Origin of the sequence: Parasphingopyxis sp., assembly GCF_028279465.1 — a bacterium.
Lineage (GTDB): Bacteria > Pseudomonadota > Alphaproteobacteria > Sphingomonadales > Sphingomonadaceae > Parasphingopyxis.
Genome location: NZ_JANQNS010000015.1, coordinates 1 through 112,661 on the forward strand (window position 1 = coordinate 1; position 112,661 = coordinate 112,661).

Consider the following 112,661-nt stretch of genomic DNA (forward strand, 5'->3'; position numbering starts at 1 on the left):
TCGCGGCACCGGCCCGCTCCCCCTCCCGACCTCCCAATAAGTGTACCCTGTGGGAGGTCGGGAGGGGGAGCGGCCCGGTGCCGCGCCTGAGGCGAAAGCCGAAGGTCTGACAAACAAACTCGCTTATCCAGCGCCCTCAGCATCCAGCGCATAGCCCGCCGAGCGCACGGTGCGGATGATATCGGTCTTGCCGCCCTTGTTCAGCGCTTTGCGGAGGCGCCGGATATGCACATCGACGGTGCGCGGCTCGATATCGCTGTCATGGCCCCAGACGGAATCGAGCAGGCGCTCGCGGCTGAACACGCGGCCCGGATGTTCGAGGAAATGTTTGAGCAGACGGAATTCGGTGGGGCCGAGCGGAATGACTTCGCCGTCGCGGCGCACCTTGTAGCTCACCGTGTCCATCGCGATGTCGCCATGGAGCAGCGGCTCGCCGGCGAGCGCCGGGCGCACGCGGCGCAGCACCGCCCCGACCCGGGCGACGAGTTCGCGCGGGCTGAACGGTTTGGTGACATAATCGTCAGCGCCGGTTTCAAGGCCGCGGACCCGGTCTTCCTCCTCGCCGCGCGCGGTGAGCATGATGATCGGGACGTTGGCGGTGTCAGGCATGCGGCGCAGGCGGCGGCAGACTTCAATGCCGGAAAGCCCCTCGATCATCCAGTCGAGCAGCACAAGATCGGGCGGATTTTCGCGTGCGAGCAGCAGCGCTTCTTCGCCATCCACCGTGTGCTTCACATTGAATTCCTCGCGCTCGAAATGCCAGATCAGCAATTCGGTCAGCGCCATATCGTCTTCAACCAGCAGGAGTTTTGCCTTGCTCATTCTTCCAGTTCCTCGATATCGGCCATATGGGTTTCGCCGGCCGTGCGGTCCTCCAGATACTCCCCCGTCGCCGCGAAATAGACCATCTCCGCGATATTCGTCGCATGATCGCCGACCCGTTCGAGATTTTTCGCGATGAACAGCAAATGGGTCGATTGGGTGATGTTGTGCGAATTCTCCATCATATAGGTGAGGAGCGCGCGGAATAGGCTGTCGTAGAAGTCGTCGACCGCTGAATCCCGCTCGATCACCATTCGGGCCATTTCGGCATCGCGCGCGGCGAAGGCGTCGAGCACGTTATGCACCATTTCCTGCACGATCTGCGCCATGGCGGGGAGGATGCTGAGTGGCTCGATATCGACGCGGTGATCGAAGATCGGCACGCGCTTCGCGATATTCTTGGCATAATCGCCGATCCGTTCGAGCACGGTCGCGATTTTGATTGCCGCCACTGCCTCGCGCAGATCGTCGGCGAGCGGCGCGCGCAGCGCGATCAGGCGGACGGCGAGCCGTTCGACCTCGGCTTCCAGTTCGTCGATCCGGACATCTTCGTCGAGAATGCGGTTGGCGGTTTCCAGATCGTGCCGCGTCAGCGCATGGATCGCATCGCCGATCGCCGTTTCGGCAAGGCCGCCCATCTCGGAAACAAGCGCCCGCAGTTCGCCGATATCGTCGTCGAACGCCTTGACCGTATGTTCGCTGCTCCTGGGCATTATGGCCTATCCGTTTAGCCGTAGCGGCCGGTGATATAATCCTTCGTCCGCTCCTGATGCGGGTTGGTGAACAGTTCCGACGTTTCGCCATATTCGACGAGATTGCCGAGATGGAAAAAGGCGGTGCGCTGCGACACGCGCGCCGCCTGTTGCATGTTGTGCGTGACGATCACGATCGCATATTTGCCGCGCAGTTCGTGGATCAGCTCCTCGATCTTGGCGGTCGCGATCGGGTCCAGCGCCGAGCAGGGTTCGTCCATCAGGATCACTTCGGGATCGACGGCGATGGCGCGCGCGATGCACAGTCTTTGCTGCTGCCCGCCGGACAGTGCCGTGCCGCTATCGTCGAGCCGGTCCTTTACCTCCTCGAACAGGCCGGCGCGGATCAGCGATTTCTCGACGATCTGATCGAGCTCGGACTTGGAACCGGCAAGGCCATGGATCCGCGGCCCATAGGCGACATTTTCGTAGATCGACTTGGGAAAGGGATTGGGTTTCTGGAACACCATCCCGACCCGCGCGCGCAGCTGCACCACATCCATATCCGGATCGTAGATATCTTCGCCGTCGAGCTCGATCTGCCCGCTCGTCCGGGCGATCGGGATCGTATCGTTCATGCGGTTCAGCGTGCGCAGAAAGGTCGATTTGCCGCAGCCGGAAGGGCCGATAAAGGCCGTGACATTGTCCATGCCGATATCGATCGAAACATCGTCGATGGCCTGTTTGTCGCCATAATAGACGTCGACGTTGCGCGCCGTCATTTTGAGCGAAGCCGGATCGACGAGCGGTTCGTCGGTGGCGGGTTTCGCCTCGGGTGCGGCCTGAGTGTCCGTTGCATCGTTCATGATATCACCAGCGTTGTTCATATTTGTTGCGCAGCCAAATCGCGAGTCCGTTCATCACGAGCAGGAATACGAGCAGTACGATAATCGCCGCCGAAGTCTTCTCGACAAAGCCCGGGTTGAGTTCGTCCGACCAGAGGAAAATCTGCACGGGAAGCACGGTTGCCGGATCGGTCAGCCCGTCGGGCGGCGACGGAACGAAAGCGCGCATGCCGATCAGCAGCAGCGGCGCGGTCTCGCCGAGCGCGCGGCTCATGCCGATAATCGTGCCCGTCAGGATGCCGGGCAGCGAGAGTGGCAGTACGTGATGGGTCAGCACCTGCACCGGCGAGGCGCCGACGCCGAGCGCGGCGTCGCGGATCGACGGCGGCACCGATTTGATCGCATTCCTGCCCGCGATCACGATCACCGGCATCGTCATCAGCGCGAGCGTCAGGCCGCCGACGATCGCAGCCGATCGGGGCAGATGGAATGTGTTGAGGAATATCGCGAGCCCGAGCAGGCCGAAGATGATGGAGGGTACGGCCGCGAGATTGTTAATCGAGACCTCGATAATGTCGGTCCAGCGGTTCTGCGGCGCATATTCCTCCAGATAGACGGCGGCGAGCACGCCGATCGGGAAGGCGAGGGCGAGCGTCACAAGCATGGTGAACAAGGATCCCTTGAGCGCCCCCCAGATGCCGGCCAGCGTCGGATCGCTCGAATCTCCCATGGTCAGGAAAGTCCAGCTCAGCGCGCTGCGCACCTGCCCGGCCTCTTCGAGCGCCTGATAACGCTCCATCATGGCGAGGCGTTCCTCGCTCTGATTCTCACCCGCATCACCGCGCGCCGCGAAATCGATCTCGGTCGATGCCGGCATCCAGATCACTTCGCTGCGGTTCAGCAATGTCGGGTCGTCGGATACGGCGTTGCGCAGCTGGACCCAGGCACCATTGGAGAACAGCGCCTGGCCGTCATCGCCATAGGCGGCGACCATCGATTCCTGGGCAAGGCCCTGGAAATCGGCCAGAGCCAACAATTGCTCGCGATCGTTGCCGTCAAGCTGCTCGGGTTCGATAACGATGTTGGAGGCCGCGAAATCGACCGGCAGCGCGATCTGCACCTGGGTGAAACCGCGCGCGCCGCTGGAGACCATGGTGAAGAGCAAAAAGGCCAGGAAACCGGCGGACAAGAAAACCGCTGCCAGACCGTAAAAGCGGAAGCGCTTTTCGGCGCGATAGCGCGCCCTGATGCGCCGCTGCATGGCGTCGGTTTTCCAGTCGGTCGGCTGACGACCATCGGTGGAGGCGGTTGTAGCGTTCATCTATTCATAAGCCTCGCGGAACCGTTTGACGACGCCGAGCGCGATGATGTTGAGCAAGAGCGTCACAATAAACAGCACGAGCCCGAGCGCGAAGGCGGCCAGCGTCTTGGAACTGTCGAATTCCTGGTCGCCGGTCAGCAGCTGGACGATCTGCACCGTCACCGTCGTCACGCTCTCGAACGGGTTGGCGGTCAGGTTGGCGGCAAGGCCCGCGGCCATCACCACGATCATCGTTTCGCCGATCGCGCGGCTGACGGCGAGCAGCACGCCACCGACAATGCCCGGTAGGGCAGCAGGAATCAGCACCTTTTTGATGGTTTCCGAATTGGTCGCGCCCATCGCCAGGCTGCCGTCGCGCATCGCGCTGGGCACCGCGGCGAGCGAATCATCGGCCATCGAAGAGACGAAGGGGATAATCATCACGCCCATCACAACACCGGCGGCCATCGCGGATTCGGATGAGGCGCTGCTGACTCCGAGCACATTAACCGCGAAATCGCGGACGGCGGGCGCCACCGTCAGCGCCGCGAAATAGCCGTAAACCACGGTCGGCACACCGGCGAGAATTTCGAGCACCGGCTTCATGACCGAGCGCACGCGCGCCGGGGCATATTGGGTGAGATAGACGGCGCTCATCAGGCCGAGCGGGATCGCGACGATCATCGCGATAATCGCGCCGATCAATATCGTGCCCCAGAAGAGGGGGATCGCACCGAAGGAACCCGGATCGTCGCTGAACGTCGTCGAGGTTGGGCTCCATTGCGTCCCGAAGATGAACTCGATCGGCGATATGCGGTCGAAGAAGCGGATCGTTTCGAACAGGAGCGAGGCGACGATGCCGACGGTCGTCAGAATGGCGATCAGCGAGGCGATGAGCAGCACCCACATCACCACCCGCTCGACCCGGTTGCGGGCGCGAAAATCGGGGCGGACACGTAGAAAGGCGAAAGCGCCGCAGGCAAAGGCGAGCAGCAGCGTCGCGATTGTGCCGATGATGCCGTAAAATCCCGACGCCTGTTGATAGGCGGGCACCAGCTCCTCGGCTTCCGGGTTGAACGCGGCGCCCAGCGATCCGTCGGCCAGTGCGCGCGCCTCGCCGAGAATGGCAGCCCGTTCGATCTCCGAATCTGGCAGAACCTGCGCCGCCGGATCGGCAAGCACAGACTGTTCGATAAGGCCGGGGCTGAAGATCGCCCAGATGGCGAGGAAGATCAGCGCCGGCAGACCGAGCCACAGCGCTACATACCAGCCATGATAGCTGGGCAGCGAATGGGCGCGAAAGCCGTCCGTCGGCCGCAGCTGCGCCGCGCGCATCCGCGCGGTGAACCAGCCGATGGCGGTGAGGCCGATAACGAGTGCAAACAGGAAGAAAAGGGACAAGGTTGCGGGCTTCTTCTTTCAAGCGTGTTGCGAAGGGCTTTACGGTAGCGTGCTGGCAAAATCCATCGGTGCTAGTCGGCGCTCTCGCTCGCTGCGGACACCAGGCCGGCAAGGGTCTGCCGGGCCGTCTCGGTTGCCGCTTCGGCCATCGGGATGAGGCCGATTTCCGCAAGATAGCCATCGCCGCCGATCGCCGAGGCATATTCGTTCAGGAACGCCTCAAGCCCCGGCACATTGCCGAGATGCGCGCGCTTCACGTACAGATAGAGCGGCCGCGCGGCGATATAATCGCCGGACTCGATCGTCGCCATCGTCGCTTCGACACCGTTGATCGGTACATTGGCGACCGTATCCGCATTTTGCTGGATATAGTTGAAGCCGACGACCGCGATCGCGCCCGGATTGACGACGACCATCTGGGTCATCCGTTCATCGTCTTCGCCCGATTCCTGAAAGATATTACCGCCGCGGATTTCGTGGCAATAACGATCGTGCCGGTCGGGATCGCTCTGCTCCATCTCGACCATCTCCGGATTGGAATGACAGCCGACTTCAAGCACGAGATTTTCGAACGAGTCGCGCGTGCCGCTCGTTTCGGGCGGGCCGTAGACGAGAATCGGCTGCTGGGGCAGCGACGGATCGACATCGCTCCAATACTGCGCCTCGTTGATATCGCCATAGGGCTGGGCGGCCAGCGCTTCGTAGAGCTGCTGCGCCGTGATATCGGTGACTTCGCCATTCGGGCTGCGCGCCAGAGTCACGCCGTCGATGCCGATCTGGATCTCGACGATATCGGTTACGCCATTGGCTTCGCACTGGCTGCGCTCGGCGTCGGTCATCGCGCGCGAGGCGTCCACGATGTCCGGCGTGTCGCCGCCTATGCCTTCGCAGAAACGCTGGATGCCCGCCGCCGTGCCGATCGATTCGACCATGGGCTCGGCCGCATCCGGATTGCCTTCCACGAAGCGCGCCTTGACCGCTTCGGTAAAGGGAAACACGGTCGACGATCCGACGATCAGAATATTGTCCCGGTTGAATTCGCTCGCTCCGCCACAGGAAGAGAGCAAAGCCGCAGAGGCGAAAAGGGCCAGAAACCTGCCTGTCATGTGATACCCCATGATTAGTGCGAATCAGATCGCTTCGGAGATTCGCGTCGCGCTTTCTCCGGGGGATTGTGTGACGAACTCATTACGTGCCGATGACATAGTGAGGGGTTTTTTCGGCAAATCGACGCTGACTTTCGTCCCTTTGCCCAGCTCGCTTTCGATGTTGAGCCGGCCGCGATGGCGTTCGACGATATGTTTGACGATGGCGAGGCCGAGGCCCGTGCCGCCGAGCGAGCGGCTGCGGCCCGGATCGACGCGGTAGAAGCGCTCGGTGAGACGCGGCAGGTGTTCGGGTGCAATGCCTTCACCGCGATCCTCGACGGACAGGCGCATCATATCGTCCGAGATCGGCACATAACGGACGATGATCGGCGACTCGCGGTCACCATATTTGAGCGCATTGCCGACGAGATTGCTGACCAGCTGGGTGATCTGTACGCGGTCGCCGGCGATGGTGACGGGCTCTTTCGCGGCGCGAATGTCGATCCGGTCTTGCTCGACGCCCTGATCGGCGCAGATGGCAAGACAGGCTTCGGTGATCAGCGGCCCCAGCTCGATCTCATCGGCCGGCGCCCGGTATTTTTCCGCTTCGATCCGCGACAGCGACATCAGATCGCCGATCAACCGCTGCATCCGGCTCGCTTCGCCGTGCATGATCTTGAGGAAGCGGTTGCGGGTCTTTTTCTCCTTGGCCGCGCCATCCTGCAGCGTTTCGATATAGCCAAGCAGCGAGGCGAGTGGCGTGCGCAGCTCGTGGCTCGCATTGGCGACGAAATCGGCGCGCATCTTTTCCGCCGCATGGGCGCTGCTGCGGTCGGCGAGCCGGACGAAGCGGGCATTGCCCTTGAGCTCGTGAATGATCAGCTCCCAGGGCCGTTCGCGTTCGCCGATACCGACAAGCTCCATCGCGACCCGGGATTCGCTGGCACCCGCTTCGCCGGTCAACCGGTCGGCGGCGGCGGGGTGGCGGATCGCAAGCCGGACGTCCTCGCCCACGATATGCGTGCCGAGCAGCGCCTGGGCAGCGGGATTTGCCCGTTCGACGCGCCGGCCCACGATCAGCAGGTTCGGATCGTCGATCGCGTTCATCAGCTGTTCGAGCGTGGGCAGATGCGCTTCGTCGAGCGGGCGCTCGACCGGTTCCGGCTCTGGCTCTTCCGGCGCTTCGACTTCGGGCGATACTGCAAAGGTCAGCGCGATTCCGCCGAGCAGCCCGCCCAAGGCGGCCAGAATCGCCGGGATCGGCGGCGCGCCCAGGCTATAGGCGACAAAACCGAGCCCAAAAGTGGTTAATAGCGCGACAATGGCGCGGAGAGGGGTTATCTGACCCATTGAACATGTAATACAGTTGTTATGTTACACTCGCCAGTACGGGATCGAATTGGCCGGTGATGTGGTAAATCCGGGAAGGACGGCATGAGCGAGAAGCGCGAAGACGATACGCCCGAAGCCGAAGGTCTGGCAAAGCCCGGCCGTCGTCAGGTGCTGGCGCTCGGCGCTGCCGCCGCGTCCACCGTCGTGACCGTGCGTCCCGCTCTGGCGCAGGCGCAGGTATCGATTATGGCCTGCGAAATCCCTATCCCCGATCCAGCCCGCATGGGCAACTATATCGCCGCCGACGGGTCGGTCGTGCCGCCGGGCACGCCGGGCGCGTTCCCGCCGCCGGGCCGCAATCTGATCGGCGAGGAAGTCCGCGACGCCGTATTGGGCGGCGGAACGATCCCCGGCTATGGCTATGAGCAGAGCCAGGCCTATACAAACTATATCCGCCGCCTGCAGTCCGGCATGAGCGGCTTTACCTGCTACGCATCGATCCAGATGTCGCGGAGCTGACGCTCCACCGGAAACCGTCATGAGCGACGCAATATTCCGCGCCGATCCGCCCGAGGCCCGGCGCATGGTTATGCTCGATGGCGTTGCGCTGATTTTTCACCGGCCCTCGGGCCTCACCCATATCGTCGCACCGCCGGCGCCGCAGATATTGGAAGCGCTGGGCGAGGGGGATGCGAGTCCCGATACGCTGCTCGAGCGGCTCCAGCGCGACTATGATTTCGGCGCGGCTGACGATCTGGCGGCGGCGCTTGATGCGCGGCTGGCAGAGTTGGAAACCGCCGGACTGGTGTGGCGACCATGAGGCACGAATTTCGCGTGCAAGTGGGTCCCGCCGCCTTCCGGATCGGATCGGACTGGCGCCAGCCGCTCGATCAGATGGCGGCACTCTACAACGGCTATCCGACGCCAGAGATCCCGGACTTCACCGTCCGCCTGTTTGCCCGGCGTTTCTGGCGTCGGTTCCTGCGCCCTTCGGTGATGATCGGTGGCGACTATATGCTGCCCGATGCCGCGCCGCTCTCGCTGGCGCATGGCATGCTCGGCGCGGAGATGGGCATGAACCTGCAGATGGCGCTGGGCCAGCGCCGCTATCTGCTGCTCCACGCCTCGGCCGTCGAGCGCGACGGCAAGGCGCTGCTAATGACCGGCGAATCCGGTGCGGGGAAATCGACATTGTCGGCCCTGCTCGGCGAGCGCGGCTGGCGCTTTATGGGGGACGAGTTCGCGCTGGTCGATCTGGAGAACGGCGCGATCCACCCCTTTCCTCGTCTCGTGAGTCTCAAGAATGAAGCGATCAGCCTGTTCGAAGACAGTGTGGACGCCAGCCGCCTCGGGCCGCTGATGCGCGATACGCCGAAGGGCGATATCCGCCATTTGCGCCCGCCCGACGATGCGGTGGAGAAGATGCACGAGCCCGCGCACCCGGCGCTGTTGTTGTTCCCGCGTTTCGGCCATGCGCCCGATATTCGCGAGATCGGCCAGGCCGAAGTGTTCGTCCGCCTGACCCAGGCATCGACCAACTATGTGATGCTGGGCGAAGTGGGCTTCGATACGCTGTCACGTTTGGTGACCACCATACCGAGCCGGGCCGTCGACTATCCGGATACCGAAAGCGCTGTCGACAGCGTCGAACGGCTCTGGGCGGAGCTGGCGGCATGAGCGACGCTCGGCCTCTCGTCCGCGCGCTTACCGACCCGGCGTCGACCGGCGACCTCGATCCCGCCGGCTGGACCGCCCTGATCGCCATGGCGCGGGCTGAGCAATTGATGGGCACGCTCGCGCATCGGCTCGATGGCCTTGACGTGCCGGACGCCGTCGCCCGCATCTGCGCCGATGCGCGGCTGTCGATCGATCATGGGCGGCGCCAGGCCTTGTGGGAAGCGGAGATGGCGCGCCGTGTCCTCGCGCCGCTCGGCGAGCCAGTCGTGTTGCTCAAGGGCACGGCTTATGTCGCGGCCGGTCTGTCAGCCGGTGTCGGCCGCTCGATCGGCGATCTCGATATTCTCGTCCGCCGTGAAGCGCTGGACGCGGTCGAGCGCGCGCTGATCGCGCAAGGCGGCTGGGAGTGGGTGAAAGAAGACGAGTATGACGACGCCTATTATCGCGATCATATGCACGAGCTACCGCCGCTGATTCACAAGGATCGCGATCGGATGATCGACGTGCATCACACGGTGCTCCCGTTGACCGCGAAGCCGATGCCCGACGCGGCTGCGATGATCGAAGAGAGCGAGGCGCTTGATGACGGACTGCGCATTCTCTCGCCGCCCGATATGATTTGCCACGCCGCCGCACATCTCTTTGCCGATGGCGATCTGGCGGGCGGTTTGCGTAACCTCTGGGACATCGATCGACTGCTCCGCGATTTCGATGAGCGGGACGGGTTTTGGGCGGCGCTTGGCGAAAGGGCGGACCGGCATCAGCTGGCCAAACCGGTTGCTTGCGCCCTGCGCCTCGCCGAAACCCTCTACGAGACACCTGTCGATGGCGACGTCGCAGGCAAGTCGCGTGCCGGGGATGCACTCTATGTCCGCCGCTTGCTGGCGCGCGATGATTGGGGCGGCGAGACGCGCAAGGGCCTCCGCCTGGCCTTCTACATCCGCTCCCACTGGCTCCGCATGCCGCCGCTTATGCTCGCCCGGCACCTCTGGACAAAATGGCGAGGCAAAGCACATCATGACAGCTAGCTGTTGTCCAAGGAGAGCGCAGTATGTTGATAGTTTCGTGTCGAAATCTTGTAATCTTCATGCTCGCTCTATCGGTATCGGCGTGCTCTTCTGCTGATCCAAACTCTGACGAATCGTCGCCAGAAAGCGCAATATCTGAACAAGATACAGCGGATTTTCCTACTATCGATGTAGATCCTGACGCGGCTGACGTGACGCTGTCACGAACGGCCGTTTCTAAGTTTCACACCGATTATAATAATCGTGATTTCGCAGCAATCAGCCAGGGCACTGATGCCTACAGCGATACGTCGCGGTCTAATCGCGCCCCGAATCCTATGTATTCATTGTTGAGAGAACATTTTGGGGAGATGTACGAAACACGGGAGGTGGGCTGGACACGATCTGAAAACTCGAGCCGACATCTGATGACCTTTAGGCAAGAAACTACATTTGAGAACGGTCAGGCGTTTGAAACATTCTTTTTTCTGATACGTGACGAGGAACCAAAACTCGCGATGTATTCTATTAGATCGGGTGAGGTAGAGTTATCCTTCAACTAGTACTGGGAAACGTTCTCCTTTACCGCTCTCAACGGACCGATTTGATGAGCCATTCTCGAACACATTGCTCTGCTATGGAAATGGCAAGCATTTGCTGGCAGACCGCCCGGCGCGATGACTGACGCCGCAGATATTTCGCCGCCCGGCCCCTTCGCTGCCGTCATTCTGGCTGCGGGCAAGGGCACGCGCATGAAATCGGCACGTCACAAGGTGATGCATCCGATCGCTGGCAAGCCGATGCTCGGCCACCTCATGGATGAACTGGCGACACTCGAACCGGCAAAAACAGTCGTCGTGCTGGGTGCCGGGCGCGAGGAGGTCGAGCCGTTCGTCGAAGCGCGCGGCGCGGTAGTCGCGGTGCAGCAGGAACAGCTCGGCACGGGCCATGCCGTACTCCAGGCACGCGAGGCGCTGGCCGGGTTCGACGGGATGGTGCTGGCTTGCTTCGGAGACGTACCGATGGTGCGCGCGCGGACGGTCGCGCTGATGCTGCACCGGCTGCAGGCAGATGAACCAGCCTGTGTGGTGCTCGGCTTCCGGCCGGACGATCCGGCGGCTTATGGCCGGATTATCGCGGACGCATCGGGCCGCATTGAGAAGATGGTCGAATATAAGGATGCAAACGATGAAGAGCGCGCCGTAAACCTGTGCAATTCCGGCCTTATCGCGGCGAAGGCGGAGGATATGTTCGCGCTGCTCGATCGCGTCGGAAACGACAATGCGCAGGGCGAATATTATCTGCCGGACATGGTGATGGTCGCGCAGGCGGACGGGCGGCATAGCGCTGTTATCGAGGCCGAAGACTGGGAGGTTGCCGGGATCAACAGCCGTGCGGAACTCGCCGCCGTCGAACGCGCATGGCAGGATCGCAAGCGCGCCGAGGTTATGGCGGATGGCGCTAGCTTGGTCGATCCGGCCACCGTCTGGTTCAGCCACGACACCGAGATCGGGCGTGACGTGACGATCGAACCGCAGGCCCGCTTCGGCCCAGGCGCGCGCATTGCCGATGGCGCGACGATCCACGCCTTCAGCCATATCGAGGGAGCCAGCGTCGGGCCGGGCTGTTCGGTCGGTCCCTATGCGCGGCTGCGCCCCGGCGCGGTGATGGAAAAGGGCGCCAAGGTCGGCAATTTCGTCGAGATGAAAAAGGCCGTGCTCGGCGAGGGCGCGAAAGCCAGCCATCTCACCTATCTGGGCGATGCGACGGTCGGCGCGCGGGCGAATATCGGTGCTGGCACGATCACCTGCAACTATGACGGATTTTTCAAATATCAAACCGAGATCGGGGCGGGGGCCTTTATCGGTTCCAACAGTGCGCTCGTTGCCCCGGTGAAGATCGGCGATGGCGCGATTGTCGGCGCGGGTTCGGTGGTGACGAAAGATGTCGCGGCTGACGCGCTCGCCCTAGCGCGCGGTGAACAGAGCGCCAAGCCCGGCTGGGCGCAGAAATTCCGCGATGTGATGCGGAAGAAGAAAGCCAAAAAATAGAGTCGATATGCCGAAGAAGATATTTGTCTGGTCGGCCCATCCGCGCGCAGAATCGCTGAGCGATGCGCTCGCGGATGCTTATGCGGCTGGCGCAGAACAGGGCGGGGCGGAGCTGCGCGTTCAAAAACTCAGCGCGATGGAATTCGACAGCAATTTCGCCGGCTATACCGGCGAGCGCGTGCCGCTGGAGCCCGATTTGCAGGCCTGGCAAGACAATGTCGGCTGGGCCGAGCATCTGTTCTTCGTCCATCCCTATTGGTGGGGCGCGATGCCCGGCCGGGCCAAGGCGGTGCTCGATCGCGCCCTCGTCCCCGGTTTCGCCTTCAAATATCACGATAAAGGACTGGGCTGGGACAAGCTGCTCACCGGCCGCACCGCCGATGCGATGATCACCTCCGATACCCCGCCTTGGTACGATACGCTGAAAAACCGGAAACCGGGGCGGCGTGTTCTGAAGAATCAGGTCCTTGGTTTTTGCGGGATCAAGGTTCGCAACATCATCCAGATCGGCCCGGTCAAGACCGCGAAACCCGAGACGATCGAAGGCTGGATCGCGCGTGCGGAGCGGATGGGCGCGGAGGCAGCGAGGGGCTAAGCGGCAGCGGAACGACGATTGTCTGATGGACAATCGGATCGCGAAAGATACCGCCCCAGCTCCCCAAAAATCTCCCGCTCAGTTTTGCGCTGGAAAGCCGGCGGTTTGTCATTCAGCCGTCGATCAGATGTCGCGGTCCCGGTCCTTTGAGCCCCGCCCGGTCTTCCGGGTTATAGAGCTGGCATTTTTTGAGGCTCAGGCAGCCGCAGCCGATACACCCGTCGAGCCGGTCGCGCGTGCGTTCGAGCTCGGCAATGCGTGCATCGATGGTGCTGCGGATCGCTTTGCTGATCCGGGTCCAGTCCCGCTGCGTCGGATTGCGGCCTTGGGGCAGGCGGTCGAGCTGTTCGGCGATTTCGCGGATCGAGAGGCCCAGCTGCTGCGCGATCAGGATGAAGGACAGGCGGCGGATGTCGGATCGCAGGAAACGCCGCTGGCCGCCCGCACTGCGCAGCGGATGGACCAGGCCCTTCTCCTCGTAAAAACGGATCGCCGAAACCGCGAGGCCGGTGCGCGCGGCCAAATCGCCGATCGAGAGGAGAGCGGTTTTCGCCATAACAGTGATCGTATCTTCCGTTGAAAATAATGCTTGAGCTCAACTTAGCTTGAGGTTGTAGCAATCGCAAATCGGAAGCGCAGGAGACTGGGTCAAGGCAGCGAGATGCGGTGGCCCCGGGCTCCGAAGACAGGAGAAATGCGATGACGAATGCGCGTATCGAACATGTGAATATTACCGTGACCGACCCCCAGCGCTCGGCCGATCTGATGCACGATCTGTTTGGCTGGGAAGTCCGCTGGCAGGGGGCTTCGCAGCTCGGCGGCGAGACGATCCATGTCGGCAATGAGACCGACTATCTGGCGCTCTACACCAATGAGGCGACGCAGGCCGTCGATCCGCGCTTTTCGAAAGGCAAGCCGCTCAATCACGTCGGCGTGGTCGTCGATGATCTTGATGCGGTCGAGCGCAAGGTGGTCGCGGCGGGGTTAGAGCCGTTCAGCCATGCGGACTATGAGCCCGGGCGGCGCTTCTACTTTTTCGACTGGAACGGCATCGAGTTCGAAGTGGTGAGCTATGCCTGAGCGCCGGCTTACGCGGATCGAAAAGCTGCTGGCGCTCATGGCGCCGCATATGGCTACGCGCGGGTGCGATATTGATGCCGCTCGTGTTGCAGCGACCGACAAGGTCGAGAAGTGCGAGGGCCGGCCGGAGGCGGAAGAATCGTCGTCCGTCAGGCCGCGCCGGAGATCGCCGCCAGCGCGGCGGCGAACCGGTCCATATCGGCAGGCGTATTGAACACATTGGGAGATACATAGACGCCGTCATTTGGACCTGGGAAATTACCCCATGTATAGATGCCGAAATCCTCGCGAAGCGTCCGCGTGAGATTGCGCCCGGTCGTGCCCGAAACGGCGATCCGGGCGAGCCCGGCGCGCCGGGCGGGATCGCGCTCGGTAACCACGCGGACATTGCCGTTCGGCGCGAGCGCGTCGGTCAGATAGGCGAGGAGGTAGCGGACGCGGGCCGCCTTCCGCTCCGGCCCGATCTGTTCGTAAAAGTCTATCGCCTGTCCGATCGCGGCATAGGTTGGCCCGGGCACCGTGCCCACATATTCGAACTTGCCGATATCGGTCCTGTCGGGCGGGACGCCATAGAGCGGCCAGAGATCGGCGATCCGATCCTGCCGGACAAACAGCGCGCCCGTCCCGAGCGGCGCGTTCAGCCATTTGTGCAGCGAGGTCGCAAAATAATCGCAGTCCAGTGCGCGCATATCGACCGGGATCTGACTGAAACTGAGCGCGCCATCGACCAGGACTTGCGCCTCATGCTCATGCGCGAGCGCCGCGAGTTCGCGGATCGGCAGGTTATAGCCCCAGCCATCGACGAGATGGCTCGCAACGATCAGCTTGGTGCGCGGCGTTATCTGCGCGCGGAAGGCCGACACGACGTCGTCGACCGAGGGCGATAGCGGCAGCGAAACGGTCCGCGCGACGACGCCGTGCCGGGCCGCGCGCTGATTGACGATATAGGCCGCATATCGCTCTTCGAACTCGCTCATCAGGATTTCGTCGCCCGGTTCCATTGACAGGCCCCAGATGACGATATTGAGCCCCTCGGTCGTGTTGCGGGTGATCGCAACCTCTTCGGGTTGAGCGCCCATCAGGCGGGCCAGCCGTCGGCGATGATCGTGGCGATGCGCGTAGAGCGTGTAATTGTGCGGGCGGGGCTGCGCACCGGCCATGCGGTTGTACCGGTCGAGCGCATCGATCACCGAACCGGGCTGCGGATTATTACCCCCGCCATTGAGCACAACATAGCGGCCGTCGAGCCGATAGGCGCTGGCGATGGCCCGCCAATAGGCTTCGTCCCGCGCGACATCGTCCGGCGACCGGCCAGTCACGGCTTGCGCAGCGCTGGCCGCGATCGCGAGCGCATTCGAGGTAAGCCCGATCGCCACGCCCGCCCCGATCACGGTTCGCCGGTTGGTATGGATCGTCATTTTTGGTGCCCCTTATTTGCAAACGATACGACTCGGTACCGTACCAACTACGTAACGATATACCATAATATTTGTCGTGATATCGGGCATGTTTGTCGAAATGCTCAGTGTTCGCGAGTGCCGTCAGAGGTACCCGGCAGCACATGCGGAACGCGGAGCAAACGCCCTGTTTACTTGATGCTATCCGTTTTCCGGCTAAACAGCTGCCAGTTGCGAGGCTTTTGGACGCGGGGAAGACGGCGCCTATGTGCGGCATCATCGGAATATTGGGAACGGCGCCGGTTACGGACCGGCTGATCGACGGTCTGCGCCGGCTCGAATATCGGGGCTATGATAGCGCCGGGGTCGCGACGCTGAGCGATGGCGCAATCGAACGCCGCCGGGCCGAGGGCAAGCTCGATAATCTGGTCAAGGTGCTGGCCGATAGCCCTGTCGATGGGGCGGTCGGCATCGCGCATACGCGCTGGGCGACCCATGGCGCGCCGACCACGGACAATGCCCATCCGCATGCGACCGAGGAAGTCGCGCTCGTCCACAATGGCATCATCGAAAATTTCAAGGAATTGCGCGAAGAACTGCTCGCGCGTGGGCGGACGTTCGAGAGCGAGACGGATACCGAAGTCGTCGCGCATCTGATCACCGAATTTCTCGAGGCGGGCGAGGTACCGCGCGATGCGGTGCGCAAGACGCTGGACCGGCTGCATGGGGCCTTTGCGCTCGCCATCATGTTCAAGAGCCATCCCGACATGCTGATCGGCGCCCGGCTCGGTTCGCCGCTCGTCGTCGGCCATGGGGACGGGGAGAGCTTTTTCGGGTCGGATGCGCTGGCGCTCGCGCCGTACACGCAGCGGATCAGCTATCTCGAAGAAGGCGATATGGTTGTCATCACGCGCGATGCGACGATGATCTACGATGCGAACGACGAGCTCACTGCGCGCCCGGTCAGCGAGAGCGGCGCCTCGGCGACGATGATGGAAAAAGGCAATCATCGCCACTTCATGCAGAAGGAGATTTTCGAGCAGCCGATCGTCGTCGCGCAGACGCTGCAAAGCTATCTCCGCCCGCTGGAGGAACAGGTCGCATTGCCCGACATGCAGTTCGATCTGGCCGGGTTCGACCGGATTTCGATCGTTGCGTGCGGCACCAGCTATTATGTCGCGATGATCGGCAAATATTGGATCGAGCAGTTCGCCCGGGTGCCGGTCGAAGTCGATGTGGCGTCCGAGTTCCGCTATCGCGAACCGGTGCTGACCGACGATCAGCTCGCGCTGTTCATCTCGCAATCGGGCGAAACGGCGGACACGTTGGCCGCGCTCAAACACTGCCAGAAAGCTGGCGTGAAGACGGCCGGGATCATCAACGTGCCGACCAGTTCGATGGCGCGCGAAGTGGATCTGCTGCTGCCGACCAATGCGGGACCCGAGATCGGCGTCGCCTCGACCAAGGCGTTCACCTGCCAGCTTGCCGTGATGGCGGCCTTCGCGACCAATCTCGCCCGCGCCAAGGGCAAGCTCGATGCGGATGCCGAACGCGATATCGTGCGCCACCTGTCCGAAGCGCCCGAGGCGATGAACGCCGCGCTCGGCCATGACGAAGATATCGCCGCGATGGCGGGCAGCATCGCCGAGGCGCGTGACGTGCTCTATCTGGGTCGCGGACCCGATTATCCGATGGCGCTCGAAGGTGCTCTGAAACTCAAGGAAATCAGCTATATACATGCCGAAGGTTACGCGTCCGGCGAGATGAAGCATGGGCCGATTGCGCTGATCGACGACGCTGTCCCGCTGGTCGTCATCGCGCCGTCCGGGCCGCTGTTCGAAAAGACGGTGTCCAACATGCAGGAAGCCCAGGCGCGCGGCGCGAAGGTCGTGCTGATTTCCGACGGCGAGGGAATCGCCAAAGCCGGCGAGGGCACGATCGCGACGATCGAAATGCCCAAAGTCCACCCGCTCATCGCGCCGCTCGTCTATGCGATCCCCGTGCAACTGCTCGCCTATCATGTCGCCGTTGCGAAGGGCACCGATGTCGATCAGCCGCGCAACTTGGCGAAGAGCGTGACGGTCGAGTGAGTTTGCTGATCGTGCTTGCCGCGCTGTCCGGTGCGATGGCCGTCGGTGCCGGGGCGTTCGGCGCGCATGGGGCGCAGGGCGATGCGGCGGAGTGGCTGAAGACGGGCGCGCAATATCAGCTCGCCCATGCGCTGGCGGCTTTGCTCGCGGTGCAGTTCGATGCGCGCGGCCCTGCGTGGCTGTTCGTGGCCGGCGGCCTGATCTTTGCCGGGACGCTCTATCTGATGGCGCTTGGCCTCCCGCGCTGGCTCGGCGCGATTACGCCGATTGGCGGCACTTTACTAATCGGCGGCTGGCTCTGGCTCGCCTGGGTTGCGCTACGCGGATAGCGGCGTCCGGCGAATGGACTCACAGCCGAAGATCATCATCCTCAACGGCGTCAGCAGTGTCGGCAAATCCACATTGGCCCGAGCCGTGCAAAACGCATCGCGCCTGCCGTTCCTGCATGTCTCGCTCGACGCCTTTCTCGCGATGATCCCGGCGCGCCTGTTCGATCATCCGGACGGCATCGCGTTCCGCACATTGGAGGCCGACGGTCCGCCCGTCACCGAAGTGACAACCGGCCCCATCGTCGATCGCATGTTGCGGGGGATACCGTCGGCGGTCGCCGCACTGGCCGCAGCGGGCAACAATATCATCGTCGACGAAGTCTTCTTTCGCGGCGGGGAGCGGCAAGGCTATGCGGACGCGTTTGCGGATTTCGACGTTGTCTTTGTCGGGCTGTTCGCGCCGCTTGATGTAGTCGAAGCGCGCGAGCGTGCGCGCGGCGATCGCGATATCGGGCTGGCGCGTTGGCAATATGATCGCGTGCATGCCGGTCAGACATACGATCTGGAAATCGATACCGGCGAGGCGAGCGCGGCAGAGGCAGCCCGGACACTCTGCGAATGTTTGAATATCACCTGAAATCGGAAAGGGGTGGTTCTAGCGTGTAACGCTTGAGCGCTGCCCATCGAACAGATTGGCACAAGATGAGGACCGGTCACCATGCCCAGCACAACCGAGAAATTCCAATTCACAGGCCGGGACGGTCAGACGCTGGACGGGCGGCTCGAGCTGCCGCGCGGTGGCGCCCCGACCGCGATCGCGCTGTTCGCGCATTGCTTTACCTGCACCAAGCAGAGCCGCGCGGCGACACAGGTTTCAGCGGCGCTGGCCGAACGCGGCATCGCCGGGTTGCGCTTCGATTTCACTGGGTTGGGCGGCAGCGAGGGCGAGTTTGCCAATAGCGGTTTCGCCTCCAACGTCGCCGATCTGGTCGCCGCGGCCGATGCGCTGCGCACGCATATGGCTGCGCCGTCCCTGCTCATCGGTCACAGCCTGGGCGGTGCAGCGGTCCTCGCAGCGGCAGACCATGTCGCCGAGGTTAAAGCGGTTGCGACGATCGGTGCGCCCTTCGATGTCGAACATGTATTGGGACAACTCGGCGAGGATTTGGCGAAAGTGGAAGCCGAAGGCGAAGCGGACGTCCATATTGCGGGCCGCGCCTTCCGTGTCGGTCGCGACTTCGTCGAAGAGACGCGCAATCAGCCGCAGGAAGCGCGGATCGCCGCGCTCAGCAGGGCGCTGCTCGTCTTGCATGCGCCGGACGACGATATTGTCGGGATAGAGAATGCGAGCCTGATCTTTCAGGCGGCCAGGCATCCGAAAAGCTTCGTGTCTCTGGACGGCTACGATCATCTGCTGACCGAACGGCACGCCGGCACCTATGTCGCCGGGCTGATCGCTGCCTGGGCCGCGCGCTATGTCGGAGAGCCGGAGGACAGTAGTGCCGCGGTTCCGCGCGGCATCGTCACCGTCGAAAGCGCGGGCGGCAAATATACCCAGCGCGTGCAGGCCGGGCCGCACAGCTATCTGGTCGATGAACCGCCCGAGCTGGGTGGCGACGATCTGGGGGCTACGCCGTACGACCAGCTGCTCGCCGCGCTCGGCACCTGCACGGCGATTACGATGCAGATGTATGCGCGGCGCAAGAAGATTCCGCTCCAGGGCGTGAAAATCGAACTCGAGCATAGCCGCGAACATGTCAATGATTGCGCGACCTGCAATAATGACGAGAACCGGATCGACGTGATCGACCGGGCGATCGAACTGATCGGCGATCTGACCGAGGAGCAGCATGCGCGACTGATCGAAATCGCCGACAAATGCCCGGTCCATCGCACGCTGGAAAACCGCATCGACGTGCACACGACGGTGATCGGCTGACCGCTTTGCGGCGAAAGCTGGCCTTTGGAATAATCAACCAATCCACTCTCGCCAAAGCCCGGCGAAGCGCCTAAAGGCGCGGGCATGACCGACATGCGAACGAAAGCCGACCCCGGCCTGACGCCGGAACGGCTGACCCATCTCCAGCGCCTCGAGGCCGAGGCCATTCATATCATGCGCGAAGTCGTGGCCGAGACCGAAAAGCCGGTGATGCTCTACAGCGTCGGCAAAGACAGCTCGGTCATGCTGCATATCGCACTCAAGGCCTTTTATCCGGGCCGTCCGCCATTCCCGTTCCTGCACATCGCATCGGGCTGGGACTTCCAGGCGCTGATCGAGCATCGCGACCGCACGGCAGGGGAACATGGTCTCGAGCTGATTGTCCACCATAATGACGAGGGCGAAGCGGCCGGTATCAACCCATTCGACACCGGATCGGCGACCTATTCGCAGACCATGCTGACCGATCCGCTCAAACAGGCGCTGACAGACCATGGTTTCGATGCCGCGTTTGGCGGCGGGCGGCGCGACGAGGAAAAGGCGCGCGCCAAGGAGCGGGTATTCAGCTTTCGCAATGCGAGTCACGGCTGGGACCCGAAGAACCAGCGCCCGGAGCTCTGGTCGCTCTACAATGCGCGCAAGAATAAGGGCGAAAGCATCCGCGTCTTCCCACTCTCCAATTGGACCGAGCTCGATATCTGGCAATATATCCATCTGGAAAATATTGACATCGTACCGCTCTATTATTCGGCGAAACGCCCGACTGTGGAGCGCGACGGGCTGATACTGATGACCGACGACGACCGTTTCCGTTTCGAGGAAGGCGAACAGCCGGTCGAAAAGTCGATCCGTTTTCGGACGCTCGGCTGCTATCCGCTGACCGGCGCCGTCGAGAGCGAGGCCGCCGATTTGCCGTCGATCATTCAGGAAATGCTGCTCGCGACCGGATCGGAACGGCAGGGGCGGTCCATCGACAAGGGGCAGGGTGCTTCGATGGAGCAGAAGAAGCGGGAGGGCTATTTCTGATGGCCGATGTGGAAATCTCCTATCGCCCCGACGCGCTCGCCGCGGAGGATATCGACGCCTATCTCGACCAGCATCAGCATAAATCGCTGCTGCGGTTCATCACATGCGGGTCGGTCGATGATGGCAAATCGACGCTGATCGGGCGGCTGCTCTACGATTCCAAGATGATCTTCGAGGATCAACTCGCCGCGCTCGAAGCGGACAGCAAGCAGGTTGGGACACAAGGCCAGGATATCGATTTCGCATTGCTCGTCGACGGCCTCGCGGCCGAGCGCGAGCAGGGCATTACGATCGACGTCGCCTATCGTTTTTTTGCGACCGACAAGCGCAAGTTCATCGTCGCCGATACGCCGGGCCATGAGCAATATACGCGCAACATGGTCACGGGCGCCTCGACCGCCGATCTTGCTGTCATCCTGATCGATGCGCGCAAGGGCGTGCTGACCCAGACCCGCCGGCACAGCTATCTCTGCCACCTGCTCGGCATCCGCAATATCGTGCTCGCCGTGAACAAGATGGACCTGGTCGATTACGAACAGGGTGTGTTCGACGATATCGTGTCCGACTATCGCGATTTCGCGACCGAGATCGGGATAGAGGATTTCGTCGCGATTCCGGTGTCGGGCTTGAAAGGCGACAATATCATCGCCGCGAGCGAGGCGACGGCATGGTATGATGGCCCCGCGCTGCTCGATCATCTCGAGACGGTCGGGCTCGACTATGACCGGCGCCGCAAACAGCCCTTCCGCATGGCCGTACAATGGGTGAACCGGCCCAATCTCGATTTCCGCGGCTTTTCCGGCATGGTCGCCAGCGGCCGTATCGCGCCCGGCGATCCGGTGCGCGTGCTGCCGTCCGGCAAGACGTCGACCGTCCAGCGGATCGTATCGCTAGACGGCGATCTCGATCATGCGATTGCCGGCCAGTCGGTAACGATCACGCTTGCCGACGAAATCGATTGTTCGCGCGGCGATGTCATTTCGGCCGCGGACGCACCACCCGAAGTTGCTGACCAGTTCGAGGCGACGATCGTCTGGATGGCGGACGAGCCGATGCTGCCCGGCCGGCCCTATGTCATGAAGATGGCGACGAACACGATGCGCGCGACGATCACCGACGAGAAATATCAGGTGAACGTCAACACGATGGAAAGATCGCCGGGCAAGCAGTTGAGTTTGAACGGGATTGCCGTCTGCAATATCTCGACCGACAAGGCCGTCCCCTTCACCCCTTATGACGACAATCCGGACCTGGGCGGTTTCATACTGATCGACCGGCTGACCAATGCGACGGTCGGCGCGGGCATGATCCATTTCGCGCTTAGGCGCTCGCACAACATCCATTGGCAGGCCGTCGATATCACGCGCGACGCCCATGCGGAGCAGAAGGGGCAGAGGCCGAAATTGCTCTGGTTCACTGGCCTGTCGGGCTCGGGCAAGTCGACCATCGCCAATTTCGTCGAGAAGAAGCTGCACGCCATGGGGCGGCATAGCTTCCTGCTCGATGGCGACAATGTGCGCCACGGCCTCAATCGCGATCTCGGCTTTACAGCGGCCGATCGCGTGGAGAATATCCGGCGCGTGGGCGAGGTCGCCAAACTGATGACCGATGCCGGGCTGATCGTGCTGACGGCCTTTATCTCGCCCTTCCGCGCGGAACGACAGATGGTCCGCCGGATGATACCCGAAGGCGAGTTTGTCGAAGTGTTCGTCGATACGCCGCTCGAGGTCGCCGAGCAGCGCGATATCAAGGGACTCTACAAAAAGGCGCGTGCCGGGGAGCTGAAGAATTTCACCGGCATCGACAGTCCCTATGAAGAACCCGAAAATGCCGAGATCCGCGTCAACACGGTCGAGATGACGGCCGAAGAGGCGGCCGAATATATCGTCGAGCAACTGTTCACGGGAGATTGAGGCCGATGGAAGAGGGCATGATCGTTCGCGGCGGTTGCCATTGCGGCGCCGTCCGGTTCGAGGCACTGATCCGCGAGCCCCGTCCCGAACTGCTCGACTGCAACTGTTCGATGTGCAGCAAGACGGGATTCCTCCACCTGATCGTCCCGCATGACGATTTCACCCTGGTCTCGGGCGAAGAGGCGCTGACCTCCTATCGCTTCGGCACGGGCGCGGCGAACCATCTCTTTTGCAAGCATTGCGGCATCAAGAGCTTCTACCAGCCCCGCAGCCATCCTAAAGCGTGGAGCGTCAACTATCGCGCGCTCGACGATGGGCATGGATTGGACGTCACGGTGCGGACCTTTGACGGGCGGAATTGGGAAGAGGCGCGGGCGGAGCTGGGCTGACGGTCCGCGCTTCGGCCAAGCCGGAGTTGCTCGTCTTGCCGGTGTCCGCATCGCTTTCCGGCGCCCAGCCCGGCGGCCCGAACAAATGCATCCAGAATTCGCGCGGCGATCGGGCGTTCTTCAGATCGCGGAAGAATTGCGGCAGTTCGGAAATCCAGACGATCAGCGGATTTACGGCCTCGAAATCGCGCTTCAGTCCGTAGCGCGGTGTTTCCTCTTCCCGCTGGTAGGTCCCGAACAGCCTGTCCCAGACGATCAGGATGCCGCCATAATTCTTGTCGATATATTTGTCGTCGCAGCCATGATGGACCCTGTGGTTGGACGGCGTGTTCAGGATCGCGTCCAGAAAGCCGAGCCGGCCGATCAGCTCGGTATGGATCCATGTCTGATAGGCCAGCACGAAGAATATGCCGAACAGGACAACCGATGGCGGAAAACCCAGAAAGATCAGCGGCAGATGGGCAAGGGCCGAGAGGACACCTTCGAGCGGGCCGAAACGGATCGCAACGCTCGTATTCATATAGCGCGAGGAATGATGGACCGCATGTTGCGTCCAGAAGAGCCGGACCCGATGGGCGATCCGATGCTCCCAATAATAGAAGAAGTCGCAGGCGATGACGCCAAGCAAGATGGTCCAGACCGTGATCGGGAATGTCCAACCGACAAGGCTATCGGCGATCAGGACATAGCCGAGATAGGCCAGTGACAGCAGAAATATCTCGGCGAGCAGCGATGGAATTTGGGTCGAGATGCTGGCGATCATGTCGAGAAAGCCGCGCCACCGGAACGATGGCGAGAACAGGCCCTTCACGATCTCGATCGCAAGGATCGCAGCGCCGATCAGGAAGAAAACGTCATCGAAATCGGTAGCGAGTTGTTCGACAAATTGGGGTGTCATTGGCTGCCAGTCCCCAGCCCGCTTTCGAGCGTGCGCCAGGCAAGGTCGGCGGCCTGCTGGTGGGTGATCTCACCAGCTTTGACGCTTTCCCACGCCGCATAGAGCAGATGGTCAAAAGCCTGAACGATCCAGTCCGTTGGAACAGCCGGGTCGAACAGGCCGTCCTGCTTCGCCGCGTCGATCATCTCCCGCGTTTCGTTTGTCTGCCGCTCGAACTCCGCCGCGATTGCCGGGTCGCTCTCGACCGGTTCGGTGGCGAGGAAGCCATGACGATCGCCGAGCGGGATCAGGGCGGCCAGCATGTTTCGGAACGCTTCGGCATAGGAGGGGGCATCAGCACAGGCCGCCTCCGCAGCGGCGTCCATTTCTTCGATTGCGATCAGCGCCAGCGCATGGATCAGCGCTTCGCGGCTCGCAAAATAGCGGTGCAATGTCGCGCGGCCGACTCCGGCCCGATCGGCGACGGCGGATAGAGGAGCGCTGGGGTCTTGGCGCAATACGTCGAAGGCGGCCTCGACAATAGCGTCCTTGGTGTTGGGGCGAATCGAATCTGTCATGAGACAAATATGTCTCATTTGAGACGAAAGTCAACACCCAGCTCAGCCCGAAATCGAACCGCCCGGTTTTGAAGCGGTTATCGTCCTTTCCGCGGCTGCAATACGTTGCCTGAGTTCACCAGTTTTCCTTGTAGGGCCGTAAATCCATCTCGTGGGTCCAAGCGGACCGGGGCTGGGTGTGAACGTGCCAATAATTTTGCGCAATGGCATCGGGGGCGAGGGCGCCATCGTCGCCCAGAGCATCGAGATAGTCGCCAAACCGGCTGCGGACCATCTCGCCGTCAATCGCGCCATCGATAATGAAATGGGCGATGTGCACGCCTTGCGGGCCATATTCGCGGGCAAGCGATTGGGCGAGCATCCGCAATCCCGCCTTCATCGATGCGAAATGCGCGAAATTCGGATTGCCACGGCGCGAGGCCGATGCGCCGGTAAAGAACAGGCTGCCCTGTCCCTGTTCCCTGAGCAGCGGGATAGCGCGCTTGGCGGTCAGAAAACCGCCTAGACAGCCGACTTTCCAGAAGCGCTCCATCGTCTCCGCATCGAGCTGCTCAAACGGGATCGGAGCGTTATTGCCGGCATTGTAGATTACGGCTGCGATCGTGCCGCGCTCTTCGGCCAGCGCAAAGAGCGCATCCTGATCGGCTTCGGACGTGACATCGACCCGCACGGCTTCGGCCGATCCGCCCGCTGCGCCAATCTCTTCGGCGAGCGCTTGCACTTTTTCTTCTGTGCGCCCCGCGATGATCGCGTGGAGGCCGTTTCCGGCGAAACAGCGCGCGAGCGCGCCGCCGACGCCGCGCGATGCGCCGGCCCCGACAATGATCGCTGACTCAGGCATGTTCGGCCGGCTTTTGGGCTTCATGCGCGGCAAGCCATTCAGCCTCTTCGCCGGGTTCGGGCATGATGTCTCCACCCTCCATGACCCAGCTTGCCGGCGTGTCGCGGATCATCACGACGATATCGTCCGGCGGAATGGCGGCATGGTCATGGATGGATTGGCGAATCTCGGTGACGATCCGGCTTTTCTGCTCGTCATTCCGGCCGGCGCGGATGCTGCCCATCAAGAAGACTGTCTTTCCGTTCAGCGGCATTTCCGCGGCATCCTCCCGGAAAAACGCATGGACGAATATTGGCGGAGCGTCGGTTACCGCGCAGTGGATGCGGGTGATGTCCGCCGCGATCTTCTCCTTGGCGTCGTCGCTGATCGCGCCGGCGGTAGCATTGCACAGATAGAGGGGCATGATCTTCTCCTTGATTTACGCAGGATCGTTGATGACGCCGACCACTTCGTCGAGCGAACAGCCGGTTTCCTCGGTCCACAGAGCACAGAGTTCCTTGAGCAAAGGCACACGGGCGGACTGCTCGACCGGAGCGTGCGCGGCGAGCGACACGATCGACGAGGTCGAAGGCTTGGCGGCGGTGAAGCCGCTGCCTTTGTCGATTTCGATCCAGTTGATGGCAGCCGGCGCGTTGAAATTTCGCGTCGTGAAATCGTCGAGGCCGGCGCGCAACGCCGCCTCCGTGTCAGCCGGGATTTGACCTTCCTGTACGAGGCAGGTGCATTGGATCATCGTTTCTGCTCCTTTGGATTGTGATCGGGATCTTGGTTCAGCGGGCGCAGGCCGAGCTCGTCCAGCTTGACCTTCTCGCCATCGTCACGCCGGGGCCAGACCTGGGAAAGCTCTTCGCCAGTCAATTCGTCGACAAAGGCAAAGGGCGGACCGCCCGGATGCGCGACCCATTTGTCGCCCCATTGGGACAGGGCGATCATGACCGGGGCCAGCTCCCGGCCTTTTTCGGTCAGGCTATATTCTTCATATCTCGAACCGTCTGAGGACGGGACGCGCGTCAATATCCCGCCGTCCACCAGCTGGTTCAGCCGGCTGGCGAGGGTGTTTTTGGCGATTCCGAGCGATGCCTCGATCTGTTTGAAACGCCGCCTACCCATCATCACGTCGCGGATGATCAGCAACGACCACCAGGAGCCGACATGCTCCAGAGTCCGGGCGATCGAGCATTCCATATCTGCAAAGGACTTCGTTTTCATTCCATCACCATGGTTGCAATATGAAACCACATACGATAGCTGGTCTAATAATGCAACCAGATAGATGATTCGATATCATATGTGGAGGAGAGACGATGAAGGCGACCATTCACGGAACAATCATGTCGCCATGGGTGCGGCGCTTACTGGCCTTTTGCGAAGAAAAGGGTGTCGACTATGAAATCATCAACGTCGTGCCGTTGGGTGAGCCGGATCCTGAGTTTCTGAAGATCAGCCCGCTCGGGAAAGTTCCGGTGCTTGAAGTCGGCGGCCGATTCCTGCCTGATTCGCTGGCGGCCTGCAGCTATATCGAGAGTGCAATCGCCGAACCGCCTCTGTTCCCGGCCGATGGCTGGGATCGCGGGTGGATGTTTTGGCTCTGCGACTATCTGGGCACAGGCCTGTTTTCCAAGGTCGAGGCACCGCTATTCATCCAGCGCTTCGTCAATCCCATGTTGCTGAAAACGCCGACCGATGCGGCTGTCGTCGCGCAGGCGCTCGAACTGATGCCCGCCCATTTCGATTATCTCGAGAGCCAGCTCGATGGCGGCAAGGAGTTTCTGGTGGGTGATGCAATCAGCCTCGCCGACCTGACTGCCGGCAGTATCTTCGTCAATTTCCGGCATGCCGGGGAAACGGTTGATGCGGCGCGCTGGCCCTCGCTATCTGCCTATGTCGAGCGTATCCACGCGCGACCATCCTTTGCCCGCATCATCGAAAGGGAAAAGGAAGCCGTAGGCGAAGTTTCGCCCATGTTTGCCTGAGCCGGATTTTCGACGGTTCTCGCCGTCACACCGAAGCTTGGAGCGTCAGCTATCGGGCGCTCGACGAAGTGTATGTGTTGAACGCGAAGGTACGGAAGTTCGACGGGCGGAATTGGGAAGAGGCGAGGGCGAAACCATGAGGTCCATTGCTTATCTTCTTTGGTAGAAGTCCCTCTCCTCTATGCTAAGATCAAGCGCATGTACGAAGATCAGGATCCAAGGAGGGGCTGGAGGAAACAGTGGCTAAGCTGTATCCAAGAATTTGCGGATGAGGACACCCAACGCCGTATGTGGCTCGATCCAACGAACAACAATCCGCATTTCTCTTTCGTTGAGTATTATTGTAGTTACTACGACGATCTGAATTTGTCAGATCAGGGCTACGATCGGGCTCTGAACGAAAGATTGATCAGCGCGGCGGAATTTGCAGCAATAGCCGACTTCCACAGAATGGCAGATACCTACGAGAGTCCGACTCACGATTATGACCACGAGGCCATTCTCTCTGATCCGAAGTGGGCCGAGGTCGTGACCGCAGCACAACAGGCACAGGCGGCGCTTCTACGTTTGATCGATGATCCGACTGAGCGACGCTGTTTGGTTGGGCCTTAGACCTGTCTACCAATCGTGCCGGTGGCCGAAGGCTGCTATTCCTGTGCACCATCCCGGAATAGCTCCCGCAAAAACACCGTTTCCACGGCATGCCGCAAATCATTGTTCGGCTTCTTGCGGAAGCCATGGCCCTCGTCGGAGAACACGACATACCAAGTCGGCACGCCATTCTCGCGCAAGCCCTCGACGACCTGGTCACTCTCGGATAGCGGCACGCGCGGGTCGTTGGCGCCGGCCATCACCAGCATCGGCCGGCTGATCCGGTGGAGATTGTTCATCGGCGCGATCCGTTCGAACACGGCCGCCATTTCGGGATCGCGTTCGTCGCCATATTCGCCGCGGCGCATGTCCCGCCGGTAATCCTGGGTGTTCTGCAGGAAAGTTCGGAAATCGCTGATCCCGTAGCGCTCGATGCCGCCGACGAGGCGGTCGGAATAGAACATCATCGAGGCGAGAACCATGTAACCGCCATAGGATTGGCCATAGACGGCGACGCGGTCTGAATCGAGATCGGCCTGTTCGCCGATCCAGTCGAGCAGCGCGCCGATATCGCGCACCGAATCCTCCCGCAGCGGCCCATTGTCGAGATCGCGATAGCGTGTGCCATAGCCGTCCGAGCCGCGGACATTGGGCAGGATGACGGTCGCACCGAGCGTGTCGGCGAAATATTGCGCGCGCGCGTTCCAGCCGGGGCGCGATTGGCTCTCCGGCCCGCCATGGATATCGACGATCACCGGAGTCGGCCCCGTCGCGCCGGTCGGGCGATAGACGAAGGCGGAGACTTCCAGGCCGTCGAACGAATTGAAACGGATCAGTTCCGGCTCCGCCAGCGTTTCGGGATCAAGCGGGCCGAGTTCGGATTGGGTCCAGCGCGTCAATCGGCCCGAGGTGACGCCCCAGACCCAGACATCACCAGCCGACCGCGCCGATGACAGGCTGACCGCCAGCTGCCGGTCGTCTGCCGAGAAGCCCATGCCGGTGACGACTCCTTGCGGCAGCTCGGGTTGCGGTAGAAGTCCGCGCCGGCCAGCAATGTCGAGAATGGTGATCTGCGAATATCCACCCGCATTCACAGCATAGGCAATTGTGTACCCGTCGCCGGATTGCTCGAACATCTCCACATCCCATTCGAGATCCTGCGTAAGCGGCGTCATCGCGCCGGTCTCGCGGTCGAACTCGACGAGACGGCGGTAATCGCTGTCGCGGTTGGAGATCGCGATAACGCTGGTATCGCCCCGCGCAAATTGGGGCGATTCATCGACCGTGCCGACGCTCGGTGCAAATTCGGTCGCTTCGCCGGTCGCCATATCGAGCAGATAGATGCTGGCGTCCCGATTGGAGCGATAATTTTGCAGCAGCACCATGCTGCCATCGGACGAGATATCGCTCGGGAACATCGGCGTATCGAAGGTCGCGATCGCGCGCCGGCTGGCGGGATCGGCCGGGTTGGCCGCGTGGATCGTATATTGGGTGGAGCGCCCGGCGCTGACCCAGACCATCAGCGATCCGTCGGAGGAGAAGGTCATGGCCTGGTTGCGTGTGCCCGGCTCGGTCAGCCGGACCGGCTCGCCGGTGAGGCCCATCGCGTAAAACTGAAACCATTCATCGCCGCCCGTATCGCGGACGAGGACGAAGCGATTCTGGCCGGGAATACCGCTTGCGGATTGGACAGGTTCGGCGAAGAAGCTGAGCTGGCTGCGCGTGCCCATCGGCTCTGTGATGCGATGGACCTGATCGGTACTGCCGAACCGCGTCGTAACAAGGATCGATCCGTCATCGAGCCAGCTTTCGAACTCCGCGCTGCGATAATTCTGGAAGCGCTGAACGGCTGCATCGACGTCTGCCGGTATCTCGGGAACATTTTGCAGCGTGGCCGTGCCGATCGTGCGCTCGGCGACCTCTTGCGCGGCCAGCGGCGTAGCGGCGAAGGCGAGTGCGGCGAGGGCGGTAACGAAATGGCGCATGAAGGACTCTCCGGCAATGAAGCGTGCAAGCGCTATCTATGCCGCGTCTTCGCGATCCTGAACAGCCCGCTTGCCGTGGCCCCCGCTTTCTCCCAATAAGACCCGCAACGATAAGGAGGGGAGGGCCTATGGCCAGCGTAGCAGCGGATGCGGCGGCGCATGAACCATCGAAGAAAGAGGTCCGCCTCGTCATCGCCGCATCGTCGGCGGGGACGGTGTTCGAATGGTATGATTTCTTCATCTACGGCACGCTCGCGGCGCTGATCGGCGCGGCTTTCTTCCCGGCCGGTAACGAGACGTTGCAGCTCCTGCTCGTCTGGGCGGGTTTCGCCGTCGGCTTCGGGTTTCGGCCATTGGGCGCAATTCTGTTCGGCTTTCTCGGCGACCGGCTGGGGCGCAAATATACCTTTATCGCCACCGTGACGCTGATGGGCGTTGCGACGGCCGGGGTCGGCTTCATCCCGACCGCGGAAACGATTGGTATCGCCGCGCCGATCATCGTTATCGTTCTGCGTATCCTGCAGGGGCTGGCGCTGGGTGGCGAATATGGTGGGGCCGCTATCTATGTCGCCGAACATGCGCCGCCGGAAAAGCGCGGCTTCTATACGAGCTTCATTCAGGCGAGCGTCGTTGGCGGCTTCGTGCTCAGCATCGCCGTGGTGCTTATTTGCCGCTTCATCATTCCGGCGGACGATTTCGCGGCCTGGGGCTGGCGCGTGCCGTTCCTGCTGTCGATCATCCTGCTGCTGATCTCGCTCTGGATGCGGTTCAAGCTTTCGGAGAGCCCGGTGTTCAAGGCGATGAAGGAAGCGGGCGAGACATCGGCCAATCCGTTCACCGAAAGCTTCCGGTATCCGGGCAACAAGAAACGCATATTCGTCGCGCTGTTCGGCGTCACGGGCGTGTTGACGACGATCTGGTACACGGCCTTTTTCTCCGGCCTCTCCTTCCTGCGCGGCCCGATGCGCGTGGACGAGCTGACGGTCGAACTGATCCTGTTCACGGCCGGCTTTGTGTCGATGATCTTCTACATAATGGTCGGCAAATGGTCGGACCGGGTCGGGCGCAAAAAACCGATCATGATCGGGGCGCTGCTCGCGCTCGCGCTGCTGTTTCCGATCTTCTGGGGCATGGGCAGCCTCGCCAATCCGGGGCTCGCGCGCGCGGCGGCCGATAATCCCGTGGTCGTCAGCGGGCCCGAATGCACGACGGACCCCTTCGCCGAACTGTTCGGCAGCGAACAAACCGAATGCGGCCGGATACTCGAAACGCTGACATCGAGCGGGGTGCGCTACACGCTGGAGCCCGGCGGCGCTCTCGCATTGACCGTCGGCGGAGAGGCGATCGAGATAACGGATGAGTGGCTGGCCGATGGCATGGCGCGGCGCGATGGGATACAGGCGGCGCTTGGCGATTACGGCTTTGATTTTGCGCGCCAGACCCCACCCTTTATCAACATTCTCGGTATCTTCGCGCTGTTGCTTGTTTCGGCTGCCCTGTCTGCTTTGACCTACGGTTCGGTCGCCGCGCTGCTCTCCGAGATGTTCCCGGCGAAGATCCGCTACAGCTCCATGTCGATCCCGTACCACATAGGCGCGGGCTATCTCGGCGGCTTCCTGCCGCTGATCGCGGGCATCATCGTGGCGCGGACCGGCGATATCTATTCAGGCCTCTGGTACACATGGGCGATCGTAGCCTTTGGGGTGCTCGTCGCTTGGTGGGGGCTGCCATCGGGTCCGCCGCGCGATTTTCAAGATGACGGCTGACGCGCCGCTGAGACTGCGGCTCGACGGCAAGGCGCTCGCGCAAAACTGGCGGGCGCTTGATCGGTTGAGTGGTACGGCGATGTGCGGCGCGGCCGTCAAAGCCGATGGCTATGGGCTCGGCGCAAGACCGGTGACCGAGCGGCTGATCGCCGCCGGGTGCCGCGATTTCTATGTCGCAACTTGGGCAGAGGCGGCGGAGATCGCCGATCTATGTGCGAATATGTCGCTGACCGTGTTTCATGGCGTGCGGGCCGAAGATATGGCCGCGGCGTTGGATAGCCCGGCGCGGCCCTGCCTCAGTTCCGCCGAGCAGGTTGCGCGCTGGCGCTCGGCGGCCGGTGGGCCCTGCGACGTGATGGTCGATACGGGCATGAACCGGCTCGGCGTGTCGGTCGAAGAGGTCAGGAACGGCCTGCTCGACGGCCTCAGGATCGACACGCTCATGAGCCATCTCGCCTGCGCCGATGAGCCGGACAATGTGATGAACGAACAGCAGCGGACGGCATTGGCGGCGCTATCGGACGCGACCGATGCCGCCCGGATCAGCCTCGCCAACTCGGCGGGTATCGCCTTGGGCAAAGCCTATCATCTCGATCTGACGCGCCCGGGTCTTTCGCTCTACGGCGGCATTCAGGTCGAAGGGTTAGCGTCCGATATCCGCCAGGTCGCTTTCCCCGAGGCGCAAGTCATTCAGCGCCGCCATATCGGCCGGGGCGACAGCGTCGGTTACAATGCGACCTTCACCGCCGACAGCGATATGGAGCTGGCGATCCTCAATCTCGGCTATGCCGATGGCTATCTGCGCGGCTTTTCCGGAACCGGCATGGCGCGCTTCGGCGATGTTAAGTGCCCGGTGATCGGCCGGACATCGATGGACCTGATCGCGGTCTCCGTCGATGCCGCGTCGGAGGTTGGGGAAGGCGATTGGCTCTCCATCGATTACGACCTTCGGACCGCCGCATCGCAATCGGGTATCTCGCAATATGAGTTGCTTACCGGGCTCGGCCGCCGCTATCAGCGCGTCTGGCATGAGTAACACCGCAGCGCCCAACCCGGTCATCCTGTTCTTCGCCGCGATCGGCCGGCCCGTTATCGCTGCTTTCGCGGCGATCGGCCATGTGACGCTGTTCGCGCTGCACACGATCCGCAAGGCGCTGACCCCGCCCTGGTATCCGCTCCGGCTGTTCGAGCAAATGTTCCAGATCGGCTGGGCGTCGCTGCCCGTCGTCGCGTTGACCGCGATCTTTACCGGTGCGGCGCTCGCGCAGCAGATTTATACCGGCGGGTCGCGGTTCAACGCCCAGTCGACGGTGCCGGCGATCGTCGTGATTGCGATGGTCCGCGAGCTGGGGCCGGTGCTGGTGGGCCTGATGGTTGCGGGTCGCGTATCCTCGGCGATGGCCGCAGAGATCGGCACGATGCGGGTGACCGAGCAGATCGACGCCATGGTGACGCTGCGCACCGATCCCTATCGCTATCTGATCGCGCCGCGCCTCTTCGCCAGCGTCATCACGCTGCCGATCCTCGTGTGCATCGCCAATGTGATCGGGATTTTCGGCGGCTATCTGCTCTCGATCTACAAGCTGGGTTTCAACCCGGCCAACTATCTCACCATGACCGCCGACATTCTCGAGTTCGACGATATCATGATGTCGCTCGTAAAGGCGGCCGTGTTCGGTTTCTTCATCGCGCTGTCGGGCTGTTATGCCGGCCTGACGACGCGGGGCGGCGCGGCGGGCGTCGGCCGGGCGACGACCAACGCCGTGGTAGGGGCCTTCATCCTGATCCTGCTTTCCAATCTCATCGTCACGCTGACGGCATTCGGATGATCCCGGGATGAGCGACCAGCCGAAAATCGAACTGCGCAATGTCTCGAAGGCTTTCGGGTCCAATCATGTGCTGCGCGATGTCAGCTTTTCGGTCACTCCCGGGGAATCGATGACGGTCATCGGCGGTTCGGGCAGCGGCAAGTCCGTGATGCTCAAATGCATTCTCGGCTTGATGGATGTTGATGGCGGCCAGATTTTCGTCGACGGCGCGGATGTCTGCGCGATGAAACAGGCGGACCGCGACGATGTGCGCACCAAATTCGGGATGCTGTTTCAGGGGGGCGCGCTGTTCGATTCGCTGCCGGTCTGGCGCAACGTGACCTTCGCGCTGACGAGCGGGCGCTACCGGAACAGCGGTGAGATGCGCAAAGTCGCGCTCGACAATCTGGAGCGGGTGGGCCTCGGCGAAGAGGTGCTCGAACTCCGGCCCAGCGAGCTTTCCGGCGGCATGCAGAAGCGTGTGGCGCTGGCCCGAGCGATCGCGCCGCGCCCCGAAATCATATTTTTCGACGAGCCGACGACCGGCCTCGATCCGATCCGTACCGATGTCATCAACAGGCTGATCCTCGAGCTCGTCCGCGATCTCGGTATCACCGCGCTGACGATCACGCACGATATGGGATCGGTCGAGAAAATCTCGGACCGCGTCGCGATGCTCTATGACGGCCGGATCATCTGGTCGGGTCCGGTGGGCGATCTACGGCGCTCGGGCGATGTTCATGTCGACCAGTTCGTCATGGGGCACGCGGACGGGCCGATCGCGTGATGTACGCACGATAGTGCGGGGATAGGGAGATGGAGCGGGTCACGATTGCGCCGCGGATCGAAACGGACCGGCTGATCCTGCGCGAATTCCGCCGCGAGGATTTCGACGCCTATTGTGCGATGCTCGCCCAGCCGGATGTCGGCCATTTCATCGGTGGCGTGATGACGGACCGTACCGCAGCTTGGGAGAAATTTACGCGCGCCCCCGGCTTCTGGGCACTGCTCGGCTATGGGATGTGGATCGTCGAGGAGAAGGCGAGCGGCCGAATGGCGGGCAATATCGGATTCGGCGATTTCCAGCGCCCGATGAAGCCGCCGCTTCCAGATTTACCCGAAGGCGCCTGGGTGTTCGACCAATGGGCCCATGGCAAAGGCTATGCGAGCGAAGCGCTGGCGGCGGCATTGGATTGGGCGGACACCAACCTGAACTATCCGAAATATTGCTGCATCATCAGCCCGGACAACGAACCCTCGATCACATTGGCTCGAAAATTCGGGTTCGTCGAGACGCGCCGGTCGCTGTTCAAGGATGAAGACATACTGGTGTTCGAACGGCCAGTCTTCAGGTGACCGCCGCCTTTTCGGCAAAGCGTTCCTCCCGCCAGATGCCGCTGTCGAGGATGTCGCCCAATATCTCGACTGCCCGCCAGACATCCTCGAAGCGCAGATAGAGCGGCGTCAGGCCGAAGCGCAGGATATCGGGCGCGCGGAAATCGCCGATCACGCCGCGTTCGATCAGCGCCTGGCTGATTGGCCAGCCATCGGAATGCGCGAAGGAGATATGGCTGCCCCGATGCGCGGCATCGCGCGGCGTGATCAGGTTCAGGCCATAGTCGCCGCATCGTTCTTCGACGTGCGCCACGAACAGATCGAAGAGCGCGGCCGATTTTGCGGCAACAGCTTTCATCTCGATATCAGCGAACAGCTCGACTCCAGTCTCCAGCGCCAAAAGGCTGAGGATCGGCGGTGTGCCGCACAGGAAGCGTGTAATGCCCGGCGCTGGCTCATAATCGTCGCGGAACTCGAACGGTGCGGCATGGCCCATCCAGCCTGACAAAGGCGAATGGATTTCCTCCTGCAAATCCTCGCGGACATACAGAAAGGCTGGCGCGCCGGGCCCACCATTCAGATATTTATAGCCGCAGCCGACAGCCAGATCGACATCGCAGCCATTAAGGTCGACAGGAATCGCGCCGACGCTGTGGCTCAGATCCCAGAGCGTCAGCGCGCCTGCATTATGCGCCGCTTCGGTCAATCCGGCCATGTCGTGCCGCTCGCCGCTCTTGTAATGGACATGGGTCAGCATCATCAGTGCGGTTTCGGGACCGAGCGCATCGGCGAGATCGCCGGCCTGTTCGGTATGGACGATATGGTCGGGCAGGATTCCGGACGCGCCCTTGGCGGTGTAGAGATCGGTCGGGAAATTGCCGGGCTCTGTCAGGATATGCGAGCGGCCCGGCCGCAGCCGCGTCGCCGCGACGATCAGCTTGAAGAGGTTGACCGAGACCGAGTCTGTGACGATCACCTCATGCGGTTTCGCTCCGATCAGCGGCGCGATCTTCGCGCCGATCCGCTGCGGCGCGCCGATCCAGTCATTGCTGTTCCAGCTGCGGATTAGGTCCGCGCCCCATTGCCGCGCGACCGCGTCCTCCTGCGCGGTGACCGTCGCCTTGGGCAACGCGCCGAGCGAATTGCCATCCAGATAGATGACGCCGTCCGGCAGTGCGAAATGCGCGCGCATCGGCGCAAGGGGATCAGCGGCATCTTGGGCCTGGGCGTCGGCAAGCGTTGTCATGAAACCTGCCTTAGCAAAGTCCGCAGACGCCAGTCACCCAAAGCGGCATGGGCGGGGTCGAACTTGTTCGTCACGGCCAAGACATCTAGGCCAGGGCAATCGATAAGAATTGGGGGGATAATAATGTCAGATCAGAATGGGGCAGATCAGGGCGGCGGAAAGGGCCTCGCAGCATTCTCCGCGCTGCTCGGCGTGGTGGCAGCTTTGCTCGTTATCTCGGTACCCGCGGGCGTGTGGAATTATTCAGCGGAGGGAGCGACACTTCTGACTGGGATCATCTGTGCGGCGCTGGCCGCGGTGCTTGCCTTCAGCTCGCGCCGGGCCGGTAGCAACGCGCTCAATCTCATGGGTCTTGCGCTCGGCGTCATAGTGTTGGCGATCGGTGCGGCTATGCTGCTGACCGGCGGCTTCGACGTGGAATTCGGATAGGATCAGGATTCGGGCGGAACGCGGCCGAGCGCCGCTTCGATCAGCGCGACTTGCCGCTCCCAGCTCGCCGTGCCCGGTGTCACCAGTTCGACATGGCCTTCGCCGGGTATGACAACCAGTTCGATATCGGTCACGTCACGCGCCAGATTGGCGTTGCGATAGGCTTCGGCATATTCGGGCGGGGCTATCCGGTCGCGGTCCGCATTGACGAGGATCTGCCGGACGCCCGGTGCCCGCATGCGTTGCGGCGATGTCAGATTGGGCCGGCCGCCCATCATCAGGCGCGGCGCCTCCGTGCCGCACGGATGGCCCTCACGCTGTGTGCCGGCCTCGAGATCGGGCAGGCCGCCCTGGCTGATGACCGTGCGGATATTGAGCGAATGGGGCGATAGGGCGACGCGGAATTGTGGTTGCGAAGCCGCAAGCCAGAGCGCGAGATGGCCACCGGCGGAGTGTCCGATCACCACCGTATTCCACTCGGCGATGTTATACTGCCGGCGATGGTCTATGAGCGACTGGGCCGCTGCGGCGACGTCTTCGTACGTTCCCGGATAGCCGCCCCCGTCGCGATCGACACCGCGATATTCGATATTCCAGACGGCGATCCCGCGATCCCTTAGGTCTCCGGCGATCCAGTTCATGATGTCGCGTTCTGCGATATCGGTCTGCCAGCAGCCGCCATGGATCATCAGCACCACCGGATGCAGCCCGTCGCCCTCCGGCAGCCAGAGTTCGGAAAACTGAAGATCGCCGTCGCCATAGGGAATGCGGATATCCGTCTCCGGCTTTGGTCGGGCGAACAGATCGTCCCATGTCATGATGTCCGGCTGCGCCTCTGCGGCGGGTGGGGCGTTGTTTTCGGCGGGTTCGTCGGGCATCGTGCAGGCGGCCAATCCGGCAAGGCAGGCGGCAAGCGCCATGCGAGTGATGATCGTCATGGCGCAAAGGCTAAGGCCGCCTGCTAATGAATGCAATTCGCCTTACGCGGTTTCGCAGCCTTCGAAATGGGCCGTCAGCAGATCCTGCCAGGCGGCTTCGCCGCCATCGTCCGTTTCGACCAGGCGGAGCGCGAAATCGTCCATGCCGGCATGGTTGGGGATACCCCATTCCGCGCCGAGGACATGGCCGGTTTCGGCATCGATCCAGAGCGGACCGCCATTCTCGCCGAGTGCCGGGCCCGCAACCTCGAAGCGGATTGCGGCAGTACCGCGATAGTCTTCCTCGCCGGCATATTCGGCGTCGGCGCGGCCCAGATGACTGAGATGGCGACCGCCCGGCGCATCGGTCCGGATCAGCGGTAGGCCGAAGGAGAAGCCCGCGCGCGGATTATCGAGCGCCATCGTCTGCAGCGATAGGGTGGCGAGATCGAAATCGTAGAGATGGTAGATCGGTTCTTCGACGCGTACCTGCTCACGCACCATCCGGTCGGGCAGGGCGGCCTCGGCACGCAGCATCGCGGCCGCGCCGTCATAGCTAATCGTTGCGAAGGTCTCGTGGCGTGCTTCCGGCATCAGCCGCCCGCCATTGATGATCGCTGCGCGGCCCGTATCCGCGTCGACCCAGGCGGTTACGAATGCCGCGCCTTCGCAGCGTCCACGCGACTTGTATACTTCGAGGCGATTTGCCGCAGCGCGATAGACATAGACATTCTCCGCGTCGCTGCCGTCCTGATTGCTACGGACGTAATGATAAATGCGCCCCTCAGTGGCCTCAGTATCGTTACCGCCGCCGATAGCGCCGGCGCCGAAACCGGCTGCGAGAAGACCTACTGCCGCGGTAAGTGCGATTTCCTTGAACATTCCTGAACCCCGATCTCTGTTTCAGTTCGACCGGTCTGCGCCGGCATCACCACATACAGAGCAGGAGTTGTGCCAGTTATTGAAAATAGTTATTTTTCAATTGCTTACGGCTTTTCGCCTGTTACATGTCATCTGGTGGCTGCGAAACCGTGGGAAATTACGCCAAATCATGGGGTAAAATTTGGCGTTTTTCGCCAATTTCTGCGGGAATTTTAGCGTTCGACGCACATGGCGATGCCCATGCCGCCGCCGATGCAGAGCGTGGCGAGACCCTTATGCGCGTCGCGCTTCTGCATCTCGTAGAGCAGGGTCGTCAGCACGCGGGCGCCGGACGCGCCGATCGGGTGGCCGATGGCGATGGCGCCGCCATTGACGTTGACCTTGTCCGGGTCCCAGCCAAGCTCCTTGCCGACAGACAACGCCTGCGCGGCGAAAGCTTCGTTTGCTTCGATGAGATCGAGATCGCCGATCGACCAGCCGGCCTTTTCGAGCGCGCGCTTCGTAGCGGGGACGGGGCCGATACCCATGATCGACGGATCGACGCCTGCCGATGCCCAGCTTGCAATCCGCGCGAGCACGGGTGCGCCCCGGCGCTCGGCCTCGTCCGCGGACATGACGACCAGCGCCGCCGCGCCGTCATTGATGCCGCTCGCATTGGCTGCCGTGACGGTGCCGTCCTTCTTGAAGGCGGGGCGCAGGCTGGCAAGGCTCTCAGCCGTCACGCCGGGGCGAATATATTCGTCGTCCTCGACGACTGTTTCGCCCTTGCGATGGGTTACCGTCACCGGTGCGATTTCGTCGGTAAACCGGCCGTCCGCGCGGGCGCGCTCGGCATTGTTCTGCGACAAGGTGGCGAAGGCGTCCTGATCCTCGCGTGTCACCTGATAGCGTTCGGCCAGATTCTCGGCCGTGATGCCCATATGATAATCGTTGAACACATCGGTGAGGCCATCCTTGATCATCGTATCGACCAGCCCGATCGGCCCCATCTTTGTGCCGCTGCGCATATGCTGGCAATGCGGGGAGAGCGACATATTCTCCTGTCCGCCCGCGACGACGATCGTGGCATCGCCGGTCGCGACCTGCTGGCTGGCGATGGCGACCGCGCGCAGGCCCGATCCGCATACCTGGTTGACGCCCCAAGCAGGAATTTCCTTGGGCACGCCGGCGGCCATGGACGCCTGGCGCGCCGGGTTCTGTCCTTCGCCGGCGGTCAGCACCTGGCCCATCACCACTTCGGAAACATCACCGGGCGCGACGCCCGACTGTTCGAGAGCCGCTTCGATCGCGACCTTGCCCAGTTCATGAGCGGGTGTTGTCGCAAATGCGCCGAGGAAGCTGCCGACGGGCGTGCGCTTGGCGGCGGTGATGACGATATCGGGCATGGCCGGAGACCTTTCGCTGAAAACTGGTGAGTCGCGGGCGATCTTACTCTTTGTGCTGCACCTGCGAAAGCCATTGTGCGAGCGGCTCCCAAAGGGCCTGCCGTCCGCGGCCGCCGACGACCATGCCGACATGGCCCTGTTTCAGCGTAAGCACGTCGCCGGTTCGAGCCGCCGTCGCTTCGGGGACGATCCGGTCGCTGGTCGAAACGATATCGAGAGTCGGGCAGGGCAGGGCAGCGGGGTCGATATGCTGGCCGCCGACTTTCCATTGCCCTTGGCCGGGCCGGTTCGCCTGAAACAATTCTTCGACCAGTTCCCGGCCGGCGCCATAAGTCAGCGGCGGGCCATCATTGGCCCAGTCTTCGAGCGCCACGAAGGCGCGCGCTTTGGCGCTACCCGGATCGAGCGTTCCGAACATCTCGAACTTGCTGACGGTGCGTGCCGGATCGAGTTTCCAGAATCCGGTTTGCAGAACCTCCATGGGCAGCGCGCCGATCTCGCGCGCTGTCGGCTCGGCATTCTCCCAGAGCGATTGAAGACCTTCGCGCGCCTCCTCCGGAAAACCGTCGAAGCGCCACGGCGCGGCCATCGTCACCAGCGAGAGCGGCGTGCGCAAAGTGGCGGCCGCCATCGCCATGGTGCCGCCAAGGCAATAGCCGACCAGATGTGCGGGCCGGTCGATCGCGTCGATCAGCGGCAACAGCAGCGTCTCGATATGGCCGGCAACGGTGAGGTCAGCTTCGTCCGGCGCCGGCGCACCCCAGTCGACGAGATAGGGATGGACGCCCGCGCCGCTCAGCCAGCGCAGGAGCGAATTGTCCTCGGCCAGATCGAGAATGGTCCGCGGGTTGATCAGCGATGGCACGAAGATCGCCGCCGGACCCTCACCACCATAATCGAGCAGCCGTGCGCGCCCCGCTTCCGCGGCGACCGGAACGGCGGGCGGGGGCGGCGCGCGTTCGGCCTCCTGATAGGCTTTCAGCCCGGCCAGCGCCGCCGCCATCCGCTCCGGTGATGCTGCGGTTTCGCTGCGCAACAAATCGAGGAAAAGCGGGAGAGGGCGGGGTTTGTGTTGCAGTGCACTATCTCCCGGTGCTAGATGGCCCCATCATTTGGAGACATAGTCATGGCTAAATCCGGTTCCGACTCCGACACGGTCATCATCAAGAAATACGCCAATCGCCGCCTCTATAACACCGAAAGCTCCAGTTACATCACGCTCGATCATCTCGGCGACATGATCCGCGACAAGCGCGATTTTCAGGTCATCGATGCGAAGAGCGGGGACGATATTACCCGTAGCGTGTTGACCCAGATCATCATGGAAGAGGAAAGCCAAGGGCAGAACATGCTGCCCGTCAGCTTTCTGCGCGACTTGATCGGCATGTACGGCAATTCGATGTCCGCGATGGTGCCGCAATATCTCGAAGCCTCGATGGAGGCGTTTCAGCGCAATCAGGCAAAGTTCCGCGACGCCATGGAAGGCGCGCTGGGCTCCGGCCCGTTCGGGGAGATTGCGCGCCGCAACATGGAAATGTTCGAGGCGGCCGCCGGCGCCTTCCAGCAGTCGATGAAGCCGGGTGCGAGCGCCAGCGACGAAGACAGCCATCGCGATGCCGAGGTGGAGGCGCTGAAGGATCAGCTCGCCCAGCTCCAGGAACAGATCGAAAAGCTCAGCAAATAAAAAGAGCTCCGGCAGTGGCGGATCGTGCCGCTGCCGCTGAGCGCTTTTCCTAGAAGTTCGCGCGGACGGTGAAGCGCGCGTTGAGCGGCTCGCCCGTCGAGATATTGTTGTTGTTATGCGCGGCGGGGAAATAGTCTTCGTCGAACAGATTCTCGACATTGAGCTGCACGCGGACATTCTCGCTGATGTCGTAGAACAGCGCCGCGTCGAACCGGGTGAAGCTGGGCAGGCGTACGCTGTTATCGATCGCGGCGAATTGCGAGGACTGGTGGGTCACGCCGACGCCGATGCCGAACTGTTCGGTCACGTCGATATGGTTCCACATGGACAGCATATGCTCGGGAACCTGGGCGAGCGTGCGATTGGCCAGCGTCGTGCCGACCACGCGGCCGCGCTCGTCGGCGTCGAGATAGCTGTAGCCAGCATTCACGCTCCAGCCGGGCAGGATTTCCCCGACCAGCTGCAGTTCGAAGCCTTCGGTGCGGCTGCCCGTGAGGATCGAATTGCCCGGATCGTTCGGGTCGGGCGTCGTGCCGTTTTCGCGATCGAGGCGGAAGATCGCCGCGGTCAGGCTGAGGCCCGGCTGCGGGTCCCACTTGATGCCGATCTCGTAATTGTCGAACTGTTCGGGCGCCAGCGACTCGGTGGTCGGCGACAGCGTCAGGAACTGGTCGCCGGAGCGCGGCAAGAAGGAGCGCGCATAACTGGCGTATAGCGACACATTGTCCTGCGGCTTGTAGATGATGCCGATCCGCGGCGACCACTCGCTGTCCGACCGGCTCAGAAAACCGTCATTGCCGTCCGCCGCGCCGTCATTCACCTCGATCTGGTCGACGACATCGATCTCGAAATGATCGAAGCGGATACCCGCGACGATGATCACATGATCGCCGATCGCGATCTGGTCCTGCGCGTACACGGAGAAGAATTCGGCATCCGAATTGCGTGCGCGGGTGAAGCGCGGGAAGGTGAAGGCGGGGATCGCCAGCGGGTCCGTAAAACCAAAAGTGATCTGGTCGTCCATGCTGCCCGCGAAGAGCACATCGCGCCGCGCATTTTGCGTTTGCTGGTCGCCATATTCATAGCCGAACAACAGCGTGTGGCCGATCGCACCCGTATTGCCGCGCCAGATCAGATTGCCCTGGATGATGAAATTTTCGCGCTGCGTCGTGTCGCGATAGCCGTCCAGTGAGACTGTGTTGGCGACATCGTCGAAGCCGACCGGATAGATGTTCTGATAGAATTTGTTGTAGTCGGCATATTGCAGCGTCGAATTGTAGGAGAGGCTGTCCGAGAAATCATGCTCGAAGCGCAGGCGCGAGATATGCGCCTCCAGCGTCGTGAAATTGGCATCGGGGTCGCCGAAAAATGTATTGTCGAACCCTTCCAGCGGCTCGCCGTTCAGCGCAGGGACGCCGCGATCGACCACCCGGTCGTCATCGACATATTCATAGGAGCCGATGAGCCGCGTGTTGGGGCCAAACTCAAGCGTTGCGGTCGGATTGATCGCGAAGCGATCGCCGTCGAAAAAGTCGCGATGATTGTTGAGCGATTCGTAAAAGGCGTTCAGGCGGAACCCTAGCCTATCGCCGGCCGCGATATTGGCATCGCCGGCGATATAGACGGAGCCGAACGTGTCGACGCTCGCCGTGCCGTTGCCAAACGTATCGCCAGCAATGGCCGTCTTGGTCACGCGGTTGATGATCCCGCCGCCGCCGCCACGGCCGAAGATCATCGCATTCGATCCGCGCAGGATTTCGATGCGCTCCAGATTGTAGAGCGGTCGGAAATATTGGACGTCGTCGCGCAGGCCGTCGATGTAGAAGTCGGCGGTCGTATTCTGACCGCGGATCGTGATCTGGTCGCGATGGCCTTCGCCCTGGCCGATCGATGCGCCGGGCGTGTAGCGGAGAATGTCGCCGATATCGCCGAGAACCTGGTCGTCGATCTGTTCGCGCGAGATGATCGAAAGGCTTTGCGGCACGTTGATCAGCGGCGTTTCCGTCTTGGTCGCGCTGATCGTGTCTTCCTCGAAATATTGGCCGGTGACGACGATCTGCGGGCCGGTCGAGGTCATCGTCGTGGTTGCCGGCGTCGTCACGCCTTGCGCCGACGCCGTGCCATGCACAAAAGCGATGGATGATATGCTCGCCATAAGGGGAAGGCCGACACGCGAGACGTTACGCAACATGAGAAATCCAATCGGAAAGGGAAGCTAGGAAAGGTCTGTCGATAGATTTCGATAATGAGAACGATTATCATAAGCAATCAAAAAGAGGCAGCTGAGCCAAAAAACATGCGCTGTGCTTTCGGTGTCACGCGAACGAAGCGGAGCGCCAAATGACGCTCGGTGCCTTCGCGGTCGCCGCCCTGTTGGCGGGCATATTCGCCGGCTGGATGGACTGGCGGCGCAACAATCGCGATCATCTCGACAAGGTCGGTTGGGTCAATTGGACGCTGGTGATGATGCTGTCGCTGATTGCTGCGGCGATGCTGGGATTATTGGCCGCAGGCACTTAATACTCCGCTCTCAATGTTCTTGATATGTTCCGATTGCCGGGTTAGGCTCATGGAATGGCGGCCAAAACCATGATCGAGAAGCTTAAGATACTGGCCGATGCGGCGAAATATGATGCGTCCTGCGCATCGTCGGGCACCAGTAAGCGCAGTGCGATCGGCACCGCAGGCTTGGGTTCGACCGAAGGTATGGGGCTGTGCCACGCCTATGCACCGGACGGGCGGTGCATCTCTCTGCTCAAGGTGTTGCTGACCAATTTCTGCACCTTCGATTGCCGCTATTGCGTCAATCGGGTCTCATCCAATGTCGAGCGGGCACGCTTCACGCCCGAAGAGCTCGTCCGGCTGACGCTCGATTTCTACAAGCGCAACTATATCGAGGGCCTGTTTCTCTCGTCCGGCATTATCCGCTCGCCCGATTATACGATGGAGCAGATCGTCGAAGTTGCGCGCAGCCTGCGCGAGGATCATGGCTTTCTCGGCTATATCCATCTCAAGTCTATCCCCGAAGCATCGCCCGAGCTGATCGAAGCGGCGGGCCGCCATGCCGACCGGCTCTCGATCAATATCGAGCTGCCGCGCGCTGAAGGCCTGCGCCACTATGCGCCCGAAAAATCCGCGAAGACCATTCGCGCGGCGATGGGCAATGTGCGCAGCGGCATAGATGCAAACCGCGGGGAGCGCCGGTCGCGGCTTGTCCGCAAGGCGAAGCCGCCGCGTTTCGCGCCGGGCGGTCAATCGACGCAAATGATCGTCGGCGCCGACGGGTCGGACGACATGCAGATATTGACGGCATCGACGAGCCTGTACGGCGACTACAGGCTGCGGCGCGTCTATTATTCCGCCTATAGCCCCATTCCCGATGCCTCGGCGGACCTGCCGCCGATCCGCCCGCCGCTGGTGCGCGAGCATCGCCTGTATCAGGCCGACTGGATGCTCCGCTTTTACGGGTTCGAGGTTGGCGAAATCATGGAGGGCGGCGCGCAGGGCATGCTCGATCTCGCCATCGATCCGAAGCTCGCTTGGGCGCTCGTCCATCGCGAATGGTTTCCCGTCGATATCAACCGGGCACCGCGCGCGCGGCTGTTGCGTGTGCCGGGCCTGGGGCCGGTCGCGATCGGCAAGCTGCTGAAAGCGCGGCGATCGGCGAAGCTGCGGCTCGACGATCTGGCGCGGCTGACCGTGTCGGTGAAGAAGCTGCTGCCCTTTATCGAAGCTGCAGACTGGTCGCCCGGTGTGCTCACCGATAGCGCCGGCCTTGCGGCCCGGGTCCGCCCGCCCGCCGAACAATTGTCGCTATTCTGATGCCGACCGTTGCACTTGCCTCGCCGACGGATTGGAAGGGTTGGCGCAATGCCGCCCGGAATCTGTGCGCGCAGGGCGTGCGGCCTGAGGCGGTAGAATGGCAGAGCGGAGAGGCGCAGCCGGGATTGTTTGCGGAAGCCGCGGATACCGCGCTGACCGCTTCGCCCTCCGTGCAGACACGCGTACCGAGCGCATTTTTGACGCTGAGCCGGCTAGTCATCTGCCATCGCGATGCTGAGCGCTTTGCGCGTCTCTACCGGCTGCTTTTTCGTCTCCAGCGCGAACATCATCTGCTCGCCAATGCGGCCGATCCGGATGTCGCCTGGGCGCATGGATGCGCCAAGGCCATCCGGCGTGATCGGCACAAGATGCATGCGTTCGTCCGCTTTCGGAAAGTCGGCGAGCAGGGCGGCCGTGAGCGGTTCGCCGCCTGGTTCGAGCCCGATCACCGGATCGTCGAACTGGCGACGCCTTTCTTCGTCCGGCGCTTTCCCAATATGGACTGGGCAATCCTGACGCCCGAACGCTCGGCCATCTGGCAGGACGGTGCGTTGCGCTACGAAGCCGGCGCGTCCCGGCAGGACGTGCCCGATGCCGATATCGTGGAAGTGGAATGGAAGGCCTATTTCGCCGCGATCTTCAATCCTGCACGGCTGAAGGTGAAGGCGATGACGGCCGAAATGCCGAAGAAATATTGGCGCAATCTCCCCGAGGCCGTGCTGATCCCAGGCCTGATTGCGAAAGCCGGAGACCGGTCCGACGCCATGCGGACCGATGGCGTGACCGAACCCAATGCGCTGTCGAAACGGATAGCGCGGCGGCGCGAAAGCTAGAGGCAAGCCTCGAGGCAAGGCTGTTCGAAACCGAAGGCCTTCGCCTTGTCGAGCGTGTAGGGGCGCAAGCCCATCGAGCGATATTCGCCGATGATTTTCCCGTTATCGTCCTCGCCCGTATATTCGAACTTGAACAGTTCCTGCGTGACGATGACGTCGCCTTCCATCCCGATCACCTCGGTGATGTTGGTCGTCCGGCGCGAACCGTCGCGCAGGCGCTTCACCTGAATGATGAGATCGACCGAGTCGGCAATCTGTTTCGAGATCGCTTCCTTCGGGATCTTGATGTCGCCCATCATGACCATGTTTTCCATACGGCCCAGGCATTCGCGCGGGCTGTTGGAGTGAAGCGTACACATCGAGCCGTCATGGCCCGTATTCATTGCGGCGAGCAGGTCGAAACATTCCGCGCCGCGAATCTCACCCAGGATGATGCGATCGGGGCGCATACGCAGGGCGTTCTTGACGAGGTCGCCGATCGATATCTCGCCCTTGCCCTCAAGGTTTGCGGGGCGGGTTTCCAGCGGCAGCCAGTGCGGCTGCTGCAGACGAAGTTCGGCGGCGTCCTCGATGGTCAACACGCGCTCGCCCGGGTCGATCATCTTCGACATGGCGTTGAGCATCGTCGTCTTACCCGAACCCGTACCTCCTGAGATGACCGTGTTGAAACGGCTGGCGCCGGCCACCTTCAGGAAGGTCGCCATCTTGTCCGACATGGAATCCCAATCCTTCATCATGTCGATGGTGATCGGCTTGTCGGAGAATTTACGAATCGAGATTGCCGTGCCGCGCAGCGAGAGCGGCGGCACGATGACGTTCACACGCGAACCGTCGGCGAGACGGGCGTCGGCCAGCGGCGTCGTCTGGTCGACACGGCGGCCGACCGAGTTACAGATGCGCTGGGCGATCTGCAGCAGATGCTCTTCGTCGCGGAACTTGATCTTGGAGAGTTCGAGCTTGCCCTTGCGCTCGACATAGGTCTGTTCCGGGCCGTTGACCATGATGTCGTTGATGTCCGGATCGGAGAGCAGTTCTTCGAGCGGGCCGAGACCGAGCAGCTCGTCGACCAGCACTTTTTCGAGCGCAAACTGTTCGCGCCGGTTCAGCGTGATTTTCAGCTCAGCGAGCACCTCGGAGATGATCGGGCGGAATTCTTCGGCCAGTTCGGTTTTGGTGAGCGTCGATGCCGCTTCCGGATCGACACGTTCGAGCAGGCGCGGCAGCACCTGTTCCTTGATCTTATGAACCGAGGCTTCGAAACCCTGCGCTTCTTCCGCCGCTTCGGCGACCGCATTGGCGCGGTCGTTGAGCTTCGACATGGCATCGGCTTCGGGCGGAATGATCGATCCGTCATCCTCCGCTGGCAGGTCGAGCGAATCGATCGGCGGGAACTGTTCGCCGCCCTTGCTGTCCTTCGCCTCCGTATCGCCGGACGTGCCGGAGCCGCCCTGCATGGGCCGTGCGACGCCGAAAGAAGGTTTCTGGCCACCGCCTTTTCGTCCAAATGCGCTCATCCCATCCCTCAATACGATATGCCCGCGTCAGGCGAGCCGGTTCGGAATGGTGAATAGATTGAAAACTTTGACAATTAGCTAATGCCCGTCAAAGGGGAGCAATGGCAGCGGAAAACCCCGAAAATGCAGCGAAATTGCGGATAAGCGGAGACTCGACCGCAATCGGGCTGCTGCTCGCGCTGGCCGGTTTCGCCTGCCTGTCGATGGGTGACGGCATCATCAAGTCGATCGCCGGCGAATGGCCGGGGTTGGCTGTAGCCGCCCTGCGCTATACCATTGGTTCAATTGGATTATTGCTATTGTTGTTGATGGTAGAAGGGCGCAGAGGTCTGCGCTGCCCCCGGCCCTGGGTCCAGATCGGCCGGGGCGTGTCGGTGGCGCTGGCGACGCTTTTCTTTTTCAGCGCGATTTTCGTCATGCCGCTCGCCGATGCGACCGCGATCCAGTTCACCGCGCCAATGATTACCGCAATCTTATCGACGCTCATGCTCGGCGAACGCATGCCGCGCATTACCTGGTACGCCACCGGCATTGCCTTTGTCGGCATGATCCTGGTTTTGCAGCCCAATATCTTCGATCTGGGCTGGAGCGTATTATTGCCGATCGGCGCGGCGGTCTGCTTTTCCTTCACCATCGTTTTCAACCGCATGGCGGCGGGCAGTGGTTCGGGCCTGTTGATGCAGGTGCTGATTTCCGCGATCGCCACGCCGGTCATGATTGCCGCGGCCTTTATCGGCCATGTCTCAGGCGTCGAAGGTCTGCATGTGGACATGCCGGACTGGAGCGTGATCGCCCGCTGCGCGCTGGTCGCGGTCACGGCGTCCTTCGGCCACTGGCTCGTCTATATGGCGACGACCAAGGCCTCGGCGGCCGAAACCGCGCCGATGGTCTATGTGCAATTGCTGACAGCGGTCGCCATCGGCGTGACTTTTTATGGCGATTATCCGGACCCGCTCGCGATGGGCGGGGCGGCGCTGATTATCGTCGCGGGGCTGTGGCTATGGAACCGGCAGCGACGGCGGGCTGCGGCCTAATCGAGGGAGCGCCTAGTCTTCCTCGACGACCTTTTCGGCGAGGATCGTCAGGCCTTTAGAGTTCACCTCGGCGAACCCGCCTTCGACCTTGATCGTCTCGGCTTCGCCACCAGCAGTCTTGTAGATCGAGATATTGCCATCGCGGATCGTGGTCATCACGGGCGCGTGGCGCGCGAAAATGCCCATATCGCCCTCCGTGCCGGGCACGACGACCATATGCACTTCTTCCGAGCGGAGAAGTTTTTCGGGCGTCACAAGTTCGAAATTGAGAGCCATCTGATTCAGTCCTTCAACGCTTTGTCGAACATCGACGTCGCCGTCTCGAATTTATCACGGCATCCGGTGTTGCAGAAGCCGAACACCGCGCCCTTGTAGAGCGTCAACGAGTCGGCCGAGACGGGTTTCCCCGACCATGGGCACACTTCATTGACGCAATCTTCAAGGCGCAAGTCCGCCATCGCTACGCCGCTTCTGCGGCCAGTTCGCGAGCCCGCTCACGGACGTCGTCGATGCCGCCGACCATGTAGAAGGCCGCTTCGGGCAGGTCGTCATGCTTGCCTTCGACCACTTCCTTGAACGAGCGGATCGTGTCCTCGAGTTCGACGAAGATGCCGGGCTTGCCGGTGAAGACCTCGGCCACGTGGAACGGCTGGGACAGGAAGCGCTGGATCTTGCGTGCGCGCGCGACGATCAGCTTATCTTCTTCCGAAAGCTCGTCCATGCCGAGAATGGCGATGATGTCCTGCAGCGACTTGTAGCGCTGGAGCGTTTCCTGGACGGCACGGGCCGTATCGTAATGCTCCTGGCCGACAACGCGCGGTTCGAGCACGCGGCTGGTCGAGTCCAGCGGGTCAACCGCCGGATAGATGCCGAGCTCCGAAATGGCGCGCGACAGCACGGTCGTGGCGTCCAAGTGGGCGAAGCTGGTAGCCGGTGCCGGGTCGGTGAGGTCGTCGGCCGGCACGTAAATGGCCTGTACCGAGGTGATCGAACCCTTGTTGGTCGAGGTGATGCGCTCCTGCAGGTTGCCCATGTCCGTTGAGAGCGTCGGCTGATAGCCCACGGCCGACGGAATACGGCCGAGCAGCGCGGACACTTCCGAGCCCGCTTGCGTAAAACGGAAGATGTTGTCGACGAAGAAGAGCACGTCCTGGCCTTCCTGGTCGCGGAAATATTCGGCGATCGTCAGGCCCGACAGCGCGACGCGGGCGCGGGCGCCCGGCGGTTCGTTCATCTGGCCGTATACGAGGGCCACTTTCGAGCCCTCGGAGATCGCGACGCCTTCGTCATTCTTGGCGATAACGCCGGCATCGAGAAATTCGTGATACAGGTCGTTACCCTCGCGGGTGCGCTCGCCGACACCGGCGAACACTGAGGTGCCACCATGGCCCTTGGCGATATTGTTGATCAGCTCCTGAATGAGCACGGTCTTGCCGACGCCGGCGCCGCCGAACAGGCCGATCTTGCCGCCTTTCGCATAGGGCGCGAGCAGGTCGACGACCTTGATGCCCGTGACGAGAATTTCGGCGTCCGTCGACTGGTCGACAAAGGGCGGTGCGTCAGCGTGGATCGGCGCGGTGTCCTCGGCGCCGATCGGGCCGAGTTCGTCGATCGGTTCGCCGACGACGTTCATGATGCGGCCAAGCGTCTTCGGGCCGACCGGCATGGTGATCTGGTTGCCCGTATCGGTCACTTCCTGGCCGCGGACCAGACCCTCGGTCGCGTCCATCGCGATCGTGCGGACCATATTCTCGCCGAGATGCTGGGCGACCTCGAGCACGAGGCGGTTGCCATTATTGTCGGTTTCCAGCGCCGACAGGATCTCGGGCAGCTCGTTCGGGAAGCTGACATCGACGACGGCGCCGATGACCTGGCTAATCGTGCCGACATTGTTGGTGGTGGTGGCCATGATTGTTACCTCTTGCCTTCTAACTGCCTAGAGCGCTTCGGCGCCCGAGATGATTTCTACGAGTTCGGTGGTGATCGCGGCCTGACGGCTGCGGTTATATTCGATGGTCAGCTTGTCGATGAGCTCGCCGGCGTTGCGCGTCGCGTTATCCATGGCGGTCATCGAGGCGCCCTGTTCCGACGCCGCGTTTTCGAGCAGCGCGCGGAAAATCTGGATCGACAGGTTGCGCGGCAGCAGTTCGGAGAGGATTTCCTCCTCGTCCGGCTCATATTCGACAGCGGCCTTGCTGCCCGCCTCTGCTTCTTCGGGAACCGGAACCGGGATGATCTGCTGCGTTTGCGGTTCCTGAACCAGCGCCGATTTGAACTTGGAATAGAAGAGCCAGGCGACATCGAACTTGTCGTCCTCAAGCCGCGCGACCAGCTCCTCGGAGATCGCTTTCGCATCGTCATAATGCGGGTTCTTGATGTCGCTCGTGTCGTAATGATGGTCGATCGCGTCCGCGTAAAAGCGTTTGACGACCGGCTTCGCCTTCTTGCCGATCAGATAGAAGGTCACGTCCTTGCCCTCGGCGATCAGCGCATCGGCCTTTTCGCGGGCTTCCTTGACGATATTCGTGTTGAACGCGCCGCACAGACCACGATCCGACGTGGCGACGACCATCAGATGCCGCTGCGTCTTGCCGGTGCCGGCCAGCAGCTTGGGCGTGTCGGAATTGATCGAGACCTTGGACGCAAGGCTCGTCATCACGCTTTCCAGCCGCTCGGCGTACGGGCGCGCGGCCTCGGCCGCTTCCTGCGCCTTGCGGAGCTTGGCGGCGGCGACCATCTGCTTGGCCTTGGTGATCTTCTGGGTCGATTTGACCGACCCGATCCGATCCTTGAGTTCTTTAAGACTTGCCACGGTTTTTCAGCCTCTTAGGCGAAGGTCTTCGCGAAATCGTCGAGGATCGAAGTCAGCTTTTCGGCCGTATCGTCTTCGAGCTTCTGCGTGTCGCGGATCGTCGCCAGCACATCGGCATGATCAGCGCGCATATGGGCGAGGAAGCTGGACTCGAATTCCGTGACCTTGTCGGTCGCGATGCCATCCAGATAGCCTTCGGTGCCCGCGAAGATCGAGGCGACCTGCTCTTCCATCGGCATCGGCGAGAACTGCTTCTGTTTGAGGAGTTCTGTCAGCCGCGCGCCGCGGTTGAGCAGCTGCTGCGTGGAGGCGTCGAGGTCCGAACCGAACTGGGCGAAGGCCGCCATCTCGCGATACTGGGCGAGCTCCAGCTTGATCGAGCCGGCCACCTTTTTCATCGCCTTGGTCTGGGCGGCGGAGCCGACGCGGCTCACCGAGAGGCCGACGTTAATCGCCGGGCGGATGCCCTGGAAGAAGAGGTCGGTCTCGAGGAAGATCTGACCGTCCGTGATCGAGATAACGTTGGTCGGAATATAGGCCGAAACATCGCCCGCCTGGGTTTCGATGATCGGCAGCGCGGTCATAGAACCGGCGCCATTGTCTTCGTTCATCTTCGCCGCGCGCTCGAGCAGGCGGGAGTGAAGATAGAAGACGTCGCCCGGATAGGCTTCGCGGCCCGGCGGGCGGCGCAGCAGCAGCGACATCTGGCGATAGGCGACGGCCTGTTTCGAAAGATCGTCATAGACGATGCAGCTGTGCATGCCGTTGTCGCGGAAATACTCGCCCATCGTGCAGCCCGTGTACGGCGCAAGATATTGAAGCGGGGCCGGCTCGGAGGCCGTGGCGGCGACGACGATCGAATAGTCCATCGCGCCATTTTCTTCGAGCTGGCGGACGATCTGCGCAACCGTCGAGCGCTTCTGGCCGACGGCGACATAGATGCAATAAAGCTTCTTCGACTCGTCGTCCGTCTCGTTGACCGTCCGCTGGTTGATGAACGTGTCGACTGCGACGGCGGTCTTGCCAGTCTGGCGGTCGCCGATAATCAACTCGCGCTGACCGCGGCCCACGGGCACGAGCGCGTCAATGGCCTTGAGGCCCGACTGGACCGGCTCGTGAACCGATTTGCGCGGGATGATGCCCGGCGCCTTCACTTCCACGCGCGCGCGCTCGGCGCCTTCGATCGGGCCCTTGCCGTCGATCGGATTGCCGAGGCCGTCGACCACGCGCCCCAACAGGCCCTTGCCAACCGGAACGTCCACGATCGTCTCGGTGCGCTTGACCGTGTCGCCTTCCTTGATCTCGGCGTCGGAGCCGAAGATCACGACGCCGACATTGTCGGATTCAAGGTTCAGCGCCATGCCCTGGATGCCGTTTTCGAAGGCGACCATTTCACCGGCCTGGACGTTGTCGAGGCCGTGCACGCGAGCGATACCGTCACCGACCGAAAGCACGGTTCCGATTTCCGAGACCTGCGCCTCGGTGCCGAAACTGGCGATCTGGTCCTTGATGACCTTGGAGATTTCTGCAGCGTTGATGTCCATTATGAACCTTTCATGGAACCATTAGGCATATGGGCGTTCAGCCCTTCATTGCCGAGGCGAGCGTATTGAGTTTGGTACGGAGCGAGCCGTCGATCATCCGGCTGCCCATGCGGACGACGAGGCCGCCCAGCAGCGAGGGATCGACATTCATGTCGACATTGACGTCGCGGCCGGCGAGGCTTTTGAGCTTTGCCTTCAGCGCCGTGACCTGGTCGTCGGTAAGGGGATGCGCCGAGATGACTTCGGCATTAGCCTCACCGCGATATTGCGCGGCGATGGTCGAGAAAGCGCGGATCGCCGGGCCGAGCTGGGCAAGGCGGCGATTCTCGGCGAGCGTGCCGAGGAAATTGGTGGTGAGCGGATCGAGCGACAGCGATTCGGAGACCGCCTTGGTCGCCGCGACCGCTTCGGACCGGCCGACGAGCGGGCTCGTGGTCAGGGTCGCGAATTCGCCCGAATCGGCGAGCGCCGATTTGAGCTTCGCAAGGCTGTCCTCGACCGCGTCGAGCTGCTTATTCTCTTCCGCCAGTTCGAACAGTGCCGCTGCATAGCGGCCTGCCAAGCTGGCCTTGATTCCGCCGGAAATATCCACGCGCAAATATGCCCCTAAAGGAGGATGACTGATCCATAGAAAAGGGAGCGGCAAAACGCCCCCGCTACGGCTGCGGGCCACCTAGCAAGGGTCATGCTGCGATGCAAGATGGCCGAGGCGAACTTTTCCCCGAAAGCGTTCGGCGCAGCTATTCTTCCGGCGCCTCTTCGGTTTCCGCCGGCTCCGCCGCTTCCGCGTCCTCGGCCTCCGTCTCCGCCGGTGCTTCAGGATCGTCGAATAGCCGGTCCAGGCTCGGCCGGTTGAAGAAGACATAGATCGATCCAGCAATCAGCGCGATGCCGACCCCGATGGCGAGACTACCGACGAGCGAGCCGCGTTGCCAGCGGCCGCGGAAGAACATCGCGACAATGCCGCCGGCGAACAGTGCGGCGCCGATCACGAGCATGGCGACGGCGATGGCGAGGCCGAGCTCCCGCGCTTCGTAGAGCGCGAGCGTTTCCCGGTCGCGTGCCAGCTCGTCAGCGCGGGCCCGTTCCGCCGCTTCTTGCCGGACGCGTTCGGGCAATGGGATACAACCTTCAGTCGTGATCTCGGGCCGGACCTCTGCACGTTGCAGGAACGGAATCAGTTCGCGCGCCGAGATGGCGAAGCCGAATTCGGCATCATTCTGCTCGGCCAGCGCGCCGAAACTGTTGATGCCGATTATCCGCCCGCATTCATCTACCAGCGGGCCGCCCGAATTGCCGCGGGCCATGGCGGCGGTGTGGAGCAGCGTATCGACATCGCGCCGGCTGCGGCCGCCAGAGAGCTGGCCGAAAGTGCGCACCGCCGGAATCGGGCGGACGCGTTCGCTGGCCGAGAGATTTTCTGCCAGATCGACGGAACCGGGATAGCCGATCGCCGCAACGCGCCCCGTGTCGGGCGGCCGGCCGGTGAAAACCGGGAGCGGATCGATAACTCCTTCCTGCATGCGGATCAGGGCGAGATCGGCGCGCGAATCCGATGCGAGCAGCGTACCCGGATAGCGTTGCTCGCCTGAAGACGGGACGATGCTGATTTCGATGCTGGGCGATTCGCGCAGCGGGGCGACGACATGCGCGTTGGTGACGATGAGCCCCGGCGCGACGGCGACGCCGCTGCCATGGCCGAGCAGATATTGCCCGCGCTTGTCGTCATTGCCGATCAGCGCGACCCGGACGACGCTGCGCGCGGCGATGACGACATCGTTCTCGGTGGCAGTCTGTTCCTCGCCCTTTTGCGCGGACGCCGAGATCGGAAGCACCGCGAGCGCCAGCAGCACAGCCATTATCCACCGCATCATCACGCGTTTCCCCCTCAAGAACAGCCGCACCCTGTATACGGCACCGCTAAGACGTGAAAAGGGGGCGGATTCTTTTGACCGCAATTTTCGGAACGCATCTATGCTATGGCGTGCGTAGGACGACGGCATGACAGAACAGACCATTCTCATCGATCCCGATCTCGCCTGGCGGGCCGTACAGGCGCGCGATCGCAGTTTTGACGGCCGCTTTGTGACCGGCGTGATGACGACCGGCATCTATTGCCGGCCTTCCTGTCCCGCCCGGCATCCGAAACGCGAGAATGTGCGGTTTTTTGCGAGCGGCGCGGAGGCGCGCGAAGCGGGTCTTCGGCCATGCAAACGCTGCAAGCCCGATGATGTCTCCCGCGACGAAGCGGCCGTAGCGAAAGCGGTAGAGCTGATCGAGGGAGCGGAGGAAGCCCCTAAGCTCGATGCGATCGCCGACTGTGTCGGCTACTCCCCGACGCATTTTCTGCGCGTCTTCCGCCGGGCGATGGGCGTGACCCCGGCAGCCTATGCGCGGCGGTTGCGGGCAGAACGCGCCGAGCGTGCGCTTGAGAAGGAGGAGCGGGTGACCGATGCAATCTATGAAGCGGGCTATTCCGGACCCGGGCGTTTCTATGCGGAGACCGGCAAGCGGCTCGGCATGACCCCATCCGCATGGCGCAGGGGCGGGGAGGGCGTCACTATTCGCTGGGCGATAGCCGAGACGAGCCTGGGCGATATGCTGATCGCGGCGACCGAGCGCGGCATCTGCCGGCTGTCGTTCGACGAAGATGAGGCGGCGCTGCGCCGGCGTTTCCCGAATGCGGAGATTGCGCCGGCGGACGCAGCCATGGCCAATATCATCGCCAGCGCCGTCGCCGCCGTCGACGATCCCGCCCGCCCGCACGGCCTGTCGCTCGATGTGCAGGGCACGGCTTTCCAGGAAGCCGTCTGGCGCGAACTGACCCGCATCCCGCCCGGCGAAACCCGCAGCTATGCCGAAATCGCGGCGGCCGTCGGCAAGCCAAACGCCGTGCGCGCGGCCGGTTCCGCCAATGGCGCCAACAATGTCGCCGTCCTCATCCCTTGCCACCGCGTCATCCGCAGCGATGGCAGCCTTGGCGGCTATGCCTATGGGTTGAAGCGGAAGGAAGCGCTGCTGGAGCGGGAGCGCCGCCGCTGATCATCCAAGGCGCAACGCCAAATAGGCGAGTGCCAGCATTGTCGTTATTACAATCGCTGCGATACTGAGCAGGCGCATGGCGGAGCCGGGCCGGGCGTCCTCCGCCATGGCGCAACGCGTGACGACCAGATGGTTGAGCAGCGCAATCACCGGTGCGATCAGGAAGGAGGCCGAGGTTACGAAATCGATGAACACGCCGAAGTCTGAGAGCAGAACGTACAGCGCAGCGATTGCGAGGCCGACTTCGGCGAGAATGGCCACTAAATATGCTTTGCGGAATCGGCCCGCATCGTCGCCGGGTTCCCGGTCGGCATAGGCTTCCGCGAAGCTCCGGGCATAGGCGTCGGTTGCGGCGATGACGGTCGAGGCCATTACGGAAAGCGCAGCGATCGACGCAACGAACGCCGCCTGCGGGCCGAGTGTCGTGCTGTAGAGCGATATGATCTGCGCTGCGAATTCGGCGGCGTTGGAGGCTGGCGCCACGGCATCGCTGTGCATGACGCCGGCGCCCATGATGCAGAAGCACAATGCCAGCACGGCAGAGAGCGCAAAGGACCAGGCGAAGCCGGCGCGCATTTCGGAAAATGTCGATCGGTCTGCGTCGGCCGCGTCCTTTTCGGCTTCCACGGTCCAGATCGATACGGGGACGGACGCATCGACCGGGTTCGGCATGAAACCGGCGAGCGCCACAATGAAGAGCAGCGCTAGCGGATCGGCGGCCCAGCCGATATCGGTCAGCGTTCCCCATTCGACGCGCGGCAGCACCATGGCCGTTGCGGCCAGGGTCGATACGATCAGGAACGCCAGCAGCACCCGGTTGATCCGGTCGAGCCATGTATAGCCGCCGATCATCAGGATCGCCGTCGCCCCGGCCAGAACGAGCGCGGCAAGCGTCGGGATTGGCAGGGATGGACCTGCTAGCGCCGCGATGATGCCGGCAGTGGTCGCGCTGGTTGCGGCCAGCACGATCGGCGCGATCGGCGCGATGGCTATGAGGAAGACTATGAGCGCCCATGGCCCGAGCTCGCGATAGCCATGCAGCAGCGACCGGCGCGTCGCATGCGCATAATCGACTCCGAAACGGAATGCCGGATATTTGAGGATGTTGATGACGATAATCACGCCGATAAGCGCCAGCCCGAACATCGCTCCGGCGCGCGTCGATTGGACGAGATGGGAAACGCCGACAGCGGCGCCGGAAAACAACAGCCCCGGGCCGATGGCGCGCCAGATGCGCTGGCGGTGTGAAATCATGAGGCGTGCCCTTCCTCAGCGTCGATAGGCGTTGGTCTGAGAAATGGGAAGCGCGGGAAAGCGACCCAGTTTGCCGCCCCTCATGCGTTCACAGAAAACTGTACGGATCGACATCCACCGTCACGCGCACGCCTTTCGGCCAATCCCGCTCGCCCAACCAGTCGCGGATCACGCTCTGTACGTCGAGCGCCCGGCGGGCGTGGACGAGGAGGCGCTGGCGGTGGCGGCCGCGCAGCATGGCGAGCGGGGCCGGGGCGGGGCCGAGGACCATCATGCCCTCGACCTTGGGTGCGGTCTGGCCGATGACCCGCGCGGTTTCGAATGCCTCTTTCTCGTCTTCCGAGGATATGACGATTCCCGCATAGCGGCCGAAGGGTGGGGCGCCGGCGAAGCGGCGGGCTTCGGTCTCGGCGGCGTAGAAGCTTTCGGCATCGCCCGAAACCAGCGCCTCGATGACCGGAGCGGTCGGGTCGTGCGTCTGGATGAACACGCGGCCCGGCTTCTCGCCGCGCCCGGCGCGTCCCGAAACCTGCATGATCTGCTGGAACGTCCGTTCGGCCGCGCGCAGATCGCCGCCCTGCAGGCCGAGATCGGCATCGACGACGCCGACCAGCGTCAGGTTCGGGAAGTGATAGCCTTTGGTCACGAGCTGCGTGCCGATCACGATATCGATATCGTTCGCCTCCATCCGGTGGACGAACTCGGCGGCTTTCGCTGGCGACCAGAGCGTGTCCGAGGTGACGATGGCGGTGTTTGTCTCGGGAAAGAGCGCCGCCACCTCGTCGGCGATCCGCTCGACGCCCGGGCCGCAGGCGACGAGACTGTCCGTCGCACCACACTCGGGGCATTCGTCGGGCGGCGGCATGACATGGCCGCAATGATGGCAGGCAAGGCGGCCGAGCAAGCGATGCTCGACCATCCAGGCCGTGCAGTTTGGGCATTGGAAGCGATGGCCGCAGTTTCGGCACAGGGTGAGGGGCGCATAGCCGCGGCGGTTGAGAAAAAGCAGCGACTGTTCTTTGCGCGCCAAGGTTTCCTCGACCGCGCGGACGAGGGTCGGCGCGAGCCAGGAACCGCGTGGCGGCGGGTCCTGCAGCATGTCGATCGCGGCCAGTTCGGGCAGTTCGGCCGCGCCATAGCGGCCGGGTAGCGTGACGCTTTCATAGCGCCCGATCTCGACCATCTGCTTCGTCTCGATCGCTGGCGTCGCCGAAGCGAGGACGATCGGGAAACTTTCGAAATGCCCGCGCATCACGGCGACGTCGCGCGCGTGATACATGACGCCTTCTTCCTGTTTGAATGCGCTTTCATGGGCCTCGTCGACGATGATCAGGCCGAGTTCGGGATAGGGGAGGAAGAGCGAGGAGCGCGCGCCGACCGTCACCTTCGCTTCACCGGTCGCGATGGCGCGCCACGCCCGGCGGCGTTCCGATTGCCGCAGCCCCGAATGCCAGGCGACGGGCTCGCAGCCGAAGCGCGCGGTGAAGCGGGTGAGGAACGGTTCGGTCAGCGCGATCTCGGGTAACAGGACGAGCGTCTGCCGGCCCATGCGCAAGGCTTCGGCGACGGCTTCGAAATAGACCTCGGTCTTGCCGGAACCTGTCACGCCGTCGAGCATGATCGGCGCGAACTCGCGCGCCCTGACCGCCTCGACGAGCCGCGCGCTCGCCTTGTGCTGGCCGTCCTCCAGTTCCGGCGGCCCGAAATCGGGATCGGGCAGCGGGAAAGGTGCGTCGAGCGACACCTCGACCGGTTCGAGCGCGCCGGCTTTCACGAGGCCCCGGATCACACCGACCGACACCTCGCCGATCTCGGAGAGTTCGCGGATGATCCCCTGATTGTCGCCGATCAGTTCGAGCGCCTGTTCGCGTTTCGGCGTCATCCGTTCGGGCATCCCGCCCGAGGCGCGATACTCCGTGATTGTTTTCTCGCCCGAATAGCCGCTGGTGGAGGCGAGGCTCATGCGGAGCACCGAGGCCAGGGGGGCCAGATAATAATCGGCGGTCCATTCGATCAAACGCCGCAGCGTTTCGGGGATCGGCGGCGAATCATAGACGCCGAGGATCGGCCGCAACTTCTCCGCCGCGACCGGCTTTCCTTCGAGCCGTCCCTCGTCCCAGACCACGCCCGTCACCTGGCGCGGGCCGAGCGGCGCCTTCACGATGCTGCCCGGCGGCGCGTCCATGCCATCCGGCACCCGATAATCGAGCGGGCCGAGCGCGGCTTTGAGAATGAGGACGCGGACGCGGGACATAGGCACTACAATAGGCATTGCGCACGGGCAGGAAAGTCGTGCGCCCGCTCTTGCCGCTTTGTCTGTGGATAGGCGGGTTAACGGCTGTCACGATTCCGCGATACGCTCCGCACGACTCGCCTTTCGATACAGGACCCGCGCCCATGAAATTCTTCGCCGATACCGCCGATACCGACGCCATTCGGGAGCTCGCCGCCACCGGGCTGGTCGATGGTGTCACGACCAATCCATCGCTGATCCACAAATCGGGCCGCGATATCATGGAAGTGACGAAGGAGATTTGCGGGATTGTCGATGGCCCGGTGTCCGCCGAAGTCGTCGCGACCGAGCATGAAGCGATGATGGTCGAGGCCGAGGTCCTGCGGAAGATCGCTGACAATATAGCGATCAAGGTGCCGCTGACCGTCGATGGGCTGAAGACCTGCAAGGCGCTGACGGGCGACGGGACGATGGTCAATGTCACGCTCTGCTTTACCGCGAACCAGGCGCTGCTTGCGGCCAAGGCGGGCGCGAGCTTCATCTCGCCTTTCGTGGGGCGGCATGACGATATCGGCTATGACGGAATGAACCTGATCTCCGAGATTCGGATCATCTACGACAATTACGATTTTCCCACCGAAATTCTCGTCGCCTCGGTCCGCCATCCGGTCCATATCCTCGAGAGTGCGAAGATGGGCGCCGATGTCGCGACGATGCCGCCCGACGTGATCCTCAAGCTGTTCAACCATCCGCTGACCGACAAGGGCCTCGCGGCGTTCCTCGCGGACTGGGAAAAGACGGGTCAGTCGATCGGCTGATGCTTGCTTGGTCCGTATTCCTGCGCAGGCAGGAATCCAGGGCCACTAGCGATAAGGTTCGCAGCCCTAGGCTCCTGCCTGCGCAGGAGCACGATAGCCTTTCGACGATTGCGCTTCCTTGCTAAAGCAACATTCTTTCAACAGAAGGTTGCCCTATGTCCGCCGCTCCCACCCTCGATTTCGGTCTTGGCGAAACCGCCGATATGATCCGCGAGACGACATCGCGTTTCGCCGCCGACAAGATCGAACCGCTGTCCAAGAAGATCGACGAGGAGGACTGGTTTCCGACCGAACTCTGGCCGCAAATGGGCGAGCTGGGGCTGCACGGCATCACGGTCGAGGAAGAATGGGGCGGGCTCGGGCTCGGCTATCTTGAACATTGCGTGGCGGTCGAGGAAGTCAGCCGGGCGAGTGCCTCGGTCGGCCTCAGCTATGGTGCCCACTCGAACCTCTGCGTCAACCAGATCCGCCGCTGGGGCAATGACGAGCAGAAGGCCAAATATTTGCCGGGGCTGATCTCGGGCGAGCATGTCGGCAGCCTCGCCATGTCCGAAGCGGCTGCCGGCTCCGACGTTGTGGGCATGAAGCTGAAGGCCGAGGCTGTGCAGGGCGGTTATATCCTGAATGGCACCAAATTCTGGATCACAAACGCCGCCTATGCCGATACGCTCGTCGTCTATGGCAAGACCGGTGAGGGGTCGGGCGGGATTACGGCGTTCCTGATCGAAAAGGATATGCCGGGCTTCTCGATCGGCCAGAAGATCGACAAGGTCGGCATGCGCGGTAGCCCGACGGCCGAGCTTGTCTTCAATGACTGCGAGGTTCCGGACGAGAATGTCATGGGCCCGGTCAATGGTGGGGTCGGCGTGCTGATGAGCGGCCTCGATTATGAGCGCGCGGTGCTCGCCGCGATCCAGCTCGGCATCATGCAAGCCTGCCTCGATACCGTGCTGCCCTATGTGCGTGAGCGCAAACAGTTCGGCCAGCCGATCGGCAGTTTCCAGCTCATGCAGGCCAAGGTCGCCGACATGTATGTCGCGCTGAATTCGGCGCGGGCGTACGTTTACGCGGTCGCGCGCGCCTGTGACGCGGGCCTGACGACGCGCTTCGATGCGGCGGGTTCCATCCTGCTCGCGAGCGAAAATGCGGTGAAGGTCGCGCTCGAAGCCGTGCAGGCGCTCGGCGGTGCGGGCTACACCAAGGACTGGCCCGTCGAGCGTTACATGCGCGATGCGAAGCTGCTCGATATCGGCGCAGGTACCAACGAGATCCGCCGGATGCTGATCGGCCGCGAACTGATCGGGGCAGCATAGGTGAAAGTCCTGCTCACCGGATCGTCGGGCTGGCTGGGCCGCCATCTGGCGCCCCGCTTGCACGAGGCCGGGCATGATGTCGTCGGGCTCGACGTGGCGGATGGCGCCGATACCGATCATATCGGATCGGTGGCCGACAAGGCGCTGGTCGACGCACTGGTGACGGACGAGCGCATCGAATTGGTCATCCATGCGGGCGCGCTGCATAAGCCCGATATCGTGCGCTATCCGGCGCAAACTTTTGTCGACGTCAATGTCAGCGGCACGCTGAACCTTCTCGAAGCGGCGGCGCGTGCCGGGCATGACCGGTTTCTGTTCACCTCGACGACCTCGCTGATGGTCTCCGACGCCGTGCGCGCGGGCGATGCGGACACGGCATTCTGGATGGACGAGGATTTCTTCGCCGGCCCGCCGCGCAACATTTACGGCGTCACCAAGGCCGCGGCCGAAAATCTCTGCCGCCTCTATGCGGGCCTGCATGGCATGGACATCGCGATTTTGCGGACCGGCCGTTTCTTCCCGGAAGACGACGACACCATCACATCGACCGCAGGCCCGAATCTGAAAGCCAATGAGTTTCTCAACCGGCGGCTCAGTGTGGACGATGCGGCCGAGGCGCATATCGCGGCGATCGACGGGATTGGCGGGCTTGGATGCGAGACGTTCGTCCTCTCCGCCTCGCCGGCCTTTTCGCGCGACGATTGCGCGGCGCTGAAGCGCGACGCCCGCACCGTCATCGCACTTTACTTCCCCGACGCCGATCAGCTTTATGCCGAACGCGGCTGGCAACTGCCCGAAACGATCGATCGGGTATATGACCCTTCCAAGGCCGAGCGGCTTTTGGGTTTCCGGCCGAAAACCGATTTCGCCGCCATTCTCGCCGCGATGCGCGCGGATGCGCCGCTGCCCTATAGCCACGATCCCAGCTACAGTTCGCCAAAGGAGTTGGTAGGGTGACCTGGCTCTGGGCATCCGCGCTGCTGATGGTGCTGACGGCGGCGATCCATTCTTTTTTTGGCGAGAAACGGCTGATCATACCGCTTTTGGCGCAGGACAAGACGGTGCTGACCCAGCCTCTTTCCCGCAAGGTCGTGCGTTTCGCCTGGCATTTCACCTCGCTGTTGATGATCGTCTCGGCCGCACTCGTCGTCTGGCCCGGAACGCCGGACGGGCTTGTTCTGTTCGCCGGCGGCGCCTGGCTGGCGGTCGGTGTTGCGGATGCGATTTTCACGCGCGGCCAGCATATCGGCTGGCCGTTCCTTAGTGCAGCCGGGCTGTTCGCAATTCTAGGAGGGGTATTATGAGCGCGCCGGTTCTCGACAGCGCCGTCGACACGAACGGCGAGGCTTTTCGCGCCAATGCCGCGCATAACCGCGAACTGGTCGAGGCGTTGCGTGCCGATGTCGCGAAGGCGGCGCTTGGCGGGACGGAGAAACATCGCGAGCGGCATCTGTCGCGCGGCAAACTGCTGCCGCGGGATCGCGTCGAGCGGCTGCTCGATCCGGGTTCGCCGTTCCTCGAAATCGGCCAGCTCGCCGCCTGCGATATGTATGGCGGCGAGGTGCCGGGCGCCGGGATGATCGCGGGCATCGGGCGTGTCTCCGGCCGCCAGTGCATGATCGTCTGCAACGATGCGACGGTGAAGGGCGGTACCTATTACCCCATGACGGTCAAGAAGCATCTGCGCGCGCAGGAGATCGCGCAGGAGAACCGGTTGCCCTGCATCTATCTCGTCGATAGCGGCGGCGCGAACCTGCCGCATCAGGCCGAGGTCTTCCCGGATCGCGAACATTTCGGGCGTATCTTCTTCAACCAGGCGAATATGTCGGCGCTCGGCATCCCGCAGATCGCCTGCGTCATGGGGAGCTGCACGGCGGGCGGGGCGTACGTCCCGGCGATGTCCGACGAGACGGTGATCGTCCGCAACCAGGGCACGATCTTCCTCGCCGGGCCGCCGCTCGTCAAAGCGGCGACGGGCGAGGAGATCAGTGCCGAGGATCTGGGCGGCGGCGATCTGCATGGCCGCAAGTCCGGCGTTGTCGATCATGTCGCCGAGAATGACGAACATGCGCTGACCATCGTCCGCGATATCGTCTCGACGCTGAACGTGCCGCACGATCCGGGCGTCAAACGCGTCGAACCGCGCGCGCCGAAGTTCGACGCCGAAGAGCTGTACGGCATCATCCCGGACGATGTCCGCGCGCCCTATGACGTGCATGAGATCATCGCGCGGATCGTCGATGGCAGCGAGTTTCACGAGTTCAAGGCGCTGTACGGATCGACGCTGGTCTGCGGCTTTGCGCATATCTGGGGCATGCCGGTCGCGATCCTCGCCAATAACGGCGTGCTGTTCAGCGAGAGTGCGCAGAAGGGCGCACATTTTATCGAGCTCGCCTGCCAGCGCCGCATCCCGCTGCTGTTTTTGCAGAATATCTCGGGCTTCATGGTCGGTGGGAAATATGAGGCCGAGGGGATCGCCAAGCATGGCGCGAAGCTGGTGACGGCGGTCGCGACGGCGACCGTGCCCAAGATCACCGTGCTGATCGGCGGCAGCTTCGGCGCCGGCAATTACGGCATGGCGGGGCGGGCATACGGCCCGCGCTTCCTGTTCACCTGGCCCAACAGTAGGATTAGCGTGATGGGCGGCGAACAGGCGGCGAGCGTGCTGGCGACCGTCCACCGCGACGCCGACCAATGGACCGAGGACGAAGCCGAAGCCTTCAAGGTCCCGATCCGGCAAAAGTACGAGGATGAAGGCAACCCCTGGCACGCCACCGCACGCCTCTGGGACGACGGCATCATCGATCCGGCGCAGACGCGCGATGTGCTGGGGTTGGCGTTTGCCGCGACGCTGGAAGCGGAGATACCCGAGCGGCCGGCGTTCGGCGTGTTCAGGATGTGATGTTCGGATGGAGCAAATTTCAAACCCTCCAATAATTCAAGAATATCATGAGCTTGGTGGTTCATCACTCTTTTCGTTTTGGTCCGACATAGACGGCTCAATGGGAGTTGTTCGCAAAGCAATAGTTGAGCACATGGCGAGGATGCCGGACACTAATCCGGGTCGCTACTTTGTCGAAGTTGAAGACGCATATGCGTACATCAATGCCGATGTTTTAGAAGGAATTGAGCCAGTTTCGCTCAACATTCGCGAATTCTTCGGGCGCTGGTATGATTTTAACCGCGGGCTATTGGTTGAACAGGGATACTGGGAGTTTGCCGATGGGAGCAGGATAGAAAACACACCGCTTGTAGATCTGCCGAAATATGCGACAAAATCGCAAAAAGCTGGGGGTTTCGATTGTCCAGAGATCGAATGTCGTGGAAACTATGCTTACGCTTTTTCCAATGCTGTTCATGGACCGAACCACTTCAAGCATGGTCCAAGATTTCAAGAGATATTTGACCTTCTAAACGAGCAAATTTTCCCTAGCGGCTATTCGCCGACCGTGGATCAAGCTGCTCTTAGGATCAATTCGACACCAGTAGTTTACGATTGGAGTACCCCTGAATTAGAGCGTTTCTCAAGGTTCTTTGAAGCAGGTTTAGAATGGTGGGGAATTTTTCTGTTCACGGTGCACGATCCTCTTACTTCGCGCTTAGCTGTCATAAGTGCATCGGAGACTGACTAATGATCTCCTCCCTCCTCATAGCCAATCGCGGCGAGATCGCGTGCCGGATCATCCGCACCGCGCGCAGGCTCGGCATCCGCACCGTTGCCGTCTATTCCGATGCCGACGCCAAGGCGCTGCATGTGCGCGAGGCGGATGAGGCCGTGCATATCGGGCCGTCGCCGGCCGCTGAGAGCTATCTGGTCGGCGAGAAGATTATCGCGGCTGCCAAAGATAGTGCTGCCGAGGCGATCCATCCGGGCTATGGGTTTCTCTCCGAGAATGCGGATTTCGCGCAGGCGGTGATCGACGCGGGTCTGATCTGGGTCGGGCCGAAGCCGGAGAGTATCCGCGCCATGGGCCTCAAGGATGCGGCGAAGAAGCTGATGGACGAGGCGGGCGTGCCGACGACGCCCGGCTATCTTGGCGAGAAGCAGGATGTCGATTTTCTCGCCGAACAGGCAGAGCAGATCGGCTATCCGGTGTTGATCAAGGCGGTCGCGGGCGGCGGCGGCAAGGGGATGCGCAAGGTCGAGACGGCCGAGGATTTCTCGGACGCGCTGCAATCCTGCCGCCGCGAGGCCAAGGCCGCGTTCGGCAACGATATCGTGCTCCTGGAAAAATGGATCGAGAGCCCGCGCCATATCGAGGTGCAGGTCTTTGGCGATAGCCACGGCAATGTCGTCCATCTGTTCGAGCGCGATTGCTCGCTCCAGCGCCGCCATCAGAAAGTGATCGAGGAAGCCCCCGCGCCGGGCATGGATGCGGAAACGCGCGAAGAGGTCTGCGCCGCCGCCGTCCGCGCCGCCAAGGCGGTCGATTATGAGGGCGCCGGCACGATCGAATTTATCGCCGATGCGTCCGAAGGCCTGCGCGCCGATCGTATCTGGTTCATGGAAATGAACACGCGGCTGCAGGTCGAGCATCCGGTGACCGAGGAGATTACCGGGCAGGACTTGGTCGAATGGCAGCTGCGCGTAGCGAGCGGCGAGAAGCTGCCGAAGACGCAGGACGAACTCAGCATAGATGGCTGGGCGATGGAAGCGCGGCTCTATGCGGAGGACCCGGCGAGCGGTTTTCTCCCGAGTACGGGACGTCTCGAATTTCTGTCGTTTATTGACGAAAAGCCGGGCGTGTTTCGCGTCGAAACCGGAGTGGAGCAGGGCGACAGCGTCTCGCCATTTTACGACCCGATGATTGCAAAGCTGGTCGCCCGCGCGCCGACCCGCGAAGATGCGATTGGCGATCTGCAGGTCATGGTTCGCAACAGCAATATCTGGCCGGTGAAAACCAATGCCGGCTTCCTGTACCGCTGCCTTGAAAGTGAGAGCTTTCGGGCCGGCGACATAACGACGGCGTTTATCGCCGAGGCAGGAGATAGCCTGATTCCGCCGGCGGAACCCGCCGACGCCGTGTGGGCGGCCGCCGCGCTGCGCTTTCAGGACGAGATCGAGGGGTCTGCCCAGAAGGACGGCACGGGTGCGAACGGCCCTTGGGTGGCGGGCTCCGGCTTTCGCCTGAATGGTGCGCCGCGCCGCGAAATGGCGATCAGTTCGGGCGGCGAAAGCCGAGTCTTGCCATTCGACGAGCGCGGGGATGAAGCCGATGGATGGCTGTATCATGCGGCGCGGATGGATCACGGCGATGCCTGGCTGGTGGTGGATCGGGGACAGCCCTATCGATTTGTAATGGCGCGCAGCGAGGGTGCTGCCGCCGGGGCTGCCTCAGACGGCGCGATCCTCTCGCCCATGCCGGGCAAGATCATCGCGGTCAGCGTTGCCGCGGGTGATACGGTGGCCAAGGGCGACAAGCTCGTCACGCTCGAGGCGATGAAGATGGAGCACAGCCTGACCGCGCCGTTCGATGGGACGGTCGCGGAGCTTAACGCCGAAACCGGCGGGCAGGTCTCCGAAGGCACGCTGCTCGTGCAGATTGAGGCGGGGGAGGAATAGCCCTCTCCCAGTTCGGGAGAGGGAAAGGCGGCGCGAAGCGTCGCCAAGGAGAGGGTACAGAGCGAGCAGAGGCGAGCGTTAAACTTGCCGAGCCGCTACCCCTCTCCAATTTCGACTAGGCGCGGGGCGCCGAGTCTTCATATCCTCGCCCGCAAGGGGAGAGGAACCGGAGGAACTTTATGGCCGACTATCAAACCATCCTGACCGATCTTTCGGACGGCATCTTTACGATCACGCTCAATCGCCCGGAAAAGATGAACGCCTTTACCGAGCGCATGATGCACGAGATGATCGCCGCGTTCGATGAGGCCGATGCCGACGACGATGTTCGGGCGGTCATCGTGACGGGCGAGGGCGACCGGGCCTTTTGCGCCGGGGCGGATCTGTCTTCCGGCGGCGATACGTTCGACTATGACAAGCGGCTAGACCGCGAAACGCCGATCCGGGAAGACGGCACCGTCGACTGGAACCATCGCGGCGCGCGCGATGGCGGCGGGCAGCTCACCTTGCGCATCTTCAACTGCAGGAAGCCGGTAATCGGCGCGATCAACGGGGCGGCGGTCGGTGTCGGCTCGACGATGACCTTGCCGATGGATGTGCGGCTGGCGGCCGATACGGCGCGGTTCGGTTTCGTCTTTGCGCGGCGCGGTATCGTGCCCGAGGCGGCATCGAGCTGGTTCCTGCCGCGGCTTGTCGGGATCAGCCGGGCATTGGAATGGTGCTATTCGGGCAAGGTGTTCGGCGCGGAGGAAGCGCATCAGGGCGGTCTCGTACGCGGCGTCTATACGCCCGGCGCTCTTATCCCGGCCGCGCGGGCGCTGGCGAAAGAGATGACGGACGAAAGCGCGCCGGTATCGATCGCGATGACGCGGCAGATGCTCTGGCGCATGCTGGGCGCCGACCATCCGATCGAAGCGCACCGGATGGATAGCCGCGCGATCTGGTATCGCGGGCGGCAGGAGGATGCGAAAGAGGGCGTCGTGTCGTTCCTCGAAAAGCGCCCGGCCGACTATCCGAACACAGTCAGTTCGGACATGCCGGACCTGCATCAATGGTTCGACGATCCGGAATTTTGATACCCGGCCCAACCCGATTTCTTGAGAGGATAGACGATGAGCGCACCCCATTTCGATTTTACAGCCAAGAATGTCATGGTGTTTGGTGGCACCAGCGGGATCAATCTCGGCATCGCCAAGGGTTTTGCCGCGGCCGGGGCGCGGCTCGGCGTCGCCAGCCGCTCGCAGGATAAGGTCAATGCGGCCGTCGCCCAGCTCGGCAATGATCATGGATCGGCGCTCGGCTTTTCGCTCGATGTGCGCGATGCGGAGGCGGTGCAGAAAGCCGTGCATGATTTCGTCACCGAGCGCGGTAAGATCGATGTGCTGGTGTCGGGTGCTGCGGGCAATTTTCTCGCGCCGGCTGCCGGGCTCAGCCCGAACGGGTTCAAGTCGGTCATCGATATCGATCTGCTCGGCACGTTCAACGTGATGCGCGCCGCTTACGAAAGCCTCAGAAAGCCGGGCGCTTCGGTGATCAACATCTCCGCTCCGCAGGCCTGGATCGCGATGCCGTTTCAGGTCCATGCCTGCGCGGCCAAGGCCGGGATCGATCAGGTCACCCGGACACTGGCGATGGAATGGGGGCCGGAAGGCGTGCGCGTAAACTCGATCGCGCCGGGCCCGATCGGCGGGACCGAAGGGATGGAGCGGCTCGCACCGACCGAAGAGGCCGCCGAGCATTCGAAGAAAGCCGTGCCGCTCGGCCGCTGGGGCGAAATCGAGGAGATAGCGAATATGGCGATGTTCCTGTCGTCCGATATGGCCGGATATGTGTCGGGCGCTGTGATCCCGGTCGACGGCGCGAGCTCGTGCGGTCGGTCGATGGGTGGGTAGTTTTCGTCAGAATTTTTCCTCAGCGGAAAAATCGCGGCACCGGCCCGCACCCCCTCCCGACCTCACATTGAGTGTACCCTAGTTGGGAGGTCGGGAGGGGGTGCGGGCCGGTGCCGCGCTCGACCGACAGGTCGAGTCTGACAAAAAGCCTATCGCCCCCACGCAATAAAATGCGGATTATCGAAGCCGCGCTCGCTCTTGTTGTAGGTGAGCGGCCCGGTTTCGGTTTCGCCGTCCAGCATCATCACGCGGCCGCCGGCGGCCTCCAGAACCGCCTGGCCCGCGCCCGTATCCCATTCCATCGTCCGACCGAGGCGTGGATAGACGTCCGCCGATCCCTGCGCGACGAGGCAGAATTTGAGGCTGGAGCCGGCGGGGGTGAAATCCTTGACGCCGATCTTGTCGAGTAGTGCTTCGGTCTCGGGTGAGCGGTGGCTGCGGCTGGCGACGGCGATCAGGTTCTTGTGGAAAACGGAGCGCGCTTCGATCTCGTGCGGACGCTCGGCTTCCGTGCGGGGCTGGCCGGGTGCGATTTCCTGATAGAAAGCGCCTTCGCCGCTCGCGCCATAATAGAGCTTCTTGATTGCCGGAGCATAGACGACGCCCGAGATCGGGCGGCCATGATCGATCAGCGCGATATTGACCGTGAACTCGCCGTTGCGCGAGACGAATTCGCGCGTGCCGTCCAGCGGATCGACGAGGAAGAAGCGGTTGCCCAATTCCGGGATGCGACCCTCGGACGCTGCCTCTTCGGCGAGGATCGGAATATCGGGCTGGGCGGCCTTGAGCCCCGCTTCGATGACCGCCTCGGCCTCCTTGTCGGCGGCGGTGACGGGCGAGCCGTCTCCCTTCGCTTCGGCATCGAAATCGGTCTGGTAAATCGCATCGATCGCCGCGCCCCCTTTCAGGGCGAGGTCAATCATCAGCTCAAGATGGGTTTCGCGTTGCATAAGGCCGCCGGAAGTTTGCAGGGTGGGACAATATGGGACAGTGCGGGACGCCGCGCGGCGTCAATTCACCTGCCGCTCCTTGCCTTCCCAATAGGGCGCGCGCAAATCCTTTCTGAGGATTTTTCCGCTGGCGTTGCGCGGCAGCATGTCGATAAAATCGACCGATTTCGGGCATTTGAACGCCGCGATCTGCGTGCGTGAGTATGCGATCACATCGTCCTCGCTGAGCTCCTCGCCCGGTGTCCGAACGATGACGGCCTTGACCGCCTCGCCCCATTTCTCGTCGGGCACTCCGATCACGGCCGCATCGGCGACCTTCGGGTGGCTGTAGAGCGCATTTTCGACTTCGGCCGGATAGACATTCTCGCCGCCCGAAATGATCATGTCCTTGATCCGGTCCTGGATATAGACATAGCCATCTTCGTCCATGTAACCGGCATCGCCCGTGTGCAGCCAGCCATCGTCGCGCACGGTTTCGGCGGTCTTTTCCGGCTGTTTCCAATAATAGGCCATGTTTTTGGGCGAGCGCGTCACGATCTCGCCGATCTCGCCATTGGACAGATCACTGCCGTTTTCATCGACGATCTTGATCTCGCAGCCCGGCAGCGCCTTGCCCGCCGAGCGCATCCGTTCATTGCCGTCGGGATCATGATCCGCGGGCGGCAGGATGGCGACGGCGCCGGTCGTCTCCGTCATCCCATAGGACTGCACGAAACCCGCATTGGGGAAGGCCTTGATGCAGGCGCGTAAGAGATCGAGCGGGATCGGCGAGGCGCCATAGCCGACCTGGGATACATGGCTGGTATCGGTCTCGGCCATCTTCGGATGCATGAGCAGGAACTGAAGCGCTGCCGGCACGAGGAAAAAGCGCGTTACTTCGCGCCGGTCGATCAGATCGAGAATCTCGCCCGGATCGAATTCGCGCGTAATCGTACAGGCCGATCCGTAATTATAGGGGATCAAACCATAGCCCGTGCCCGCGATATGGGCGACGGGCATCGGATCGAGGCCGGATTCCTTCTCCGTCCAATTATCCCAGTCCGGCGTCTGAATATCGGGATCGCTGCCGAGGTCGAGGAAATTGCCGTGGGTCAGCACCACGCCCTTGGGATTGCCGGTCGTGCCCGAGGTATAGAGCTGGACCAGCGCATCGCCGCGACCTGGTTTCGGTGGCGCATCGTCCTCGCGCGCCTCATCCGCAATATCGCCGAGCGAGGGCACGTCGCCGCCATCCTCAGATGCCCAGAACACGCGCACCGCGTCGATGGAATCGGCCAGCGCCTTACCCGTTTCGAGGAAATCGGGCGTTGCGACGATCGCTTCGGCCTCGGCGTCAGAAATGATAAACTTCATTTCAGGTTCGGCGAGCCGCCACCCGATCGGCACGATCGTCGCGCCGACCCGCGCCGCGGCGAAGAGCAGGAAGAAATACCAGTCGCTATTCTTGCCGAGCCAGGCGATCCGCTTGCCCGAGCCGAGATCGGCGCGCTGCAGCCCGCGGGCCAGCGCTTCCATCGTCTCTTTCACCTCGGCGAATGTCGTGACGCGGCCTTCAAAACGATAAGCGACGCTGTCCGGCCGGTGTTCGGCCCAGAAATCCGCCAGTTCGTCCAGCGTGCTCGCCGTGTGTAGTTGATGCATTCCACTCTCCGATTATTCTCTTGAGCCGGCATATCGATCCGACAAGATCGATCCCCGGCATAGCCTTGGCCGTTTTTGCACATTATGGCGTGCGCAACTTTCTATTTGGAATTTGGAGGAAAGCAATGCGCACGGTGGAGCATTTCATTGGCGGCAATGCGGCTGGCGGTGGATCGCGCCAGCATGATATCTGGGATCCCAACTCGGGCGAAGTGCAGGCTAAGGTCTCGCTCGGCACGGGTGACGAGCTGCAAAAGGCCGTCGATGCGGCGCTCGCCGCGCAACCGGCCTGGGCGGCGACCAATCCGCAAAAACGCGCGCGCGTGCTGTTCGAATATAAGCGGCTCGTCGAAGCGAATATGGACGAGCTGGCGGCGTTGCTCTCGTCCGAACATGGCAAGGTGCTGGCCGATGCGGCTGGCGACGTGCAGCGCGGGCTGGATGTCATCGAGTTCTGCTGCGGCATTCCGCACGCGCTGAAGGGCGAATATACGCAAGGGGCGGGCCCCGGCATCGACGTCTATTCGATGCGCCAGCCGCTTGGCGTTTGCGCCGGGATCACGCCGTTCAACTTCCCGGCGATGATCCCGATGTGGATGTTCGGCGTTTCGATCGCCTGCGGTAACGCCTTTATCCTCAAACCTTCCGAGCGCGATCCGAGCGTGCCGGTGCGGCTTGCCGAGCTGATGAAGGAAGCGGGTTTGCCCGATGGCATCCTCAATGTCGTCCATGGCGACAAGCAGATGGTCGATGCGATCCTCGACCATGACGATATAAAGGCCGTCAGCTTCGTTGGTTCCACCGATATCGCCCATTATGTCTATCAGCGCGGCACCGAGAACGGGAAGCGCGTGCAGGCGATGGGCGGGGCGAAGAATCACGGCATCGTGATGCCTGACGCCGATCTCGATCAGGTGGTGAACGATCTGTCTGGCGCGGCCTTCGGCAGCGCGGGCGAGCGCTGCATGGCGCTGCCCGTCGTCGTGCCGGTCGGCGATGAAACGGCGGACAGGCTGCGCGACAAGATGCTGCCTGCCATCGATGCGCTGCGGGTCGGTGTCTCGACCGATCCCGATGCGCATTACGGCCCGGTCGTCACGAAAGAGCATAAGGAGCGGGTCGAAAACTGGATACAGACTGGCGTCGACGAAGGCGCGGAGCTCGTCGTCGATGGCCGCGGCTTCAGCCTACAGGGCCATGAAAACGGCTTCTTCATCGGCCCCTCGCTGTTCGATCATGTGAAGCCGGGCATGGAAAGCTATCGGCAGGAGATTTTCGGGCCGGTGTTGCAGATCGTACGCGCCAAGGAGTTCGAGGAGGCGCTCGCGCTCGCCAGCAACCATCAGTACGGAAACGGCGTCGCGATCTTCACGCGCAACGGCCATGCGGCCCGCGAATTCGCGGCACGAGTCAATGTCGGCATGGTCGGCATCAACGTCCCGATCCCGGTGCCGGTCGCCTATCACACCTTCGGCGGCTGGAAACGCTCGGGCTTCGGTGACACCAACCAGCACGGCATGGAAGGTGTGAAATTCTGGACGAAGATCAAGACCGTCACGCAGCGCTGGCCCGATGGTGGCGGCGATGGCAGCAATGCGTTCGTGATCCCGACGATGGGCTAGCGGATGGCCGCTTGGTTCAGGTTGCTGGCGTTGTCCTGGCTCGCTCTTGCCATGCCGGCGATGGCGCAGTTGGATACCAATGCCGGCGCAGCGATCCCACCGCCAGGCGAACTGGCCTTCGCGATACCGGAGCAGTTTCACGGACGCTGGGTTCGAGCGGAAACGGGCTGTGCAGCCGGCATTGGATCGACCGAAACGATCATTGCCGCAACAGGCTTGCAGCGCGGTAATCACTGGTCGGAACCGGTCGCGTTGATCGAGCAGTCTGCGGACGGCAGGCGGTTGGCAATGCGGGCGGACCTCTACTTTCAGGCCCCGCCCGTTCTCCATCGCTCCGTGTGGCAGCTTAGCGCAGACGGAAACGGCCTTGTCATCACCGACAGTGAATTGCCTGCTGCCGGAGAGGAAGAGGGCGGGCCGGTCCGGCGTGTCGAGCTTGTGCGCTGCGGGTCCTGACTTTAGGCCATACACGCAGCAACGGGACGTTCGCGGCGTCCAACCAAGGGGGATCATGAGACGCTCGTTATTCGCCATGGCCGGTTGCGCGGCTTTCGTCGCGCAGATCGCTTTGCCCGCGCTTGCTGGCGCTACGCCGCCGCCCCCGCCGCTGCGCGGTGTAAACGGCCCGATCCAATATTGCGGCGAGGGGTTTGCCATCGACGTGGCGGCCGACGATGCGATTGCCTATCGCACTGGCTCTTGGATTACCTATCCCGCACATCGGCTGATGACCGGCACCGATGAGCTCAATATCGAGACCTTTGCAGACGATCGCTATCGCGGTTTCAGACCCTATCGCGAATATTATGACGGTGAAGGCGTAGAGCTCGATATACTGGGCCTTGGCACGGTCTACCGCGTATCGCTTCACTATGACGAGATCGATATCAATTCGCGTTTCCGGATCGCCTATCTGGTGCGCGCCGAGGCCGAGAGCGGTCGGCCTACGGTTGCGCTGCTTTCGGGCGGTTTCGACGGCACGGAGAACGACTTTCCCCTGTTACAGCGCGTCCGCATCGGGTCGATGGAAGCGCTGGGTTGCGCCGAACCGACGGCGCAGACGGCGGCTTTCGCTGCGGCGAGCCGGGACGATATCTTCAACCATCGCCCCAATTCCTATCCCGGCCCGATGTTTCTCTGTGACCGGGGATACGGCGTCCATGTCCGCGCGGGCGAGGAAGCGTTGCTGCCGTGGTTGCCGACCGGCAGTTTCATCATTCGCTCGGGCGAGACTATCGCACGGGTTTCGGGCGGCAGCTGGCACCGCGCGCCCGAACCGCGCTTTGGCCCGATGGTCGAGGATCACCGGATCGATATCGAGTTCCAGTTCGATTGGCGGCGCAATCCTTCGCAATATCGATCCTACACCTTTTTCCGGACGGATTCGGACGGCTATGGCCGCTCGACCGTTCGGTTCGTCCGGGGCGATATGTCGGCCGATGATCTCGATTTCCTGCGGCGGCTGGAGGTGATCGGGGAGGACGACGAACGCTGTTTCGACGTCGATGGGTTATGACGGATAGAGCGCGCACCGCCTCTGCATCGCCCTTCGAAAAGGCGTTCGGTTTCTCCCGCGCCATTCGCACGGGTAACCGCATCCTCGTGTCGGGCACCGGACCGATCGAACCCGATGGCAGCTCGACGCCGGGTGACGCAACGGCCCAGGCGTGGCGTTGTTTTGCGATTATCGAGGCGGCGGTTGAGGAATTGGGCGGTTCGCTGGCCGATATCGTGCGCACGCGGATGTTCGTTACAGACGCGGCGGATGGCGATGCGATCGGCGCTGTCCATGGCGAGATATTCGGCGATGTCCGCCCGGCCGCGACCATAGTCGTCGTCGCCGCGCTGCTCAGGCCCGAATGGAAGGTCGAGATCGAGGTGGAAGCCGAGATCGGCTGCTAGTAGGCCTTCCGGCGCCGAGCGATTTCGGGATTACGGTCACTCCCAAACACCGCTATAGGGGCGCGCATGACACAATTCGACCTGACCGACGAACAGCGCCAGATCCAAGAGATGGCGCAGAAATTCACTGCCGACGAAATCACCCCGCACGCCGCCGAATGGGACGAGAAGCATATCTTCCCGCGTGACACGATCAGCAAGGCCGCCGAACTGGGCTTCGGCGCCATCTATGTGTCCGAGGAGAGCGGGGGCATCGGGCTCGGGCGGCTCGAGGCGGCGCTGATCATGGAGGCGATGGCCTATGGCTGTCCTTCGACCAGCGCCTTCATCTCGATCCACAATATGGCGAGCTGGATGATCGACACATTCGGCGCGGACGCGGTGAAGCAGAAATATCTGCCCGAACTCGTGACGTGTCAACGCGTCGCCAGCTATTGCCTGACTGAACCGGGGTCGGGCTCCGACGCCGCCGCGCTCAAGAGCAAGGCGGTTCGGGACGGCGATCATTATGTCGTCTCGGGCTCGAAAGCCTTTATCTCGGGCGGCGGTGAGAATGGCGTCTATGTGACCATGGTCCGCACGGGCGAGGAAGGCCCCAAGGGCATTTCCTGCCTCGTGATCGAGAAGGATATGGAAGGCGTTTCCTTCGGCGCGTTCGAAAAGAAGCTCGGCTGGCATTCCCAGCCGACCGCGCAGGTGAACTTTGATTCTGTGCGCGTTCCTTTGGAGAACCGTGTGGGCGATGAGGGGGAAGGTTTTCGCATCGCGATGATGGGACTCGACGGTGGCCGCTTGAACATCGGCGCCTGTTCACTCGGCGGCGCGCAGCGCTGTCTCGACGAAGCGGTCGCCTATACCAAGGAGCGCAAGCAGTTTGGCCAGGCCATCGCCGATTTCCAGAACACCCAGTTCATGCTCGCCGATATGGAAACGGACCTGCAGGCGGCGCGGATGCTGCTCTACACGGCGGCGGCGAAGGTGACGGCAAATGCGCCGGATAAGACGCGGTTCGCCGCGATGGCCAAGCGGCTTGCAACCGATAATGGCAGCAAGATCGTCAACGATGCGCTGCAGCTGTTCGGCGGCTACGGCTATTTGCAGGACTATCCGATCGAACGCTTCTGGCGCGATCTGCGCGTCCATTCGATCCTCGAGGGCACCAACCAGATCATGCGCATGATCGTGTCCCGGGATATGTTGCGGCAGTGATGCAGAGCGGTCGCGATTATGTGCGGATCGGCGATCCGGACCTGCCCAAGCTCATTTGCGTGCATGGATTCGGCGATGATCTGAGCGCCTTCGACGCTCTCGGTCGATCGCAGTTGACCGACATGTTCGAGCTTGTGCTCTTAAACCTACCCGGCTTCGGCGGTGCGCCTGCGCCTCTGGAACCCGCCTCCCTCGACAGTTTCGCGCAGTTTATTCTCGACGTTGCCGATATGGTTTCGCCCGATCGTCCTGTCGTTCTGCTGGCGCATTCGGTTGCGTCCGTTATAGCGACGAAAGCGGCGACAGAGCGCCCGGACCGTATCGCCGCACTTATCTCGATTGAGGGTAATCTGACCGCGCCCGATGCCTATTTTTCAGCGCTTGCTGCATGCTATGATACTGCTCCGGAATTTCTGGCAGGGCTGCTGGCAAAGATCGCGGAATTGGACGCGTCGACCGCACGACCGAGTCGCTATGCGCAAGCCGTCCGCCGGGCCGACAGTCAGGTGATGTTTGATCTCGGACGGGATGTGGCGTCCCGGAACATTGGCGACAGTTTCGGTGAATCTTTCCTGCAGCTGCAGGATGACGGCGTGGCATCATTCTATTTTTGGGGGCGGCACAACAGCCCGCCTGAGACAGCGGCATTTGTCGATCGGGCGGCCACGGCCGGAAAACTGCATCACAGGGAGTTTTTCGAGTCCGGGCATTGGAAATTTGCCGATGCGCCAGCCGAAACGGCGCAGGTGATAATGGAGTTTTGCGCGTCGCTGCCTGGGTCGGAGCTAACGGCACATCCTTACAAAGAGGTATGAAATAAAGAGTCATGACTTACGAAACCATCCTCACCGAACAGCGCGGCGCTGTCACGTTGATCACGCTCAACCGGCCAAAGGCGCTCAATGCGCTCAACAGCCATGTGCTCGATGAACTGGTAGATGCCTTTGCGGCGTTCGAGGCCGATGACGGGCAGCGCTGCGCTGTCCTTACCGGCTCCGGGTACAAAGCGTTCGCGGCAGGCGCGGACATCAAGGAGATGTACGACAAGGCGGCCGCCGATTTCTATCTGGAGGATTTCTTTGCGAAGTGGACGAGCGATCTCGTCAAGAAAACGCGCAAGCCCTGGATCGCGGCGGTCAACGGGTTCGCGCTGGGCGGCGGGTGCGAACTGGCGATGATGGCCGATTTCATCATCGCATCGGATAAGGCGAAGTTCGGCCAGCCCGAGATCAATCTCGGCGTCGCGCCCGGCATGGGCGGCTCGCAGCGACTAACCCGCGCAATCGGCAAGGCGAAGGCGATGGAAATGTGCCTGACCGGCCGGATGATGGATGCCGAGGAAGCCGAGCGTTCGGGCCTCGTCGCGCGCGTCGTACCGCATGACGATCTGCTCGACGAAACACTCAAAACGGCGGAAAAGATCGCCTCGCAAGCGCCGATGGCCGCGATGGTGAACAAGGAGATGGTCAACGCGGCTTTCGAGACAACGCTCGATCAGGGCGTAGTGCACGAGCGCCGGCTTTTCCAGATTCTGACCGCGACCGAAGACAAGACCGAAGGCATGGGCGCGTTCATCGACAAGCGCGATGCGGACTGGAAGGGACGGTAAAATGACCACAATCGCCTTTATCGGGCTCGGCAATATGGGCGCGGGGATGGCCGCCAACCTCGCCAAGGCCGGGCATGACGTTGCCGCCTTCGATATTTCCGAAGCGGCGCTGGAGACAGCCAAGGCCAATGGCTGCCGGATCGCCGAGTCCGGCGCGGATGCCGTGAAAGGGGCCGAAGCAGTTGTCACCATGCTGCCCGCGGGCAAGCATGTCCGGGCAGTCTATGTCGACGATGTGTTCGACCATGCGGACCCGGGCACGCTTTTGCTCGACTGCTCGACTATCGACGTGGGCACGGCGCGCGATGTCGGCGAGCAGGCTGCGGCCAAAGGCTTCCTCATGGTCGACGCGCCGGTCTCCGGCGGTATCGCCGCGGCGGCGGGCGGCACGCTGACCTTCATGGTCGGTGGCACGGACAAGGCGTTCGAGCGCGCCGAGCCGATCCTCGACGTGATGGGCAAGGCCGTGATCCATGCCGGCGAATCCGGTGCGGGGCAGGCGGCGAAAATCTGCAACAATATGCTGCTCGGCGCGACGATGATCGCGACCTGCGAGACCTTCAACCTCGCCCAGTCGCTGGGCCTCGATCCGCAGACCTTCTTCGACATTTCATCGAAGGCCTCGGGCCAGAGCTGGTCGATGACGAGCTATTGCCCGGTGCCCGGCGTCGGCCCGGATAGCCCGGCGGATAATGGCTATGAGGGCGGGTTCGCCGCGCCGCTGATGCTCAAGGACCTGAAACTCGCCATGGAAGCGGCCGACGAAGCGGGCATGCGCACCCCGATGGGCGCCAAGGCGCGCGCCATGTACGAACAGTTCGTCAAGCATGGCGGCGAAAAAAAGGACTTTTCGGGGATCATCAAATTCCTCGAGACCAGTTCGACGGACGGATAAATTACGGCACCGGGGAGGGATCGGAGCATGGCCAAGACCGCACTTGTGACCGGGGGAACCGGATATATCGGCGGCGAGGTCATCGACCAGCTGCTCGCTAGGGGCTGGGCCGTGCACACGACCGTACGTTCCACGGCAAAAAGCGAACAGCGGCTGCGCGACCGCTGGCCCGATGCGGGCGAGCGGCTCAAGATATTCGAAGCCGACCTCGAGAGTGATGCCGGCTGGGCCGAGGCCAATGCCGGCTGCGATGCCGTTGCCCATGTCGCCTCGCCCTTTCCGCTGGCCGTGCCGGATAATGAGGACGAGCTGATCGTCCCCGCGCGTGAAGGCACGCTGCGCGCGCTGCGTTTCGCCAAGGAAGCCGGCGTGACACGCTTCGCCCAGACATCATCGGTCGCTGCTATCGCCTATGGCCATGACGAGAGCCGCACCGAATTCGACGAAAGCGACTGGACAAAGATTGAGACGCCCGGTGTGGCGCCCTATACGAAATCGAAGACGATCGCCGAACGCGCCGCGCGCGACTGGGTCGAAGCGAATGCGCCCGATATGGAGTTCTGCAGCGTCAACCCGACTGGCGTTTTCGGGCCTGTCGTCAACGACGATCTCTCGACCTCCATCGAGCTGATCAAGCGGCTGATCGACGGCAGCATGCCGATGATTCCCGAAATGGGCATCGGCGTCGTCGATGTCCGCGATGTCGCGAAAATCCATGTGCTAGCGCTCGAAGCGCCGGCCGAGAAGGTGCGCGGCGAACGCTTCGCGGCGGCCAACGGCTTTATGTGGACGCGGGAGATGGCGGAAGTGCTGCGCGCGCGGATCGGCGACAAGGCGCGCAAGGTGCCCAAACGCAAGATGCCCTATGTCATGGTTGCTATCCTCGCGCTGTTCATGCCGGCTATGCAACAGATCAAGGCCAATATCGGCAAGAAGCGCGTCACCTCCGGCCGCCATGCCGCTGAAACGCTGGGATTCGAATATATCCCCGCCGAACAGACCATCGTCGATACCGCCGAAAGCCTAGTCGCGCGGGGCGTCGTGACGCTCTGATCCGTTGATTTTCGCCGCTGTTCCTGCTTCGACAGGCGAAACAGCACGTTAGGGGCGATCATGCAGGATGTTATCGAGGATCTTGAACGCCGGCGGGAAGCCGCGCGGATGGGCGGCGGGCAGAAGCGTATCGACGCGCAACACGCCAAGGGCAAACTCACGGCGCGCGAGCGGCTCGAAGTCCTGTTCGACGAGGGCTCGTTCGAGGAACTCGACATGTTCGTCGAGCACAATTGCACCGATTTCGGCATGGAGGAGCAGGTGATCCCGGGCGACGGCGTCGTCACCGGATCGGGTACGATCAACGGGCGACTCGTCTACGCGTTCAGCCAGGACTTCACCGTGTTCGGCGGGTCGCTGTCGGAGCGGCATGCGGAAAAGATCTGCAAGGTCATGGACACGGCGATGAAGGTCGGCGCGCCGGTGATCGGGCTCAACGATAGCGGCGGCGCGCGCATCCAGGAGGGCGTGGCGAGCCTGGGCGGCTATGCCGAGGTGTTCCAGCGCAATGTGCTGGCGAGTGGTGTCGTGCCGCAGCTTTCGCTCATCATGGGCCCGTGCGCGGGTGGCGCGGTCTATAGCCCGGCGATGACCGACTTCATCTTCATGGTGAAGGATAGCTCCTACATGTTCGTGACCGGCCCCGATGTCGTGAAGACGGTCACCAACGAAGTCGTGACGCAGGAGGAACTGGGCGGCGCAGTCACCCACACCACAAAATCCGGCGTCGCCGATGTCGCGTTCGAGAACGATATCGAGGCGCTGATGGCGGCGCGCGATTTCATCGATTACCTGCCCGCCTCGAACCGCGAAGAGGTGCCTGAGCGGCCGACGGCCGACGCCTGGGACCGCGAGGAACCGAGCCTCGACACGCTGATCCCGGCCAGCGCGACCATGCCCTATGACATGCATGAGTTGATCCGGAAGACGGTCGACGAGGGCGAGTTCTTCGAGCTGCAACCCGCCCATGCCGCGAACATCATCATCGGTTTCGGCCGGATCGAGGGCCGCACGGTCGGCATCGTCGCCAACCAGCCGATGGTCCTCGCCGGGGTGCTCGATATCGCGGCGAGCAAGAAAGCCGGCCGCTTCGTGCGCTTCTGCGATGCCTTCGATATCCCGATCGTGACGTTCGTCGACGTGCCGGGCTTCCTCCCCGGCGTCGGGCAGGAGCATAACGGCATTATCAAGAATGGCGCGAAGCTGCTATTTGCCTATGCCGAGGCGACGGTGCCCAAGATCACGGTGATCACGCGCAAGGCCTATGGCGGGGCGTACGACGTGATGGCGTCAAAACATCTGCGCGGCGATTTGAATTACGCTTGGCCGACCGCCGAGATCGCGGTGATGGGCGCGAAGGGCGCGGTCGAGATCATCTTCCGCCAGGACCGCGACGATCCCGACAAGATCGCCGAGAAAACCAAGGAATATGAAGACCGCTTCGCCAACCCCTTCGTCGCCGCCGCGAAAGGCTTTATCGACGAGGTCATCATGCCGCATTCGACGCGGCGGCGGGTTGCGCTGGGCCTACGGAAACTGCGGAACAAGCAGCTCGAGAATCCGTGGAAGAAGCATGACAATATTCCGTTGTGAGTGAGAAGATCTATGAGTGATGTGGATTTGACAGTCGAGGTAATCGAAAAGCCCGATCGGATGCGAAATGTCGTAATTATCAAACGTCCTGATGGGCACTTTTCATATTATGAGGCCCTGGGCGAAGGGGATCAAACCAAATACGAGATGTATCCAGATTTTACACCGTGGCCGAAGATGGTTGAAACTGCTGGAATATCCGAAACAGTGGAAAGTGCTAAGAAAGATGCATCTTCGAGAATCGACTGGTTCCAGCTCTAATGAGCTAGAAATTTCATGCCTTCATGCCTCGTAGCTCTTCTCGACGACGTTGCCGCAATAAATACCGTCATTGCGAGCGTAGCGAAGCAATCCAGGGCCGAGTGCGCAACGCTCTGGATTGCCGCGTCGCCCTGAAACAAGTTCGGGTCTCCTCGCAATGACGGTGGTGGGTGAGGCGGGCACGGCGTGAAGCAGCCTGCGGTCTATATGGTGGCGAACAGGCGGAATGGGGCGGTTTATACCGGTGTCACGTCCAATCTGGTGCAGCGGGTTTGGCAGCATAAAGAAAGCACGTTTCCCGGTTTTTCAAAACGTTATGGCTGCAAGTTGCTCGTCTGGTTCGAGATGCACGAAACGATGGAAGCGGCGATTGCGCGGGAGAAGCAGATCAAGGGCGGATCGCGGAAGAAGAAGAAGCTGGCATTGATCGAGGTGGACAATCCGACATGGCAGGATTTGTATGAGGATATCACATGAGTTCGCCCGTCATTGCGAGCGCAGCGAAGCAATCCAGAGCGGCTAGCTCGCCAGCCGCTCTGGATTGCTTCGTCGCCTGCGGCTCCTCGCAATGACGTCGTTAAACACTTCACACTCGGACATTTCCGCTGTCCTACATCACCATCAGCCTGCTAGGATCGGCGGCGGACGGTTGGACGGGCATTCGCGCCCAGGTTTCGGAAAAAATATGCGGGCATATGGAAGGTCACACACCACGCGCATCGCCTCTGCCGCGTTTGCCGGTTTTCCGGGGTTTTCAGGCGAAAGTCACAGCAAACAAATGCGGCCTTTGGTGTAAACGTACAGCTCACTTGGCGAGGATGAATTGACGAAAGATCGACGCCCATGCCCTCCGGCCTAGTCGCCCTTCTCGATGACGTCGCCGCCATCGCGCGCGCGTCCGCGGCATCGCTCGACGATATCTCGGTCGCCGCCAAGGCTTCCGCAGCGTCGCTAGACGACATCTCCGTCGCCGCGTCGCGGGCCGGGGCGAAGACGGCGGGTGTGGTCATCGACGATGCCGCCGTAACGCCGCGCTACGTCACCGGTTTCGATCCCTCGCGCGAGCTGCCGATGATCGCGCGGATTGCGCGCGGGTCGGTCTTCAACAAGATCGTTATCCTGCTGCCCGCCGCCGTGCTGCTTGGCCAGTTCGCGCCGTTTCTGATCCCCTATATCCTCATCGTGGGCGGGCTGTTCCTCTGCTACGAGGCAGCCGAGAAGGTGCTCGAATGGTTTCACGTCGACGAGACGAACCTCCATGAAACGCCCGCGATCGTCGAGGGCGGGGAGCGCGAGGACGATATGGTCTCCGGCGCGATCCGCACGGACCTGATCCTCTCCGCCGAGATCATGGCGATAGCGCTATCCGAAGTGACCGACCAGGTCTGGTGGACGCAGGCGCTGATCCTTGCCGCGATCGGGATCGTGATTACGGCGGTCGTCTATGGCGCGGTCGCGCTGATCGTGAAGATGGACGATGTCGGCCTGCATCTCGCCAAGACGCGGGAAGGCGGGATGGCGGCGTTCGGGCGCGGGCTGGTCGGCTTCATGCCGAAGCTGCTGGCGTTCATCTCCGTCGTCGGCACGCTCGCCATGGCCTGGGTCGGCGGCGGGCTGCTCGTCCACAATATCGCGGCGATCGGCTGGCACGGGCCAGAACACTGGATCGAGGCGGTCGCGCATCCGGTGGCCGGGATAATGCCCGCGGGGCTGCACGGCTTTATGGACTGGCTGGTCTTTGCCATATTGTCCGGGCTCGGCGGCGTGGCTATCGGCGCGGTGATCGCGCCCATCGTCCACCGCTTCATGCCGCATGGCGAGGCGCATTGAGCTGTGATGACATGGTGGAACTTGCTCGGGATCGCGGTCAGCCTAGTCTGGTTTTGGCTTGCCTTGCGAACATATCGACTGGGCAGGGTTCCCGGCACGGACCAGCCGAACCGCGCCGATCGTCCGGGACAGTTTTGGTTTGTCTTGCTGCTGTTCGTTAGCGGCGGGCTATATTTCCTAGTCAGCAACCTTACGAACTTGATGGATTAGACTTATGAAACTCGGCCCCCTCAACCATGTCGGCGTGGCGACGCCCTCCATTCCCGACAGCATCGCCTTCTGGCGCGACATTATGGGCGCGACGAAGATTCACGAGCCGTTCGACATGCCCGCGCAGGGCGTGAAGGTGTGTTTCGTCGACACGCCTCCTTCGACAGGCTCAGGACAGGGAACGCAGATCGAGCTGATCGAGCCGTTGGGCGAGGATTCGCCCATCCACGGGTTCCTCAAGGCCAATCCGCTGGGTGGCCAGCATCATCTCTGTTTCGAGGTGCCGGATATCCATGAAGCCAAGGCCGAGTTCGAGGCGATGGGCAAGCGGGTGCTCGGAGAGCCCCGGATCGGTGCGCACGGCACGCTGATCTTCTTCGTCCACCCCAAGGATATGGGCGGCGTGCTGACCGAGATCATGGAAACGCCGAAAGAGGCGCATTGATCGGTTTGCCGGATTTGACTCATCAGCTTGGGCATGGTTTACGTTAACGTAAACTAACGACATCCCCGGGAGACAGAACGCCATGGCCGAATATGAAACCATCAAGCTCGCCGTTGCCGACACTATCACGACGATCACGCTGAACCGCCCGGAGCGATTGAACGCGATGCCGCCGGCCATGGCCGACGAGATTTCCGCCGCACTCGACGAGGCGCTGGGCGAGGGCGTGCGCTGCGTCATCATGACGGGCGAGGGCCGGGCCTTCTGCTCGGGCGCCGATCTTGCGGGCGGCGGCCGCGACGGCAGCAGCGAGATAAGCGGCGGCGATCGCGCCAAGGCCTCGCTCGACGGGCATTACAACCCGATGATGAAGAAGCTCGCAGAGCTGCCCGTGCCGCTGATCACGGCGGTGAAAGGGCCGGCGGCCGGCGTCGGCTGTTCGGCGGGTCTTGCCGGCGATTTCGTGATTTGCGGGGAATCGGCCTATTTCCTCCAGGCGTTCGTGAACATTGGCCTCGTGCCCGATGGCGGCGCGACATGGATGTTGCCGCGCCTGATCGGCAAGGCGCGCGCCTTCGAGATGATGATGCTCGGCGAGAAGATTCCGGCGGATAAGGCGCTCGAATGGGGCATGGCGTACAAGGTCGTGCCCGACGATGCTTTGATGGACGAGGCGCGGGCGCTCGCCGAACGGCTCGCCAAAGGCCCGACCAAGGCGCTGGGTCTGATGCGCCGCACGGTGATGGAGAATCTCGAGCGCGACTATTCGGACGCGCTGGATGCCGAAGCCAATGCCCAGCGCGAGGCGGGCAACAGCCAGGACGCCGTGATCGGCGCGGTCGCCTTCCTTAAGAAAGAAAAGGCGCAATTTACCGGGCAGTAGCTCCTCTCCCCTTGCGGGAGAGGACAACGGAGACTTGGCAGCTTGCTGCCTAGTCGGAGTCGGAGAGGGGTGCCATGGCTACCACGCTCGCTTTCGCTCGCTCTGTTTCCCCTCTCCCTGAGCGCTTCGCGCTCGTCCCTCTCCCGCAAGGGGAGAGGGAGACAAAACGCAGATGCCGCGTTAAGTAACCGCCCTATGACCGACAAACCGTCCAAATCCGACTGGCAGGAGCGCGCGGCCAAGGAAGTGAAGGGCCGCGACCTGACCTGGGATACGCCCGAGGGCATCCCGGTTCATCCGATGTACGATGCGAGCGATGCGCTGGATGCCGGCCTGCCGGGTTTCGAGCCGTTCACGCGCGGGCCTTACGCGTCCATGTATACAGGCCGCCCATGGACGATCCGCCAATATGCGGGCTTTTCGACGGCCGAGGATTCGAACGCCTTTTACCGCCGCAATCTCGCCGCCGGGCAGAAGGGCCTTTCGGTCGCCTTCGATCTCGCCACGCATCGCGGCTATGACAGCGATCATCCGCGCGTGACCGGCGATGTCGGCAAGGCGGGTGTCGCAATCGATACGCTCGCCGATATGCAAATCCTGTTCGATCAGATTCCGCTCGACCAGATGAGCGTCTCGATGACGATGAACGGCGCGGTGATCCCGGTCATGGCCTTCTATATCGTTGCGGCGGAAGAGCAGGGCGTCTCGCAGGACAAGCTCTCCGGCACGATCCAGAACGACATCCTCAAAGAGTTCATGGTGCGGAACACGTACATTTATCCGCCCGAACCCTCGATGCGGATCGTCGCCGATATCATCGCCTATACGGCCGAGCATATGCCGCGTTTCAACAGCATTTCGATCAGCGGCTATCATATGCATGAAGCCGGCGCGACGGCCGTGCAGGAACTCGCCTACACGCTCGCGGACGGCATGGAATATGTCCGTGCGGCGATGGCGCAGGGGCTGGATGTCGACAGTTTCGCGCCGCGTCTCAGCTTCTTCTGGGGCATCGGCATGAACTTCTTCATGGAGGTCGCCAAGATGCGCGCCGGGCGCAAGCTCTGGCATCAGATTATGGAAGATTTCGGCGCGCAGAACCCCAAATCCAAGATGCTACGCACCCATTGCCAGACGAGCGGGGTCAGCCTCACCGAGCAGGATCCGTACAACAATATCGTCCGCACGACGATCGAGGCGATGGCGGCGACGCTGGGCGGCACGCAGAGCCTCCATACGAACAGTTTCGACGAAGCCGTTGCTTTACCGACGGATTTTTCGGCGCGGATCGCGCGCAATACGCAGCTGATCCTGCAGGAGGAGAGCGGCATCACGAACGTCGCCGATCCGCTGGGCGGTTCCTATTATGTCGAGCAGCTTACGCAGCAACTCGCCGACAAGGCTTGGGAGCTGATCGAGGAAGTCGAAGCGGCTGGCGGGATGACCAAGGCCGTCGCCGAGGGCCTGCCCAAGCGGAATATCGAGGAAGCCGCCGCCGCCAAGGCCGCGGCCGTCGATCGCGGCGAACAGGTAATCGTCGGCGTCAACAGATACCGCCTCGCCGAAGAGCCCGAAATCGACATTCTCGATATCGACACGGCCCGCGTCCGCCGCGACCAGATCGCGCGGATCGAAAAGACCCGCGTCGAGCGCGACGAGGATGCGGCGGAGGCGGCGCTTGCCGCGCTCACCGAAGGCGCGAAGGCCGACGGCAATATGCTGGCGCTGGCCATCGAATGCGCCCGGGCGCGTTGCACGCTCGGCGAGATTTCGAGCGCGATGGAAGATGCGTTCGGCCGCTACGATACGATCCCGCAGCCGGTGCGCGGCGTCTATGGCGGCGCCTATGACGGCACGCCAGAATGGGAGCGGGTGACGGGCGGCGTTGAATCCATGAGCGCCCGGCTCGGCCGCAAGCCCAAGATCATGGTCGCGAAAATGGGGCAGGACGGGCATGACCGCGGCGCCAATCTCGTCGCATCCGCCTTTGCCGATATGGGCTTCGAAGTCGTTTCCGGCCCGCTCTTCCAGACGCCGGGCGAGGCCGCCGATATGGCGATGGAAAATGATGTGGACGCGATCGGGGCCTCAAGCCTGGCCGCTGGCCACAAGACGCTGATCCCCGAACTGATCGGCAAGCTCGACGAGGCCGGGCGCTCCGATATCCGGGTGTTCGCCGGCGGCGTGATCCCGCAACAGGATTACGAGTTCCTGCGCAAGGCCGGGGTGAAGGAGATCTTCGGGCCCGGCACCAATCTGGTTGACGCGGCGGCCGAAGTGCTCAAGCTGCTCGGCCATAACCTGCCGCCACTGGAGGAAGCTGCCGAGTGATGGCTAAAGAACAAAAAGAGCTAACGCCGGGCAAATGTTACGGTCATTTCATGGTCCGTCTTTTGGATCTCGAAGACATTGCCGCTTTGTCGGGTTACTCTGAGCGCGGACAGAAGCTACTTAGCGAGGCGCGCAAGGAGTTCTGGGGGGAGTTTACGGAACGCCATCCAAACCAGTGGAGCGATGAAAAGTAGCGGTATTATGTTTCATCAAAGGACACTGAATTGACCGAAATCCGTACCGATTGGACGCGCGAGGAGATCGCCGATCTCTTCGACCTGCCGTTTCACGAGCTGATGTGGCGGGCGCAGACCGTCCATCGCGAGAATCATGCGGCGGGCGAGGTGCAGCTCTGTACGCTGCTGTCGATCAAGACCGGCGGCTGCCCGGAGGATTGCGGCTATTGCTCGCAGTCGGTCCATGCAGATAGCGGGGTCGAGGCGACCAAGCTGATGGATGTCCGCCAGGTGCTGCAATCGGCAGCGCAGGCGAAGGATGCCGGGTCGCAGCGTTTCTGCATGGGGGCGGCCTGGCGCAACCCGAAAGACCGCGACATGCCGGCGATCGTCGAGATCGTGAAGGGCGTCCGCGAGATGGGCATGGAAACCTGCATGACGCTTGGCATGCTGACGCCCAAACAGGCGGAGATGCTCGCCGAAGCCGGTCTCGATTATTACAACCACAATATCGATACGTCGCCCGAACGCTATGAAGAGGTGATCACGACGCGGAAGTTCGAGGAGCGGATCGAAACGCTGGGGCATGTCCGCGACGCCGGGATCAATGTCTGTTCGGGCGGCATTGTCGGCATGGGCGAGAGCCGTGAGGACAGGGTCGGGTTCCTGCATGCGCTGGCGACGCTCGAACGGCATCCGGAAAGCGTGCCCGTGAATGCGCTGGTGCCCGTGAAAGGCACCGTGCTCGGCGACATCCTTCACGATGTGCCCGAGGCGAAGATCGACGATCTGGAATTCGTCCGCACGGTGGCGGTGGCGCGGATTACGATGCCGCGTTCGATGGTGCGGCTATCGGCGGGCCGCGAAAGCATGAGCGAAGCCGTGCAGGCGTTGTGCTTCCTCGCCGGGGCGAACTCGATCTTTACCGGCGACAAGCTGCTGACCACCGGCAATCGCGGCGACGATGCCGATGCGGAATTGTTCGAGAAGCTAGGCCTCGTGCCGCTCGACGGCGAAGAGCCGGCGCGCGCGGATCTGGTCGCGGCGGAGTAGGGCGATGCTCGGCCTGACCCTCTTTGTGATGATGCAATTCACGCCTAATGCGGAGACCTGCGCCGATAGCGGTAATCTGCCGCAGCAGCATATGAATGCCTGCGCCTATTGGGATTTTCGGCAGGCTGACGGAGAGCTCAACGCGGTCTATGAGCAGGTCATCGACTATGCGCGCGGTAACCTGTCCTACATGCCCGATGGCGATACGCGTCCGTCCGGCGAAGAGCGCATCCGCCGCGCCCAGCGCGCCTGGATCACGCTGCGCGACGAGCATTGCGAGGCTTGGTCCTATCATATGATCGGCGGCAGTGCGGAGCCCTTGCTGTTCCATGGCTGCCGCGCGCAAATGACCCGCGAGCGCACGGAAGAGCTGCGTGCATTGATGATCGAAGATCAATAGGTTTCAGGGAGTTGCTAGGGGCGTGTTCAAAAAAATCCTGATCGCCAATCGCGGCGAAATTGCGTGCCGGGTGATCCGGAGCGCCCAGAAGATGGGGATCGCGACGGTTGCGGTCTATTCGGACGCCGATGCGCGCTCGCCGCATGTCGAGATGGCGGACGAGGCTGTGAATCTCGGGCCGCCGCCTGCAGCGGAAAGTTATCTGCTCGCCGACACGATCATCCAGGCCTGCAAGAATACCGGAGCCGAGGCCGTGCATCCGGGCTATGGCTTCCTCTCTGAGCGCGAGAGCTTCGCCAAGGCCTGCGCGGAGAACGATATCGTTTTCATCGGCCCGCCGCCGGGCGCTATCGCGGCGATGGGCGACAAGATCGAGTCCAAGAAGCTCGCTAAAAAAGCCGGCGTCAGCGTCGTCCCGGGCCATGTCGGCGAGATCGACGATACCGAGCATGCGGTGAAGATTTCGACCGAGATCGGCTATCCGGTGATGATGAAGGCCTCGGCGGGCGGCGGCGGTAAGGGGATGCGGCTTGCCTGGAACGAACAGGATGTGCGCGAGGGCTTCGAGGCGACGAAGCGCGAGGGCAAGGCGAGCTTCGGCGACGACCGCGTCTTTATCGAGAAATTCATCGAGCAGCCCCGTCATATCGAGATCCAGGTACTGGGCGATAAACACGGCAGTATCGTTTATCTGGGCGAGCGCGAATGTTCGATCCAGCGCCGCCACCAGAAAGTCGTCGAGGAAGCACCGTCGCCGTTCGTCGATGAAGAAATGCGCAAGGCGATGGGCGAACAGGCCGTCGCGCTGGCCCGTGCCGTCGATTATCACAGCGCCGGAACGGTCGAACTGATCGTAGGTGCCGACAAGAGCTTCTATTTCCTCGAAATGAACACGCGGCTGCAGGTCGAGCATCCGGTGACGGAGTTCATCACCGATATCGATCTGGTCGAGCAGATGATCCGCGTTGCGGCGGGTGAAAAACTGCCCTTCGCGCAGGACGATATCACGCTGACCGGCTGGGCCGTTGAAAATCGCGTCTATGCCGAAGACCCCTATCGCGGATTTCTGCCGTCGATCGGCCGGCTCGTGCGCTATAACCCGCCCGAAGAAAGCCATGAGGAAGAGGGTTGCACGCGCGTCGATGACGGCGTGGCCGAGGGCGGCGAAGTCTCGATGTACTACGACCCGATGATCGCCAAGCTGATCACCTGGGCGCCGACGCGCGAGGGCGCGATCGACCGCCAGATCGCCGAGCTCGACCGGTTCGAGCTTGAGGGCCTCGGCCACAATCTCGATTTCCTGTCCGCGCTCATGCAGCATCCGCGCTTCCGCTCGGGCGAGATCACGACCAACTTTATCGCCGAGGAATATCCGGACGGGTTTCAGGGTGCGCCTGTCGATGAAAAGCTACGCAAGCGGCTCGCGGCCGTGGCTGGTTTTGCCGCCGCTGCGCATGGCGACCGCGCGCGCCGCATTTCAGGCCAGCTCAACGGACCGTTGCAGCCGCCGGCCGAATGGGTGGTGGAGATCGATGGCGTCACGCATGATGTCCATATCGATCTCGACGATGTGTCCGTCGATGGGGAGGCGATGGAGCTCGCCATGGCATATGCGCCGGGCGACCGGATGGTCGAAGCCGAATTCGGCGGCGACACGCTGGCCGTGAAGATCAAGCCGGGCCGCTACGGCTTTTCGCTTACGACGCGCGGCGCGCGCCACGAGGTGCGCACGCTGCCCAAATATTTCGCCCATCTCGCCGCGCACATGATCGAGAAGGAGCCGCCTGACCTTTCGAAAATGCTGATCTGCCCGATGCCGGGGCTCGTCACCGCGCTGCATGTCGGGGAAGGGGATCAGGTCGAAGAAGGGCAGCCGCTCGCCGTGATCGAGGCGATGAAGATGGAAAATATCCTGCGCGCCGAAAAGGCGGGCGTGGTGAGCAGCGTCAGTGCGGCCGAGGGCGACAGCCTTCAGGCCGACGATGTGATCCTGGAGTTTGAGTAGTCTCGGTATTCCTGCGAAGGCAGGAATCCAGTCCGGACGGTTCGGGTCTGGGCTCCTGCCTTCGCAGGAGCACTATAGGCTATTATATAGATCGTTCCATTCCGGGTTCAGTTCTTCGATTACCCGCAGTTTCCAGGAGCGCTTCCATTTCTTCATTTGCAGTTCGCGGTGCCGCGCCGCCCGGATATCGTCATACGCTTCGCACCACACGAGCCGCTTGCAATCATGCTGCTTGGCGAAACCGTCTATCAGCCCGTTTCTGTGCTGGTGGGCGCGTTGTGGCAGGTTGCTCGTGGACCCCAGATACAGCGTTCCGTTGCGCCGATTGGCCATGACATAGACATAGCTTTGACGGGGCATGAGAGCTTTCCTTGTGCTCCTGCGCAGGCAGGAGCCCAGTTCCACCGCCTGATTGGGCTCCTGCCTGCGCAGGAGCACGGGGTTAAATCTTCAGCTCCCGTTTGATCGTGCTTTTCGTCGTCTTGCCATAGGGCGGCTTGAATCCGCCGAGCTTCGCAACGTCCATCTTGGGCTGGCTGTAGACGCTCTTCGCGTGGCTGAACGTCTTGAAGCCCTCATGGCCGGTATAGGCGCCCATGCCCGAGGGGCCGACCCCGCCGAACGGCAGTTCTTCCATCGCGATATGGAAGATCACGTCATTGACCGTCGCGCCGCCGGAGATCGTTCTCGACAGCACTTTCTCTTCCTCGGCCTTGTCGCTGCCGAAATAATAGAGGCCGAGCGGACGGTCATGCGCGTTCACATAATCAATCGCCTCGTCGACCGACTTGTATGTCTTGATCGGCAGGACGGGTCCGAAAATCTCTTCCTGCATCACCGTCATATCCTCGGTTGGATTGCGGACGATGGTGAGCGGCATCTTGCGCTTGTTCGACGCGCTGAAATCCTCATTGCCCGGATTGACCTCGACGAGCTCCGCGCCCTTATCCGCAGCGTCCTTCAGATAGCCCTGCAGCCGCTCATAGTGGCGGTCGTTGATGATCGATGTGTAGTCGTCATTCGCGTCGAGCGTCGGATATTGCTCGCCGACGGCGGCGGCAAGCCCCTGGATGATATCGCCTTCCTTCGCTTCGGGCACCATCATGTAATCGGGCGCGAGGCAGATCTGCCCGGCGTTCATCATCTTGCCCATGGCGACGCGGCTTGTCCCACGCTCGATATCGGCGCTCTCGCCGAAAATCGTCGGCGATTTGCCACCCAGCTCCAGCGTTACGGGTGTCAGGCTGTCGGCGGCCGCATGCAGGATGTGCTTGCCGATACTGGTCGCGCCGGTGAAGAGCAGGTGATCGAAGGGCAGGGCAGAGAAGGCCTGTCCGACCTCGGGCCCGCCATTGAACACGGCGATCTCTTCCGGCGAGAAGGTCTCGCCGATCAGCTTTTCGACGAGCGCGCTGGTGACCGGCGTAAACTCGCTCATCTTGATCATCACGCGATTGCCTGCGGCCAGCGCATCGGCGAGCGGGCTGAAGGTCAGCTGCACCGGAAAATTCCAGGGCGCGATGATTCCGACGACGCCCATCGGCTGATAGTCTATCCGCGCCTTTGCGCCGAACAGGCCGAGCGGGAAACGGGCGCTGCGCTTTTCGGGCCGCATCCATTTATCGACATGTTTGCGGGCGTATTTCACTTCGCCGAGCGCCGAGACGACGTCCGTCATCATCGACTGCTCCCTGGAGCGATGGCCGAAATCCTCGCTCATCGCGGCGCACAGCGCATCGGCATTGTCGACCAGCAGCCGCCCGGCGCGGGTCAGCCGCTCCTTGCGCGTTTCGGCGCTCACCGGCAGTTCGGCGGTAAAGGCGGCGCGCTGCTTTTCGAGCGCGGCCAGCATTGCATCCTTGTTCACGATTTGCAGGTCCGCATCGGCCATCGTCACATCCTCTGTTGCAATTTGAAACCGAGTTTAGGTGAGGATCGGCGCTTTGAACAGGGTGACGCGGCCATGCGTCACGGCTAGACGGACTTCATGACCGAAGAACTGATCGCTCAAATCGACGGCAGGACCGCACGCCTGCGGCTCAACCGCCCCAAGGCGCTCCATGCGTTGACCACAGCGATGTGCGAGGCCGCGATCGACGCGCTGATGGCGTGGCGCGCGGATCTGTCGGTGGAGGCCGTGCTGATCGACCATGCCGAGGGACGCGGTTTCTGCGCGGGTGGCGATATCCGGATGCTCGCCGAAAGCGGAGCGAGCGACGGCGTGCGGGCGCGCGAGTTCTTTCACACCGAATATCGGCTCAACCATCTGCTCTTCACCTATGCCAAGCCGACCGTCGCCTTCATGGACGGGATCACGATGGGCGGCGGCGTCGGCCTGTCGCTGCCGTGCCAGTACCGGGTCGCGACCGAGCATACGCGCTTCGCCATGCCGGAAACCGGGATCGGACTGTTTCCCGATGTCGGCGGCGGCTGGTATCTGTCGCGGCTGCCGGGGCGGACGGGTCAGTTTCTGGCGCTGACCGGCGCGCGGATCGACGGGGCGGAGTGCATGGCGCTGGGCCTCGCCACCCATTACCTGCCGTCGGAGTTGCTGGAAGACATGAAGACGAAGATCGCCGAAAACCCGCAGGAGATTGAAGCGATCCTCAAGGAGGCTTCGGTCGAACCGCCCGAAGCGCGGATCACGGCGAATCGCGATAAGATCGACCGGCTGTTCGCCTCGGACAAGTATGAGGACATCCTCGCCGCGCTCGCAGAGGACGGTTCGGAATGGGCGCAGAAGGAGCTGGAAACGCTGCGCACCAAATCGCCCCAAACCTGCAAGGTGTCGCTCTATCTGTTGTGGCAGGGCGCGCAGCAGACCGATTTCGCCGACGAGATGCGGGTCGAATACCGGGTCGGCGCCCATGTCGTGCAGCGCCATGATTTCCTCGAAGGCGTACGCGCCGTGATCGTCGATAAGGATAACGATCCGCAATGGAATCCGGCGACGCCCGAGGATGTCAGCGATCACCTGATCGACCAGATTTTCGGGCCGTTGAACGCCGATGAGGAGTGGACGCCGCTCAAATTCTAGAGCGAGCGGCTAGCTGGAATCTCCGGGCAGCATTCTGTGCATTAGATCGTCGTCATCGACGAGGAGATGTTTGAGTGCTGCTAACAGGTGCAGCGCTACGAGGGCGATCATCGCCTTGCCCATGATCTCATGTGCTTCGTGCAGGAGCTCACCCAGTCCTTCCTGCCCGACAACAGGCAGCATCGGAACATCCACCAGTCCGAACCAGCTGAACGGGGCAGGGTAGGTCGACATCCAGAGCCAGCCGGATAGCGGCAGGCCAAGCATTAGTGCATAGAACAGAAAATGCGTGCCCTTGGCAATCGCGCGCTGCCAGCGCGCCATGGTATCCGGCAAGGCCGGCGGGCGATGGCGAAACCACCAGCCGATGCGAGCGGCCGCAAGCAGGAATATGGTGATCCCGATGGCCTTATGGGCGTCCATACAGGGTCCGCGTGCTTCGCGGGACAGATCTTCGGAGCCGATGGCGATCGCAATATTGACCATGACCAGCAGCGCGATGATCCAGTGCAGCGCGATGGCGATATTGGTGTAGCGGGTCATGGCGGTCCTTCCCGTCGATTATGCGAGCGTCCGTTCGAGCGCCTTGCGCCATCCGGTGAGGAGTTCGCTCCGCTGATCATCGGCCATTTGCGGGTCGAAATGCGCATTGGCTTCCCATCGCGCGGACAGATCATCGAGCCCGCCCCACACGTCGGTCGCGAGGCCCGCAAGATAGGCGGCGCCCAATGCAGTCGTTTCATGGCTTTCCGGCCGCTCCACAGGCGCTTCGAGGATATCGCTGAGAAACTGCGCGAACCAGTCATTCTGCGCCATGCCGCCATCGATGCGCAGTGCGCGGGGATCGTCGGCCCCGTCGGCGCGCATCGCATCGACGAGATCGCGCGTCTGATAGGCGATCGATTCCAGCGTGGCGCGAACGACATGATCGGCCGTTGTATCGAGCGTCATCCCGGTGATCAGCCCGCGCGCTTCGGGGTCCCAGTGCGGCGCGCCGAGCCCCACAAAAGCCGGGACGAGATAGACGCCGTGATTGTCGGGTGCGGCCTTGGCGATTGCCGCCGTCTCGCCGGCCTTCTCGATCAGCCCCATCTTGTCGCGCAGCCATTTGATCGCCGCACCGGCGACGAAGATCGAGCCTTCGAGCGCATAGGTGATGTCGCCGCCGATCCTGTAGGCAGGTGTGGTGAGCAAGCGGTTTTCGGACGCTATCGCCTCGGTTCCCGTGTTGAGCAGCAGGAAGCAGCCCGTACCGTAGGTGGATTTCACCATGCCGGGCGCGAAACAGGCCTGGCCGATCAGCGCCGCCTGCTGGTCGCCGGCCATGCCCGCGATGGGTATCGCCCGGCCGAACAGCGCCGGGTCGGTCTCGCCGTAAATCTCCGCATTGCCGCGAATCTCCGGCAGCAGGCTGCGATCGATGCCGAACAGGTCGAGCAGCGCATCGTCCCAATCGCCGTTATGGATATCGCACAGCATCGTGCGCCCGGCATTGGTGATATCGGTCGCGTGCACGGCGCCGCCCGTCAGCCGCCAGAGCAGGAAACAGTCGATCGTGCCCGCAGCCAGTTCGCCGCGTGACGCAGCCTCCCGCGCGCCCTCGACATGGTCGAGCAGCCAGGCGAGCTTTGTCGCGCTGAAATAGGGATCGAGCAGCAGCCCGGTCTTCTCGCGGATCATGTCTTCATGGCCGTCCGCTTTCAGTTGACGGCAGGTATCGGCCGTGCGCCTGTCCTGCCACACGATCGCATTGTGCAGCGCTTTGCCGGTTGCGCGATCCCAGAGGACGATGGTTTCGCGCTGATTGGTGATGCCGATCGCGGTCGTCTCGTCCGATAGAATGGCTCTGACGGAGGCGACCGTATCGCGCCAGATATCTTCCGGATCATGCTCGACCCAGCCATCCTCTGGATAATGCTGCGGAAACTCCTGTGCGGAACTTGTGAGCGGTCTGCCGGTCTCGTCGAACAGGATTGCGCGGCTCGACGTCGTCCCCTGATCGATGGCGAGAATATGCCGTGTCATACGTTCACCCTTTCGCGGTCGTCGGCCATATAGGCGGCGAGGCGTGTTTGTTCGTCCGGGCTCATCGGCAAGCCCAGCTTGGTCCGCCGCCAGAGCACATCCTCGGGCGTGCGCGCCCATTCGCGGTCGATGAGATAGCGCAGTTCGCGCTCCGTCAGGCCCGCGCCGAAATGCGTGCCGAGATCGTCCATGCGCTTTGCATCGCCCAGTATCTCGGTCATCAAGCTGCCATAGGCGCGGGCGAGGCGCTTCGTAAGGTCAGCGCCGAGAAACGGATAGCGCGCGGACATTTGGCCGAGAAAGTCATCGAATTCTCCGCCGAGATCGCCGCCCGGGAACTTCGCATCACGCGTCCATGCCGGGGCCTGCGCTTCCGTTCGCCGGCTCAACCGGTCGATCGCGTCTTCGGCCAGCGCGCGCGCGGTCGTGATCTTGCCGCCGAACACGGAGAGTATCGGCGCGTTGCCGTCGCCGCCATCGATTTCCAACACGTAATCGCGCGTGACTTCCTTCGATTGCTTGGCGCCGTCGTCATAGAGCGAGCGGACGCCTGCATAGCTCGACACGATATCTGCCGGCGCAATCTGTTTGTCGAAATAGGCGTTCACCGCGCGGCACAGATAGTCGATCTCTTCATCGCTCGCATCCGCGTCGCCGGGATCGTCGACGGCGACGTCCGTAGTTCCGATCAGCGTGAACCGGTCGAGATAGGGCAGGGCGAAGACGATGCGCCGATCCGGCTGCTGAAGAATGTACGCTTGGTCGCCGTCATAGAGCGGCGGAACGACGATATGGCTGCCGCGCACCAGCCGCACACCGGCCTTGCCCGAGAGGCCGACCTTCTCACTAAGCAGCTTGGAGACCCAGGGGCCGGCCGCGTTTACCATCGCCCGCGCCTCCACCGTCCGTCCGTCGCTCAGTGCCGCTTTCCAGACCGCGCCGGATCGCTCGGCCGACACCAACGCCGTGCGCGTGGCGACGTCAGCGCCCCGGTCTGCCGCGTCCACCGCGTTCAAAACGACGAGCCGTGCATCGTCGACCCAGCAATCCGAATAGACGAGGCCCTTGGTCGCGGGATCGGCGAACGGCGCGGCATAGTGCGGATCGGCCTTGGCCAGCGCGCGGGTGCCTTTCAGCGTTCGGCGGCCGCCGATCATGTCGTAAAGGAACAGCCCGGCGCGGATCATCCAGAAGGGGCGGACCTGGTTGTTATGCGGAAACACGAAGCGCATCGGCCAGATGATATGCGGCGCGGACGCCAGCATGACCTCGCGTTCCTTCAGCGCCTTGCGGACGAGGCCGAACTCGTAAAATTCGAGATAGCGGACGCCGCCATGGATGAGCTTCGACGAGGAAGAACTCGTATGGCTCGCCAGATCGTCGCGTTCGACGAGCAGCGTCTTCCATCCGCGCCCAGCGGCATCGCGCGCAATCGCGGCGCCGTTTATGCCGCCGCCGACGATCAGGAGGTCGTAGGTCATGACGCGTGTTTAGCGGAATTATTTCTGCCGTTACTAGATGGCCGTAACGTGCGACAGCGGCTATGGCGGCGCCATGGCCCGCAAAACGCCCGCCGGTTTCCCGACCGAGCAGCAGATCGTCGATTTTCTCGAAAGCTCGGACCGGCCCGCTGGAAAACGCGAGATCGCGCGCGCCTTCGGCCTGAAGGGGCAGGACAAGATTCAACTCAAGGCGATGCTCAGGCGCATGGCCGATAAGGGGCTCGTCGACAGAGGCGCGGGGCAGGCGCTCCACAAGGTGGGCGGCTTGCCGCGCGTCACCGTCCTGCGCGTCGTTAGCGTCGACGATGACGGCGATATCTGGGCCGAGCCCGAACGCTGGGACAGCGATGCGCCGGTGCCCAAATTGCGCGTCAAGGAACGCAGCCGCCGCCATCCGCTCGGAGTGGGCGACCGTATTCTGGCGCGGACCGAACAGGCTGGGCGCGGCTGGATCGCGCATCCGATGAAAAAGATCGCGCCCGCGCAGGACGAGCTGATGGGCGTGTTGCACGAGGAAGGCGGCAAGCTCTGGCTGAAAGGACTGGAGAAAGGGAATCGCCGCGATTTCTTCGTTTCCGACGCCAATCGCGCCCGGCCCGGCGATCTCGTCATGGCGGAAAAATCGGGACGGCCACCGCGCGTTTGGGTGCGTGTGACAGAAATTCTCGGCGATCCGTTCGAGCCGCGCAGCTTCTCGCTGATCGCGATCCACAAGCATGAAATCCCGGTCGAATTCTCCGACGAGGCGTTGGCTGAAGCCGGGCGTATGGCGAAGCACGATCTCGGCGAACGCGAAGACCTGACCCATTTGCCGATCGTCGCAATCGACCCGGCCGATGCCCGCGATCATGATGATGCCTTCTGGGCGGAGCCGGACGGACAGGGTGGCTGGCGCGTCATCGTCGCGATTGCCGATGTCAGCTATTATGTCCGGCCCGGGTCTGCACTCGACAAGGAGGCGCGCCGGCGCGGCAACAGCGTCTATTTCCCGGATCGCGTCGTCCCCATGCTGCCCGAACAGCTGTCCGCTGATATTTGTTCGCTGAAAGCCGGTGAGGATCGCGCCGCGCTCGCCTGCCATATGGCGATCGACAAAAAGGGGCAGGTCAAAGGCTGGCGCTTCTCTCGCACCAAGCTGCGGATCGCCGCGAATATCGCCTATGAGGACGCGCAGGCGGCGATCGACGGGCAGGCGGACGTTGTAGAGCGCGCGCTCGTCGATGGCGTGCTGCGACCGCTCTGGGATTGCTGGCGCGCGCTATACCGCGCGCGCGAAAAGCGGGAGCCGCTCGATCTCGATCTGCCGGAGCGTCGCATCGAGCTCGACGAAACGGGGCGTATCCTCTCGGTCGCGCCGCGCGAGCGGCTCGATGCGCACAGGCTCGTCGAGGATTATATGATCGCCGCCAATGTCGCGGCGGCGAAAGCGCTCGAGGCCAAGGCCGCGCCGGTCATGTACCGTGTCCATGAACCGCCGAGCCGGGAGAAGCTGGTTGCGCTCAAGGAGTATCTTGCCAGCCTCGACGTGCCGTTCACGCTCGGTCAGGTCATCCGGCCGGACACCTTCAACCGCATTCTCGAACGCGTCGGCGACGACGACTTCCGGCCGCAGGTCATCGAGCAGATCCTGCGCACTCAGACCCAGGCCTATTATGCGCCGCGCAATGCCGGGCATTTCGGGCTGGCGCTTGGCAGCTATGCGCATTTCACCTCGCCGATCCGCCGCTATGCCGATCTGCTCGTCCATCGCGCATTGGTCGGCGCGTACAATCTCGGACCGGACACTACCGAGACCCGGCTAACGGGCGGCGAAACCGAGCGGATGGAGGCGACGGGGGAGGCGATCAGCAAGCTCGAACACCGCGCGATGGAGGCCGAGCGCGACACGGTCGATCGCTATGTCGCCGCCTATCTCTCCGAGCGGGTCGGCGAGATCATGCCGGCGCGAATTACGGGCGTGCAGAATTTCGGTTTTTTCGCAACGGTCGAGGGGCTGGGCGGCGACGGGCTCGTGCCGGCGCGCGATCTGGGCCGCGAATATTATCGCTATGACGAGCGCGCCCAAGCGCTGATCGGCGAAGATAGCGGGACGCGCTATGCCTTGGGCGACAGGCTGGACCTGCGGCTCGTCGAAGCCAGCCCGATCAGCGGCGGTTTGCGGTTCGAACTGCCCGAAGGGAAGGGCGGTGGAACGCGGAGCGCGCGCGGAAACCGGGGAATACAACGGCGTTCGGCGGGCAAGAGACGCAAGCCGCGCCGCAAACGCGATCGCTAGCTGACCGAAGTGTTATCCTCTGCGTTTTCGCGTTCAGCCTCGCGCTCGGACTCCAGCTCGCCGCCAAGTTGCGCGACGATTGCTTCGAGATTGCGCCGTAACTGGGCCGGTCGTCCGGTGACGCTTTCCCAGTCGGGATAATTAGAGCGGATCGCCGTGATTGCCGCGTTGATCTCTGTTTCCGTTGCGACATCGTCGGATAGCATGTCGCGCTCGACAAGGCTGCGCACGAAGGAAATGTACGCCACCTGATTGGCGACCAGCAGACCGATAGGGCCCGGTTCGCCATGACCTGGATAGAGGGTGTAGCCGCTGAAATCGCGGGTCAGGCGGTCGAGCGCGCGTGGCCAGCTGTCGATATCGGCATCGGTAAAATCGGGATGCATGCGGTTGGCGACGAGATCGACCGCCAACAGCGCCTGTTCACTCGGTATCGAGAGCATCGTCATCGTTTCGGCCTCCGTGTCCGTCACGACATGAACGATGACTGGTACGCCCGAGACAGACAGTTCTTCACGATTTTCGATGAGGCGTGTGGGCTCGGGCGGGATCCGGTAATCGTCGCCCAAGGTCTCCCGCAGCCGTTCGACATAGCCGGAAAGATCGCGGCCGATCTGATCCGCGACTGCCTCGGTCATCAGCAGTTCGGCATCGGGAAAGACATCGGTGAAGGCTTGCAACCCGCCGAAATGGCCGGGATCGTAATGGCTGATGACGATCGCAGTGACCGGTTTGCCGGTCTCCTGGATTGCCGCGACGACTCGTTCGGCCAAGGCGATTTCACGCTGCGTATCGAAGACAAGGATCTCGTCTGTACCTTCGAGCCAATAGCTGTTGACCGAACCGGGGCCGGGTCGAAAGGGCCGGTGGATTTCAAGGTCACCGACCGAATCGGCCCCGTCGGTCTGCTCGGTTTCGCCGCCACCGCATCCGGCGAGCGCCAGCGCGATAGCGAAAAAACCGATCATGAAAGGCGCCGCGCGCATCGTTCAAGGCCTCCGGAACAATTGGCGAAGACTATATGGCGTTCGCCGGAAATCGCAATTTCCACGCCCGTATGACAGCATTTGGCTGGGGATATCTGCGCCCAAAATTTGGCGGATTCCCGCTACTTTCCCGTATTTCGGCATCGAAATTTCCGCCGACTTTGTCATCTAACGTTTACATAATCGTCATATAACTGTAATATTAGTGTCATTCGAACGTAACGTGGAGAGAGTGGATGACAAAATTATTTGCAATCGCAGCCGCTTGCACCCTTCCGATTGCAGCGCATGCCGCGCCCTATCCGGAAGCGAATCCGACTGGCTACGACCCCTATGCGGCGGACGCGATCGAGCGCGCAGACTATGCTGCGGCCGAAGACCGGTTGATGCGCCGGCTCGCCGAAAATAACGGCGACGTATCGGCGATGCTTAATCTCGCGACCGTGATGATGGAGACCAATCGGGCTGCGCGCGCCTCTTCGATGCTCGAACGCGTGCTCGACGCCGAGAACGTCCAGTTGACCAGCGTGGATGGGCAGCCGGTATGGTCGCATGACGCGGCGACGGCGAGCTTGCGCGGCCGTGTGATGATCGGTTCGCGTTAGGACAACACCTGTAAAATTCGGGTCGTGGTGGCGCTGCCGGGGTTAAAGCTTCGGCAGCGTCACGCCTTTCTGGCCCATATATTTGCCGGCCCGGTCGGCATAGCTCGTCTCGCACGGCTCATTGCCTTGCAAGAACAGGAACTGGCACGCGCCTTCATTGGCATAGACTTTGGCGGGCAGCGGCGTCGTGTTGGAAAATTCTAGCGTCACATGGCCTTCCCAGCCCGGCTCGAGCGGCGTGACGTTCACGATGATGCCGCAGCGCGCATAGGTCGATTTGCCGAGGCAGATGACGAGGATGTCCTTCGGCACCCGAAAATATTCGACCGTCCGGGCGAGGGCGAAACTGTTGGGTGGGATGATGCAGCAATCGGTCTGGCGGTCGACAAAGCTGCTGGACGAGAAATTTTTCGGATCGACGATCGCATTGTCGACATTGGTGAAGATCTTGAACTCGTCCGCCGCGCGTGCGTCATAGCCATAGGATGACAGGCCGTAGCTGATCGTGCCGTCGCGCCGCTGCCCGTCCTCGAACGGTTCGATCATTCCGTCTTCGAGCGCGCGCTCGCGAATCCATCTGTCGGCCATGATGCTCATGAGCGCGATCCTTAGCCCGGCTGGTCCGGACGCACCACATTCCAGCGTACGGGGTTTTCCACACCGTCGACGATTCGGATATCGCTGGCTTCCCACATCACCCAGGGCACGGCGCCGAAATCCGGTTTGAAGAGCCGGCGTGGCAGCCAGAAGCTCCGCTCGACCCGGCTGGTGACTTCATATTCAGCGTCGAATTCCCGTGTGACGTATAGCAGGGCGGGGCTTTGGGCGTGCTGCTCCACAATCTCGAGGAAGTTCGCCAGCTCTGCGATAAAAATGTCGATGTCCGGGTGGTCGGTGCAGTTGTCGTTAAAATCGAGGAGTATGGCGGGGGGAAGGGCGCCCTCACGGTCGGGCACGGTGGCAACGAAGTTCGTCGCCTGATCGATGGCCAAACGGCACAGTTCATAGGTGTGGATGGCGCCATGCCGCAGTCCTGCCTCCTGCGCGGCTTGCCAATGCGCGGCAAAATTCGGATCGCGATCCGTATCGCCATCGGTTGCATGGATATAGGCGAAATCGGCGCCCGCAGCGCGCAGCGTTGGCCAATGTACCTCGCCCTGTTCCGCGCCGATCACCGGACCCTGAACCGGATATTGGCTTTCGACGGGATGCCAGCGAATCGCGACTTGCCACAGCGCGATCGCGGCGATTGCCGCCAGCAGGAGCCAGAACGCCCCCCATATGATTGCCCGCATCATACCCCCGGTTTGAAAATAACGGCCATCAGCCCTTGATATGCAGGACGCAGATCAGTGTGAACAGGCGGCGTGCCGTATCAAAATCGACAGCGATCTTGCCCTCCAGCCGTTCTTTGAGCAGCTCGGCCGCATCGTTGTGAATCCCGCGCCGGGCCATATCGATCGTTTCGATCTGCTGTGGCGTGGCTTGGCGGATCGCCTGGAAATAGCTGTCGCAGATGGCGAAATATTCGCGGATCGGCCGGCGGAAACGTGTGAGTCCGATGATGATCGTCTCGAGCAGCGTGTCATTCTCCGCTGCGATATCGAGCGCCAAACGGCCTTCCTCGACACGCAGCGTGAGCTTGTACGGCCCGGCATAGCCCTGCGGATAATCCCTAGCCGGTTCGAAATGATTGCCTTCGAGTAGATCGAAAATGGCAATGCGCCGCTCTTGCTCGATATCGGCATTGCGCCAGATGATCGTGCGTTCGTCGAGCTGGACGTCTATGATCCGTGGATCGGCCATGGGGGAGGCTTAGTGGCGTTGATCAGGATTGGGAATAGATTGGCGGTTATTGACCTTCCAGAACGATGCAAGGGAACCGGACGAAAGGCGAAACATGGATAATTTTGCGGGCAAGACTGTCGTGATCACGGGTGGAGCAACCGGAATTGGATTCGCTCTCGCTAAGGCCTTCGGCGCAGACGGCGCGAATATCGTTATCGGCGAGCCGCGCGAGAACCGATTGAAGGAAGCCGTCTCCGCACTCGGCGAACAGGGGATCGATGCCCGCTATATGGTGATGGACGTCACCGACCCCGCAAGCGTCGAGGCGTTCGCCGATTTTGCCTGGGATGCCTATGGCGCGGTTCATGTGCTGATCAACAATGCCGGGATCAGCATCCCACAGGCGCCGGTTGCAGAAGTGCCACTGAAAAATGCTCACGCGGTTTTCGACGTCAATTTTTTCGGGGTCTGGCATGGCTGTGCGATATTCGGGAAACGGATGATCGATCAGGGCACGGACGCGGCGATCTACAATCTGGCCTCGGAGAATGCGTTCTTCACCGCCGTTGGCAATTCCGCGGCCTATGTGGCGTCGAAACATGCGGTGATGGGTATGACAGAGGCGTTCCGCGAGGAAATGCCCGACCATATCCGCGTCGGCACGATCTTCCCCGGATTTGTCCAGTCCGAAATGAGCCCGCCCGAGGTTCAAAAGTTCGCGATGGATGCCGATCATTTTGCCGAAATCGTCCTGAAGCAAATCCGCGCCGGCGAAGACTTCATCGTCTCGCACGCCTACAATATCGAGCATATCGAGGCGCGCTATGAGCGGCTGGCCCGGGCCTTCGCCACCTATGCGCCGCGCTATGAGGGCGATGACGAATTCGACGTGCCGACGCTTGTGGCCAAGCTTACGGCGCAGAGCGGGCGCGACGAGGACGGGTAGGAAACGCCCCACAGAATATCCACAGGCTTGATGGCTTGAGGCCGAAGCCGATCCGCGCGACAAGGAGTCTATGGCGGAACCTGCTCCACTTATCGGCGACAATGAAAACGGCATCATGGCGCTGCCGCACAATGTGGAGGCGGAGGCCGCGTTGCTCGGCGCGTTGCTGATCGACAACCGGCTTGTCGACGATGTTCAGAGAATCCTGCGCGAGGATCATTTCTTCGATCCCGTCCATGGCCGCATCTATCAGGCGATCATCAAAATGGTCGTCGACAAGAATATGGTCGCCAATCCGGTCACGCTAAAACCGATGTTCGAGAGCGACGAGGGCCTGAAGGAACTGGGCGGTGTCGGCTATCTGGTGAAAATCACCGAGAGCGGTGTCGCGCTGATCGGCGCCCGCGATTTCGCGACCCAGATTTACGAGCTCGCGCTGCTCCGCGCGCTGATCGGCGTCGGGCGCGAGATGGTCGAAAAAGCCGTCGATACGAGCGATGCCGTCGATCCCAAGGCGCAGATCGAAGAGGCCGAAGTCGAACTCTACAAAGTCGCCGAAGCCGGCGGCGAGAGCGGCGCAACCAAGAGCTTCGCCTCGGCCGCCGCCGAAGCCGTTACCATGGCGCAGCGGGCGCTCAATTCCGGCGGCAACGTTTCTGGTTACACGACCGGCTTTTCGAGTTTGAATCATCATTTCGGCGGGCTGCACAAGTCCGACCTGATCGTCCTCGCGGCACGCCCCGGCATGGGGAAGACAGCGCTCGCGACCAATATCGCCTTCGAAACGGCCTTGCGGTTCCAGCGCGATCAGGAGGATGGGATCGAGGAATCGATCGGCGCGCCGGTCGCCTTTTTCAGCCTCGAAATGTCGGCCGACCAGCTGGCCACGCGTATCCTGTCCGAGCGCTCCCGGATCAGTTCGGAGAAACTCCGCAAGGGCCAGATCAGCCAGGAAGAGTTCCGCAATCTCGCCCGTGCGGCGGCGGAACTCGAAAGCCTGCCTTTCTATATCGACGATACGCCAGGCCTCACAATTGCGGCGTTGCGCACGCGCGCGCGGCGGCTCAAGCGGCAGCGTGGCATATCGATGATCGTCGTCGACTATCTCCAGCTTCTGCAGGGTTCGGCGCGCACCGGAGACAATCGCGTGCAGGAAATCTCCGAGATCAGCCGCGGGCTCAAAACGCTGGCCAAAGAGCTTGAAGTGCCGGTGCTCGCGCTATCGCAGCTCAGCCGCGCAGTCGAGCAGCGCGAGGACAAGAAGCCGCAACTCTCCGATCTGCGCGAATCGGGCTCGATCGAGCAAGATGCCGACATCGTGCTCTTCATTTATCGGGAGGATTATTATCACGGCTTTGCCGAGCCGCCGATGATCACCGAGCAGAGCTCGCCTGAGGACCGCGAAAAACGCTCCGCCTGGGAGCTGAAGAATCAGGAAGTGGCCGGGCAGGCGCAGATTATCATCGCGAAGCAACGCCATGGCGCGACGGGCACGGTCACGCTGCGTTTCGATCGCGAATTCACGCGGTTCAGCGACATGGCCTATGAGGATCGGCGGCCCGGCTATTAGCGTGTCGCGCGCTTTCGACTAAAGCGTTTCCATGCAGTTTCGCACCCGCGCCCTTGTCTGCGCTATCCGTCCGCACGGCGAACATGGCACGATCGCCCGGCTGATGACGCCCGGAAGCGGGCTGATGGCCGGTTACGTCCGGGGCGGCCGGTCGCGCCGCATCCGTCCGATCCTGTTACCGGGCAATATCGTCGAAGCCGAATTTCGCGCGCGTACCGAGGAGCAGCTGGCCGGGCTAACGGTCGAACTCGTTACGAGCCGCAGCGGGCTCTTTGCCGAGCCGCTGGCCGCTTCTGGCATCGAATGGGCCTGCGCGCTGACTGCGGCGACGTTGCCGGAGGGGCAGGCCTATCCGCATATCCATGACGCACTCGATGCGGTACTGAGCGCGATCGAGGCAGCGCCGAGCGCGCGGCGCTGGGCGTCGGCGCTCGTCCGCTACGAACTGTTGATATTGCGCGAGCTCGGCTTTGGTCTCGATCCGGAAAAGACGGCCATTCCCGACGCAATGGAGGATTGGCCGGCCATTTTCGAAGGATTCCGCCTGACCGGCCATTTTCTCGGCCGCGACCTGTTGGACGAGCGGCGCAATGATGTAATGGCGGCACGCGAGAGATTGGTCGAGCGTTTGAAGCGCGCGGCCTGAGCGAGAAGGACGAAACCATGCTGGTCGCGCTATTGCCGGGAGACGGGATCGGTCCCGAAGTGATTGTCGAGGCGGTGCGCGTGCTTGAAGCACTCGATATCCACGGGCTGATCTTCGAGGAAGCGCCGATCGGTGGAGCGGCGTACAAGGAATATGGCCATCCTTTGCCCGACAAAACACTCGATCTTGCAAAGCGCGCCGACGCCATCCTGTTTGGCGCGGTCGGCGACCCGGATTGCGATGCGCTGGAGCGACATTTGCGGCCCGAACAGGCGATCCTCGGCGTGCGCAAGGAATTGCAGCTCTTCGCGAATCTCCGCCCGGCGAACCTGTTTCCGGAGCTGGCCGATGCGTCGGCCCTGCGGCCCGAAATTGCGCGCGATATCGATGTGATGATCGTGCGCGAGCTGACCGGCGACGTCTATTTCGGCGAGAAGGGGATGCGAACGACCGATGACGGATTGCGGCAGGGCTATGACATTATGGCCTATGACGAGGCGGAGATCGCGCGGATCGCCCGCGCTGGGTTCGAGACGGCTCAGGCGCGGCGCTGCAAGCTGTGTTCAGTCGACAAGGCCAATGTCCTCGAAACCTCGCAGCTCTGGCGCGATGTCATGGTCGAGGTGTCGGCCGATTATCCGGACGTCGAGCTCCGCCATATGTATGTCGACAATGCCGCCATGCAGCTCGTGCGCGATCCCGGCCAGTTCGACACGATCGTCACGGGCAACCTGTTCGGCGATATTCTGTCCGACCTTGCCAGCATGTGCGCGGGCTCGATCGGGATGCTGCCCTCGGCGTCGCTGGATGCAGGCGGCAAGGGATTGTACGAGCCCGTTCACGGTTCCGCGCCCGATATCGCGGGAGAAGGCAAGGCCAATCCGCTGGCGACGATCCTCTCGGCGGCGATGATGCTGCGCTATTCGCTCGACATGTCGCAACCGGCAGACCGGATCGAACAGGCGGTTGCCAAGGCACTGGCTGACGGATTGCGGACAGCGGACCTGGGCGGCAGCGCAACGACGCGGCAGGCCGGCGATGCGGTGATCGCTGCGCTAGCGCATTGACGCGGCGCACCATCGCTTGGCAAAGCGGACACAATGAAACGTAGTACGGGACAGGATCGCGCAACCACCGCCAAATGGCGCCCGGCCACTCAGGCCGTGCGCGGCGGCACCGCGCGTTCGGAATTCGGGGAAACCTCCGAAGCGATATTCCTGACATCCGGCTATGCCTATGACTGCGCGGCCGATGCGGCCGACCGCTTCGCCGGTGAGCAGCAGGGCATGACCTATTCGCGGCTGCAGAACCCGACGGTGGAAATGCTCGAACAGCGGATCGCGCTGATGGAAGGCGCGGAGGCCGCGCGCTGTACGGCGAGCGGCATGGCGGCGATGACGGCGGCGTTGCTCTGTCAGCTCGAGACCGGCGATCATGTCGTCGCCGGCCGGGCGCTGTTTGGCTCCTGCCGCTGGCTGACCGACACGCTGCTGCCGAAATTCGGGATCGAAACGACCACCATCGATGCGCGCGATCCTGATCTGTGGAAGGCCGCCATCACGCCCAACACAAAGGCCTTCTTCTTCGAAACGCCCGCCAATCCGACAATGGATATCGTCGATCTGAAAGCCGTGTGCGATATCGCGCACGAAAATGGCATTGTCTCGATCGTCGACAATGCCTTTGCCACACCTGCGCTCCAGCGGCCGATGGAGTTCGGGGCGGACATCGTCGCCTATAGCGCGACCAAGATGATGGACGGTCAGGGGCGGGTGCTTGCGGGCGCGATCTGCGGCACCGAGGAATTCATTCTCGAAACCCTGCTGCCCTTTACTCGCAATACCGGGCCGACGCTCTCCGCCTTCAACGCCTGGGTCGTGCTCAAGGGCCTCGAAACGCTCGACCTGCGCATCCGCCGCCAGAGCGAGAGTGCGGTGACGGTCGGGAATTTCCTGGAAGGCCGCGTTCCGCGCATCCTGCATCCGGGCCTTGCCAGCCACCCCCAGCATAATCTCGCAATGGCGCAGATGGACGCCTGTGGCCCGATCTTCTCCTTCTTTGTCGATGGCGGTCGCCGGGAGGCCCATGCCTTGCTCGATGCGCTTGAGCTCATCGACATTTCGAACAATATCGGCGACTCTCGCAGCCTGATGACGCATCCGGCGTCGACCACGCATAGCGGGCTGGACGAAAGCGTACGGGAGGAAATGGGGATCGAAGAGAGCATGCTCCGGATCAATGTCGGCCTCGAAGACCCGCAGGATCTGATCGACGATCTCGATTGCGCGCTGAAGGCGGCGGGGCTGTGAACGCGCTCTTCCCCCATGCGGCGCGGACCGGAGATGTGATCGTGCGCGTTTCGGTCAGCTTCCTTCCGGAACAGTCAGAACTCGCCAAGGAACGCTGGTTCTGGGCCTATCATATCCGGATCGAGAATTGCGGCGATGCGCCCGTGCAGCTGCTCACGCGCCACTGGTTCATCACCGATGCCAATGGGCGCCAGCAGGAGGTTGCGGGCGAGGGCGTGGTCGGCGAACAGCCGGTGATCGAGCCGGGCGGCGCGTTCGACTATGTGTCGGGTTGCCCGCTCTCCACGCCCAGCGGGTCGATGGAAGGCAGCTATGCGATGGTCGGCAACGATGGTGCGCAGTTCGACGTGGCGATCCCGCGCTTTCCGCTGGACGCACCGGCAGTCGCGGGATGAAGCGCACACTGCTTCCGTTAAACGGGCTGCGCGTGTTCGACGCGGCCGCGCGGCATCTGTCCTTCACGCGGGCGGCTGACGAGCTGGCGGTGACGCCGGCCGCCGTTGGGCAGCAGATACGCGCGCTCGAAGATACACTCGGCGTGGTCCTCTTCCGCCGCACGCCCAAGGGCCTTAAGCTCACGCCCGAGGGCGAACGCGGGCTCGACGCGTTGCGCGCCGGTTTCCTGCAGTTCGAGGAAAGCGTGCAGGCGATGCGGCAGGGCCAGTCCTCCAACCGGCTGACCATCGCCGCACCGCGCGATTTCAGCCGTTACTGGCTGCTCCCGCGCCTCGCCGAATTCGGCAAGACCGATCCCGATATGCGCTTCCAGCTGATCGCGAGTGACGAGCCGCTCGATTTTACGGAGGCCAATCTCGATCTTGCGATCCGGCTTGCCGACGGGCCGGGCGACCATATGGGCGTGAAGCTGGCCGAGCCCGAAGCCGTCTGGGTCGGCAAGGGTGAGATCATCTGCTGGGAGGGCGGCAAGGCGGACGAGATTCGGCTGATCGTTGCCGATGCGGGGCTTGCACTGGAGGCGGCAATGGCCGGGATCGGCAAGGCGCGCGTGCCGCGGCTGCTCGCCGAAGCGGCGGGTGCCGAGATCGGCGAGAGCGAGGAGGCGCAGCGAGCCTATTGGCTGATGGCCCCGCTCCCGCAATGGCGGCAGCAAAAGGTCCGCAAGCTCGTCGCCGCGCTCACCGGCTAATGGCCGAACTTCCGACGCTGCGATCCCAACGGCTGACGCTCCGTCCCCTGGTCGAGGCCGATGCCGAAGCGATGCATCATTTCTTCTCGGACGAAGAGGCGATGCGCTACTGGTCGAGCGGGCCGCACAAGACGCTGCAGGAAACGCGCGACTATGTCCGCATCAATGCGACGGACGAGAAATATCTGACCTGGGCGATCACGGAGGATGGCGGCGAGGCGCTGGGCTGGGTCTGCCTGATTCCGGGCCGGGAGGGCGTGGCGGAGATCGGCTATAATCTCCGCCGCAGCCATTGGCGGAAGGGCTATGTCGGGGAAGCGGTGTCGCGCGTGATCGATCATGCGTTTGCGGAGATGGGCCTGCGCCGGATCACGGCCGATGTCGATCCCGACAATCATGGCTCCAACGCGTTGCTCGAAAAGCTTGGCTTCCAGCGCGAGGGCTATCTGCGCGAAGAATGGACGACGCATCTCGGCGTGCGGGATAGTATCGTCTGGGGCTTGCTCAAGCGTGAGTGGGAAGGGGGTTGGACGCGGGCCGATCCTGAATAGTTGTAGCCGGAGCGGATTTTTGCCAATCTCGACGCGCGTCAGCCGGTTCAGCGCGTCATAATAATAGGTGGAGCCGTCATAGCCGGTGAGATTGCCGCGCCCGCCATAGCTGGGCGTGCCTACGCTATGCCAACTAATGCAATGTCACCATAAACCGTAAACTTAGGCGGCCGACCGGTCCTGTCCACCGTCGCCTGTGTCAACCGTTTCAGGCTGTCACAGGCGGTGACGTTGCCGCGCGCATCATACAGCGGCTACAGCGAGTCCGGAGCCGGCGGATTGAGGGTCGCGCATTTATCGAGAGCCAGGAAACCGATAAGAGAGTTCGTTGCGTCTGAACTCCATTGCGTTGTTGTCGTAACATTCAAATTGGCGAAATAAGACAGTTTCAGCACCATTGAAATCACTAATTCATATACCCAGAATTTTCGCAAACTTATCATCCACAAAATTTCGGAATATGGCAGGCATTAGCGGAGAAAAAATAATTGCAGCAAATATATTCAGCTGGAACATAAGGCCTATAAATGTAAAGACTGGCAAACCTATCAGTATTATGCTGGGAGCATAAATAGAGTAATCAGTTCTTTCTTTGAAAATCTCTATTTTTCCTTTTCTTATATATGTAAATGGATGATAATTATGCGGGAAAAACTCAAATTTTTTTCTGTTAAATATTATGATCTTCTTTTCGTCAAAATCTTCTATTGATAAATTATAGTAATCAGATAGAGTTTCTTGTATATTTATAATATCTAAATCGGTATTGTCCTGTTTAGAAGTTCTATCTACCCAGCCCAAGAAAAAACGAAATATTGTTATAATCCAACTATTCATTTATCCTCCCGGGCAAAAATATGGGCCTAGTTTTGTTACCGTAGTCTGTCGCGAAACGCCAATGGGAAAACCAAAACTCGGCCCAGCCGAGCTTGAGGTTGGTGGTGAAAAGAATCCGCTGTCAGGTTGTTGATTTATTGTAACGGAAGCAGGTCCGGCTGAAATCGAGGTTGTACGAGCAGCGCCTACAAAATCTCTAATACTATCTGCTCCACCCTGCTCAACAGACACTCCGACGTCGCCGAAGCCGCCTCCAAGACCTCTAGTTGTAAAAACACCGAACGCACCAAGGTCAGTTCTAAAGAGTCCGACAGTGCTGGTGCCACCGGCTCCCATCACACTTGTCACTGTCACAGATGCGGTATGCACTCGACCCAAGAGACATGGACGATCCAGCTCACTAGAGAAATTATGCGTTACAGCACCTCCCCGACCACCGCTCGATCCACCAGAGAGTTGTGGAGCCGTCACCACAATTTCCGGATACAGAAATCCAATGTCTTGTACGACACTTCCAAGCAGATCGGTAAAGAAGCTATCCAGAGCAAATTCCTGCGCTGCCAAAGATGCCCTGCAAAAATAGGGGTCGATTTGGCACCCGCCCTGCACAACGATAGTGTCCCCATAAAATGCAATAGTCGCGGGATCGAACCGTTCGAAGAGTCCCAACGGATCGACCCTATTCACCGGATCGTTTCCGACATAGGCGTAGAGGTTCATGCCGCCCTGGTATCCGATCGGGTCGGGCTGGACGAACCGGCCGAGTTCGGGGTGATAGAAGCGGTTGCGCATATAGTAGAGGCCGATATCCGCGAGCCACATCTGGCCGGCATATTGGAACACGCCGGCATTGCCCGCGCCCGGCTCGCCATGGGGGCCATAGGTGTTGATGCTCTCCATCGTGCCGTCCGTCGCATTGGCGATGGCGATCACGCTGCCGCGCTCGTCGCGGTGCAGATAGCGGCGGTCGGCGATGGCCGTGCCCGGGCCCTCGATCGTCAGCATCGGCGCGCCCAATGAACCGGGCACATAGGCATAGCGGCGCAGCACATCGGTGCTCGTATCGGCATGTTCGGAGATGATCACATCGCCATCCCACAGGAAGCGCCGGTCATCCGCCGTGCCGGGCGCGTCGATCCGGTAGAGCCGCCCGAGCGGATCATAGGTAAAGCGGGTGTTCTGCCCGTCAATCTCGACGCGGACCAGCCGGTTCAGCGCGTCATAATAATAGGTGGAACCGTCATAGCCGGTGAGATTGCCGCGCCCGTCATAGCTCGGCGTGATCGCGCCCGAACCCGGCGGAGTAACGCTCGTATATTGGTTGAGGCCGTTGTCCGCATAGCTGGTCGTGCCCGGCGTCTGGCCGTCATAGACATAGGCGCTGTTCGTGCGGCTGCGCGTCGCGATCTGGCCGGGCGGATTATAGGTGAAATCCGTGGTGAGATCGTTGGCCGCGCCGCCGGTCAGTTCCTGGAACACACTGCT

The 112,661-nt window shown here is 62.2% G+C and carries 114 protein-coding genes (1 of these 114 running past the window's edge); 69 read left to right on the forward strand and 45 right to left on the reverse strand.

The features are described 5' to 3' along the window. Positions 1–123: 123 nt before the first annotated feature. The 7 genes from phoB to Q0974_RS09370 all read right to left on the reverse strand — a co-directional run bounded on the left by phoB (position 124) and on the right by Q0974_RS09370 (position 7,498). Positions 124–822 carry a phosphate regulon transcriptional regulator PhoB gene (gene phoB, locus Q0974_RS09340; protein WP_299326878.1) on the reverse strand — a complete coding sequence of 233 codons (699 nt, stop codon included), beginning with the start codon at positions 820–822 and terminating at the stop codon, positions 124–126. Continuing rightward, positions 819–1,535 carry a phosphate signaling complex protein PhoU gene (gene phoU / locus Q0974_RS09345; RefSeq protein ID WP_299326880.1) on the reverse strand — a complete coding sequence of 239 codons (717 nt, stop codon included), beginning with the start codon at positions 1,533–1,535 and terminating at the stop codon, positions 819–821. The genes phoB and phoU overlap by 4 nt, the downstream gene beginning before the upstream one ends. Positions 1,536–1,549: 14 nt before the next feature. Next, positions 1,550–2,296, reverse strand: coding sequence for a phosphate ABC transporter ATP-binding protein PstB (pstB, locus tag Q0974_RS09350; RefSeq protein WP_299328474.1), 747 nt, complete (start codon positions 2,294–2,296; stop codon positions 1,550–1,552). An 88-nt stretch (positions 2,297–2,384) separates the two neighbouring features. Continuing rightward, positions 2,385–3,680, reverse strand: a complete 1,296-nt coding sequence (gene pstA / locus Q0974_RS09355) for a phosphate ABC transporter permease PstA (protein WP_299326881.1) — start codon at positions 3,678–3,680, stop codon at positions 2,385–2,387. After that, positions 3,681–5,060 carry a phosphate ABC transporter permease subunit PstC gene (gene pstC, locus Q0974_RS09360; protein WP_299326884.1) on the reverse strand — a complete coding sequence of 460 codons (1,380 nt, stop codon included), beginning with the start codon at positions 5,058–5,060 and terminating at the stop codon, positions 3,681–3,683. It lies immediately after the preceding gene. A 71-nt stretch (positions 5,061–5,131) separates the two neighbouring features. Further along, positions 5,132–6,166, reverse strand: coding sequence for a substrate-binding domain-containing protein (locus Q0974_RS09365; RefSeq protein ID WP_299326886.1), 1,035 nt, complete (start codon positions 6,164–6,166; stop codon positions 5,132–5,134). Between the two features lie 24 nt (positions 6,167–6,190). Continuing rightward, the gene (locus Q0974_RS09370; protein WP_299326888.1) at positions 6,191–7,498 is read right to left on the reverse strand and encodes an ATP-binding protein; all 1,308 of its coding nucleotides are present in this window, start codon (positions 7,496–7,498) and stop codon (positions 6,191–6,193) included. A gap of 84 nt (positions 7,499–7,582) precedes the next feature. Here Q0974_RS09370 and Q0974_RS09375 point away from each other — a divergent pair, with 84 nt between their 5' ends. The 7 genes from Q0974_RS09375 to Q0974_RS09405 all read left to right on the forward strand — a co-directional run bounded on the left by Q0974_RS09375 (position 7,583) and on the right by Q0974_RS09405 (position 12,810). Next, on the forward strand, positions 7,583–7,999 hold the full coding sequence (locus Q0974_RS09375) for a hypothetical protein (protein WP_299326890.1): 417 nt from the start codon (positions 7,583–7,585) through the stop codon (positions 7,997–7,999). Between the two features lie 19 nt (positions 8,000–8,018). After that, positions 8,019–8,300, forward strand: a complete 282-nt coding sequence (locus tag Q0974_RS09380; RefSeq protein ID WP_299326892.1) for an HPr-rel-A system PqqD family peptide chaperone — start codon at positions 8,019–8,021, stop codon at positions 8,298–8,300. Further along, entirely contained in the window at positions 8,297–9,157 is an 861-nt protein-coding gene (locus Q0974_RS09385; RefSeq protein WP_299326894.1) for an HprK-related kinase A, read from the forward strand. Before Q0974_RS09380 ends, Q0974_RS09385 begins: the two co-directional genes overlap by 4 nt. Continuing rightward, positions 9,154–10,185 carry a nucleotidyltransferase family protein gene (locus tag Q0974_RS09390; protein ID WP_299326896.1) on the forward strand — a complete coding sequence of 344 codons (1,032 nt, stop codon included), beginning with the start codon at positions 9,154–9,156 and terminating at the stop codon, positions 10,183–10,185. Before Q0974_RS09385 ends, Q0974_RS09390 begins: the two co-directional genes overlap by 4 nt. A gap of 23 nt (positions 10,186–10,208) precedes the next feature. Then, positions 10,209–10,727: a hypothetical protein gene (locus tag Q0974_RS09395; protein WP_299326898.1), complete on the forward strand. Its 519-nt coding sequence runs from the start codon at positions 10,209–10,211 to the stop codon at positions 10,725–10,727. 114 nt (positions 10,728–10,841) lie between these two features. Next, positions 10,842–12,215 (forward strand): bifunctional UDP-N-acetylglucosamine diphosphorylase/glucosamine-1-phosphate N-acetyltransferase GlmU, encoded by a 1,374-nt coding sequence (gene glmU, locus Q0974_RS09400; RefSeq protein WP_299326900.1) that lies wholly within the window; start codon positions 10,842–10,844, stop codon positions 12,213–12,215. Positions 12,216–12,222: 7 nt separating this feature from the next. Continuing rightward, entirely contained in the window at positions 12,223–12,810 is a 588-nt protein-coding gene (locus Q0974_RS09405) for an NAD(P)H-dependent oxidoreductase (RefSeq protein ID WP_299326902.1), read from the forward strand. Between the two features lie 112 nt (positions 12,811–12,922). Here Q0974_RS09405 and soxR read toward each other — a convergent pair whose 3' ends face one another. Then, positions 12,923–13,366 (reverse strand): redox-sensitive transcriptional activator SoxR, encoded by a 444-nt coding sequence (gene soxR, locus Q0974_RS09410; RefSeq protein ID WP_299326904.1) that lies wholly within the window; start codon positions 13,364–13,366, stop codon positions 12,923–12,925. Between the two features lie 143 nt (positions 13,367–13,509). Here soxR and Q0974_RS09415 point away from each other — a divergent pair, with 143 nt between their 5' ends. Then, positions 13,510–13,890 carry a VOC family protein gene (locus Q0974_RS09415; protein ID WP_299326906.1) on the forward strand — a complete coding sequence of 127 codons (381 nt, stop codon included), beginning with the start codon at positions 13,510–13,512 and terminating at the stop codon, positions 13,888–13,890. 149 nt (positions 13,891–14,039) lie between these two features. Here the strand turns inward: Q0974_RS09415 and Q0974_RS09420 are convergent, their stop codons facing one another. Further along, positions 14,040–15,308 (reverse strand): aminotransferase class V-fold PLP-dependent enzyme, encoded by a 1,269-nt coding sequence (locus Q0974_RS09420; protein ID WP_299326908.1) that lies wholly within the window; start codon positions 15,306–15,308, stop codon positions 14,040–14,042. A gap of 245 nt (positions 15,309–15,553) precedes the next feature. On the opposite strand from Q0974_RS09420, the gene glmS reads away from it, so the two are divergent. The 7 genes from glmS to Q0974_RS09455 all read left to right on the forward strand — a co-directional run bounded on the left by glmS (position 15,554) and on the right by Q0974_RS09455 (position 22,913). Continuing rightward, a complete protein-coding gene (gene glmS / locus Q0974_RS09425) occupies positions 15,554–17,377 on the forward strand; it encodes a glutamine--fructose-6-phosphate transaminase (isomerizing) (protein WP_299326910.1) in 1,824 nt (607 codons plus the stop codon). Further along, the gene (locus Q0974_RS09430; protein ID WP_299326912.1) at positions 17,374–17,706 is read left to right on the forward strand and encodes a DUF423 domain-containing protein; all 333 of its coding nucleotides are present in this window, start codon (positions 17,374–17,376) and stop codon (positions 17,704–17,706) included. Before glmS ends, Q0974_RS09430 begins: the two co-directional genes overlap by 4 nt. Positions 17,707–17,719: 13 nt before the next feature. Next, positions 17,720–18,283 (forward strand): AAA family ATPase, encoded by a 564-nt coding sequence (locus Q0974_RS09435; RefSeq protein ID WP_299326914.1) that lies wholly within the window; start codon positions 17,720–17,722, stop codon positions 18,281–18,283. Positions 18,284–18,364: 81 nt separating this feature from the next. Beyond that, a complete protein-coding gene (locus tag Q0974_RS09440) occupies positions 18,365–19,585 on the forward strand; it encodes a bifunctional alpha/beta hydrolase/OsmC family protein (RefSeq protein WP_299326916.1) in 1,221 nt (406 codons plus the stop codon). An 84-nt stretch (positions 19,586–19,669) separates the two neighbouring features. After that, entirely contained in the window at positions 19,670–20,611 is a 942-nt protein-coding gene (gene cysD, locus Q0974_RS09445) for a sulfate adenylyltransferase subunit CysD (RefSeq protein ID WP_299326918.1), read from the forward strand. Beyond that, positions 20,611–22,524 carry a sulfate adenylyltransferase subunit CysN gene (gene cysN, locus Q0974_RS09450; RefSeq protein WP_299326920.1) on the forward strand — a complete coding sequence of 638 codons (1,914 nt, stop codon included), beginning with the start codon at positions 20,611–20,613 and terminating at the stop codon, positions 22,522–22,524. Before cysD ends, cysN begins: the two co-directional genes overlap by 1 nt. 5 nt (positions 22,525–22,529) lie before the next feature. Next, positions 22,530–22,913: a GFA family protein gene (locus tag Q0974_RS09455; protein WP_299326922.1), complete on the forward strand. Its 384-nt coding sequence runs from the start codon at positions 22,530–22,532 to the stop codon at positions 22,911–22,913. Here the strand turns inward: Q0974_RS09455 and Q0974_RS09460 are convergent. From Q0974_RS09460 to Q0974_RS09485, 6 genes are all read right to left on the reverse strand, one after another. Beyond that, positions 22,855–23,811 carry a sterol desaturase family protein gene (locus Q0974_RS09460; RefSeq protein WP_299326924.1) on the reverse strand — a complete coding sequence of 319 codons (957 nt, stop codon included), beginning with the start codon at positions 23,809–23,811 and terminating at the stop codon, positions 22,855–22,857. The genes Q0974_RS09455 and Q0974_RS09460 overlap by 59 nt on opposite strands. Continuing rightward, positions 23,808–24,368 (reverse strand): TetR/AcrR family transcriptional regulator, encoded by a 561-nt coding sequence (locus Q0974_RS09465; RefSeq protein ID WP_299326926.1) that lies wholly within the window; start codon positions 24,366–24,368, stop codon positions 23,808–23,810. Before Q0974_RS09465 ends, Q0974_RS09460 begins: the two co-directional genes overlap by 4 nt. Before the next feature lie 115 nt (positions 24,369–24,483). Further along, complete coding sequence (locus Q0974_RS09470) at positions 24,484–25,209, reverse strand: SDR family NAD(P)-dependent oxidoreductase (protein WP_299326928.1); 726 nt, start codon at positions 25,207–25,209, stop codon at positions 24,484–24,486. Continuing rightward, the gene (locus Q0974_RS09475) at positions 25,202–25,612 is read right to left on the reverse strand and encodes a tautomerase family protein (protein ID WP_299326930.1); all 411 of its coding nucleotides are present in this window, start codon (positions 25,610–25,612) and stop codon (positions 25,202–25,204) included. Before Q0974_RS09475 ends, Q0974_RS09470 begins: the two co-directional genes overlap by 8 nt. A 15-nt stretch (positions 25,613–25,627) precedes the next feature. After that, on the reverse strand, positions 25,628–25,942 hold the full coding sequence (locus Q0974_RS09480; protein WP_299326932.1) for a hypothetical protein: 315 nt from the start codon (positions 25,940–25,942) through the stop codon (positions 25,628–25,630). Next, positions 25,939–26,418 carry a helix-turn-helix domain-containing protein gene (locus Q0974_RS09485; RefSeq protein WP_299326934.1) on the reverse strand — a complete coding sequence of 160 codons (480 nt, stop codon included), beginning with the start codon at positions 26,416–26,418 and terminating at the stop codon, positions 25,939–25,941. The genes Q0974_RS09480 and Q0974_RS09485 overlap by 4 nt, the downstream gene beginning before the upstream one ends. 95 nt (positions 26,419–26,513) lie before the next feature. Here Q0974_RS09485 and Q0974_RS09490 point away from each other — a divergent pair, with 95 nt between their 5' ends. Beyond that, positions 26,514–27,182 carry a glutathione S-transferase family protein gene (locus Q0974_RS09490; RefSeq protein WP_299326936.1) on the forward strand — a complete coding sequence of 223 codons (669 nt, stop codon included), beginning with the start codon at positions 26,514–26,516 and terminating at the stop codon, positions 27,180–27,182. A gap of 198 nt (positions 27,183–27,380) precedes the next feature. Then, the gene (locus Q0974_RS09495; protein WP_299326938.1) at positions 27,381–27,794 is read left to right on the forward strand and encodes a hypothetical protein; all 414 of its coding nucleotides are present in this window, start codon (positions 27,381–27,383) and stop codon (positions 27,792–27,794) included. A 35-nt stretch (positions 27,795–27,829) separates the two neighbouring features. On the opposite strand, the gene Q0974_RS09500 is transcribed toward Q0974_RS09495, so the two are convergent. Continuing rightward, positions 27,830–29,758: an alpha/beta fold hydrolase gene (locus Q0974_RS09500; protein ID WP_299326940.1), complete on the reverse strand. Its 1,929-nt coding sequence runs from the start codon at positions 29,756–29,758 to the stop codon at positions 27,830–27,832. A gap of 128 nt (positions 29,759–29,886) precedes the next feature. Between Q0974_RS09500 and Q0974_RS09505 the strand changes: the two genes are divergently transcribed. The 5 genes from Q0974_RS09505 to Q0974_RS09525 are packed head-to-tail and all read left to right on the forward strand — an operon-like array spanning position 29,887 to position 34,688. Beyond that, on the forward strand, positions 29,887–31,524 hold the full coding sequence (locus tag Q0974_RS09505; RefSeq protein ID WP_299326942.1) for an MFS transporter: 1,638 nt from the start codon (positions 29,887–29,889) through the stop codon (positions 31,522–31,524). Continuing rightward, positions 31,514–32,560, forward strand: a complete 1,047-nt coding sequence (alr, locus tag Q0974_RS09510; RefSeq protein ID WP_299326944.1) for an alanine racemase — start codon at positions 31,514–31,516, stop codon at positions 32,558–32,560. Before Q0974_RS09505 ends, alr begins: the two co-directional genes overlap by 11 nt. Next, entirely contained in the window at positions 32,553–33,353 is an 801-nt protein-coding gene (locus Q0974_RS09515; protein ID WP_299326946.1) for an ABC transporter permease, read from the forward strand. Before alr ends, Q0974_RS09515 begins: the two co-directional genes overlap by 8 nt. A gap of 7 nt (positions 33,354–33,360) precedes the next feature. After that, positions 33,361–34,119 (forward strand): ATP-binding cassette domain-containing protein, encoded by a 759-nt coding sequence (locus tag Q0974_RS09520; protein WP_299326948.1) that lies wholly within the window; start codon positions 33,361–33,363, stop codon positions 34,117–34,119. A 29-nt stretch (positions 34,120–34,148) separates the two neighbouring features. Beyond that, positions 34,149–34,688, forward strand: a complete 540-nt coding sequence (locus tag Q0974_RS09525) for a GNAT family N-acetyltransferase (protein ID WP_299326950.1) — start codon at positions 34,149–34,151, stop codon at positions 34,686–34,688. Here Q0974_RS09525 and kynU read toward each other — a convergent pair. After that, on the reverse strand, positions 34,681–35,913 hold the full coding sequence (kynU, locus tag Q0974_RS09530; protein WP_299326952.1) for a kynureninase: 1,233 nt from the start codon (positions 35,911–35,913) through the stop codon (positions 34,681–34,683). The genes Q0974_RS09525 and kynU overlap by 8 nt on opposite strands. 123 nt (positions 35,914–36,036) lie before the next feature. Between kynU and Q0974_RS09535 the strand changes: the two genes are divergently transcribed. After that, entirely contained in the window at positions 36,037–36,342 is a 306-nt protein-coding gene (locus Q0974_RS09535; protein ID WP_299326954.1) for a hypothetical protein, read from the forward strand. Positions 36,343–36,344: 2 nt separating this feature from the next. Here Q0974_RS09535 and Q0974_RS09540 read toward each other — a convergent pair whose 3' ends face one another. The 4 genes from Q0974_RS09540 to Q0974_RS09555 form a co-directional block, all read right to left on the reverse strand. Then, the gene (locus Q0974_RS09540) at positions 36,345–37,280 is read right to left on the reverse strand and encodes an alpha/beta hydrolase (protein ID WP_299326956.1); all 936 of its coding nucleotides are present in this window, start codon (positions 37,278–37,280) and stop codon (positions 36,345–36,347) included. A 42-nt stretch (positions 37,281–37,322) separates the two neighbouring features. After that, a complete protein-coding gene (locus Q0974_RS09545) occupies positions 37,323–38,141 on the reverse strand; it encodes a hypothetical protein (RefSeq protein WP_299326959.1) in 819 nt (272 codons plus the stop codon). Positions 38,142–38,353: 212 nt separating this feature from the next. After that, a complete protein-coding gene (locus Q0974_RS09550; protein WP_299326961.1) occupies positions 38,354–39,526 on the reverse strand; it encodes an acetyl-CoA C-acetyltransferase in 1,173 nt (390 codons plus the stop codon). Positions 39,527–39,569: 43 nt separating this feature from the next. Continuing rightward, positions 39,570–40,565, reverse strand: a complete 996-nt coding sequence (locus Q0974_RS09555) for an alpha/beta fold hydrolase (protein WP_299326963.1) — start codon at positions 40,563–40,565, stop codon at positions 39,570–39,572. A gap of 87 nt (positions 40,566–40,652) precedes the next feature. On the opposite strand from Q0974_RS09555, the gene phaR reads away from it, so the two are divergent. Then, positions 40,653–41,210, forward strand: a complete 558-nt coding sequence (gene phaR, locus Q0974_RS09560) for a polyhydroxyalkanoate synthesis repressor PhaR (RefSeq protein WP_299326965.1) — start codon at positions 40,653–40,655, stop codon at positions 41,208–41,210. 49 nt (positions 41,211–41,259) lie between these two features. On the opposite strand, the gene Q0974_RS09565 is transcribed toward phaR, so the two are convergent. Then, entirely contained in the window at positions 41,260–43,401 is a 2,142-nt protein-coding gene (locus Q0974_RS09565) for a TonB-dependent siderophore receptor (protein ID WP_299326967.1), read from the reverse strand. Positions 43,402–43,550: 149 nt separating this feature from the next. Here Q0974_RS09565 and Q0974_RS09570 point away from each other — a divergent pair, with 149 nt between their 5' ends. Genes Q0974_RS09570 through Q0974_RS09580 form a run of 3 tightly spaced genes read left to right on the forward strand, consistent with a single transcriptional unit; the run spans position 43,551 to position 45,865 of the window. Then, the gene (locus Q0974_RS09570) at positions 43,551–43,730 is read left to right on the forward strand and encodes a hypothetical protein (RefSeq protein WP_299326969.1); all 180 of its coding nucleotides are present in this window, start codon (positions 43,551–43,553) and stop codon (positions 43,728–43,730) included. Positions 43,731–43,784: 54 nt separating this feature from the next. Next, entirely contained in the window at positions 43,785–45,032 is a 1,248-nt protein-coding gene (locus Q0974_RS09575; protein WP_299326971.1) for a putative DNA modification/repair radical SAM protein, read from the forward strand. Then, on the forward strand, positions 45,032–45,865 hold the full coding sequence (locus Q0974_RS09580; protein ID WP_299326973.1) for a TIGR03915 family putative DNA repair protein: 834 nt from the start codon (positions 45,032–45,034) through the stop codon (positions 45,863–45,865). Before Q0974_RS09575 ends, Q0974_RS09580 begins: the two co-directional genes overlap by 1 nt. Here the strand turns inward: Q0974_RS09580 and Q0974_RS09585 are convergent. Further along, complete coding sequence (locus tag Q0974_RS09585; RefSeq protein WP_299326975.1) at positions 45,862–47,379, reverse strand: CpaF family protein; 1,518 nt, start codon at positions 47,377–47,379, stop codon at positions 45,862–45,864. The genes Q0974_RS09580 and Q0974_RS09585 overlap by 4 nt on opposite strands. 101 nt (positions 47,380–47,480) lie before the next feature. Between Q0974_RS09585 and Q0974_RS09590 the strand changes: the two genes are divergently transcribed. Beyond that, positions 47,481–48,413: a DMT family transporter gene (locus tag Q0974_RS09590; protein ID WP_299326977.1), complete on the forward strand. Its 933-nt coding sequence runs from the start codon at positions 47,481–47,483 to the stop codon at positions 48,411–48,413. 12 nt (positions 48,414–48,425) lie between these two features. Here Q0974_RS09590 and Q0974_RS09595 read toward each other — a convergent pair whose 3' ends face one another. The 7 genes from Q0974_RS09595 to Q0974_RS09625 all read right to left on the reverse strand — a co-directional run bounded on the left by Q0974_RS09595 (position 48,426) and on the right by Q0974_RS09625 (position 54,643). Further along, positions 48,426–48,689, reverse strand: a complete 264-nt coding sequence (locus Q0974_RS09595) for an ATP synthase F1 subunit epsilon (RefSeq protein ID WP_299326979.1) — start codon at positions 48,687–48,689, stop codon at positions 48,426–48,428. A 5-nt stretch (positions 48,690–48,694) separates the two neighbouring features. After that, the gene (locus Q0974_RS09600) at positions 48,695–48,871 is read right to left on the reverse strand and encodes a glutathione S-transferase (RefSeq protein WP_299326981.1); all 177 of its coding nucleotides are present in this window, start codon (positions 48,869–48,871) and stop codon (positions 48,695–48,697) included. Positions 48,872–48,873: 2 nt separating this feature from the next. Continuing rightward, entirely contained in the window at positions 48,874–50,322 is a 1,449-nt protein-coding gene (gene atpD / locus Q0974_RS09605; protein WP_299326983.1) for a F0F1 ATP synthase subunit beta, read from the reverse strand. A gap of 27 nt (positions 50,323–50,349) precedes the next feature. Then, positions 50,350–51,225 carry a F0F1 ATP synthase subunit gamma gene (locus Q0974_RS09610; RefSeq protein ID WP_299326985.1) on the reverse strand — a complete coding sequence of 292 codons (876 nt, stop codon included), beginning with the start codon at positions 51,223–51,225 and terminating at the stop codon, positions 50,350–50,352. A 14-nt stretch (positions 51,226–51,239) separates the two neighbouring features. After that, the gene (gene atpA, locus Q0974_RS09615; RefSeq protein WP_299326987.1) at positions 51,240–52,769 is read right to left on the reverse strand and encodes a F0F1 ATP synthase subunit alpha; all 1,530 of its coding nucleotides are present in this window, start codon (positions 52,767–52,769) and stop codon (positions 51,240–51,242) included. A gap of 37 nt (positions 52,770–52,806) precedes the next feature. After that, complete coding sequence (locus Q0974_RS09620; protein WP_299326989.1) at positions 52,807–53,361, reverse strand: F0F1 ATP synthase subunit delta; 555 nt, start codon at positions 53,359–53,361, stop codon at positions 52,807–52,809. 148 nt (positions 53,362–53,509) lie between these two features. Further along, positions 53,510–54,643: a serine protease gene (locus tag Q0974_RS09625; RefSeq protein ID WP_299326991.1), complete on the reverse strand. Its 1,134-nt coding sequence runs from the start codon at positions 54,641–54,643 to the stop codon at positions 53,510–53,512. A 127-nt stretch (positions 54,644–54,770) separates the two neighbouring features. Here Q0974_RS09625 and ada point away from each other — a divergent pair, with 127 nt between their 5' ends. Continuing rightward, on the forward strand, positions 54,771–55,811 hold the full coding sequence (ada, locus tag Q0974_RS09630) for a bifunctional DNA-binding transcriptional regulator/O6-methylguanine-DNA methyltransferase Ada (protein WP_299326993.1): 1,041 nt from the start codon (positions 54,771–54,773) through the stop codon (positions 55,809–55,811). Here the strand turns inward: ada and Q0974_RS09635 are convergent, their stop codons facing one another. Further along, positions 55,812–57,065 (reverse strand): hypothetical protein, encoded by a 1,254-nt coding sequence (locus Q0974_RS09635; protein WP_299326995.1) that lies wholly within the window; start codon positions 57,063–57,065, stop codon positions 55,812–55,814. It lies immediately after the preceding gene. A gap of 88 nt (positions 57,066–57,153) precedes the next feature. Next, positions 57,154–59,319, reverse strand: coding sequence for a primosomal protein N' (locus Q0974_RS09640; protein ID WP_299326997.1), 2,166 nt, complete (start codon positions 59,317–59,319; stop codon positions 57,154–57,156). Positions 59,320–59,462: 143 nt separating this feature from the next. Between Q0974_RS09640 and fsa the strand changes: the two genes are divergently transcribed. From fsa to Q0974_RS09685, 9 genes are all read left to right on the forward strand, one after another. Beyond that, on the forward strand, positions 59,463–60,116 hold the full coding sequence (fsa, locus tag Q0974_RS09645; protein ID WP_299326999.1) for a fructose-6-phosphate aldolase: 654 nt from the start codon (positions 59,463–59,465) through the stop codon (positions 60,114–60,116). A gap of 155 nt (positions 60,117–60,271) precedes the next feature. Beyond that, positions 60,272–61,429 carry an isovaleryl-CoA dehydrogenase gene (locus Q0974_RS09650; RefSeq protein ID WP_299327001.1) on the forward strand — a complete coding sequence of 386 codons (1,158 nt, stop codon included), beginning with the start codon at positions 60,272–60,274 and terminating at the stop codon, positions 61,427–61,429. After that, complete coding sequence (locus Q0974_RS09655; protein ID WP_299327002.1) at positions 61,430–62,386, forward strand: NAD(P)-dependent oxidoreductase; 957 nt, start codon at positions 61,430–61,432, stop codon at positions 62,384–62,386. Beyond that, positions 62,383–62,733, forward strand: coding sequence for a hypothetical protein (locus Q0974_RS09660; protein ID WP_299327004.1), 351 nt, complete (start codon positions 62,383–62,385; stop codon positions 62,731–62,733). The genes Q0974_RS09655 and Q0974_RS09660 overlap by 4 nt, the downstream gene beginning before the upstream one ends. Further along, positions 62,730–64,331: a carboxyl transferase domain-containing protein gene (locus Q0974_RS09665; protein WP_299327006.1), complete on the forward strand. Its 1,602-nt coding sequence runs from the start codon at positions 62,730–62,732 to the stop codon at positions 64,329–64,331. Before Q0974_RS09660 ends, Q0974_RS09665 begins: the two co-directional genes overlap by 4 nt. Before the next feature lie 7 nt (positions 64,332–64,338). After that, a complete protein-coding gene (locus Q0974_RS09670; RefSeq protein ID WP_299327008.1) occupies positions 64,339–65,061 on the forward strand; it encodes a hypothetical protein in 723 nt (240 codons plus the stop codon). Continuing rightward, positions 65,061–66,992 (forward strand): acetyl/propionyl/methylcrotonyl-CoA carboxylase subunit alpha, encoded by a 1,932-nt coding sequence (locus Q0974_RS09675; protein ID WP_299327010.1) that lies wholly within the window; start codon positions 65,061–65,063, stop codon positions 66,990–66,992. Before Q0974_RS09670 ends, Q0974_RS09675 begins: the two co-directional genes overlap by 1 nt. Before the next feature lie 179 nt (positions 66,993–67,171). Continuing rightward, entirely contained in the window at positions 67,172–68,068 is an 897-nt protein-coding gene (locus Q0974_RS09680) for a crotonase/enoyl-CoA hydratase family protein (RefSeq protein WP_299327012.1), read from the forward strand. Positions 68,069–68,104: 36 nt separating this feature from the next. Beyond that, complete coding sequence (locus Q0974_RS09685) at positions 68,105–68,884, forward strand: SDR family oxidoreductase (RefSeq protein ID WP_299327014.1); 780 nt, start codon at positions 68,105–68,107, stop codon at positions 68,882–68,884. Between the two features lie 149 nt (positions 68,885–69,033). Here Q0974_RS09685 and cysQ read toward each other — a convergent pair whose 3' ends face one another. Both cysQ and Q0974_RS09695 read right to left on the reverse strand, forming a co-directional pair. Continuing rightward, positions 69,034–69,807, reverse strand: a complete 774-nt coding sequence (gene cysQ, locus Q0974_RS09690; protein ID WP_299327016.1) for a 3'(2'),5'-bisphosphate nucleotidase CysQ — start codon at positions 69,805–69,807, stop codon at positions 69,034–69,036. An 87-nt stretch (positions 69,808–69,894) separates the two neighbouring features. Then, positions 69,895–71,475 carry a long-chain-fatty-acid--CoA ligase gene (locus tag Q0974_RS09695; protein ID WP_299327019.1) on the reverse strand — a complete coding sequence of 527 codons (1,581 nt, stop codon included), beginning with the start codon at positions 71,473–71,475 and terminating at the stop codon, positions 69,895–69,897. A gap of 125 nt (positions 71,476–71,600) precedes the next feature. On the opposite strand from Q0974_RS09695, the gene Q0974_RS09700 reads away from it, so the two are divergent. The 20 genes from Q0974_RS09700 (at position 71,601) to Q0974_RS09795 (ending at position 90,952) form a co-directional block, all read left to right on the forward strand. Then, positions 71,601–73,097: a CoA-acylating methylmalonate-semialdehyde dehydrogenase gene (locus Q0974_RS09700; protein WP_299327021.1), complete on the forward strand. Its 1,497-nt coding sequence runs from the start codon at positions 71,601–71,603 to the stop codon at positions 73,095–73,097. A 3-nt stretch (positions 73,098–73,100) separates the two neighbouring features. Continuing rightward, positions 73,101–73,553 carry a hypothetical protein gene (locus Q0974_RS09705; protein ID WP_299327023.1) on the forward strand — a complete coding sequence of 151 codons (453 nt, stop codon included), beginning with the start codon at positions 73,101–73,103 and terminating at the stop codon, positions 73,551–73,553. Positions 73,554–73,608: 55 nt separating this feature from the next. Next, positions 73,609–74,613, forward strand: coding sequence for a hypothetical protein (locus Q0974_RS09710; RefSeq protein ID WP_299327025.1), 1,005 nt, complete (start codon positions 73,609–73,611; stop codon positions 74,611–74,613). Beyond that, positions 74,610–74,999, forward strand: coding sequence for a RidA family protein (locus Q0974_RS09715; RefSeq protein WP_299327027.1), 390 nt, complete (start codon positions 74,610–74,612; stop codon positions 74,997–74,999). The genes Q0974_RS09710 and Q0974_RS09715 overlap by 4 nt, the downstream gene beginning before the upstream one ends. Positions 75,000–75,065: 66 nt before the next feature. Next, the gene (locus Q0974_RS09720; protein WP_299327029.1) at positions 75,066–76,208 is read left to right on the forward strand and encodes an acyl-CoA dehydrogenase family protein; all 1,143 of its coding nucleotides are present in this window, start codon (positions 75,066–75,068) and stop codon (positions 76,206–76,208) included. Further along, positions 76,208–77,023, forward strand: a complete 816-nt coding sequence (locus Q0974_RS09725; protein ID WP_299328477.1) for an alpha/beta fold hydrolase — start codon at positions 76,208–76,210, stop codon at positions 77,021–77,023. Before Q0974_RS09720 ends, Q0974_RS09725 begins: the two co-directional genes overlap by 1 nt. A gap of 11 nt (positions 77,024–77,034) precedes the next feature. After that, the gene (locus Q0974_RS09730) at positions 77,035–77,817 is read left to right on the forward strand and encodes an enoyl-CoA hydratase-related protein (protein ID WP_299327031.1); all 783 of its coding nucleotides are present in this window, start codon (positions 77,035–77,037) and stop codon (positions 77,815–77,817) included. A 1-nt stretch (position 77,818) separates the two neighbouring features. Then, positions 77,819–78,712: a 3-hydroxyisobutyrate dehydrogenase gene (gene mmsB / locus Q0974_RS09735; protein ID WP_299327033.1), complete on the forward strand. Its 894-nt coding sequence runs from the start codon at positions 77,819–77,821 to the stop codon at positions 78,710–78,712. 27 nt (positions 78,713–78,739) lie between these two features. Then, on the forward strand, positions 78,740–79,765 hold the full coding sequence (locus Q0974_RS09740; RefSeq protein ID WP_299327035.1) for an NAD-dependent epimerase/dehydratase family protein: 1,026 nt from the start codon (positions 78,740–78,742) through the stop codon (positions 79,763–79,765). Between the two features lie 60 nt (positions 79,766–79,825). Further along, positions 79,826–81,358 (forward strand): acyl-CoA carboxylase subunit beta, encoded by a 1,533-nt coding sequence (locus Q0974_RS09745; RefSeq protein ID WP_299327037.1) that lies wholly within the window; start codon positions 79,826–79,828, stop codon positions 81,356–81,358. A gap of 12 nt (positions 81,359–81,370) precedes the next feature. Continuing rightward, entirely contained in the window at positions 81,371–81,619 is a 249-nt protein-coding gene (locus tag Q0974_RS09750; protein WP_299327039.1) for a hypothetical protein, read from the forward strand. 207 nt (positions 81,620–81,826) lie between these two features. Then, positions 81,827–82,096 carry a GIY-YIG nuclease family protein gene (locus Q0974_RS09755; RefSeq protein WP_299328479.1) on the forward strand — a complete coding sequence of 90 codons (270 nt, stop codon included), beginning with the start codon at positions 81,827–81,829 and terminating at the stop codon, positions 82,094–82,096. 366 nt (positions 82,097–82,462) lie between these two features. Further along, a complete protein-coding gene (locus Q0974_RS09760; RefSeq protein ID WP_299327040.1) occupies positions 82,463–83,449 on the forward strand; it encodes a DUF808 domain-containing protein in 987 nt (328 codons plus the stop codon). A gap of 214 nt (positions 83,450–83,663) precedes the next feature. Beyond that, complete coding sequence (gene mce, locus Q0974_RS09765; RefSeq protein WP_299327042.1) at positions 83,664–84,104, forward strand: methylmalonyl-CoA epimerase; 441 nt, start codon at positions 83,664–83,666, stop codon at positions 84,102–84,104. 82 nt (positions 84,105–84,186) lie between these two features. Beyond that, positions 84,187–84,987 (forward strand): enoyl-CoA hydratase-related protein, encoded by an 801-nt coding sequence (locus Q0974_RS09770; protein WP_299327044.1) that lies wholly within the window; start codon positions 84,187–84,189, stop codon positions 84,985–84,987. Between the two features lie 195 nt (positions 84,988–85,182). After that, positions 85,183–87,318 (forward strand): methylmalonyl-CoA mutase, encoded by a 2,136-nt coding sequence (scpA, locus tag Q0974_RS09775; RefSeq protein ID WP_299327046.1) that lies wholly within the window; start codon positions 85,183–85,185, stop codon positions 87,316–87,318. Then, positions 87,318–87,512 (forward strand): hypothetical protein, encoded by a 195-nt coding sequence (locus tag Q0974_RS09780; protein ID WP_299327048.1) that lies wholly within the window; start codon positions 87,318–87,320, stop codon positions 87,510–87,512. The genes scpA and Q0974_RS09780 overlap by 1 nt, the downstream gene beginning before the upstream one ends. 30 nt (positions 87,513–87,542) lie before the next feature. After that, complete coding sequence (bioB, locus tag Q0974_RS09785) at positions 87,543–88,547, forward strand: biotin synthase BioB (RefSeq protein ID WP_299327050.1); 1,005 nt, start codon at positions 87,543–87,545, stop codon at positions 88,545–88,547. Positions 88,548–88,551: 4 nt separating this feature from the next. Beyond that, positions 88,552–88,947, forward strand: coding sequence for a lysozyme inhibitor LprI family protein (locus tag Q0974_RS09790; protein ID WP_299327052.1), 396 nt, complete (start codon positions 88,552–88,554; stop codon positions 88,945–88,947). A gap of 22 nt (positions 88,948–88,969) precedes the next feature. Next, positions 88,970–90,952 (forward strand): acetyl/propionyl/methylcrotonyl-CoA carboxylase subunit alpha, encoded by a 1,983-nt coding sequence (locus Q0974_RS09795; RefSeq protein WP_299327054.1) that lies wholly within the window; start codon positions 88,970–88,972, stop codon positions 90,950–90,952. A gap of 72 nt (positions 90,953–91,024) precedes the next feature. Here Q0974_RS09795 and Q0974_RS09800 read toward each other — a convergent pair whose 3' ends face one another. Both Q0974_RS09800 and Q0974_RS09805 read right to left on the reverse strand, forming a co-directional pair. Further along, on the reverse strand, positions 91,025–91,312 hold the full coding sequence (locus tag Q0974_RS09800; protein WP_299327056.1) for a GIY-YIG nuclease family protein: 288 nt from the start codon (positions 91,310–91,312) through the stop codon (positions 91,025–91,027). A gap of 82 nt (positions 91,313–91,394) precedes the next feature. Beyond that, the gene (locus tag Q0974_RS09805) at positions 91,395–92,843 is read right to left on the reverse strand and encodes a coniferyl aldehyde dehydrogenase (RefSeq protein ID WP_299327058.1); all 1,449 of its coding nucleotides are present in this window, start codon (positions 92,841–92,843) and stop codon (positions 91,395–91,397) included. 96 nt (positions 92,844–92,939) lie between these two features. Here Q0974_RS09805 and Q0974_RS09810 point away from each other — a divergent pair, with 96 nt between their 5' ends. After that, the gene (locus Q0974_RS09810; RefSeq protein ID WP_299327060.1) at positions 92,940–93,989 is read left to right on the forward strand and encodes an enoyl-CoA hydratase/isomerase family protein; all 1,050 of its coding nucleotides are present in this window, start codon (positions 92,940–92,942) and stop codon (positions 93,987–93,989) included. A 9-nt stretch (positions 93,990–93,998) separates the two neighbouring features. Here the strand turns inward: Q0974_RS09810 and Q0974_RS09815 are convergent, their stop codons facing one another. Genes Q0974_RS09815 through glpD form a run of 3 tightly spaced genes read right to left on the reverse strand, consistent with a single transcriptional unit; the run spans position 93,999 to position 97,495 of the window. Next, positions 93,999–94,532 carry a cytochrome b gene (locus Q0974_RS09815; RefSeq protein WP_299327062.1) on the reverse strand — a complete coding sequence of 178 codons (534 nt, stop codon included), beginning with the start codon at positions 94,530–94,532 and terminating at the stop codon, positions 93,999–94,001. Between the two features lie 18 nt (positions 94,533–94,550). Further along, positions 94,551–96,014, reverse strand: a complete 1,464-nt coding sequence (glpK, locus tag Q0974_RS09820) for a glycerol kinase GlpK (protein ID WP_299327064.1) — start codon at positions 96,012–96,014, stop codon at positions 94,551–94,553. Continuing rightward, a complete protein-coding gene (gene glpD / locus Q0974_RS09825) occupies positions 96,011–97,495 on the reverse strand; it encodes a glycerol-3-phosphate dehydrogenase (protein WP_299327066.1) in 1,485 nt (494 codons plus the stop codon). The genes glpK and glpD overlap by 4 nt, the downstream gene beginning before the upstream one ends. Positions 97,496–97,568: 73 nt before the next feature. On the opposite strand from glpD, the gene rnr reads away from it, so the two are divergent. Then, positions 97,569–99,791: a ribonuclease R gene (gene rnr / locus Q0974_RS09830; protein ID WP_299327068.1), complete on the forward strand. Its 2,223-nt coding sequence runs from the start codon at positions 97,569–97,571 to the stop codon at positions 99,789–99,791. Here rnr and Q0974_RS09835 read toward each other — a convergent pair. Continuing rightward, on the reverse strand, positions 99,788–100,759 hold the full coding sequence (locus Q0974_RS09835; RefSeq protein WP_299327070.1) for an MBL fold metallo-hydrolase: 972 nt from the start codon (positions 100,757–100,759) through the stop codon (positions 99,788–99,790). The two genes, rnr and Q0974_RS09835, sit on opposite strands and share 4 nt — an antisense overlap. Before the next feature lie 254 nt (positions 100,760–101,013). On the opposite strand from Q0974_RS09835, the gene Q0974_RS09840 reads away from it, so the two are divergent. Further along, the gene (locus tag Q0974_RS09840) at positions 101,014–101,382 is read left to right on the forward strand and encodes a tetratricopeptide repeat protein (protein ID WP_299327072.1); all 369 of its coding nucleotides are present in this window, start codon (positions 101,014–101,016) and stop codon (positions 101,380–101,382) included. A 42-nt stretch (positions 101,383–101,424) separates the two neighbouring features. Here the strand turns inward: Q0974_RS09840 and dcd are convergent, their stop codons facing one another. From dcd to Q0974_RS09855, 3 genes are read right to left on the reverse strand one after another with little or no spacing between them, the layout of a single operon-like run. Continuing rightward, the gene (gene dcd / locus Q0974_RS09845; RefSeq protein WP_299327074.1) at positions 101,425–101,979 is read right to left on the reverse strand and encodes a dCTP deaminase; all 555 of its coding nucleotides are present in this window, start codon (positions 101,977–101,979) and stop codon (positions 101,425–101,427) included. Between the two features lie 11 nt (positions 101,980–101,990). Then, complete coding sequence (locus tag Q0974_RS09850) at positions 101,991–102,680, reverse strand: GH25 family lysozyme (protein ID WP_299327076.1); 690 nt, start codon at positions 102,678–102,680, stop codon at positions 101,991–101,993. 25 nt (positions 102,681–102,705) lie between these two features. After that, on the reverse strand, positions 102,706–103,188 hold the full coding sequence (locus tag Q0974_RS09855) for a UPF0262 family protein (protein WP_299327078.1): 483 nt from the start codon (positions 103,186–103,188) through the stop codon (positions 102,706–102,708). 94 nt (positions 103,189–103,282) lie between these two features. Here Q0974_RS09855 and Q0974_RS09860 point away from each other — a divergent pair, with 94 nt between their 5' ends. From Q0974_RS09860 to Q0974_RS09895, 8 genes are all read left to right on the forward strand, one after another. Continuing rightward, entirely contained in the window at positions 103,283–104,116 is an 834-nt protein-coding gene (locus tag Q0974_RS09860; RefSeq protein WP_299327080.1) for an SDR family oxidoreductase, read from the forward strand. Between the two features lie 70 nt (positions 104,117–104,186). Beyond that, entirely contained in the window at positions 104,187–105,686 is a 1,500-nt protein-coding gene (locus tag Q0974_RS09865) for a replicative DNA helicase (RefSeq protein WP_299327082.1), read from the forward strand. Between the two features lie 31 nt (positions 105,687–105,717). Continuing rightward, complete coding sequence (locus Q0974_RS09870; RefSeq protein ID WP_299327084.1) at positions 105,718–106,332, forward strand: recombination protein O N-terminal domain-containing protein; 615 nt, start codon at positions 105,718–105,720, stop codon at positions 106,330–106,332. Between the two features lie 17 nt (positions 106,333–106,349). After that, positions 106,350–107,399 (forward strand): 3-isopropylmalate dehydrogenase, encoded by a 1,050-nt coding sequence (gene leuB / locus Q0974_RS09875; protein WP_299327086.1) that lies wholly within the window; start codon positions 106,350–106,352, stop codon positions 107,397–107,399. Between the two features lie 33 nt (positions 107,400–107,432). Beyond that, entirely contained in the window at positions 107,433–108,641 is a 1,209-nt protein-coding gene (locus Q0974_RS09880) for an aminotransferase class I/II-fold pyridoxal phosphate-dependent enzyme (protein WP_299327088.1), read from the forward strand. Beyond that, entirely contained in the window at positions 108,638–109,036 is a 399-nt protein-coding gene (gene apaG, locus Q0974_RS09885; protein ID WP_299327090.1) for a Co2+/Mg2+ efflux protein ApaG, read from the forward strand. Before Q0974_RS09880 ends, apaG begins: the two co-directional genes overlap by 4 nt. Beyond that, positions 109,033–109,788, forward strand: coding sequence for a LysR family transcriptional regulator (locus Q0974_RS09890; protein WP_299327092.1), 756 nt, complete (start codon positions 109,033–109,035; stop codon positions 109,786–109,788). The genes apaG and Q0974_RS09890 overlap by 4 nt, the downstream gene beginning before the upstream one ends. After that, on the forward strand, positions 109,788–110,339 hold the full coding sequence (locus tag Q0974_RS09895) for a GNAT family N-acetyltransferase (protein ID WP_299327094.1): 552 nt from the start codon (positions 109,788–109,790) through the stop codon (positions 110,337–110,339). Before Q0974_RS09890 ends, Q0974_RS09895 begins: the two co-directional genes overlap by 1 nt. A 411-nt stretch (positions 110,340–110,750) precedes the next feature. Here the strand turns inward: Q0974_RS09895 and Q0974_RS09900 are convergent, their stop codons facing one another. Together Q0974_RS09900 and Q0974_RS09905 are read right to left on the reverse strand one after the other, a co-directional pair. Next, positions 110,751–111,176, reverse strand: a complete 426-nt coding sequence (locus Q0974_RS09900) for a hypothetical protein (RefSeq protein WP_299327096.1) — start codon at positions 111,174–111,176, stop codon at positions 110,751–110,753. After that, positions 111,177–112,661: the 3' end of an RHS repeat-associated core domain-containing protein gene (locus tag Q0974_RS09905; protein WP_299327098.1), read on the reverse strand. 2,901 nt of this gene lie beyond the right edge of the window; 1,485 of the gene's 4,386 nt are visible here — the last part of the coding sequence; the start codon falls outside the window, past its right edge; the stop codon is at positions 111,177–111,179. It abuts the gene before it with no gap.

Coding starts and splice junctions, on each gene's coding strand:
- Q0974_RS09755 (WP_299328479.1), top strand. CDS start 81,827: ATGGTGGCGAACAGGCGGAATGGGGCGGTTTATACCGGTGTCACGTCC.
- pstA (WP_299326881.1), bottom strand. CDS start 3,680: ATGAACGCTACAACCGCCTCCACCGATGGTCGTCAGCCGACCGACTGG.
- Q0974_RS09455 (WP_299326922.1), top strand. CDS start 22,530: ATGGAAGAGGGCATGATCGTTCGCGGCGGTTGCCATTGCGGCGCCGTC.
- alr (WP_299326944.1), top strand. CDS start 31,514: ATGACGGCTGACGCGCCGCTGAGACTGCGGCTCGACGGCAAGGCGCTC.
- Q0974_RS09865 (WP_299327082.1), top strand. CDS start 104,187: ATGGCGGAACCTGCTCCACTTATCGGCGACAATGAAAACGGCATCATG.
- Q0974_RS09415 (WP_299326906.1), top strand. CDS start 13,510: ATGACGAATGCGCGTATCGAACATGTGAATATTACCGTGACCGACCCC.
- Q0974_RS09405 (WP_299326902.1), top strand. CDS start 12,223: ATGCCGAAGAAGATATTTGTCTGGTCGGCCCATCCGCGCGCAGAATCG.
- Q0974_RS09565 (WP_299326967.1), bottom strand. CDS start 43,401: ATGTTGCGTAACGTCTCGCGTGTCGGCCTTCCCCTTATGGCGAGCATA.
- ada (WP_299326993.1), top strand. CDS start 54,771: ATGACAGAACAGACCATTCTCATCGATCCCGATCTCGCCTGGCGGGCC.
- Q0974_RS09500 (WP_299326940.1), bottom strand. CDS start 29,758: ATGCGCCATTTCGTTACCGCCCTCGCCGCACTCGCCTTCGCCGCTACG.
- Q0974_RS09470 (WP_299326928.1), bottom strand. CDS start 25,209: ATGCCTGAGTCAGCGATCATTGTCGGGGCCGGCGCATCGCGCGGCGTC.
- Q0974_RS09790 (WP_299327052.1), top strand. CDS start 88,552: ATGCTCGGCCTGACCCTCTTTGTGATGATGCAATTCACGCCTAATGCG.
- Q0974_RS09545 (WP_299326959.1), bottom strand. CDS start 38,141: ATGTTCAAGGAAATCGCACTTACCGCGGCAGTAGGTCTTCTCGCAGCC.
- Q0974_RS09580 (WP_299326973.1), top strand. CDS start 45,032: ATGCCGACCGTTGCACTTGCCTCGCCGACGGATTGGAAGGGTTGGCGC.
- phoU (WP_299326880.1), bottom strand. CDS start 1,535: ATGCCCAGGAGCAGCGAACATACGGTCAAGGCGTTCGACGACGATATC.
- Q0974_RS09490 (WP_299326936.1), top strand. CDS start 26,514: ATGAAGGCGACCATTCACGGAACAATCATGTCGCCATGGGTGCGGCGC.
- atpD (WP_299326983.1), bottom strand. CDS start 50,322: ATGGCCACCACCACCAACAATGTCGGCACGATTAGCCAGGTCATCGGC.
- scpA (WP_299327046.1), top strand. CDS start 85,183: ATGACCGACAAACCGTCCAAATCCGACTGGCAGGAGCGCGCGGCCAAG.
- Q0974_RS09640 (WP_299326997.1), bottom strand. CDS start 59,319: ATGTCCCGCGTCCGCGTCCTCATTCTCAAAGCCGCGCTCGGCCCGCTC.
- Q0974_RS09850 (WP_299327076.1), bottom strand. CDS start 102,680: ATGATGCGGGCAATCATATGGGGGGCGTTCTGGCTCCTGCTGGCGGCA.
- Q0974_RS09740 (WP_299327035.1), top strand. CDS start 78,740: ATGGCCAAGACCGCACTTGTGACCGGGGGAACCGGATATATCGGCGGC.
- Q0974_RS09380 (WP_299326892.1), top strand. CDS start 8,019: ATGAGCGACGCAATATTCCGCGCCGATCCGCCCGAGGCCCGGCGCATG.
- Q0974_RS09395 (WP_299326898.1), top strand. CDS start 10,209: ATGTTGATAGTTTCGTGTCGAAATCTTGTAATCTTCATGCTCGCTCTA.
- Q0974_RS09840 (WP_299327072.1), top strand. CDS start 101,014: ATGACAAAATTATTTGCAATCGCAGCCGCTTGCACCCTTCCGATTGCA.
- Q0974_RS09860 (WP_299327080.1), top strand. CDS start 103,283: ATGGATAATTTTGCGGGCAAGACTGTCGTGATCACGGGTGGAGCAACC.
- Q0974_RS09855 (WP_299327078.1), bottom strand. CDS start 103,188: ATGGCCGATCCACGGATCATAGACGTCCAGCTCGACGAACGCACGATC.
- glpD (WP_299327066.1), bottom strand. CDS start 97,495: ATGACCTACGACCTCCTGATCGTCGGCGGCGGCATAAACGGCGCCGCG.
- Q0974_RS09525 (WP_299326950.1), top strand. CDS start 34,149: ATGGAGCGGGTCACGATTGCGCCGCGGATCGAAACGGACCGGCTGATC.
- Q0974_RS09815 (WP_299327062.1), bottom strand. CDS start 94,532: ATGACCCGCTACACCAATATCGCCATCGCGCTGCACTGGATCATCGCG.
- Q0974_RS09745 (WP_299327037.1), top strand. CDS start 79,826: ATGCAGGATGTTATCGAGGATCTTGAACGCCGGCGGGAAGCCGCGCGG.
- Q0974_RS09505 (WP_299326942.1), top strand. CDS start 29,887: ATGGCCAGCGTAGCAGCGGATGCGGCGGCGCATGAACCATCGAAGAAA.
- rnr (WP_299327068.1), top strand. CDS start 97,569: ATGGCCCGCAAAACGCCCGCCGGTTTCCCGACCGAGCAGCAGATCGTC.
- Q0974_RS09700 (WP_299327021.1), top strand. CDS start 71,601: ATGCGCACGGTGGAGCATTTCATTGGCGGCAATGCGGCTGGCGGTGGA.
- Q0974_RS09370 (WP_299326888.1), bottom strand. CDS start 7,498: ATGGGTCAGATAACCCCTCTCCGCGCCATTGTCGCGCTATTAACCACT.
- Q0974_RS09650 (WP_299327001.1), top strand. CDS start 60,272: ATGTCCGCCGCTCCCACCCTCGATTTCGGTCTTGGCGAAACCGCCGAT.
- Q0974_RS09810 (WP_299327060.1), top strand. CDS start 92,940: ATGACCGAAGAACTGATCGCTCAAATCGACGGCAGGACCGCACGCCTG.
- mmsB (WP_299327033.1), top strand. CDS start 77,819: ATGACCACAATCGCCTTTATCGGGCTCGGCAATATGGGCGCGGGGATG.
- cysQ (WP_299327016.1), bottom strand. CDS start 69,807: ATGATTGACCTCGCCCTGAAAGGGGGCGCGGCGATCGATGCGATTTAC.
- Q0974_RS09365 (WP_299326886.1), bottom strand. CDS start 6,166: ATGACAGGCAGGTTTCTGGCCCTTTTCGCCTCTGCGGCTTTGCTCTCT.
- Q0974_RS09440 (WP_299326916.1), top strand. CDS start 18,365: ATGCCCAGCACAACCGAGAAATTCCAATTCACAGGCCGGGACGGTCAG.
- Q0974_RS09670 (WP_299327008.1), top strand. CDS start 64,339: ATGGAGCAAATTTCAAACCCTCCAATAATTCAAGAATATCATGAGCTT.
- Q0974_RS09665 (WP_299327006.1), top strand. CDS start 62,730: ATGAGCGCGCCGGTTCTCGACAGCGCCGTCGACACGAACGGCGAGGCT.
- Q0974_RS09835 (WP_299327070.1), bottom strand. CDS start 100,759: ATGATCGGTTTTTTCGCTATCGCGCTGGCGCTCGCCGGATGCGGTGGC.
- Q0974_RS09435 (WP_299326914.1), top strand. CDS start 17,720: ATGGACTCACAGCCGAAGATCATCATCCTCAACGGCGTCAGCAGTGTC.
- Q0974_RS09575 (WP_299326971.1), top strand. CDS start 43,785: ATGGCGGCCAAAACCATGATCGAGAAGCTTAAGATACTGGCCGATGCG.
- dcd (WP_299327074.1), bottom strand. CDS start 101,979: ATGAGCATCATGGCCGACAGATGGATTCGCGAGCGCGCGCTCGAAGAC.
- Q0974_RS09460 (WP_299326924.1), bottom strand. CDS start 23,811: ATGACACCCCAATTTGTCGAACAACTCGCTACCGATTTCGATGACGTT.
- Q0974_RS09540 (WP_299326956.1), bottom strand. CDS start 37,280: ATGACGATCATCACTCGCATGGCGCTTGCCGCCTGCCTTGCCGGATTG.
- Q0974_RS09680 (WP_299327012.1), top strand. CDS start 67,172: ATGGCCGACTATCAAACCATCCTGACCGATCTTTCGGACGGCATCTTT.
- Q0974_RS09710 (WP_299327025.1), top strand. CDS start 73,609: ATGAGACGCTCGTTATTCGCCATGGCCGGTTGCGCGGCTTTCGTCGCG.
- Q0974_RS09420 (WP_299326908.1), bottom strand. CDS start 15,308: ATGACGATCCATACCAACCGGCGAACCGTGATCGGGGCGGGCGTGGCG.
- Q0974_RS09635 (WP_299326995.1), bottom strand. CDS start 57,065: ATGATTTCACACCGCCAGCGCATCTGGCGCGCCATCGGCCCGGGGCTG.
- phaR (WP_299326965.1), top strand. CDS start 40,653: ATGGCTAAATCCGGTTCCGACTCCGACACGGTCATCATCAAGAAATAC.
- kynU (WP_299326952.1), bottom strand. CDS start 35,913: ATGACAACGCTTGCCGACGCCCAGGCCCAAGATGCCGCTGATCCCCTT.
- Q0974_RS09695 (WP_299327019.1), bottom strand. CDS start 71,475: ATGCATCAACTACACACGGCGAGCACGCTGGACGAACTGGCGGATTTC.
- Q0974_RS09805 (WP_299327058.1), bottom strand. CDS start 92,843: ATGGCCGATGCGGACCTGCAAATCGTGAACAAGGATGCAATGCTGGCC.
- Q0974_RS09480 (WP_299326932.1), bottom strand. CDS start 25,942: ATGATCCAATGCACCTGCCTCGTACAGGAAGGTCAAATCCCGGCTGAC.
- Q0974_RS09520 (WP_299326948.1), top strand. CDS start 33,361: ATGAGCGACCAGCCGAAAATCGAACTGCGCAATGTCTCGAAGGCTTTC.
- glmS (WP_299326910.1), top strand. CDS start 15,554: ATGTGCGGCATCATCGGAATATTGGGAACGGCGCCGGTTACGGACCGG.
- Q0974_RS09465 (WP_299326926.1), bottom strand. CDS start 24,368: ATGACAGATTCGATTCGCCCCAACACCAAGGACGCTATTGTCGAGGCC.
- Q0974_RS09900 (WP_299327096.1), bottom strand. CDS start 111,176: ATGAATAGTTGGATTATAACAATATTTCGTTTTTTCTTGGGCTGGGTA.
- Q0974_RS09475 (WP_299326930.1), bottom strand. CDS start 25,612: ATGCCCCTCTATCTGTGCAATGCTACCGCCGGCGCGATCAGCGACGAC.
- Q0974_RS09880 (WP_299327088.1), top strand. CDS start 107,433: ATGAAACGTAGTACGGGACAGGATCGCGCAACCACCGCCAAATGGCGC.
- Q0974_RS09770 (WP_299327044.1), top strand. CDS start 84,187: ATGGCCGAATATGAAACCATCAAGCTCGCCGTTGCCGACACTATCACG.
- Q0974_RS09675 (WP_299327010.1), top strand. CDS start 65,061: ATGATCTCCTCCCTCCTCATAGCCAATCGCGGCGAGATCGCGTGCCGG.
- Q0974_RS09750 (WP_299327039.1), top strand. CDS start 81,371: ATGAGTGATGTGGATTTGACAGTCGAGGTAATCGAAAAGCCCGATCGG.
- Q0974_RS09550 (WP_299326961.1), bottom strand. CDS start 39,526: ATGCCCGATATCGTCATCACCGCCGCCAAGCGCACGCCCGTCGGCAGC.
- cysN (WP_299326920.1), top strand. CDS start 20,611: ATGGCCGATGTGGAAATCTCCTATCGCCCCGACGCGCTCGCCGCGGAG.
- Q0974_RS09730 (WP_299327031.1), top strand. CDS start 77,035: ATGACTTACGAAACCATCCTCACCGAACAGCGCGGCGCTGTCACGTTG.
- Q0974_RS09570 (WP_299326969.1), top strand. CDS start 43,551: ATGACGCTCGGTGCCTTCGCGGTCGCCGCCCTGTTGGCGGGCATATTC.
- Q0974_RS09890 (WP_299327092.1), top strand. CDS start 109,033: ATGAAGCGCACACTGCTTCCGTTAAACGGGCTGCGCGTGTTCGACGCG.
- Q0974_RS09715 (WP_299327027.1), top strand. CDS start 74,610: ATGACGGATAGAGCGCGCACCGCCTCTGCATCGCCCTTCGAAAAGGCG.
- Q0974_RS09895 (WP_299327094.1), top strand. CDS start 109,788: ATGGCCGAACTTCCGACGCTGCGATCCCAACGGCTGACGCTCCGTCCC.
- pstB (WP_299328474.1), bottom strand. CDS start 2,296: ATGACGGCGCGCAACGTCGACGTCTATTATGGCGACAAACAGGCCATC.
- cysD (WP_299326918.1), top strand. CDS start 19,670: ATGACCGACATGCGAACGAAAGCCGACCCCGGCCTGACGCCGGAACGG.
- Q0974_RS09535 (WP_299326954.1), top strand. CDS start 36,037: ATGTCAGATCAGAATGGGGCAGATCAGGGCGGCGGAAAGGGCCTCGCA.
- Q0974_RS09390 (WP_299326896.1), top strand. CDS start 9,154: ATGAGCGACGCTCGGCCTCTCGTCCGCGCGCTTACCGACCCGGCGTCG.
- Q0974_RS09515 (WP_299326946.1), top strand. CDS start 32,553: ATGAGTAACACCGCAGCGCCCAACCCGGTCATCCTGTTCTTCGCCGCG.
- Q0974_RS09590 (WP_299326977.1), top strand. CDS start 47,481: ATGGCAGCGGAAAACCCCGAAAATGCAGCGAAATTGCGGATAAGCGGA.
- Q0974_RS09705 (WP_299327023.1), top strand. CDS start 73,101: ATGGCCGCTTGGTTCAGGTTGCTGGCGTTGTCCTGGCTCGCTCTTGCC.
- soxR (WP_299326904.1), bottom strand. CDS start 13,366: ATGGCGAAAACCGCTCTCCTCTCGATCGGCGATTTGGCCGCGCGCACC.
- Q0974_RS09720 (WP_299327029.1), top strand. CDS start 75,066: ATGACACAATTCGACCTGACCGACGAACAGCGCCAGATCCAAGAGATG.
- phoB (WP_299326878.1), bottom strand. CDS start 822: ATGAGCAAGGCAAAACTCCTGCTGGTTGAAGACGATATGGCGCTGACC.
- mce (WP_299327042.1), top strand. CDS start 83,664: ATGAAACTCGGCCCCCTCAACCATGTCGGCGTGGCGACGCCCTCCATT.
- atpA (WP_299326987.1), bottom strand. CDS start 52,769: ATGGACATCAACGCTGCAGAAATCTCCAAGGTCATCAAGGACCAGATC.
- Q0974_RS09495 (WP_299326938.1), top strand. CDS start 27,381: ATGTACGAAGATCAGGATCCAAGGAGGGGCTGGAGGAAACAGTGGCTA.
- Q0974_RS09685 (WP_299327014.1), top strand. CDS start 68,105: ATGAGCGCACCCCATTTCGATTTTACAGCCAAGAATGTCATGGTGTTT.
- leuB (WP_299327086.1), top strand. CDS start 106,350: ATGCTGGTCGCGCTATTGCCGGGAGACGGGATCGGTCCCGAAGTGATT.
- Q0974_RS09725 (WP_299328477.1), top strand. CDS start 76,208: ATGCAGAGCGGTCGCGATTATGTGCGGATCGGCGATCCGGACCTGCCC.
- glmU (WP_299326900.1), top strand. CDS start 10,842: ATGACTGACGCCGCAGATATTTCGCCGCCCGGCCCCTTCGCTGCCGTC.
- Q0974_RS09760 (WP_299327040.1), top strand. CDS start 82,463: ATGCCCTCCGGCCTAGTCGCCCTTCTCGATGACGTCGCCGCCATCGCG.
- Q0974_RS09585 (WP_299326975.1), bottom strand. CDS start 47,379: ATGAGCGCATTTGGACGAAAAGGCGGTGGCCAGAAACCTTCTTTCGGC.
- Q0974_RS09595 (WP_299326979.1), bottom strand. CDS start 48,689: ATGGCTCTCAATTTCGAACTTGTGACGCCCGAAAAACTTCTCCGCTCG.
- Q0974_RS09870 (WP_299327084.1), top strand. CDS start 105,718: ATGCAGTTTCGCACCCGCGCCCTTGTCTGCGCTATCCGTCCGCACGGC.
- Q0974_RS09385 (WP_299326894.1), top strand. CDS start 8,297: ATGAGGCACGAATTTCGCGTGCAAGTGGGTCCCGCCGCCTTCCGGATC.
- glpK (WP_299327064.1), bottom strand. CDS start 96,014: ATGACACGGCATATTCTCGCCATCGATCAGGGGACGACGTCGAGCCGC.
- Q0974_RS09780 (WP_299327048.1), top strand. CDS start 87,318: ATGGCTAAAGAACAAAAAGAGCTAACGCCGGGCAAATGTTACGGTCAT.
- Q0974_RS09625 (WP_299326991.1), bottom strand. CDS start 54,643: ATGATGCGGTGGATAATGGCTGTGCTGCTGGCGCTCGCGGTGCTTCCG.
- Q0974_RS09375 (WP_299326890.1), top strand. CDS start 7,583: ATGAGCGAGAAGCGCGAAGACGATACGCCCGAAGCCGAAGGTCTGGCA.
- fsa (WP_299326999.1), top strand. CDS start 59,463: ATGAAATTCTTCGCCGATACCGCCGATACCGACGCCATTCGGGAGCTC.
- Q0974_RS09600 (WP_299326981.1), bottom strand. CDS start 48,871: ATGGCGGACTTGCGCCTTGAAGATTGCGTCAATGAAGTGTGCCCATGG.
- Q0974_RS09485 (WP_299326934.1), bottom strand. CDS start 26,418: ATGAAAACGAAGTCCTTTGCAGATATGGAATGCTCGATCGCCCGGACT.
- Q0974_RS09800 (WP_299327056.1), bottom strand. CDS start 91,312: ATGCCCCGTCAAAGCTATGTCTATGTCATGGCCAATCGGCGCAACGGA.